The 103,799-nt window shown below is 67.1% G+C and carries 92 protein-coding genes, 3 tRNA genes, 2 pseudogenes and 1 riboswitch (1 of these 98 running past the window's edge); of the genes and pseudogenes, 51 read left to right on the top strand and 46 right to left on the bottom strand.

Going from position 1 to position 103,799, the window contains the following annotated elements; translation table 11 throughout:
* Positions 1 to 329: 329 nt before the first annotated feature.
* Entirely contained in the window at positions 330 to 1,016 is a 687-nt protein-coding gene (locus NCW75_15535; protein UYV12688.1) for a hypothetical protein, read from the bottom strand.
* A gap of 624 nt (positions 1,017 to 1,640) precedes the next feature.
* On the opposite strand from NCW75_15535, the gene NCW75_15530 reads away from it, so the two are divergent.
* The 3 genes from NCW75_15530 (at position 1,641) to NCW75_15520 (ending at position 6,341) form a co-directional block, all read left to right on the top strand.
* Positions 1,641 to 2,948, top strand: a complete 1,308-nt coding sequence (locus NCW75_15530) for an FG-GAP-like repeat-containing protein (protein ID UYV12687.1) — start codon at positions 1,641 to 1,643, stop codon at positions 2,946 to 2,948.
* 90 nt (positions 2,949 to 3,038) lie between these two features.
* Entirely contained in the window at positions 3,039 to 4,322 is a 1,284-nt protein-coding gene (locus tag NCW75_15525; GenBank protein UYV12686.1) for an FG-GAP-like repeat-containing protein, read from the top strand.
* Between the two features lie 153 nt (positions 4,323 to 4,475).
* Positions 4,476 to 6,341, top strand: a complete 1,866-nt coding sequence (locus tag NCW75_15520; GenBank protein UYV12685.1) for a hypothetical protein — start codon at positions 4,476 to 4,478, stop codon at positions 6,339 to 6,341.
* Positions 6,342 to 6,502: 161 nt separating this feature from the next.
* Here NCW75_15520 and NCW75_15515 read toward each other — a convergent pair whose 3' ends face one another.
* Both NCW75_15515 and NCW75_15510 read right to left on the bottom strand, forming a co-directional pair.
* Positions 6,503 to 8,662 carry a M60 family metallopeptidase gene (locus NCW75_15515; protein UYV12684.1) on the bottom strand — a complete coding sequence of 720 codons (2,160 nt, stop codon included), beginning with the start codon at positions 8,660 to 8,662 and terminating at the stop codon, positions 6,503 to 6,505.
* Between the two features lie 96 nt (positions 8,663 to 8,758).
* Positions 8,759 to 9,706: a hypothetical protein gene (locus NCW75_15510; GenBank protein UYV12683.1), complete on the bottom strand. Its 948-nt coding sequence runs from the start codon at positions 9,704 to 9,706 to the stop codon at positions 8,759 to 8,761.
* Between the two features lie 231 nt (positions 9,707 to 9,937).
* On the opposite strand from NCW75_15510, the gene NCW75_15505 reads away from it, so the two are divergent.
* The 4 genes from NCW75_15505 to NCW75_15490 all read left to right on the top strand — a co-directional run bounded on the left by NCW75_15505 (position 9,938) and on the right by NCW75_15490 (position 14,792).
* A complete protein-coding gene (locus NCW75_15505; GenBank protein ID UYV12682.1) occupies positions 9,938 to 10,504 on the top strand; it encodes an ECF-type sigma factor in 567 nt (188 codons plus the stop codon).
* Positions 10,504 to 12,993 (top strand): serine/threonine protein kinase, encoded by a 2,490-nt coding sequence (locus NCW75_15500; protein ID UYV14203.1) that lies wholly within the window; start codon positions 10,504 to 10,506, stop codon positions 12,991 to 12,993. The genes NCW75_15505 and NCW75_15500 overlap by 1 nt, the downstream gene beginning before the upstream one ends.
* Positions 12,994 to 13,158: 165 nt before the next feature.
* Positions 13,159 to 13,338: a sulfotransferase gene (locus NCW75_15495; GenBank protein ID UYV12681.1), complete on the top strand. Its 180-nt coding sequence runs from the start codon at positions 13,159 to 13,161 to the stop codon at positions 13,336 to 13,338.
* A gap of 41 nt (positions 13,339 to 13,379) precedes the next feature.
* On the top strand, positions 13,380 to 14,792 hold the full coding sequence (locus tag NCW75_15490) for a hypothetical protein (protein ID UYV12680.1): 1,413 nt from the start codon (positions 13,380 to 13,382) through the stop codon (positions 14,790 to 14,792).
* A gap of 151 nt (positions 14,793 to 14,943) precedes the next feature.
* Here the strand turns inward: NCW75_15490 and NCW75_15485 are convergent, their stop codons facing one another.
* Positions 14,944 to 15,222, bottom strand: a complete 279-nt coding sequence (locus tag NCW75_15485; GenBank protein ID UYV12679.1) for a hypothetical protein — start codon at positions 15,220 to 15,222, stop codon at positions 14,944 to 14,946.
* Positions 15,223 to 15,805: 583 nt separating this feature from the next.
* Entirely contained in the window at positions 15,806 to 17,500 is a 1,695-nt protein-coding gene (locus tag NCW75_15480) for a hypothetical protein (GenBank protein UYV12678.1), read from the bottom strand.
* A gap of 682 nt (positions 17,501 to 18,182) precedes the next feature.
* Here NCW75_15480 and NCW75_15475 point away from each other — a divergent pair.
* The 6 genes from NCW75_15475 (at position 18,183) to NCW75_15450 (ending at position 28,703) form a co-directional block, all read left to right on the top strand.
* Positions 18,183 to 20,015, top strand: coding sequence for a proline--tRNA ligase (locus tag NCW75_15475; GenBank protein ID UYV12677.1), 1,833 nt, complete (start codon positions 18,183 to 18,185; stop codon positions 20,013 to 20,015).
* On the top strand, positions 20,012 to 20,716 hold the full coding sequence (locus NCW75_15470; protein ID UYV12676.1) for an ABC transporter ATP-binding protein: 705 nt from the start codon (positions 20,012 to 20,014) through the stop codon (positions 20,714 to 20,716). The genes NCW75_15475 and NCW75_15470 overlap by 4 nt, the downstream gene beginning before the upstream one ends.
* 174 nt (positions 20,717 to 20,890) lie before the next feature.
* Positions 20,891 to 21,763 carry an alpha/beta hydrolase gene (locus NCW75_15465; protein UYV12675.1) on the top strand — a complete coding sequence of 291 codons (873 nt, stop codon included), beginning with the start codon at positions 20,891 to 20,893 and terminating at the stop codon, positions 21,761 to 21,763.
* A 14-nt stretch (positions 21,764 to 21,777) separates the two neighbouring features.
* Entirely contained in the window at positions 21,778 to 23,418 is a 1,641-nt protein-coding gene (locus NCW75_15460) for a GH3 auxin-responsive promoter family protein (GenBank protein ID UYV12674.1), read from the top strand.
* A 101-nt stretch (positions 23,419 to 23,519) separates the two neighbouring features.
* Positions 23,520 to 25,445, top strand: a complete 1,926-nt coding sequence (locus NCW75_15455; GenBank protein UYV12673.1) for a hypothetical protein — start codon at positions 23,520 to 23,522, stop codon at positions 25,443 to 25,445.
* A 30-nt stretch (positions 25,446 to 25,475) separates the two neighbouring features.
* Positions 25,476 to 28,703: a glycosyltransferase gene (locus NCW75_15450; GenBank protein UYV12672.1), complete on the top strand. Its 3,228-nt coding sequence runs from the start codon at positions 25,476 to 25,478 to the stop codon at positions 28,701 to 28,703.
* Between the two features lie 3 nt (positions 28,704 to 28,706).
* On the opposite strand, the gene NCW75_15445 is transcribed toward NCW75_15450, so the two are convergent.
* From NCW75_15445 to NCW75_15430, 4 genes are all read right to left on the bottom strand, one after another.
* The gene (locus NCW75_15445) at positions 28,707 to 29,480 is read right to left on the bottom strand and encodes an ABC transporter permease (GenBank protein UYV12671.1); all 774 of its coding nucleotides are present in this window, start codon (positions 29,478 to 29,480) and stop codon (positions 28,707 to 28,709) included.
* Between the two features lie 13 nt (positions 29,481 to 29,493).
* The gene (locus tag NCW75_15440) at positions 29,494 to 30,066 is read right to left on the bottom strand and encodes a thioredoxin family protein (GenBank protein UYV12670.1); all 573 of its coding nucleotides are present in this window, start codon (positions 30,064 to 30,066) and stop codon (positions 29,494 to 29,496) included.
* Entirely contained in the window at positions 30,063 to 30,575 is a 513-nt protein-coding gene (locus NCW75_15435; GenBank protein UYV12669.1) for a hypothetical protein, read from the bottom strand. The genes NCW75_15440 and NCW75_15435 overlap by 4 nt, the downstream gene beginning before the upstream one ends.
* A gap of 18 nt (positions 30,576 to 30,593) precedes the next feature.
* Positions 30,594 to 30,666, bottom strand: a tRNA-Ala gene (locus NCW75_15430).
* Positions 30,667 to 30,894: 228 nt separating this feature from the next.
* Here NCW75_15430 and NCW75_15425 point away from each other — a divergent pair.
* Both NCW75_15425 and NCW75_15420 read left to right on the top strand, forming a co-directional pair.
* Positions 30,895 to 31,125, top strand: a complete 231-nt coding sequence (locus tag NCW75_15425) for a hypothetical protein (protein UYV12668.1) — start codon at positions 30,895 to 30,897, stop codon at positions 31,123 to 31,125.
* A gap of 240 nt (positions 31,126 to 31,365) precedes the next feature.
* Positions 31,366 to 33,030, top strand: a complete 1,665-nt coding sequence (locus NCW75_15420; protein ID UYV12667.1) for a hypothetical protein — start codon at positions 31,366 to 31,368, stop codon at positions 33,028 to 33,030.
* A gap of 78 nt (positions 33,031 to 33,108) precedes the next feature.
* On the opposite strand, the gene NCW75_15415 is transcribed toward NCW75_15420, so the two are convergent.
* On the bottom strand, positions 33,109 to 34,359 hold the full coding sequence (locus NCW75_15415; protein UYV12666.1) for a hypothetical protein: 1,251 nt from the start codon (positions 34,357 to 34,359) through the stop codon (positions 33,109 to 33,111).
* Between the two features lie 72 nt (positions 34,360 to 34,431).
* Between NCW75_15415 and NCW75_15410 the strand changes: the two genes are divergently transcribed.
* The gene (locus NCW75_15410; protein ID UYV12665.1) at positions 34,432 to 36,252 is read left to right on the top strand and encodes a gamma-glutamyltransferase family protein; all 1,821 of its coding nucleotides are present in this window, start codon (positions 34,432 to 34,434) and stop codon (positions 36,250 to 36,252) included.
* Between the two features lie 7 nt (positions 36,253 to 36,259).
* On the opposite strand, the gene NCW75_15405 is transcribed toward NCW75_15410, so the two are convergent.
* Positions 36,260 to 36,991, bottom strand: a complete 732-nt coding sequence (locus tag NCW75_15405) for a hypothetical protein (protein UYV12664.1) — start codon at positions 36,989 to 36,991, stop codon at positions 36,260 to 36,262.
* 45 nt (positions 36,992 to 37,036) lie between these two features.
* Positions 37,037 to 38,518 (bottom strand): sulfotransferase, encoded by a 1,482-nt coding sequence (locus tag NCW75_15400; protein UYV12663.1) that lies wholly within the window; start codon positions 38,516 to 38,518, stop codon positions 37,037 to 37,039.
* A gap of 82 nt (positions 38,519 to 38,600) precedes the next feature.
* On the opposite strand from NCW75_15400, the gene NCW75_15395 reads away from it, so the two are divergent.
* From NCW75_15395 to NCW75_15375, 5 genes are all read left to right on the top strand, one after another.
* Complete coding sequence (locus tag NCW75_15395) at positions 38,601 to 39,632, top strand: polyprenyl synthetase family protein (protein ID UYV12662.1); 1,032 nt, start codon at positions 38,601 to 38,603, stop codon at positions 39,630 to 39,632.
* Between the two features lie 94 nt (positions 39,633 to 39,726).
* Positions 39,727 to 39,811 (top strand) — tRNA-Cys (locus tag NCW75_15390).
* A 61-nt stretch (positions 39,812 to 39,872) separates the two neighbouring features.
* Complete coding sequence (locus NCW75_15385) at positions 39,873 to 41,042, top strand: citrate synthase (GenBank protein ID UYV12661.1); 1,170 nt, start codon at positions 39,873 to 39,875, stop codon at positions 41,040 to 41,042.
* A gap of 9 nt (positions 41,043 to 41,051) precedes the next feature.
* Complete coding sequence (locus NCW75_15380; GenBank protein ID UYV12660.1) at positions 41,052 to 41,912, top strand: tryptophan 2,3-dioxygenase family protein; 861 nt, start codon at positions 41,052 to 41,054, stop codon at positions 41,910 to 41,912.
* A gap of 28 nt (positions 41,913 to 41,940) precedes the next feature.
* Positions 41,941 to 43,953, top strand: a complete 2,013-nt coding sequence (locus NCW75_15375; protein ID UYV12659.1) for an ankyrin repeat domain-containing protein — start codon at positions 41,941 to 41,943, stop codon at positions 43,951 to 43,953.
* Positions 43,954 to 44,013: 60 nt separating this feature from the next.
* Here the strand turns inward: NCW75_15375 and NCW75_15370 are convergent, their stop codons facing one another.
* The 6 genes and pseudogenes from NCW75_15370 to NCW75_15345 form a co-directional block, all read right to left on the bottom strand.
* The gene (locus NCW75_15370) at positions 44,014 to 44,868 is read right to left on the bottom strand and encodes an ATP-binding protein (protein ID UYV12658.1); all 855 of its coding nucleotides are present in this window, start codon (positions 44,866 to 44,868) and stop codon (positions 44,014 to 44,016) included.
* A gap of 90 nt (positions 44,869 to 44,958) precedes the next feature.
* Positions 44,959 to 45,186, bottom strand: a pseudogene (locus NCW75_15365) (cold shock domain-containing protein).
* 331 nt (positions 45,187 to 45,517) lie between these two features.
* The gene (pnp, locus tag NCW75_15360) at positions 45,518 to 47,902 is read right to left on the bottom strand and encodes a polyribonucleotide nucleotidyltransferase (protein ID UYV12657.1); all 2,385 of its coding nucleotides are present in this window, start codon (positions 47,900 to 47,902) and stop codon (positions 45,518 to 45,520) included.
* A 390-nt stretch (positions 47,903 to 48,292) separates the two neighbouring features.
* On the bottom strand, positions 48,293 to 48,562 hold the full coding sequence (gene rpsO / locus NCW75_15355) for a 30S ribosomal protein S15 (protein UYV12656.1): 270 nt from the start codon (positions 48,560 to 48,562) through the stop codon (positions 48,293 to 48,295).
* Positions 48,563 to 48,680: 118 nt separating this feature from the next.
* A complete protein-coding gene (locus NCW75_15350; protein ID UYV12655.1) occupies positions 48,681 to 49,268 on the bottom strand; it encodes a hypothetical protein in 588 nt (195 codons plus the stop codon).
* Positions 49,255 to 49,971: a DinB family protein gene (locus NCW75_15345; GenBank protein UYV12654.1), complete on the bottom strand. Its 717-nt coding sequence runs from the start codon at positions 49,969 to 49,971 to the stop codon at positions 49,255 to 49,257. The genes NCW75_15350 and NCW75_15345 overlap by 14 nt, the downstream gene beginning before the upstream one ends.
* A 38-nt stretch (positions 49,972 to 50,009) precedes the next feature.
* Here NCW75_15345 and NCW75_15340 point away from each other — a divergent pair, with 38 nt between their 5' ends.
* Genes NCW75_15340 through NCW75_15330 form a run of 3 tightly spaced genes read left to right on the top strand, consistent with a single transcriptional unit; the run spans position 50,010 to position 52,608 of the window.
* Positions 50,010 to 50,486 (top strand): acyl-CoA thioesterase, encoded by a 477-nt coding sequence (locus NCW75_15340; protein ID UYV12653.1) that lies wholly within the window; start codon positions 50,010 to 50,012, stop codon positions 50,484 to 50,486.
* A gap of 32 nt (positions 50,487 to 50,518) precedes the next feature.
* A complete protein-coding gene (locus NCW75_15335; GenBank protein ID UYV12652.1) occupies positions 50,519 to 51,118 on the top strand; it encodes a phosphoribosylglycinamide formyltransferase in 600 nt (199 codons plus the stop codon).
* Entirely contained in the window at positions 51,115 to 52,608 is a 1,494-nt protein-coding gene (locus tag NCW75_15330) for a PDZ domain-containing protein (protein UYV12651.1), read from the top strand. Before NCW75_15335 ends, NCW75_15330 begins: the two co-directional genes overlap by 4 nt.
* 4 nt (positions 52,609 to 52,612) lie before the next feature.
* Here the strand turns inward: NCW75_15330 and NCW75_15325 are convergent, their stop codons facing one another.
* Together NCW75_15325 and NCW75_15320 are read right to left on the bottom strand one after the other, a co-directional pair.
* Positions 52,613 to 52,978: a hypothetical protein gene (locus NCW75_15325; GenBank protein UYV12650.1), complete on the bottom strand. Its 366-nt coding sequence runs from the start codon at positions 52,976 to 52,978 to the stop codon at positions 52,613 to 52,615.
* Positions 52,979 to 53,008: 30 nt separating this feature from the next.
* Positions 53,009 to 53,251, bottom strand: a complete 243-nt coding sequence (locus tag NCW75_15320; GenBank protein ID UYV12649.1) for a DUF2007 domain-containing protein — start codon at positions 53,249 to 53,251, stop codon at positions 53,009 to 53,011.
* 113 nt (positions 53,252 to 53,364) lie between these two features.
* On the opposite strand from NCW75_15320, the gene NCW75_15315 reads away from it, so the two are divergent.
* Complete coding sequence (locus NCW75_15315; protein UYV12648.1) at positions 53,365 to 53,937, top strand: GAF domain-containing protein; 573 nt, start codon at positions 53,365 to 53,367, stop codon at positions 53,935 to 53,937.
* A 2-nt stretch (positions 53,938 to 53,939) separates the two neighbouring features.
* Here the strand turns inward: NCW75_15315 and NCW75_15310 are convergent, their stop codons facing one another.
* From NCW75_15310 to NCW75_15290, 5 genes are all read right to left on the bottom strand, one after another.
* Positions 53,940 to 54,620: an FUN14 domain-containing protein gene (locus tag NCW75_15310; protein ID UYV12647.1), complete on the bottom strand. Its 681-nt coding sequence runs from the start codon at positions 54,618 to 54,620 to the stop codon at positions 53,940 to 53,942.
* 65 nt (positions 54,621 to 54,685) lie between these two features.
* On the bottom strand, positions 54,686 to 55,168 hold the full coding sequence (gene msrA, locus NCW75_15305; GenBank protein ID UYV12646.1) for a peptide-methionine (S)-S-oxide reductase MsrA: 483 nt from the start codon (positions 55,166 to 55,168) through the stop codon (positions 54,686 to 54,688).
* 33 nt (positions 55,169 to 55,201) lie between these two features.
* Positions 55,202 to 56,023, bottom strand: coding sequence for a hypothetical protein (locus NCW75_15300; protein UYV12645.1), 822 nt, complete (start codon positions 56,021 to 56,023; stop codon positions 55,202 to 55,204).
* A 3-nt stretch (positions 56,024 to 56,026) separates the two neighbouring features.
* Positions 56,027 to 57,229, bottom strand: coding sequence for an ADP-forming succinate--CoA ligase subunit beta (gene sucC / locus NCW75_15295; protein UYV12644.1), 1,203 nt, complete (start codon positions 57,227 to 57,229; stop codon positions 56,027 to 56,029).
* Positions 57,230 to 57,329: 100 nt separating this feature from the next.
* Entirely contained in the window at positions 57,330 to 58,391 is a 1,062-nt protein-coding gene (locus tag NCW75_15290) for a TlpA family protein disulfide reductase (GenBank protein ID UYV12643.1), read from the bottom strand.
* Between the two features lie 131 nt (positions 58,392 to 58,522).
* Here NCW75_15290 and NCW75_15285 point away from each other — a divergent pair, with 131 nt between their 5' ends.
* Positions 58,523 to 58,885 (top strand): hypothetical protein, encoded by a 363-nt coding sequence (locus tag NCW75_15285; GenBank protein ID UYV12642.1) that lies wholly within the window; start codon positions 58,523 to 58,525, stop codon positions 58,883 to 58,885.
* A gap of 118 nt (positions 58,886 to 59,003) precedes the next feature.
* A complete protein-coding gene (locus tag NCW75_15280) occupies positions 59,004 to 59,453 on the top strand; it encodes an SMI1/KNR4 family protein (GenBank protein UYV12641.1) in 450 nt (149 codons plus the stop codon).
* Positions 59,454 to 59,463: 10 nt separating this feature from the next.
* Here the strand turns inward: NCW75_15280 and NCW75_15275 are convergent, their stop codons facing one another.
* On the bottom strand, positions 59,464 to 60,114 hold the full coding sequence (locus tag NCW75_15275) for a flavin reductase family protein (GenBank protein UYV12640.1): 651 nt from the start codon (positions 60,112 to 60,114) through the stop codon (positions 59,464 to 59,466).
* A gap of 33 nt (positions 60,115 to 60,147) precedes the next feature.
* A complete protein-coding gene (locus NCW75_15270) occupies positions 60,148 to 61,452 on the bottom strand; it encodes a transglutaminase family protein (GenBank protein ID UYV12639.1) in 1,305 nt (434 codons plus the stop codon).
* Between the two features lie 181 nt (positions 61,453 to 61,633).
* On the opposite strand from NCW75_15270, the gene NCW75_15265 reads away from it, so the two are divergent.
* From NCW75_15265 to NCW75_15240, 6 genes are all read left to right on the top strand, one after another.
* Complete coding sequence (locus NCW75_15265; GenBank protein UYV12638.1) at positions 61,634 to 63,100, top strand: class II fumarate hydratase; 1,467 nt, start codon at positions 61,634 to 61,636, stop codon at positions 63,098 to 63,100.
* Positions 63,101 to 63,163: 63 nt separating this feature from the next.
* Complete coding sequence (locus NCW75_15260; protein UYV12637.1) at positions 63,164 to 63,955, top strand: UbiA family prenyltransferase; 792 nt, start codon at positions 63,164 to 63,166, stop codon at positions 63,953 to 63,955.
* 16 nt (positions 63,956 to 63,971) lie between these two features.
* Positions 63,972 to 65,132 carry a beta-lactamase family protein gene (locus NCW75_15255; GenBank protein ID UYV12636.1) on the top strand — a complete coding sequence of 387 codons (1,161 nt, stop codon included), beginning with the start codon at positions 63,972 to 63,974 and terminating at the stop codon, positions 65,130 to 65,132.
* Between the two features lie 79 nt (positions 65,133 to 65,211).
* Complete coding sequence (locus NCW75_15250; protein UYV12635.1) at positions 65,212 to 66,645, top strand: hypothetical protein; 1,434 nt, start codon at positions 65,212 to 65,214, stop codon at positions 66,643 to 66,645.
* A gap of 22 nt (positions 66,646 to 66,667) precedes the next feature.
* Positions 66,668 to 67,111: a YcfL family protein gene (locus NCW75_15245; protein ID UYV12634.1), complete on the top strand. Its 444-nt coding sequence runs from the start codon at positions 66,668 to 66,670 to the stop codon at positions 67,109 to 67,111.
* Between the two features lie 40 nt (positions 67,112 to 67,151).
* On the top strand, positions 67,152 to 67,700 hold the full coding sequence (locus tag NCW75_15240) for a penicillin-binding protein activator LpoB (protein UYV12633.1): 549 nt from the start codon (positions 67,152 to 67,154) through the stop codon (positions 67,698 to 67,700).
* Between the two features lie 3 nt (positions 67,701 to 67,703).
* Here NCW75_15240 and NCW75_15235 read toward each other — a convergent pair whose 3' ends face one another.
* Both NCW75_15235 and NCW75_15230 read right to left on the bottom strand, forming a co-directional pair.
* A complete protein-coding gene (locus NCW75_15235; GenBank protein ID UYV12632.1) occupies positions 67,704 to 70,334 on the bottom strand; it encodes a M14 family metallopeptidase in 2,631 nt (876 codons plus the stop codon).
* 29 nt (positions 70,335 to 70,363) lie between these two features.
* Entirely contained in the window at positions 70,364 to 71,242 is an 879-nt protein-coding gene (locus tag NCW75_15230) for a queuosine precursor transporter (GenBank protein UYV12631.1), read from the bottom strand.
* An 82-nt stretch (positions 71,243 to 71,324) separates the two neighbouring features.
* Between NCW75_15230 and scpB the strand changes: the two genes are divergently transcribed.
* The 8 genes from scpB (at position 71,325) to thiC (ending at position 81,106) form a co-directional block, all read left to right on the top strand.
* Positions 71,325 to 71,915, top strand: coding sequence for an SMC-Scp complex subunit ScpB (gene scpB / locus NCW75_15225; GenBank protein UYV12630.1), 591 nt, complete (start codon positions 71,325 to 71,327; stop codon positions 71,913 to 71,915).
* A gap of 51 nt (positions 71,916 to 71,966) precedes the next feature.
* Positions 71,967 to 72,422, top strand: a complete 456-nt coding sequence (locus tag NCW75_15220; GenBank protein ID UYV12629.1) for a carboxypeptidase-like regulatory domain-containing protein — start codon at positions 71,967 to 71,969, stop codon at positions 72,420 to 72,422.
* 50 nt (positions 72,423 to 72,472) lie between these two features.
* Positions 72,473 to 73,552, top strand: a complete 1,080-nt coding sequence (locus NCW75_15215; protein ID UYV12628.1) for a DUF58 domain-containing protein — start codon at positions 72,473 to 72,475, stop codon at positions 73,550 to 73,552.
* A gap of 34 nt (positions 73,553 to 73,586) precedes the next feature.
* Complete coding sequence (locus NCW75_15210) at positions 73,587 to 75,782, top strand: DUF3488 and transglutaminase-like domain-containing protein (protein UYV12627.1); 2,196 nt, start codon at positions 73,587 to 73,589, stop codon at positions 75,780 to 75,782.
* A gap of 70 nt (positions 75,783 to 75,852) precedes the next feature.
* On the top strand, positions 75,853 to 76,704 hold the full coding sequence (locus NCW75_15205; protein UYV12626.1) for a hypothetical protein: 852 nt from the start codon (positions 75,853 to 75,855) through the stop codon (positions 76,702 to 76,704).
* A gap of 298 nt (positions 76,705 to 77,002) precedes the next feature.
* Positions 77,003 to 78,565 carry a ribonuclease Y gene (gene rny, locus NCW75_15200; protein UYV12625.1) on the top strand — a complete coding sequence of 521 codons (1,563 nt, stop codon included), beginning with the start codon at positions 77,003 to 77,005 and terminating at the stop codon, positions 78,563 to 78,565.
* A complete protein-coding gene (locus NCW75_15195) occupies positions 78,562 to 79,071 on the top strand; it encodes a DinB family protein (GenBank protein UYV12624.1) in 510 nt (169 codons plus the stop codon). The genes rny and NCW75_15195 overlap by 4 nt, the downstream gene beginning before the upstream one ends.
* Positions 79,072 to 79,101: 30 nt before the next feature.
* A riboswitch (TPP riboswitch) is annotated at positions 79,102 to 79,203 on the top strand.
* A complete protein-coding gene (gene thiC, locus NCW75_15190) occupies positions 79,193 to 81,106 on the top strand; it encodes a phosphomethylpyrimidine synthase ThiC (GenBank protein ID UYV12623.1) in 1,914 nt (637 codons plus the stop codon). (Overlaps the previous riboswitch by 11 nt.)
* Before the next feature lie 314 nt (positions 81,107 to 81,420).
* On the opposite strand, the gene NCW75_15185 is transcribed toward thiC, so the two are convergent.
* Entirely contained in the window at positions 81,421 to 82,965 is a 1,545-nt protein-coding gene (locus NCW75_15185) for a glycosyltransferase (GenBank protein UYV12622.1), read from the bottom strand.
* Between the two features lie 60 nt (positions 82,966 to 83,025).
* On the opposite strand from NCW75_15185, the gene NCW75_15180 reads away from it, so the two are divergent.
* Positions 83,026 to 83,907: an HAD hydrolase family protein gene (locus NCW75_15180; protein UYV12621.1), complete on the top strand. Its 882-nt coding sequence runs from the start codon at positions 83,026 to 83,028 to the stop codon at positions 83,905 to 83,907.
* 4 nt (positions 83,908 to 83,911) lie between these two features.
* Entirely contained in the window at positions 83,912 to 84,736 is an 825-nt protein-coding gene (gene rsmA, locus NCW75_15175) for a 16S rRNA (adenine(1518)-N(6)/adenine(1519)-N(6))-dimethyltransferase RsmA (protein ID UYV12620.1), read from the top strand.
* Here the strand turns inward: rsmA and NCW75_15170 are convergent.
* The 5 genes from NCW75_15170 to NCW75_15150 form a co-directional block, all read right to left on the bottom strand.
* Positions 84,716 to 85,153: a globin gene (locus NCW75_15170; GenBank protein UYV12619.1), complete on the bottom strand. Its 438-nt coding sequence runs from the start codon at positions 85,151 to 85,153 to the stop codon at positions 84,716 to 84,718. The genes rsmA and NCW75_15170 overlap by 21 nt on opposite strands.
* Positions 85,150 to 85,548 (bottom strand): hypothetical protein, encoded by a 399-nt coding sequence (locus NCW75_15165; GenBank protein ID UYV12618.1) that lies wholly within the window; start codon positions 85,546 to 85,548, stop codon positions 85,150 to 85,152. Before NCW75_15165 ends, NCW75_15170 begins: the two co-directional genes overlap by 4 nt.
* A gap of 3 nt (positions 85,549 to 85,551) precedes the next feature.
* Positions 85,552 to 85,914 (bottom strand): hypothetical protein, encoded by a 363-nt coding sequence (locus NCW75_15160; protein ID UYV12617.1) that lies wholly within the window; start codon positions 85,912 to 85,914, stop codon positions 85,552 to 85,554.
* A 66-nt stretch (positions 85,915 to 85,980) separates the two neighbouring features.
* Positions 85,981 to 86,274: a hypothetical protein gene (locus tag NCW75_15155; GenBank protein UYV12616.1), complete on the bottom strand. Its 294-nt coding sequence runs from the start codon at positions 86,272 to 86,274 to the stop codon at positions 85,981 to 85,983.
* 19 nt (positions 86,275 to 86,293) lie between these two features.
* Positions 86,294 to 87,418 (bottom strand): ATP-binding protein, encoded by a 1,125-nt coding sequence (locus NCW75_15150; protein UYV12615.1) that lies wholly within the window; start codon positions 87,416 to 87,418, stop codon positions 86,294 to 86,296.
* A gap of 235 nt (positions 87,419 to 87,653) precedes the next feature.
* Between NCW75_15150 and NCW75_15145 the strand changes: the two are divergent.
* Both NCW75_15145 and NCW75_15140 read left to right on the top strand, forming a co-directional pair.
* Positions 87,654 to 87,839, top strand: a pseudogene (locus NCW75_15145) (RNA-binding protein).
* A 243-nt stretch (positions 87,840 to 88,082) separates the two neighbouring features.
* Positions 88,083 to 89,066 (top strand): fatty acid desaturase, encoded by a 984-nt coding sequence (locus tag NCW75_15140; GenBank protein UYV12614.1) that lies wholly within the window; start codon positions 88,083 to 88,085, stop codon positions 89,064 to 89,066.
* Positions 89,067 to 89,134: 68 nt separating this feature from the next.
* Here NCW75_15140 and NCW75_15135 read toward each other — a convergent pair whose 3' ends face one another.
* The 5 genes from NCW75_15135 to NCW75_15115 all read right to left on the bottom strand — a co-directional run bounded on the left by NCW75_15135 (position 89,135) and on the right by NCW75_15115 (position 94,658).
* On the bottom strand, positions 89,135 to 90,142 hold the full coding sequence (locus NCW75_15135) for a hypothetical protein (GenBank protein UYV12613.1): 1,008 nt from the start codon (positions 90,140 to 90,142) through the stop codon (positions 89,135 to 89,137).
* 59 nt (positions 90,143 to 90,201) lie between these two features.
* Positions 90,202 to 91,491 carry a hypothetical protein gene (locus NCW75_15130; GenBank protein ID UYV12612.1) on the bottom strand — a complete coding sequence of 430 codons (1,290 nt, stop codon included), beginning with the start codon at positions 91,489 to 91,491 and terminating at the stop codon, positions 90,202 to 90,204.
* Positions 91,492 to 91,976: 485 nt separating this feature from the next.
* Positions 91,977 to 92,690: a hypothetical protein gene (locus tag NCW75_15125; protein ID UYV12611.1), complete on the bottom strand. Its 714-nt coding sequence runs from the start codon at positions 92,688 to 92,690 to the stop codon at positions 91,977 to 91,979.
* Positions 92,691 to 92,723: 33 nt separating this feature from the next.
* The gene (locus tag NCW75_15120) at positions 92,724 to 93,446 is read right to left on the bottom strand and encodes a hypothetical protein (protein UYV12610.1); all 723 of its coding nucleotides are present in this window, start codon (positions 93,444 to 93,446) and stop codon (positions 92,724 to 92,726) included.
* 39 nt (positions 93,447 to 93,485) lie between these two features.
* Positions 93,486 to 94,658, bottom strand: coding sequence for a major royal jelly family protein (locus tag NCW75_15115; protein ID UYV12609.1), 1,173 nt, complete (start codon positions 94,656 to 94,658; stop codon positions 93,486 to 93,488).
* 87 nt (positions 94,659 to 94,745) lie between these two features.
* Between NCW75_15115 and sucD the strand changes: the two genes are divergently transcribed.
* The 4 genes from sucD to NCW75_15095 all read left to right on the top strand — a co-directional run bounded on the left by sucD (position 94,746) and on the right by NCW75_15095 (position 97,796).
* Positions 94,746 to 95,753: a succinate--CoA ligase subunit alpha gene (gene sucD, locus NCW75_15110; GenBank protein ID UYV12608.1), complete on the top strand. Its 1,008-nt coding sequence runs from the start codon at positions 94,746 to 94,748 to the stop codon at positions 95,751 to 95,753.
* A 90-nt stretch (positions 95,754 to 95,843) separates the two neighbouring features.
* Positions 95,844 to 96,440, top strand: a complete 597-nt coding sequence (locus NCW75_15105) for a hypothetical protein (GenBank protein ID UYV12607.1) — start codon at positions 95,844 to 95,846, stop codon at positions 96,438 to 96,440.
* Between the two features lie 93 nt (positions 96,441 to 96,533).
* Positions 96,534 to 97,283, top strand: coding sequence for a hypothetical protein (locus NCW75_15100; protein UYV12606.1), 750 nt, complete (start codon positions 96,534 to 96,536; stop codon positions 97,281 to 97,283).
* Between the two features lie 54 nt (positions 97,284 to 97,337).
* The gene (locus tag NCW75_15095) at positions 97,338 to 97,796 is read left to right on the top strand and encodes a hypothetical protein (protein UYV12605.1); all 459 of its coding nucleotides are present in this window, start codon (positions 97,338 to 97,340) and stop codon (positions 97,794 to 97,796) included.
* A 7-nt stretch (positions 97,797 to 97,803) separates the two neighbouring features.
* Here the strand turns inward: NCW75_15095 and NCW75_15090 are convergent, their stop codons facing one another.
* The 4 genes from NCW75_15090 to NCW75_15075 all read right to left on the bottom strand — a co-directional run bounded on the left by NCW75_15090 (position 97,804) and on the right by NCW75_15075 (position 101,708).
* Positions 97,804 to 99,273, bottom strand: coding sequence for an ABC transporter permease (locus NCW75_15090; protein ID UYV12604.1), 1,470 nt, complete (start codon positions 99,271 to 99,273; stop codon positions 97,804 to 97,806).
* A gap of 15 nt (positions 99,274 to 99,288) precedes the next feature.
* The gene (locus NCW75_15085; GenBank protein ID UYV12603.1) at positions 99,289 to 99,732 is read right to left on the bottom strand and encodes a hypothetical protein; all 444 of its coding nucleotides are present in this window, start codon (positions 99,730 to 99,732) and stop codon (positions 99,289 to 99,291) included.
* A 22-nt stretch (positions 99,733 to 99,754) separates the two neighbouring features.
* A complete protein-coding gene (locus tag NCW75_15080; GenBank protein ID UYV12602.1) occupies positions 99,755 to 100,522 on the bottom strand; it encodes a hypothetical protein in 768 nt (255 codons plus the stop codon).
* Between the two features lie 130 nt (positions 100,523 to 100,652).
* Complete coding sequence (locus NCW75_15075) at positions 100,653 to 101,708, bottom strand: hypothetical protein (GenBank protein ID UYV12601.1); 1,056 nt, start codon at positions 101,706 to 101,708, stop codon at positions 100,653 to 100,655.
* Between the two features lie 259 nt (positions 101,709 to 101,967).
* Between NCW75_15075 and NCW75_15070 the strand changes: the two genes are divergently transcribed.
* A tRNA-Gln gene (locus NCW75_15070) sits at positions 101,968 to 102,038 on the top strand.
* An 81-nt stretch (positions 102,039 to 102,119) separates the two neighbouring features.
* Here NCW75_15070 and NCW75_15065 read toward each other — a convergent pair.
* On the bottom strand, positions 102,120 to 103,253 hold the full coding sequence (locus NCW75_15065; GenBank protein ID UYV12600.1) for an A/G-specific adenine glycosylase: 1,134 nt from the start codon (positions 103,251 to 103,253) through the stop codon (positions 102,120 to 102,122).
* Positions 103,246 to 103,530: a NifU N-terminal domain-containing protein gene (locus tag NCW75_15060; protein ID UYV12599.1), complete on the bottom strand. Its 285-nt coding sequence runs from the start codon at positions 103,528 to 103,530 to the stop codon at positions 103,246 to 103,248. The genes NCW75_15065 and NCW75_15060 overlap by 8 nt, the downstream gene beginning before the upstream one ends.
* Positions 103,531 to 103,613: 83 nt before the next feature.
* On the opposite strand from NCW75_15060, the gene NCW75_15055 reads away from it, so the two are divergent.
* A protein-coding gene (locus NCW75_15055; protein UYV12598.1) for a diadenylate cyclase crosses the window boundary here: on the top strand, positions 103,614 to 103,799 show its 5' end (the start). It continues 708 nt past the right edge of the window; 186 of the gene's 894 nt are visible here — the first part of the coding sequence; its start codon is at positions 103,614 to 103,616; its stop codon lies off the right edge, out of view.

The following is a 103,799-nucleotide window of genomic DNA, read 5'->3' as shown; positions in this document are numbered from 1 at the left end:
ATGTCCCCGGCGCCTGGGCCCGCCGCCGAGGCGACACAACAACGCCGGGGCATCCGCACCAGCCGTCTTCGGCGCAGGGCGCATGCCCCGGCGCGGCCCGCAAGGGCCCGGCCGCTCATGCGGCCGCCAAGCGAGCAACGCGAGCGCTCAAAACAAACCAGCTTCGCGCAGCTCTGGCGCAGCGGTCTTCCGCTCCGCCAGAGCGTCGAACATTCGAGAACGGTCATCACCACAACCCGAACACCCAAGCCCCCCAGCAGCACCACCACACAACAAGGGAGCCCGGCTCGCACCGGACCCCCTCGCCAAATCAAGGAACATAAGAATCCCTACGCCGCCTTCTCGCCGCCCGGCGGCATCGCGAAGACCATCGCCTGGTTGCCGGCACCGAACTGCACGCCGAACTGCCCGGGGTTGCCGTCGCGCGTCGAGCTCTGGGCCGTCACGCGGTACACAACCTGCGCCGTGCCGGGCGGGATCGTGCTATCGACGAAGCTCCGCTCCTTCGCGTTCAGGACAAACACGAACGGCACCTGCCCACCTCCGGTGGGGGTTTGGCGCTCGACGCGATATGTGAGCGGGCCGGTCCGCGGCGGGTTGGGACACTTGAACTTCAGCTCGAGCGCCCCGTTCTGCAACAACCCAACCGTGAACGCCTGCGGCGTGCCGGGCGCGGGCGCCGGCGCGGGGTCGGCCGGGGCCGGGATGCCCGCGTCCTCGTAGACGCTGGACGGGTCGGCGGCGGCCCGGGCGAACGTGCGGATGCGCTGGACCTGCAACGACGCGAAGTCGCGCATCTCCTTGGCCCCCGCGTTGAACGAACCCGTCGCCCCGACCGCCGCGGCGCGGGCATTATTTCTGGTTTGCAGCCGGCTCGAGGCCGTGCTCGCCAGACCAGCCAGCGCCGTGATGTCGGCCGGATCCAGACCGATCGACGCCGGATCGGCCTGCCACGTGGCCAGGTGGTCGACCACCCACGTCACGGCCTGCTCGTTGCTCTCAGGGATGGTGCTCATGATGCACCCCCATTCTTATATCCGGCGGGACGCGCGCTCCCGCGTGTGTGCGAGTCAAGAACACCGGCCATCGCGCGATCGGCCGGCAACGCTGTACAAACGAAGGTCTGCATATGCAGCACTCCTTTTGCGGCCGGCCCCAAACGTCGCGACGCCCGCCACGAAAACGGAACTTCCCGGACCACGCCGGTCCGGTCTAAAAATGCATCGGCCCACCAAACGCGCGACTTCACTCCGAGTCCGAATATTTTTCGTGCCTTCGCAGACGCCCTGGTTCTTATGTTCGGTCTTTATAAATACAACCACCCCTCAGACGCCCCCAGCCGCGTCCGCGAGCACACCCAACGTCCAATATCCCCATCCGGAAGTCGCTCCGGTCCTGACCGACGCCGTATCCGGGTGGACCAAGAGAGCATCCGGGCGGACCGAAACCGCCTCGGTGCCCACCGGAGCGGTTCCAGCCAGCACCGAAAGAGCATCGGCCATGACCCAGAGAACGTCGGCCAAGATCGAGAGAGCCCCAGCGTGGACCGCGATGGCCCCGGGCGGGACGGGCGCCGGGCGGACCTTCCCTTGCATCGCGGGGCGTGTTCCGGTATATTGGCCCTATAGGAGGAGCCCCCCATGCCCAACCGCACCACCACCGTCCTCGCCCTGGCCGCCCTCACGCTGGCCGCCCCGGCATCCGTGCTGGCCCAGCCCTGCGACCCCACCGAGATCTTCGCGCCAGGGGTCGGCTACGAGGCGGGCACCTTGCCCTTCGCCGTGGCCATCGGCGACCTGGATGGCGATGGCGACAACGACCTGGCCGTGGCCGACTTCGACGACGCCAGCGTGCGCGTGCTGCTCAACAACGGCGACGCCACCTTCGCGTCCGACGTCCGGTACGGCGCGGACGAGCAGCCCGTCGATGTCGCCATCGGCGATCTGGACGGCGACGGCGACAACGACCTGGTCGTGGTCAACAACGACATCGCCTCCAGCAACGTTAGCGTGCTGCACAACAACGGCGATGGTACGTTCGCATCGGACGTGCGCTACGGCACGGGCGATCTGCCCGAGTCCGTGGCGATCGGCGACCTGGACGGAGACGGCGATCTCGATCTGGCCGTGGCCAACCAGCGATCGACCGAGAACAGCGTCAGCGTGCTGCTGAACAACGGCGACGGCACCTTCGCGACCGATGTTCGCTATAGCGTTGGCAGCGGGCCGCTCTCGGTGGCGATCGGCGACCTCGATGGCGACGGCGACAACGACCTGGCCGTGGCCAACGGCAACGGGGGCAACGCCAGCGTGCTGCTCAACAATGGGGATGGCACGTTCGCGACCCAGGTGTTCTACGGCGCGGGCAACGGGCCCGCATCGGTGGCGATGGATGACCTGGACGGCGACGGCGACCTGGACCTGGCCCTTGCCAACGAGAACAGCCGCGACGTCAGCGTGCTGCTCAACAACGGCGACGGCACCTTCCCACCCGACGTGCTCTACGACGTGGGCAACAGACCCCAGTCGGTGGCGATCGCCGATCTGGACGGCGACGCCGACGCGGACCTGGCCGTGGCCAACTCCGGCACGGGCGACGCCAGCGTGCTGCTCAACAACGGCGACGGCACGTTCGCGCCCAACGTGCGCTTCGGCGCGGGCGGCGGGTCGCAATCTGTCGCGCTCGGCGATCTCGATGGTGACGGCGACGCCGACATGGTCGTGGTGAACTTCTTCGCCAGGAACCTCAGCGTGCTGCTCAACCAGTGCGGGGCCTCCGGCTGCCCGGCCGACCTCGACGGCGACGGCACGCTGACCATCTTCGACTTCCTCGAGTTCCAGAACCTCTTCGACGCCGGCGACCCCATCGCCGACTTCGACGGCGATGGGGCGCTGACGATCTTCGATTTCCTGGCCTTTCAGAACGCCTTCGACGCGGGCTGCCCGTAGGCGTGCACGAACGCCCGCCTCGGCGAGCCACGAAACCCCTTGCACCCCGCCCCGCGTATGAAGCGGGATGCGTCCGAGAGGAGACCCCACATGCCCACGACTCGCCATGCCGTGGCCGTGCTCGCCGTCCTGGCCCCGATCGCCCTGGCCCAAACGTGCGACCCCGCCGAGATCTTCGCGCCTCAGGTGCTCCACGGCGTGGGCGATCAGCCTCGCTCCGTGGCGCTGGGCGACCTGGATGGCGATGGAGACGCCGACCTCGCCGTGGTGAACCAGGTCAGCAACGACGTCAGCGTGCTGCTGAACAATGGCGACGGGACCTTCGCCGAAGATGTCCTCTACGGCGTGGGCGTTGGGCCCTCTTCCGTGGCGCTGGGCGACCTGGACGGCGACGGCGACGCCGATCTCGCCGTGACGACCGTGGCGACCGGCAACGTCGGCGTGCTCCTCAACAACGGGGATGGGACCTTTGCCGATGATGTGCCCTACGGCGCGGGCACCCTTTCCGTGGCCGTGACGATGGGCGACCTGGACGGCGATGGCGACGCCGACCTGGCCGTGGCGAACCAATTCAGCAACAACGTCAGCGTGCTGCTGAACACCGGCAATGGGACCTTCGCCGAAGATGTCCTCTACGGCGCGGGCGTTGGGCCCTTCTCTGTGGCGATCGGCGACCTTGATGGCGACGGCGATGCCGATCTGGCCGTGGCGAACTTTGAGAGCGACAGTGTCAGCGTGCTGCTCAACAACGGGGATGGGACCTTTGCCGATGATGTGCCCTACGGCGCGGGCGATGCGCCTCGGTCCGTGGCGATCGGTGACTTGGACGGCGACGGCGACGCCGACTTGGCCGTGGTGAACGACTTCAGCGGCAACGTCAGCGTGCTGCTCAACGCCGGCGATGGGAACTTCGCCGAAGATGTGCTCTACAGCGCGGGCGACGCGCCCGTCTCTGTGGCGATCGGTGACTTGGACGGCGACGGCGACGCCGACCTGGCCGTGGCGAACGCGGCAAGCGACACCGTCAGCGTGCTGCTCAACAACGGGGATGGGACCTTTGCCAGTGATGTGCTCTACGGCGCGAGCGACGCGCCCGTCTCCCTGGCAATCGGCGACCTTGATGGCGACGGCGACGCCGACCTGGCCGTGGTGAACCTCTTTAGCGGCAACGTCGGCGTGCTGCTGAACCAGTGCGGCCCCTTCGATTGCCCGGCCGACCTCGACGGCGACGGCACGCTGACCATCTTCGACTTCCTCGAGTTCCAGAACCTCTTCGACACCGGCGACCCCATCGCCGACTTCGACGGCGATGGCGACTTCACGATCTTCGATTTCCTGGCCTTTCAGAACGCCTTCGACGCCGGCTGCTCTTAGCGGGCGAGCGGGCCCGCCCGGTTATCCGGTCCTTCAATCGCTATGAACACGGGAAAGTCCTCATAAGAATCGCCGTGACCAATCGGGCGTGGGTCCGTTTTAATTAGAACACAGGGCCCGTCATGCCGCGGCGCTCGGGGGAGAGGTGCCGCCATGACCAGCAGAACACGCCGTGCCAGCCGTTCGAGTCGTGCGCCCATTCTTGTCGCGTCCGCCGGGGCGTGCCTCGGCCTGTGGCTCGCCGTGCCCGGCGCCCAGGCCCAGTGCAGCGTGTTCCGCCTGGGCATGCCCGACTTCGACCAGCAGCGCAGCGACCTGCCCAACGACGGCCGGATGTACTGCATACCCACGGCCACGGCCAACGCCCTGGCGTACATCACCAACCACGGCCACCCCGGCCTGCTCGACGGCCCGCGTAACTGGCAGAGCCAGGCCCATTACGACGACATCAGCGGGTTGCTGGCCATCCTGGGCGTCGTGATGTTCACCGACCCGGACAATGGCACCACCATGACGCCCTGGCGGGTCGCCACGCAATCGGCCCTCAGCGGCGAGGGCTTCTTCATGGTCGGCAGCTTCCAGGCCGCCGGCTTCGAGGGCCTCAACCCCCTCCAACTGGCCGACCAGATGCGGATGGGGACCATCGTGTTGCCGCTCATCGGCTGGTACGACGAATCGGGCACGGGCCTGTATACCCGCGACGGCGGGCACATGGTCACCATGTGGGCCGGCCTTGGCACCTGCGGCGACCCGCGCGACATGCTGCTGGGCTTCCGCGATCCGTCGAGCGGCGACTCGATCTTCCAGCAGAGCGACTTCTTCACGACGTTCACCTTCTTCAACCGCTCGGTGGCCTGGCGCTTCAAGCGCGGCAACGAGACCATCTTCTTTCCCCGGCCGATGTACCAGGTCGCCCAGTTCGCCTCCAGCGACGGCTTCCTGGACGGCGCGGGCATGATCCTGCCCATGCACGGGCTGACGACCGATCCGGTGACGCAGGACGTCGACCTGACCATCCCCCCGGCCACCACCGACGAGCCCGAGTTCAAGCGCTTCCGCGTGCGCCCGTGGCCCGGCGGCGACCGCCTTATCGCGATGGCCCAGGGCGTGCTGCCCACCGAGGGCTTCGTGCTCTCGCAGCCCGACCGCGGCTTCGCCACGCTGTCGAAGGTCCACTTCCTCGACGGCGAGTTCGAGACGGTCGATTCCTTCCCCTCGGCGGTGGATCTGGTCGTTGGCCGTGACGGCAGCGCGTACGTCGCGACGCCGTCGGGCATACAGCGCTACGAGCTCACCGACGACGGCGCGATCGCGCTGACCGACTCGGTCGATCTGCCCGCCACGCCAGACTCGATGTTCTACGACGACGCCACCGACGAGCTCATCGTGCTCAGCGTCGCCGACCGCCGACTGCTCCGCGTGACGCAGGATCTTGCCATCCGCCGCAACGACCAGGTGCCCATGGCCGCGCCGCTGATGGGCGACGGCTCGGTCACCGTGAATCCCATCGATGGCAGCGAGTGGATCGCCTCGGCCGGCTCGCCCACGCTGACCAAGATCGTGCGCGACGGCGCGGGCCGCCCGTCGGTCGATGCCCAGCCCACGCTGCCCGGCGTCGATGCGCCCACGGCCCTGCAGTTCGACGATTTCGGCTTCCTGCACGTTGTGGATGACGGCGTCGTCCGGGCCTTCGAGCCGGGCATACGCGGCGGGTGGGTCTCGGCCGACACACCGCTCGATGGCGAGCCCAGCGGCCCCATCTTCCGCATCGGCCGCGGCCGCACCAACAACACGCCCGAGATCGACGACATCAACCGCCTGCCGCCGGTGCCCGTTGAGGGCGAAAATGACTGCCGGGCCGATCTCGACGTCGATGGCGAGCTGACCATCTTCGATTTCCTGGCGTTCCAGAACCTGTTCGACAGCGGCAGCACCTGGGCCGACTTCGACTACGACGGCGAGTTGACCATCTTCGACTTCCTGGCGTTCCAGAACGCGTTCGATGCGGGGTGCCCGTAGGCCGCGTCGGGGCCCTCCGAACGCCCGACGCTCTGGCGGAGCCGAAGACGGCTGCGCCAGAGCTGTGCTAAGCAGGTTTGTTTTGGGGCGGTCGCTGCGCTCCCTTGGCGGGCCTTCGGCCCGGACGGCGGATGCCCCGGCGCCCGGATCGGGTTCGTGTCTTACGGTGCTTCGTAGCCGTCGGGCATCCATTCGGGCAGGCCGGCCAGTTCCTGCGCTGGCCAATCGGTCAGCGGCACGCCCCACGCGCGGAAGTAGGGCTCGAGGTTGTGGCCGACCGCCTCACTCATCTGGATGACGAAGCGGTCGCGTTTGGCCTGGTCGTCTTGGGGCCGCTCGCTGTCGGGCAGCGTCTCGTACGAGCGGAACGCGCGGTCGAGGGCGTCGAAGCCGAAGGCGTGCCAGAGCAGGGCGTAGGTTTGCAGTGCCAGGAAGGGGTCGCTCTTCCAGCGGTGGAACGGAGCGCCCCTCTCGATGTGGGCATGCATGGCGCTCAGGGCGCGGTCAGGGTCGCTGCGCATGGCCTCGCTCCCCAGCGGGTAGCCGTTGATGGTGTGCAGCGCGAGTACGGTGAAGATGTTGACGGTGACCTCGCCCGTGCCGGCGAAGGTCCACAGGGGGTTCTGGTGGGCGTGGCCCATCTCGTGGTAGTGGCCCCAGAGCTCGTTGGGGCCGTCGGCGTCGAAGTTCGCCACGTCGACCATCGCGCCGGCCTCGCCAAGCGGGATGACGATGGGCGCGTCGCTGGGGCAGTACATGTAGCCCCAGCTCAGCTTCTTCTCGGCGACGTAGCGGTACTGCCTGCTTGGCCAGTGGCGGGGCGAGCGGGGTTCGAGGGCTTGCATGGCCTCGTGCACGCGGTCCCAGTGTTGCATGACCAGATCGGGGCGTGTGATGTCGCGGATGGCCTCGGCCGGCAGCGTGAGCACCAGGTTGTCCGACTCGAGCTCGGCCCACGGCGCGGGACGGTCGCGCAACCGCAAACGCCACTCGTTCGGCCCGTTGACGCCCAGGCGGAACCGGGGCATCTCGATGGCGCCGGCGACCTCGACGGTGACCGGCTCGGCCCGGTCGCCAAGATCGACGTACACCGGGCCGCCGATGGGCGAGGCGAGGGTAGACGCGTTGTCCTCGAACGGGGCGCGGTAGACCGCGACGGGAAAGCGGTGGCGGTCGTCGAAGTCCTGCGGGTCGAGCCAGCAGCCGATCTGCGTGTGCAGGCCCTGGGCATCCCCTTCGAGCACGCGGACGGTGATGGCCTCCCCGGGTGCCGCGTAGAGGCCGGTGGAGCGCCAGCCGCCGATCGCGTCGAGCTCGACGCGTCTGGTGACACGCGGGGCGTCGTCGGGCACGGCACCGGGGAACGCGGCGGCGCTCGGGTGCGCGCGGACATCGCCCAGGCTGGCACGGCGGGCTTCGAGGTCGAGCAGCGCGCACGCCAAGGGGTGCTCGGCGAGCTTCAGCGGCGCGGCGGCCATCGACGCGTACGCCGCCCTGAGCTCGTCGGCGTGCCCGATCGCGAGCGTGTCGGCGCTGTCGATGAGGGCGCTCTCCATCGGCACGATGGCCAGGGCCTGCCGGACGACCCGGGCGGCGAGCTCAAGGTTACCCCCGGTTTCGCCGGCGAGGACACGCAGGGCGTGCGTCGAGTTGGCTGGCGTGTTGGCCGATGGGTCGAGCGTGTACATGCCATCGCGTCCCGGCGAGAGGGCGCGAGCGGTGTAGAGGATGCCATGCTCGCCAAGAAGCGTGTTGGCGGCGAGATCGTCGGTGCTGGTGGCGTGGCCGAGTTGGATCTGCCCCCACGCGGTCTCGACGCTGAGCAGGGCGCCGCCGGAGGTGAGCCAGGCACCCAGGTCATCGAGCCGGCCGGCGCGGGCGAAGGCCTGGGGTGATCCAACAACGAGTTCGACGCCTCCGAGGTCGAGCGCGGCGATGCCGTCCTCGACGGGTTCGAGATCGAGCCCGCTTGCGGCGAGCCGCTCGCGCATCGGCTCGGGTACGCCCCAGGCGGTGGTCGCATCGCCCTCACACAGCCAGGCGATCTGCTCGTCGAGGAACGCGGCCGTGTCGCCGCGATCATCGTTGAGGAACCCGCCGTGCCCGATGGCGACGACGCGGCCCTCGCCGGCGATCGCCCGCGCGGCCAGCACGGTGCCATCGCCGAGGGTCGCGACGGAAACCGCTCCATCGAAGACCACGAGCGAGGCCGGGTTGCCCCCGGTGGCGATCGTCCCAGGCTCACCGCTCGCATGGGCGAACACGGGCAACAACAAGAGCAGATACGGAACAAGCACGCGGTACAGCATTGAGCGATCCATGAGCCAGCATATGGCACACGACACGCGCACGCGACAACGCCCGAGCGAGCCCCTCTCCAGCCTCGCCCGGGCGTGTTTGTCACGGATCATGGAGCCTTACGGGCAGCCGGCGTCGAAGGCGTTCTGGAAGCAGAGGAAGTCGAACCAGTCCAGGTGGCCGCTGCCGTCGCAGTCGGCGGCGAGGTCGCCGGCGGCGAAGCTGTTCTGGAAGGCCAGGAAGTCGAAGATGTCCAGCGAGCCGTTGGCGTCCTGGTCGGCGAAGCAGGGCAGGAAGTTGGGCTCGCCGAAGATGAAGTCGTCCATGACCACCAGGTCGTTCGCGGGCCAGCTCTCGGTGACGCCGGCCTCGAGGGCGGTGTCACCGTTGACGATGCGGACGCGGGTAACGATGGCTTCGTCGAACTTGACGCCCAGGAACGAGAGCGACTCGTTGTCGATCGAGGCCGACGGGACGTAGTAGGTTCCCAGCAGTTCGTCGTCCAGACCGTAGAAGGTCAGGCTGGTCTGGCGGGCGGTGTCGACGTCGCTGAAGACAGCACCGAAGCCGGTGCTCGACGCGGCGCGGTCCTCGCCCGGGATGCGGAAGTGGACGTCGACGATGTTGCTGCCGATGGGCGTGAACAGACGCTCGGGGCTGAAGGTGGAGAACAGGTCGTCGTAAGTGGGATCGATGTTCGAGAACTCGACGCCCGCACCGCTATCGAGCGTGGCCGAGAGCTGGAAGCTGTCGCCCGGGGTGGTGAAGACCACACCACGGGCGCGGGGAAACGCTGGGAAGTTGAAGAAGTCGCCCGGGAAGTCGTTGGGCGCGCTCACGGCGTCGGGGGCGGCGTCCCAATCGATCTGGCGGCGGCCGGTGCCCACGGTGCCGGGCTCGGGGCGGTTGAGATCGCCCAGGGCGTCGCGGAAGGCGTCGACGGTATCGGCGATATCGTCGGCCCCGGCTCCCCAGTCGCTATACACGGTGGGGTCGTCGGCCATGGCGAGGCCGGCGATGGTTAGGGTGGCAAGGGCGGACAACGTCTGGGTCGTGATACGGTTCATGGTGTATCCTCTCTTTGCGAGAATTCGGGCCTGGTGTGCTGGCCCTGCTGTCAAACAGTGGTCTCACGCGGCCGTGACGCACCCGTGCGCCAACCTAGCATTCCGCGTGCTGAATCGCGTGGCCCACCCCCACTCGCGAGCGAATCGGTGGTGGGCCGTACCGAGATATGGAAAGCGGGCACGGGAGGCGCAAGGACGTGATCAGATTTCTTCGCGTCCGCTGGCCGAGCCATGGATGAAGACCTCACACAACTCCTCGAACGGGTCAGCGCCGGAGACCGCCAGGCACGCGACGCCCTGGTCGAGAGCGTGTACGACCGCCTGAGGGCGATGGCCGGCCGGCAGCTCAGGGGTTCGTCGGCCCACTCGCTGAACGCGACCGCGCTGGTCCACGACGCGTACGACAAGCTGTTCGGTTCGGACGACCCTCGCTTCGAGGGGCGTCACCACTTTTTTGGCGCCGCCGCCAGCGCGATGCGGCAGGCCGCCGTCGAGCACGCGCGCCATCGCCTGGCCCAGAAACGCGGCGGCGACTGGCAGCGGGTGACCCTGACCGGGCTCGACCTGCCCGGTGCGGCCGACCGGGTCGACACGCTCGAACTCGACACGGCGCTCACCGAACTCGCCAGCCTGCATCAGCGGCAGGCACAGGTGGTCGAGATGCGGTTCTTTGCCGGGCTGACGGTTGAGGAGGTCGCCGTCGTCCTTGGTGTCTCGCCGCGCACCATCGAGCTGGACTGGCGCACCGCACGAGCGTGGCTACGCGATCGCCTGCTCGGCGACGGGGACAAGCCGTGATGGACGCGGAGCGGTACGAGCGTGTGACCGACCTGTTCCAGGAGGCGTGCGACATCGCACCCGCCGAGCGTTCGGCCTTTCTTGACAAGCGCTGCGGCGACGATGCCGAGCTGCGACGATCGGTCGAAAAACTGCTCGAACACGACACCGTGGGGCAGGGGTTCCTCGAGCCGACCAATGGCACGGCCGCCTCGCCGTTCGCGACGCAAGCCGAGCCCATCCGTCGCGTCGGGCGGTACGACGTGGCCGCCGAGATGGGGCGAGGCGGCATGGGCGTCGTGCTGCGCGCCATGCAGCAGACACCCAAGCGTGAGGTCGCCATCAAGCTCATCAAGCCCGAGCTGTTCGACCGGGCGTCGGCCGATCGCCTGGAGCACGAGGCCGAGCTGCTCGGCCGCTTGCGTCACCCGGGCATCGCGCAGATCTTCGAGGCCGGGAGGGCCGAGGTCGTCGACGAGGCCGGCACGCGGATGGACCGGCCGTTCATCGCGATGGAACTGGTCGAAGGTTCCCCGCTGAAGGCGTACGCCGAGGCGAATGGCTTGTCGGTCCGCGATCGCGTGGAACTGCTGGCCAATCTGTGCGACGCGATGCAGCACGCCCACCAGCGCGGCGTCGTCCACCTCGACCTCAAGCCCGCCAACATCCTGGTCGACGAGAACGGCTCGCCGCGTGTACTCGACTTCGGCGTGGCCAAGGCCATCGACCACGGCGTAGAAGCACGCCTGGCCGAAGGCGGCAGCGTCGTGGGCACGCTGGTGTACATGCCGCCCGAACAGCTCACCGGCCACATGCGAGATCTCGATACCCGGGCCGACATCTTCGCGCTCGGTGCCGTTGGCTTCGAGCTGCTGACCGGGAGCACGCCGCGGAACGTCTCGCACTCTCGCCTGGCCGACCCGGCCACCTGCGTGGACGCCCAGCAGGCCGTGCGCGACGCGATGCTGTCGGCCCTGGTCGCACCAACACCCGAGGCGCAGGAGGTCCAGCCCGCTATCGATGGCGACCTGAGCGCGGTACTCGCGCGAGCGATGGCCCCCGATCGCGAGCACCGCTACGCCTCGATGGACCAGTTCGGTGCCGACCTGAGGCGGTGGTTGAATTCCGAACCGGTCGAGGCGCGGGACGACTGCGTGCTCCGGCGGGCCAGGCTGTTCGCTCGCCGCCATCGGCCCATCGTCATTGCCGGATCCATCGCCGTCCTCGTCGCCACCGCGGCGCTGAGCCTGCTGGTTCTGAGCATGTTCAACGCGCACGCGTTGGCCGAACGAGAACGCGAGGCGACCCAGGCCGCCAAGCTGGCCACCACCGAGGCCGAGGCCGAAGCGCTGCGAGCCGGACGGATGAGCACGTTCCTCCAGAACGCTATTTTCGGCGTCGACCCGGAGGAACTGGGCCCGGACGCGAGCTTCTTCGACGCGCTGGAGTACGCCTCGCGCCGGATCCACCGCGACCTGGCCGATGCACCCTTGGTCGAAGCCGAGGTGCGATACTCGCTAGGCTTCGTGTACCGCCGGCACTCGATGTTCGGGCCCGCGCGGCGGAATATCCAGGCCGCTCTGCGCACCTGGCGGGAGCACCTTGGGCCGAGCGATCCCAAATCGATTGCTGCCGCCGAAGAAATCGCCTACCTGACGCTGCTGGTTGATGGCCAGGCCGAGGAGGCCGCCGGCGCGTTCGAGGAGATCATGCAACTCCAGGCCGCCGCCGGCCGTGCCGATTCCGCCGAAGCCGGCTGGCAGCACCTCAAGCTCGGGCGGGCGCAACTGGCATGGGATCGGTTGCCACAGGCCGAAGCGTCGCTCGAGCGAGCCGGCGATTTGCTCGCGACACACTACGGCGAGGCTTATCGCGCGCGTGCCATGGCCTGGCACGCGTTGGTTGCTCTGGCCATGGACGACGCGCCACGCGCCGAGACACTGGCTCAGGGCGCCCTGGTAACAGTCGAGGGTGCGAGCGAGCAGGCGTACGCCGAGGGCCACGTGCGCATGGTGCTCGCGCGGACGCTCATCGCGGTCGATCAACTGGAAGCCGCACGCGAGCACCTGGACGCCGGGTCCACCATTTTGCGTGAATTACTCCCCGAGGACCATATCGATATCGCCGACGCCCACGAGGTGGCTGCCCGCCTCGGACTGGCTGCTGGCCATGCCGACACCGCGGCCGCACACGCCGAGGCCTGCCATCGCATCCGCTCGAGCCGCCTGGGGCCGGACCACCCCGACCTCATCATCGCCAAAGCACTCCGGACGATGGCCTCGGTCGCGCCCGATCGCCCACTCGACGCGATGCACCAGCTGGAAGACCTCTTCCACGACGCCGAGCAGCTCGTGGGCACCGACCACCGGCTGTGCCTCGAGGTGCTGCGCCTTGGCATCGATGCCGCGCGGGCCGGCGGCGATGAGCTCGCGGCTCGCAACAAGGGGCTGGTGCTGGAAACGCTCGCCGAACGGCGACAAGAACGGATGCTGGCCGGCGACGCACGCTGACCGGCCGGCGCGCAACGGACACCCTCCATTCCGCCAGCTCGCGCACCGAAGACTCGCGACCGGCCCATCGCCCAGACTCGCAATGATGGCCGATGGGAAGCCGGCCGGGGCAACGCCCGGGCTTCGAACCAGACCGAGGCGGCGTTCGGAGCGTGCGACATCGCCGTGCCCGTGTTCGTTGCGGGCATGCCCAGGTCGGGCACGAGCTTCGTCGACCCAGTCATCAACGCCCACCCGCTGGCCGTGAGCGTGGGAGCGTTGAACCCGATCGAGAAATTCGCCGGCAAGCCCACCATCTTCGACTTCCTCGCGTTCCAGAATGAGTTTGATGCGGGGTGTGAGTAGCGAGCACCATTGACGCTAAGGAGCGATAGAAGGAGAGTGCCATGCGTGTCCCCATCATCGCCGCCTCCACGGCGGGTGTCCTACTGGTCGCCCTGCCCGCGTTCGCCCAGCCCCAGGTGCCACCGGGCTTCACCGTCCGCCGCATCGCACCGCTGCTCGATGACGCCCTGCCGCAGCTAAGCGCGATCGACGATCCGGGCGGCTTCGGCATCGGCGTGGCCACGGCGGTCGCCGACGAGGGCGTGCTCACGCTGCGGCTCATCGAGCCCAGCGGCACCATTCAGGCGCTCGGGGCCATCGCCGAACCATCGGACCAGATCCGGGCCATGCGTGTCAGGCTCGATACCGACGGTGCCGTCGACGGCCGGCTGCACTGCAGCCTGCGCGTCCGCGGGGGCACGGGCGAGGGCGAGACGGCGTACTTCACCCTCGAGCCCGGGGGCCCGCTGGTCGAGGCCTGGAGGCGGACGGACCTGGTCGTCTACGACTTCGAGTTCGTGCGCGGCCAGCCGGGGCTGGGGGATGGCGCCGTGCTGCTCGACACCGATGGCGACGGCGGCACCGAGTTGTCGTTCATGCGGCCGGACTTCTCGATGCAACTGCTCGATTCCAGTTCGCTGCCCGCCGGGCGCATCGACCTGGACGTGCAGGGCGTGCGCCGCGACGCTACCGGCCGCTACGGCGGGGGTGTGCTGCTGGCCGACACCGAGGACAACGACCTCGTCAGCGCCATCTACGAGCTGCGCGACCTGGCGGGCGGCGGTGACTACCGCGCCATCTTCGGGCCCGTGCCATGGAACGAGAAACGCTACGGGGACCTGGACATGGCCGCCGCCGGCGTGTTCGGCGGCATCATCTACGTCACCGAGACGCTCACCGACGAGATCCAGACGGTTGACGAGCTTGGTACCCACACCACCTGGGCCACCGAGTTCACGAACATCGACGCCCTGTCCATCAGCGACGACGGCGCGAGCATGTACGTCGCCGACCAGAACGGCGTGTGGCTCATCCGCGAGAGCGGCATGGAGCCCGGGCCCGTCGTGCTGGCGGCCGACCCGAGCACACCGGCGGGCTCGCCCATCTGCGGCCCGGCCATCACGTCGCTGCGGGTGATCTTCAGCGAGCCGGTGCGCTTCGTGGACAGCGACGTGGCGATCACCGACGGCGATGGAAACCCCGTGGGGTTCGACGCGTCGGGCTCGGGCAGCCAGTTCCTGCTCATCGGCCTGGGCACGCCGCTGGACGGCGACACCTACACCGTCACCATCCGCGACAGCGTCGTGGCCGTCGCCACGGGCCGATCTATCGACGGCGACCGCGACGGCTCGGCCGGTGGCGACGCGCTGATCCGCTACTCGCATGCGTGCCGGGCCGACTTCGACGGGGACGGCGCACTGACCATCTTCGATTTTCTGGCGTTCCAGAACGCGTTTGATGCTGGCTGCCCGTAAGACCACACCCAACACCCATGGACCGCCACCGCCCCACCGCCCCGGCGGGGCCGAAGACAGCCGCGCCGGGGCTCGTTTCTTTCGGTTGTTCTTGGGCGGTCGCTGCGCTCCCTTGGCGGGCCCGCGGCCCGTAGGCCGCGATGCGCACGACTCAAGACGACTCGCCACCGCACTCGGGGCACACCGCCCCGCCCTTGCCCTTGGGCAGGCCCGTGGTGTCGTAGCCGCAATGCGGGCAGGTGTTCGGCGGCGTGGGCTGGTTCATGGTCCACCAGATCATCGCCCCGGCCAAACCCAGCCCCGCGCCAAGCGGCACACCCATGGCCACCCACAACCCCACATCACCGGTGAGCGCCCCGGCCATCGAGCCCATCACCACACCCAGACCCGAGCCCAGTGCCAAACCAACGCCGATCGAGGTGCCATCCATAGCTCAGAGGGTACACCTCGCCAGGCGGCGCACGGCGCGCGGCGACCCCGTCTACCTACCCTGCCATCCCATGACCACCAGCACCCAGACCACCCCCACCGGCGAGGCCGGATTCGCCCTCCAGACCGCCCGCCGCGGCGACATCCACCTGTGGACCCGCACCCTCATCCCCACGACGAGGGAGGCCCCGGCCGACGCGACGACGCCCAGCCATATCTATCTGGTCCGGGCGGGGTTCATCCGGCAGCTGGCCGCGGGGGTGTACGACTACCTGCCGCTGGCCTGGCGCTCGCTCCGCAAGATCCAGGAGATCGTGCGGCAGGAGCACGAGCGGATCGGGGCGATGGAGATGCTCTTCCCGGCCATGGAGCCGGTGAGCCTCCTGAAGCAGACCGGCCGCGACGAGGCGTACGGCGACGATCTGTTAACGAGATACGCGGTGGGCGCAACGCGATCTGGGGCCTGCGCAACGCTTCGCGACGGGTTCGCAGGGTCCGTACATCGGCCGCCGAATGGAGTATCGGGGATGCCTGATCATGTTTCCGGGACCTGCGGTGGAAGCAGGCCCGACCGAGCGGGGTCGCTACGGGCAACCCGCGTTGAAGGCGTCCAGAAACGCGAGATAATCCGTGAGCGTGTGCCTTCCATTCCCGTCGAAGTCGGCCGCAGGCAGCCCGCGCTCAAAAGCTGTCTGGAACGCCAGCCAGTCGAACACCGTGAGCACGCCATCGGCGTCCATGTCCGCGGGACAGGACGGGCAATCGCTGAGGTTGATGCGGTACAAACGTCCACCATCACCCGCAGCGTACAGATGGCGACCGACACGTACACCCACCGCGTCTTCTCCGATTTCAAGCTCCTCCTGCCAAAACGTCTCCTTGCGTTGTACATAAGACGGCGACCGCGTGTCGAATGTCACAATCTGGTTGAAGCCCAACACGTGCAAGTACGCATAGTCCGGCACGGCGCGATGGTCTCCCAGGCGGTGCGTCGCAACACCGATGATCTGGGGATTGCGAGGATCGGAGACGTCGAGATACACCCCACCGTTCCACAACCACCTCGTCCCGACCCTGTGGAAGTGGTATGTTCCGCCGACCCCTGGCACCGAATTCACGACTGGAGAATCGGGCTCGCTGAGATTGACGAGCCAACCTCCCAGTGTGTAGTGGCGTCCATCGAAGGTACGGGTTGAAACGTACGCCTGATCTTCGATGAGTGCGACGGCAATCGGGCCGAGCCCGTCCGAGTCGGTCAGGATCCTCGAGCGTGTCACCGGGCGATCGGGATCGGAGATATCGATGGTCCACAGGCCCGCCTCGCGGAGCGCCGCGACCACGAGCGTGCCTTCAAGATCAAAGCTCTCGACGGCGGTGGCCCCCGGAGGCAGCGGGATCGTCCCGCGACGCACCGGGAACCCCGGGTGGCTCGTATCGAACACCGTGACGCCGTCCTCGCTAGCCAACACAAGGCGCCCGGGCTCGGCGACGAGGCCGCCGGCACGCGCTGAAAGGCTGGCGGTCACCACCGGCCGGGCAACCTCACGGGCATCGATCGCGAGCAACTGGTCGGGCTCTGCGGAAACGAACAGGCGCGCGGTTTGCTTGGCCATGCCGCGCACTGGCCCGGCCAACGGAATGTCGGTCAACTCTTGGGCGATAGGGTCGCCAGGCCAGACCGAGGTATCCAGGATGCTCATCCCAGAAGAGGAGTAATGCAACAGATACGGGGTACCTTCGATGGGGTGGGTGTTGAAACCCTTGTCGCTTCGAAAACCAACAAACTTCACGCCGATCTTCTCTGGCCGGAGCGGATCCGACGTGTCGTACGCCACCCAGCGATAGACGCGGGGCTCGTCCGGTCCGCGCGGCGCATAGAGCACCAAGCGATCCTGCGTGCGCATGAAGATGGGCGTCCGCCCGGTATTAATGCGGTCGACAACACGCATCAAACTGGGATCGGCAATGTCGAGCACCAGCATGTGCCCGTTGCCGACGGCCCACTCGAGCCCGGGGAAGTAGCCGACCGTGCCATCGGGCGAGACGGCAGCCTGGCCATACGCTAACTGGCGGGGCGCTTCGATGCTGCCGATCTCGACCGGATTCAGCGGGTCGCTGACGTCCAGTGCCGTGATGGTGCGAAAGTCGACCGCATAGGCGACGTCACCAACGAGCGCGCTGAGATAGATCCGTCCATCCCATGATTCGCGTTGGACGGGCTGGCTGGGATCACGCACGTCCACGATTCCAACTTCGATGCGGCTGTTTTGAACGATCAAGTGGCCGTTCACCAACCCTGCGATCGAACTATGCGTGAGATGACTGTGTGGCGTGGGGAGCTCTGTGCGACTGACCAAACGCGCCCGATCCGGGGGAGACAAATCCAAGACGACCAGGATCGTTGAATTGCCAAATGCCGGCTCCATGAGCAAGTACGCAACTTCGCCTGAGACGTGCAGAGCAATAAGCTCTTCGCGATTGTCGGGAAACAACCACTTTGAACGACGTTGCGGGTTCAGCGGGTCGGAGAGGTCATAGATGGCTACGCCGTACTCGGCGGGGTATGGGGGCCGCGGCATGGACTGTTCCACAAACAGCCAAGTTTCAGACACCCTGATCCGCTCGGGCTCAGAGTCCATAAAGCTCTGTACCGCGATGTGCTGATCGGACTCACAGAGCAGCCCGCTTTCTGGAGTCTGGGCCATCACGCGTCCGCGACCCAAACATAAGACCGTCACGGCAACAAGCACGAGCACGAACGCGGCGGCTGGACGTCGAACTTCGGCAAGCATGGGGCAACTCCTCTGATAGGAAGCGAGCGTGGTTCATACCGTCGGGCGGGGCCAGCCTGCGGTGTGGGGCAACCGCAGGGATCAACTCGCTGTGTACTCAGAGTATACAGGATTGCCATTCAGGTGCAAGGCATTTTGTCCTCTGATTGATCGCATACCCTGCCTTCCTATGAGCCAGACCAGCGCCCAGACCGTCGCCGAGACCGCCTCTCCTCTCCAGACCGCCCGCCGCGGCGACGTCCACCTGTGGACCCGCACCCTCATCCCCACGACGAGGGAGGCCCCGGCCGACGCGACGACGCCCAGCCATATCTATCTGGTCCGGGCGGGGTTCATCCGGCAGCTGGCCGCGGGGGTGTACGACTACCTGCCGCTGGCCTGGCGCTCGCTCCGCAAGATCCAGGAGATCGTGCGGCAGGAGCACGAGCGGATCGGGGCGATGGAGATGCTCTTCCCGGCCATGGAGCCGGTCTCGCTGCTCAAGCAGACCGGCCGCGACGAGGCGTACGGCGACGATCTGTTCACCCTGGCCGACCGGCACGGGCGGGACCTCGCCCTGGCCCCGACCCATGAAGAACCCATCGTCGAGATGATGAAGGGGGCGATCACCAGCTACAAGCAGCTGCCGCTGAATCTGTACCAGATCCAGACCAAGTTCCGCGACGAGCCGCGGCCGCGGTCGGGGCTGCTCCGCTGCCGCGAGTTCATCATGAAGGACGCGTACTCGTTCCACCTCAATCAGGAGGGCGAGGGCGGGCTCGACGTGACCTACGACCAGTTCTACGACGCGTACACGCGGATCTTCACGCGATGCGGGCTGACGTTCACCGCCGTCGAGGCCGAGAGCGGGCCCATCGGCGGTTCGGCCAGCCACGAGTTCATGGTGCACGCCGAGAGCGGCGAGGACAAGGTCTTGGTTTGCCCGGCCAGCGGCTACGCGGCGAACGTCGAGAAGGCCGAGATCGGCGAGCGTGCGTGGTCGTTCGATGGCGCGGCCGAGCAGGAGCTCGAGAAGAAGCACACGCCGGGCATGCCGGGCATCGCCGGCGTGGCCGAGCATCTGGGCGTGACGGCGGCGGGCATGCTCAAGACGATCGTGTTCGAGCGCGTGCTCAAGGATCCGGACAAGACGAAGTACGTCCTGGCCGTCGTCCGAGGCGACCATGACGTGAACGAGGCCAAGGTCCGCGACGCCGTGGGCTCGGGCGTGAGGCTGGCCGACGAGGCGAAGGCCAAGGCCGATGGCTTGGCGATTGGATATGTGAGCCCACGGGCGTTCGCGAAGCTGATGGGCGCGACGATCGTGGTCGATCCCGATGCCGCGCAAGGCGAAACGGCGTGGGCAACGGGCGCCGATGAGATGGACCATCACGTCACGGGCTTCAACTGGACGCGGGACCTGGGCATCGAGGTCGAGAAGCTCAAGGTCGCCGACATCAGGAACGCCGAGGCGGGCGACCCGAGCCCGCGGGCCGAGGGGTCCACCCTGGAAACCCAGCGGGGCATCGAGGTCGGCCACATCTTCAAGCTGGGCACCAAGTACAGCGACGCGATGGACTTCAAGGTGCTCGCCGAGGACCAGAAGCCGCGCTCCGTCACGATGGGCTGCTACGGCATCGGCGTGAGCCGGACCATGGCCGCGTGCGTGGAGATGAGCCACGACGAGGGCGGCATCGTCTGGCCCGCCGCCGTCGCGCCCTACCACGTGCAGATCATCCTGATGAAGCCCGAATCGGAGAAGCAGCGCTCGCTGGCCAACGGCATCTCCGAGGAGCTGGCCGGGGCCGGTGCCGACGTGCTGATCGACGACCGCAACGAACGCCCGGGCCCGAAGTTCAAGGACGCCGATCTCGTTGGCATCCCCATCCGGCTCACCCTGGGGGACAAGGCGATCGAGGCCGGCGGTGTGGAATTCAAGCTGCGGAAGGACGCGGGCAAGGGCGAGGTTGTGCCGTTCGCCGATGTCGTCGCACGCTGCCTCAGCGCGTTGGAGAGCGCGTGAGCTTGCTCCTCGAAGCCAAGGACGTGCACAAGACCTACAAGCTCGGGCGCGTGCCCGTGCCGGTGCTGCGTGGGGCGTCGCTTAGCCTGAAGCCGGGCGAGTGGGTGGCCATCCTGGGCGCGTCGGGCAGCGGCAAGAGCACGCTGCTGCATCTCATCGGCGGGCTCGACAAGCCCCAGGACGGCAGCATCAGGTTCGAGGGGCGAGATCTGGGCAAGCTGGGTCCGGGCGGGCTGAACAAGTATCGGGCCCGCGACGTGGGCATCGTGTTCCAGTTCTACCACCTGCTGCCCGAGCTCGACGTGCTGGGCAACGTGCTGCTGGGCGCGATGACCCAGGGCGTGCTCGGAAGAAAGGTGCCTGCCCAGCGACGCGAGCGGGCGAAGGAGTTGCTCCACGCTTTCGGCCTGGGCGAACGCCTGCGGCACAAGCCCGCCCAGCTCAGCGGCGGCGAGCGCCAGCGGGTGGCCATCGCCCGGGCCCTGATCGCCGACCCCCCACTGCTGCTGGCCGACGAGCCCACCGGCAACCTCGACCAGCACACCGGCGAGAGCATCCTCGATGCCCTGGAAAAGGTTGTCCGGCCCGATGATCCGCAAGCCCCCAAGCGGGCCCTGATCATGGTCACCCACGACCAGCACGTGGCCGACCGTGCCGACCGGGTGGTCCACATGGTCGATGGGGCGATCGTGGAGGGGTGATCGGCCCATTTGGGTTTACCCTTGATTCACACCTAGGGGACCTGGTTGGCCGTCACTAGGTTCATAGCCGCGCCCGGCGACCACCGGGCGTAGTATCGTGTTATGGGTTCGCCCTGTGGGGGTGGGGATGTTCGGCCGTCGGACGTCTCCGCATCCGCCGCCGGAGCGGGCCCGATGGGCAGGGAACCCCACACGTTGACACCTACGGGCGCCACGGGACAGCACGCTTCGGCCAATTCGGCCCCGCCGGCCTGCGGCAAGCCGCTCACGCTGCGCGGCCGCCACGGCCCGGTGCCCGCGGCCGTCGAGGAGGTCGGCACCGGTGCGGCGGTGGTCTTCCTGCACGGGCTGGTGGGCCTCAATGAGCACTGGGAAGACGTCGTCCGCCAGGCCGAGCCCAGCGTCCGGTGCGTACTGCTCCAGGTGCCCCTGCTCGACCTGCGCGGCGAGGATTGCTCGATCGACGGCGTCACCGCCCTGACCATCGACTTCCTCGAGCAGCACTTCGATCACCCGGTCGTCCTCGTCGGCAACAGCTTTGGCGGGCATGTCGCCCTGCGTGTCGCGCTGCAAAGGCCCGACCTGGTGCGCGGTATGGTGCTGGCGGGCAGCAGCGGGCTCATTGAAAAATCGATGGTCAGCGACATCCAGCTGCGCCCCAGCCGGGCGTGGCTCGAGCGCAAGATCGGCGAGTTGTTCTACGACCCCGAGAAGTACATGCGCGCGAGCGATATCGAGCGCGCCCACCAGCAACTCAGTGAACGCGGCGGCGCGCGCGCGATGGTCCGCCTCAGCCGCAGCGCCCGCCGGAACCACCTGGGCTCGCGCATGGCGCAGATCGAGGTGCCCACGCTGCTCATCTGGGGCAAGCAGGACATCGTGACCCCGCCCGAGGCGGCCAACCAGTTCGCCTCAATGCTCAGCAAGAGCCGGCTGGTGTGGTTCGAACGCTGCGGGCACGTGCCGATGATGGAGCACCCCGAGCCATTCGCCGCCGAGTTGGTCGAGTTCGTCGAGTCGCTCGGGCCAGAGAAGACCGAGGGCTAACGGGCCTTGGGTTCATGAACGCGCCAATCCAACAGACCGGCCCCCTGCGATGGACCTCGCTCATCGGCGCGGGCCTGCACGCTTGTGTGGCCGGCCGGGCCAGGAAGCTCCGCAACCACGCGCACTGGACCGCCAACACCGCGTACATCCAGCGAGCGCAGCTCCGCGGGCTACTCGAGCAAGCCAAGGGCACCGCGTTTGGGCGCGAGTACGGCTTTGCCACCGTGTTGAAGGCCAGCGACGCCGAGATCGCGAGCGAGTATCGCAAGGCGGTGCCCGCGCGCGACTACGTGGCGTTCCTGCCCTACGTCGAGCGCATGGTGGAGGACGCCGAGCCCGACGTGCTATGGCCGGGATTGGTCAAGCAATTCTGCCAGACCAGTGGCACGACCGCCGGCGACAAACGCATCCCCATCACCGACGCCATGATGGCGTCCAACAAGAAGGCCTCCTTTGATATCTTCGCGCACGCGCTCAACTGGGGCGTGTCGCTGCCCAAGCTGCTGGGCGGCAAGGCGCTCTTCCTGGGCGGTTCGAGCGCATTGGATCGCCGTGACAACGGTATCCTTGTGGGCGACCTCTCGGGCATCGCCACCCAGCAGATCCGCTGGCCCCTAAGCGCCATCTACTCCCCCGGCCGCGATATCGCGCTGATGGACCACTGGCCCAGCAAGCTCGACGCGATGGCCGAACTGACCAGCACGCAGGATGTCCGAATGATCAGCGGCATGCCGAGTTGGACTGTGGCGCTGATGGAGAAGGTGCTCGCCATCACCGGCAAGGCCCGCATCGACGAGGTCTGGCCCCACCTGACGATCTTCACCCACGGCGGCGTGCGGTACGACCCCTTCGAGCCAACCGTCCGGCGGCTCTTCACCGGCGGCGAGCGTGACATCACGGTCCGCCTAGAGCTGTACCCCGCCAGCGAAGGATTCATCGCAATCCAGGACACGTTCGGACACCCGGGCATGAGGCTGAACGCTGACCACGGCATCTTTTACGAGTTCGTACCCCTCGAAGAGATCGACAAGGAGGACGCCCCTGCCTTCTGCGCCGACGAGGCCGAACCGGGCCAGCGATACGTCGTATTGATGAGCACCTGCGCCGGGCTGTGGCGGTATGTCATCGGCGACGTGGTGGTGTTCGAGAGCGTGCCCAACCGCATCGGATGGGGCGGGGGCACCGGGCCGGCCCGGCTTCGGATCGTCGGGCGGCACAAGCTATTCATCAACGCCTTCGGCGAGAACCTCATCGTCGAGAACATCGAGACCGCGGTGGCCCATGCGGCCCGGGAGACCGGGATCGAGGTGGGCGAGTTCACCGCGTCGCCGGTGTATCCGGGCGATGGCGTGCGGTCGGGGTTGCAGTTGGCGGTGGAGGCCGCCTCCGGCGGAGCCATGGACCGCTTCGCCGAGGCATTCGATGCAAACCTCCAGAGCAAGGTCGTGGACTACCGTGTGAAGCGGACCGACAGCCTGGGCATGGCGCCCCCCATCGTGACCCGGCTCGAGCCCGGGGCGATCCACGCCTGGATGGAGGGCCGCGGCAAGCTGGGCGGGCAGCACAAGGTGCCTCGCTGCGCGAACCACCGGGAGTTCATGGACGCCCTTGCCGGGCCGGTCGGCGCGGAACAGGCTGCCGCGAACCGCCCATAAGTCGCCAGCCTGTCAAGAAGCCCAACGGCCGGCGCACTATCCTTTGGAGGCCCACACGGAGCCTAAGCCGCGAGCGGCAAGCCTGCCCGTACACACCCCTTATGCGCATCCTCATCTCCAACCCGGACACCATCGGCGACGTGCTCTTGCGCGAGCCGCTGTTCCGCGCATTGCAGGAGGCCGGGCACGAGTTGGCGCTGGTCGTCAGCCCGCTGGTGCAGCCCCTGGCCCGCGTGGTGGCACCGGGGGCGAAACTGATCGAGTTGCCCATCACCGTCTACAACGGGAAGATCGACGCCGACGACGAGCGGCTGGACGCGGTGGCCGAAGCGGCCGCGGAGTTCGAGCCCGACGTGTTCGTGGGCGCGCCGTACACCTGGACTGTGCTCGAAGAGCGGCTGGCCGCCGAACTGCCGGACACGAGGACCATCGGGCAAGCCGGGGGCAAATTCCTCGACCCCCTGTATGGGCGTGAGGAAGAGGTCGACGCGCCCTTCGGCGAGATCGTCCGCGTCAACGAGGACCTGCACGAGCTCCGCAAGAGCGAAGCGCTCGCTCGCACGATCCTCGGCGACGCCGTCCATCTGGACGAGCCTCGGCTGGTCGTGGAGTCCGAGCTGGCACGGGCGGCGGACGCCGTGCTCGGTCCGCTCGCGTTGGAACGTGGGTCATACCTCGCCGCGTGTGTTGGCCACCAGGCCCACACGGCCGTGCGCAACTGGCGGCCCGAGCGGTGGGTCGAGGCTTTGGACTATTGGATGGAACGATACGAGCGGCCCGTGCTGCTGCTCGGAGCCGAGGGTGAATCAGAGGTCTCGCGCGAGATCGCCGACGAGCTCGAGGCCAAGGGCCACGAGCCACGGCATTGGTTCGGCGGCCCCGAGGGCGACACGCTGCTGATGGCGGCGCTGCTCGACGGCTCGCGCGCATACGTTGGGCGCGACACCGGGCCGATGCACATCGCCGCGGCGTTGGGCAAGCCGGTGTTCGCGCTGTTTGGCGGCGGCACGTGGCCGCGTTTTCGCCCGCTGGCCAGCCCCAGCGTGTCGATCACGCTGGCGGTGCCGTGCTCGCCGTGCGATTGGCGGTGCGAGCAGCGACGCTCGCATTGCATCCAGGACATCCCGGTGGGTGCGGTTCGGACACAGATTGATCGGTTCGAGGCCGGGCGGGTCGAGGGTGCCGAGGTGCGGCAGATCGAGCCGAGCCGGGCGGCGCTCGTCGGGCTGGCTGGCGACGCGGCCAAGGCCGCGCGGCAGTATCGTGTTGAGTTGTCGGTAGCGCGCCGCACCCTGAAAGAACGAGACGAAGAGGTTCGGAGGAATTCGATGAGCGAGAGCGCTGTCATGCAACGCCTGGATCGCCTGGAACAGGCGGTCCAGAAATCGGGCCAGGCGAACAAGCAGGCCGAAGAGGCCCAGCGGCGTGCCAGCGAGGTGACGCAAAAGCTCAGCCAGAACACGCAGGCCTTGCAGTCCGCCCGCCAGGAGCTGGCTCAAGCCGTGCGCCGCGCCGACAACGCCGACCAGCAGAAGTCGAACCTCGCCGGCGAGGTCGAAAAGCTGAAGGCGCTGCTGGCCGAATCCCAGGAAAACACCAGGCAGGCAAAGCAGGACGCCCAAACGGTCCGGCAGGAAATCAAGCAGAACATTGAGCAACTCACCAAGCAGCGCGACGCGGCCGAGCGTGAGGCCGCGGCACTCCGTGCGAAGTACGCGGGCGTCGATCTGCGGAAGTTGCACGCTGACCTGTCCAGTGCCCGCAAGGTCGCCGGTTCGCTGCAAGGTGAGCACAACGACCTCAAGCTCCGCGTCGAGCAACTCGTCCGCGAGCGGCGGGCCATGGAAAAGCTGGCCGACCAGCGGCTGGTGGCCGTGCAGGCCCTCGAGAACAAGCTGGGCGAGCTACTCGCCAGCCGGTGGCGGCAGATGGGCCAGCGGCTGCATATGGCCATGGTGCTGCCGTGGGAGGAAGCCGAGCGCAAACGCCTGGTGGCCCCAAACACCAACGGGCATCACGCCGGCTAGCACGCTACGAATGAACCAGGGGAGCGATTCATGACCACGACCCAAACCGTGAGCACGGGACTCTTGCAACACGCTCGCGATCTTGCCGAACAGGCCAGCAAGTTGGGCCGCGACGCAACACCCGCCAAAGCACTGGAATTAGCACTGCACGGCAAGGATGGCGTGGCTTTGGTGGCCGGCGAACCCACTGCCGCATCGCTCGACGCGCTCACCAAGGCGTGCGACGAACGATCGTGGCACGTGTTTGTTGCCACAGGCGATGCCGATGCTGCTACCACGATCGCCGAAAAGCTCCGCAGGGCAGTCATCGTTGAGCACACGGCGGCCGAGTTGCTCCGCACGCTCCCCATCAAGCCATCCGTCGCGGTCGTGTGCGGCGGCGATGCGGATGCCGTATCGGCCAGCCTCGACTCCATCGCCGACGCCATGCCCGATGGCGCACTCGCCGTGGTGATCGGTGCGCATGCCCGTAGCACCAAAGACTGGCGCGGGATCGGCGGTGGCAAGGATCTGGCACTGCTCGCCCGCCACACCGCGTCGGCCGGTGTGCTTCCGATCCGGCTTGAAGGTGACCTTTATGGCCGCCTGAGCGACTTGTCGCGCAAGGCGCTCTCCGAGGGTCCGACGCCCGCCCCCGACGCCACGATGCGCACGCCGGCGGTGGTCTCGCCCACGGGCCTGGGAAGTGCGAAGACGCGGCAAGCCCTTGTGAAGAACGTGATGAGGGCCCGAGAGATTCTCGAACCCCGTCGACAGAACCGGCGGCTCGAAGGCCTCAGCCGGTGGCCCTGGGTGGTGCCCGACGCGAAGCCTCTGCCGCCAACGATGCCCGACGGCTCGCCCTGGCCCAAGATCACGGTCGTCACGCCCACGTACAACCAGGGCCACTTCATCGAGGAGACCATCCTCTCGGTGATCCACCAGGGCTACCCCAACCTTGAGCACATCCTGATGGACGGCAAGTCGACCGACCACACGATGGAGGTCGTCGATAAGTACCGAGATCACTTCGCCGTGATCGTCTCGGAAAAGGACAAGGGCCAGAGCGACGCGATCAATAAAGGCTTCGAGCGCTCCACCGGTGAATTGCTCACCTGGATCAACAGCGACGACATGCTGACGCCCGGCGCGCTCGCCGCGGCGGCCATCGCGTACAAGACCAGCGGCGCGAGCTTCATCAACGGCGTCTCGCAGGTGTTCCGCGAGGGCAAGCTGGTCCACCAGTGCATCACGAGTTGTCCCGACGGCCCGATGCCGCTCATGGACATGCTCGACCTGGAGAACTGCTGGCTCACCGGGCAGTTCTGGTGGCAGCCCGATTGTTTCTTCAGCAAGGAACTGTGGGACAATGCCGGCGCACACGTGCGCGTCGATTGGTACTACTCGATGGACTACGAGCTGTGGCTACGCATGGCGCAGGCCGGCGCGACCGTCCACAGCATCGGCCGCCCCATCTGCTGGTATCGCACCCACGCCGACCAGAAGACCAGCGAGGGCGAAGGCGAGGGCTTCCGAGGCGAGCTGCCCAAGGTCGTCGTCGACCACTGCGAGAAACACGACATCACGCTGGAGAAGCGGGAGAAGGAGGTCGTCAAGGGCCGCCTGCGCGTAGTGTTCTTCAATGACGTCGGATTCGAATACGGCGCGGGCATCGCGCAGCGGCGATTGGCCGAAGCCTTCGCCAGCGCCGGGCACGACGTGCGTGTGCTCGCAGCGACGCATCCCGAGCCGGTGCGCGAGAGCCCGACCGTCTCGGCCACCGACGCCCTGGCCGCCATCGACGCGCACGACCCCGACCTGGTCATCATCGGCAACGTGCACGGCGCCGACATCGCGCCAGAGGTGCTCAGCGCCATCACCGCCAAGCACGAGACCGTGTTCTTTATGCACGACGCGTGGCTGCTCACCGGCCGCGAGACCTACTTCGGCGACAACGAAGACTTCCTGACCGGCACCGTCGGCCCGACCAGCACCAACGCCGGCTACCCGGCCATGGAAGACGACGCCATCCGCCCCGCGTGGGAGGCAAAGCGGCGTTTTCTGACTGGTAGCGAGACGCTCACGATCTTGACCAACAGCCAGTGGCTGGCCGACCGCGCGAAGGCCGCGCTCGCCAAGCTCGACACGATCGAGAAACCTACCCAGGACCATGACGCGGCTCCCTTCGACCTCGGGTGCCGCCCACCGGTCCACGCGGTTCGCTATGGCCTTGACCTCGATGCCCTCCAACCACGCGACAAGGCGACCTGCCGCGACATCCTGGGATTGCCCCAGGACGACTTCATCATCATGGCCTCGGCCTGCTCGCTCGAAGACGAGCGAAAGGGCATCGGCTACCTCGCCAAGGCACTCAAGCAACTCGACCTGCCCGACGCCACCGTCGTCGGCGTGGGCTATATGGCCCCCAACGCCAAGCCGCCCATCCCCGGCATGCGCGCGATGGGCTACATGCGCGACGCCCAGCAGCTCACGATGCTCTACTCGGCGTGCGACGTGTTCGTCGCGCCAAGCACCGACGAGGCGTTCGGCCAGGTCTTCATCGAGGCCGCCGCGTGCGGCACGCCCTCGGTGGGCTTCCCGGTGGGTGGCGTGCCCGAGGCGATCACCCACGGCGTGACCGGGCTCGTGGCATCCGACGTATCAGCCGAAGCGCTGGCCGCGGCGATCGATACGCTGTATCGCGACGCCAGCTACCGCAGCGACCTGGGCCAATGGGCCCGCATCCACACCCAGAACGAGTGGAGCCTGTGGACGAGCTACCAGCGTCTGCACTCGGCCCTGGCCCAGAGCGGCGCGGGCAAACGCATCGGCCTGAGCCGCAAGATCGATTTCACACGACCCGCGCCGATGCCCCAGAGCGCCACACTCATCCGCCCCACGCACCCGGCGTATGAACCCCGCTTCGGCTTCGAGCACTGGGAAGGCCCCAAGCCCGAGCAGAACCTCGACCGCTTCCGGTGGCTGCGCGGGCCAAGCGCGGCGGCCGTGTTGCACGCAACCAGGGCCGGCAAGGCAAAGCTGGCGATCACCTGCCGCAACACGCATCCCGGTCAACGTATTCGAGTTGTCCTCAACGGCAAGCAGGTGGCCGACCAGCCCATCCCCAAGACACAACCCCGTACCGACCACGCCATCACCATCCCCGTGCGCGTGAACGAGGGCGCGAACCACCTGCAGCTCAACATGTGGAAGTGGAATCAGGGGGAGGGCCGCCCGCTGGCGATCATGCTGACCGACCTGCGGCTGATCGAAGACTGACGCTTAGATCACGTCGCGGATCTCGGCCCGAACGGCCTTGAGCGCGAGCAAACCGAGAGTCGTAAACAGCACGCCCCAGCCGAGCGCGGCGGGCATGAGCCACCAGTCCGGCAAACGCCCTTCGATGATCATCTGCCGACCGGCCTCGAGCGCCGGATACGCCGGGTTGTATGGGAGCACGGCCTGGATCGGTTGGGGCAAGATGTCGGCGACATAGACAATCGGATAGGCCCAGAAACCGATGGTCAGGCCGATCTTGATGACCTCGCTCACGTCTGACACGAAGGGGACAACCGCCGCACCGAGCGACGCCACGCCGAACGCGAGCAACAGGAGCAGCGCGAACGGGAGTGGCGCGAGGAGCCAGTACGCATTCGGAATAAAGCCGAAGGGGATGGCGGCCACCGCCAGAAGCGCGAAGCTGATCGCCAGCCCGATCGCGCTCGAAACGACCGTCTGGGCGACAAAAGCACTCTCTGGGATGGGCAGTTTCCGTAGATACTGGGCATTCGCCCGGATGGCGTTGCTGCCGCGAGAAACGGTCTCGCCAAAAGCCAGCCACGGCAGCATCGCGCTGCACAGGTAGACCACGTACGGCGCATCGCCCCGGCTCGGGCGGTCCATGATCTGGGCGAACACGATCGAGTACACCAGGATCATCGAGAGCGGCTGGAGGACGTTCCACAGCACGCCCGCGCTCGCGCCGGCGTAGCGGTGGCGCACGTCCGACAACGCGGTGCGCCAGATGTAGCGGGCGTGGGGCCAGAGTTCGAGCATCGTGAGACTTCCGTTAATCGCCGTGCTTGGCGCGCAGCTTGGTGCTCATCCGGCAGACCAGTTGGGCCCGCTCGGTCTCGTTGATCCAATCTTGCAAGGTCGCCGCGATCTCGTCGGCCGGCACCGGCGCGCCCGGCAGCGGGCACGATGCGCCAAGTTGCCGTTCGGCGATCGCCCGGTATCGCGTCAGCGTGCGATCGCCGTACATCGACACAAAGTCGAATTCCTCGTTGAGGAACAGCACCACCGGCACACGGTTGCCATCGTTGATCACCAGCCGCTCGGCCAGGTCCATGTGCTCGTCGCGATCGAGCAATCCCAGCCCGATGAGGTCGGGCCGGAGCTTGGCGATCGCGTCGAGCATCGGCACCTGCTGCACACAATCGCCGCACCACGTGCCGCTGATGGCGAGGACGTGCATGCGACGGGTAAAACCCTCGAACAGGGAGTGGTGCTCGACGGTCGTCCGGACGCTCTGGCGAAAGTCAGCCCACGCCTTCTGGTGGTTGTCCTTGCCGGTGGCGACGTAGGCGTCGTATAGCAGGGCTTGCTCGAACTTGGTCCGCAGGAAGTCGGTCTCGATCATGGCGACACGATACGCGCCGGAGGCTCGCCAACGCGGGCGGTGCCGCACTCGGGGCAGACATCCCCCACCACCGCCGAGAGGTCGTAACCACAGGCGAAGCAGGCGGGCGTGCGCGCGCAGCGGCGGGCCTCGGTGCCGATGATGCGGTCCTGGGCGACAAACGTCAGCACGACGCCGATGAGCCACGCGACGCCATACCCGAGGATCGCGCTGGCCAGCAGCGGGTAGGTCGTGGTGCCGAAGGGGCCGGTGGCGCTCGTGGACGCGAGCGAGCCATCGGGGTGGAACGTGTTCACCTCGTTGTAGATGGTGGATACGGCTTCGAGAAACGCGAGCCAGCCGAACGCCCCGATAGCGAACGCCGCAGGGGCGGCCGCAATCAGGATCCGGCGTCGCTTCTGAACAGCTTTGACGGCCGCCCGGGCCTGCTTGATCGGAATCGCCAGTTCTCGGGCCACCGCCAGGGGCGGATATACGGCCCACCACAGTCGATTGGGTCGATCGGTCATGCCTGTGTGATTGGGAAGTGGAGCGGACGTGAGTCGAACACGCGACCTCATCATTGCGAACGATGCGCTCTACCAACTGAGCTACCGCCCCGGTTTCGCTTGGCCTCTCGGCCGGAGGGCGTGAGTATAGGGCGGCCATTCCCGAGCCGCTGGGGCAGATCATATAGCCCGATAACCGTAAAATCGCCCCACACCGGCGATTTCTTGGCTCGGATTCAGCCGATCGCCGTTATGTTGTTAGCACTAGCTTACACATCGGGCTGCGAGCCGCTGGAGGGGGCGGCTAGCGGCCCGTGTGTGCGGCCAAAGGAGCATGATCATGGGCAAGCCGACCAACGGACGAACTCGACTCAATACGTGGCGCGGCGGGCTGGTGCTCATTGGTGTCGGGAGCGCGGTCCTGCTCTCGGGCTGCCACGGCCACGGGCATTACCGCTACCACGGCGGCCACCACGGCTTCCACGGGCACTACGGCCATCACGGGTATCACGGCAACGACTGGCTGCTGCCGGTGCTGGCGATCTGGGCGCTGCTGCACGTCTTTGGATAGATGCAACACTGTGTTGTTCAGAAAAAGCAGCACTCGCATGCGCAGCACATCGCGGAGCATGCACGCCCCCGTTCATAAAGAGGGTGTTTACGCTCGGACAAGACCGGCGTCATTGCGCGAAGACTCGGCGCAGAGCGACCCGGATTGCTTGGCTTTCGTTTCACGCATGGGTACCAAAGCCGCACTCGGTGGAGCAGGCACGCGTCCGCTCCGATCGAGCCTGCGAGCAAAGGAGAATCCATGCGCAATTCGATCGCGACCCTGATGCTTCTCGCTGGTGCCGCCACCGGCCTTGCCCAGACCACCGGCCCAAACAGTTCGGCCGAGCCCTACGTCGACGGAACACTGAGCGACGCCCGATCGACCAGCATCCTGACCGTTGGTGACAGCCCGACGGGGAGCGACTACCGGATGGTCGGCATTCCCGACGGCATGGGTGGATACGACAACGGCGACGGCACGTTCACCGTGCTTATGAACCACGAACTTGGCACGTCCGCCGGCGTGGTTCGTGAGCATGGCGCGATCGGCGCGTTCGTGAGCAAGTGGACCATCGACGCCGACACACTCGAAGTGATCGCCGGCGAGGATCTGATCAAGCGCGTCTTCGTGTGGACACCGTTCGTCGGCTACACGGAGTCGTTCAGCGAGACGCTCAACCGACTGTGCTCGGCCGACCTGCCGCCCGTGAGCGCGTTCTACGACTCGACCACCGGCCTGGGCACGACCGAACGCATCTTCATGAGCGGCGAGGAGACCCGCCCGCCCTTCAGCGCCGACCACGGCCGTGCGTTCGCCCACGTCGTAACCGGCGATGACGCCGGCGTGAGCTACGAAATCCCCGCCGTCGGCAAGATGGCCCACGAGAACGTGCTGGCCAATCCCTTCGAGCAGGTCAAGACCATCGTCATCCCCATGGACGACGCCGATCGCAGCACCGCACCCGGCCCGGCCCCCTGCGAGTTGTACGTGTACGTGGGCGAGAAGCAGCCCGAAGGCAGCCCCGCCGACAAGGCCGGCCTGACCAACGGCACGCTGTACGGCGTCCAGGTCGTGCGTTTCGACGGCACGACGGTCGTCGAGGAGAGCAACGAGTTCGGCTTCGGCGACGCGACCACGGGCTATGTCGGCCAAGCCCGCTTCGAGCTGATCGACCTAGGCGACGTGCGCGACATGACGGGAATCGAGCTTCAGACCGAATCGATCGCCCAAGACATCACCCGCTGGCAGCGCATCGAGGATGGCGCGTGGGATGTCCGCGACGGTCGCGAGAGCGACTTCTATTGGGTGACCACGGCCAGCAGCTCGCTGAACAGCCGCCTGTTTGCCAATTACTTCGACGACATTACCAACCCCGAGGCGGGCGGTGTGATCGAGATCCTGCTGCAGGGCGATGAGGGCCAGCAGACCATGGACAACATGGGCATCGACAATCGCGGCAACGTGGTCATCCAGGAGGATCCGGGTGGCAGCGATCGCCTGGCCAAGATCTGGAACTACAACGTCGACAGCGGCGTGCTTACCGAGATCGCCGCGTCGGCCGGCAAGTTCTTCACCGAGGGCGAGCCAGAGTTCATCACGACCAACGAGGAGAGCAGCGGCGCCTTCTACGCCGACGACCTGCTGGGCGAAGGCTGGTGGCTCATGGACATGCAGGTCCACGAGGCCGAAGCCGATCCCGAGTTGGTCCAGGGGGGCCAGTTGTACGCACTGTTCAATCCGCTCAGCGCGTGCGTGGCCGACTTCGACGGCAGCGCGACGCTCAACGTCTTCGACTTCCTGGCGTTTTTCAATGCCTACAACGCTGGTGATCTGATCGCCGACCTGAACGGCGACGGGTCCCTGGACATGTTCGACTTCCAGGCCTTCCAGAACGCCTTCGACGCGGGCTGCGTGCTCGACTAAGGCCCAAACCGGATCACTTCCCTACACGCGGGCGTGCTTTCCTTGCCAGGCCGCCCGCGTTGTTCTATTTCCCGCAGATCAGTTGATGTAGAACAGCGACCGGAACAGATCGTCGCCAAAGGCGTCCTGCATGTCGCTCCAGAGCTCGTCGCGCGTCACGGGGCGATCCTCGACCGGTACGAGGTAAGGCGCGGCGGCGGAGCCCTGGACCCAATAGAACACGTCGAAGTCGCGTGGCTCCTCGAAAAACTCGCGCACATCGATGCCCTGGGAGCCGTCGCCGCGCCAGAAGCGCAGGAGCTTCTCGCCCTCGAGCAATGCCTCGGCCTCGTCGAGCAGGTCGAGCCACATGCGGACCTGCGGCTCGCCGATCTCGACACCATCCATCGCGGGCGTCTGGCCCGGGGCGGGCAGCCACTCACGGTCGTCGTCGGTCTCGGCCCGGGCGCTGCTCCACATGTCGCTGCTGTGGTCGATGGCACGGAGCAGGTGTTGCCGGGCATTCCCCATGCGCGTCGCACCGTCGGCGGCCAGCGGGAAGTCGAGGCTGCCCACGAACGCGAGGATGTCACCCACGTCGATATCCATGCCCATCGGATCGAGCGGGCGGCTCTGCTGCAGGAACGGATACGGCGATTGGGGCTTGGGGAAGAACAAGTGGCCGCAGCGGTCGAACATCTCCTGGTTGTCGTAGGCCAGCATGATCTCGGCGGCAGCCATCAGCACGTCGTTGTACGCCCGCAGCCAGTGCAGGTCGGTCGCGTCGAGCCCGAGCACGAACGACTGCTGGTCCTGGGGGATGTTCACACCACCGCGAAAGAGGATCGAGAAGGCCCGGGCTGGCGCCTCGCCCGGCGAGGCCACGCCGTCGCCGTTGAAGTCGATGGGGATCTGCGCCATGTCCAGACGCAGCTTCCAATCGCCCTCGGGAACACCGTCGAAGAGTTGGTCAACCCGTCGCAGGTCGGTCAGCCACTGGCGGGCGATATCGCGGACGTCTTCGGCGCTGACCGGCTTGGGGTCGGGGTTGCGTCCGGCCTGCATCATGCCACGGAACATCATGACGCTGCCCGAGCGGATGGGCTGGCCCGCGCCGTGGTCGTACAACCGCTGGACCGCACGCTCGCCGCTGTGGAAGAAGGAGGCCAGGGCGTGGGCGAATCGGGTGCGCGCGTCGGCATCGCCGCTGTCAACGAGCTTGCCGAGTTCCTGGGTCGCCTTCGTGAGCGTCGCGCCGTCTCGGGTGAAGGCGTCCACGGCCGGGTCGGCGTGGGCGGTCGATGCGAGGAGGCACCCGAGGATGCCCAGAGCAAGCGTGCGGCGTGGCATAACAAGACCCCTCCTGAGCGAATTGGGCCCCGGGCCTCACGCCGCGGGGCGATGGTCTATACCGTTCATGCTATGACAACCCCACACAAAGCGCCGGGTGACCCCAACGACGACCTCACACGACGGGATTTCATGCGTGCCACGTCGGCCGGCCTGGCGGCCGCGGCGGGCAGCGGGTACCTCGCGTCGCGCGCGTCGGCCTCGCCGCGACGCAACGATGCCGTCGTGGAAGAACTCGACGCATTGCCGCAGGATCGCAAGTGGGGCCAGGGGCCGTTCGGCTACGACCTGCCCTATACCAGCCAGCGCATGCCCGTGCTGGCGCGCAACTGCGTGGCGACCAGCCAGCCGCTGGCGGCGCAAGCCGGGCTCGAGATGCTGCGCTTGGGCGGCAACGCGGCGGACGCCGCGGTCGCCACGGCCGCCGCGCTCACGGTCGTCGAGCCCACGGCCAATGGCATCGGCAGCGACAACTTTGCACTGCTGTGGATGAAGGATGAGGGCGGCAACACGAAGCTGCACGGCCTCAACGCCTCGGGCCGTGCGCCCAAGGGGCTGAAGCGCGAGGACTACGACGGGCTCGACCGTATGCCGCTCTACGACTGGCGCGCGGTGACCACGCCCGGCGCGGTGTCGGGGTGGGCGGCGGTGAACGAGAAGTTCGGCAAGCTGCCGTTCGAAAAGGTCCTTGAGCCGGCGATCCGCTACGCGAGCGAGGGCTTCCTCGTCAGCCCGGGCGTGGCGCAGAGCTGGGGCGCGTCGGCCCGCCGGTATCGCGGGGCCGATCGGTTTGATGGCTGGCAGCAGACGTTTACGCGTGACGGACGCACGCCCGAACCGGGCGAGTTGTTCGCCAGCCCGGGCCATGCGCGCACACTGGAGGCTATCGCGAAGACCAACGGCCGCGCGTTCTACGAGGGCGAGATCGCGCAAGCCATCGACGCCGAGAGCAAGAAGCACGGCGGCTCGCTGCGAATGGTCGATCTCGCGGCCCACGAGGCCCGCTGGGTCGACCCGATCTCCATCGACTACCGCGGCTGGCGGCTGCACGAGATCCCGCCCAACGGCCAGGGGATCACGGCACTCATCGCCCTTGGCATCCTGCGGCACTTCGATATTGCCGACCTTGAGATCGACTCCGCGAAGTGGATGCACCTGCAGATCGAGGCGATGAAGCTGGCCTTCGCCGACGCGCACCAGCACGTCGCCGACCCCGAGCACATGCGGGTGTCGGTCGACGACCTGCTCGACGATGGGTACTTGCAAGATCGATCCAAGCTCATCAATCGCGACAAGGCCGGTAACTTCGAATATGGCGAGCCCAAGGACGGCGGCACCGTGCTCCTGACCGCCGCCGATGCCGACGGCAACATGGTCAGCTTCATCCAGAGCAATTACACGGGCTTCGGCTCGGGCATGGTCATCCCCGGCTACGGCGTCGCGATGCAGAACCGTGGCGGCAACTTCTCGCTCGAACCGGGCCACGCCAACGAGATCGCGCCGGGCAAGCTCCCCTACCACACCATCATCCCGGGCTTCGTCACGCGCGAGGGCGGCCCCGCGATGGCCTTCGGCGTCATGGGCGGGTTCATGCAGCCCCAGGGCCACGCCCAGGTGCTGGTGCGCCTGGCCGACCACGGACAGAACCCGCAAGCGTGTCTCGACGCGCCGCGCTGGCAGATCGAACGCGACGGCCGCGTCATGATCGAGCCGGGCTTCGAGACGCTCGCGGGCGATAGCGTGTACGACCAGCTCGAAGCGATGGGCCACCCGATGCGCCGCTATCGCACGCGCAACGCGACGTTCGGCCGCGGGCAGGTCATCTACCGATTGGAAGACGGCTACTTGGCCGCGAGCGACCTGCGGGCCGACGGACAGGCGGTTGGGTTTTGATTCTGCACTAGAGTTCGTTGGCCTTCTTGTCGGCCGCGTCGATCCATGCCTGCGCCTGCTTCGCCCACGTCGTGCCGGGCACGGCACCAATGACGCGATTGAACCAGTCGCGGGCTTCGGTGGCCTTGCCGAGCTTGTCGTAGCTCTCGGCGACACCCGATAGGAGCTGGCCCTTCACGTCGGCCGGCTGCTTGCCCCAGTTGTTGTAGAGCTTCAATAACGCCGCCTTGGCGTCCTCGATGCCCTGCTTCGCGTAGCCCTTGGCTATGTTCTCCATCGGGTGGTACTTGGCCAGGCTGAGCAGCATCTGCGCGGCGACCATCCGCACACCGGGATTCTCGGGCTCGAGCTCGCGAGCCGTATTGAGATCCTCCAGGGACGCGTTGGTGTGCCTCATGGCGGCCATGAAGTCACCTTCTTCCGAAGCCGTGCCGGCCTCGAACATCTTGGCGGCGCCGCGCCAGGCGATAGCCTCGGCGTTCTTAGCGTCTGCCTCGATCGCACGCTCGCAGGCGGCGATCAAACGCTGTCTCGCGTCGTCGTCACCCTGGGCAGCCTCAATGAAATCGGCGAACACCTTCCGCTCGAAACCGCGGTAGCCGGAGGTCCCAGATTCGATCTGGATGAACTCGAACTCTTGGCCGGGAGCTTCCGGCGCCTCGTTCTGCCCCGCTGGCTGGGCTAGAGCGGCGGTGGCAGCAGTGAATATGACAACGACGGCAAGACAGGCACGGTGCATATGGGGACTCCCTTGAGGAGGCGGCAGGTCGATCCAGACTGTTTCTTACGCTTCCAGTGCGTGGGCTTTCAGCGCCTGGCGCAATGGGGCGATCAGGTCGCCGTATTTGGCCGCCCGGCCCTTGGCCGATTTGTAAATAGGCCGGCGGACCTGGGTCACGCTCAGGGTCCGGTCGGCTCGGTTGGCCTCGTGGGGCCGCAGGCAGCGATCGTCCCACGGCAGGCCCACGAAGTCGATGATCCGCCGGGCCGCGGTGGGCAGGTCGGCGACCAGGTCCTCGTATCGGATGGTCAGGAAGTCGTTCGAGCACGCAACCTGCCAGTGGGCCGCCAGCCGCTCGTTCTCGGCGTACACCGCGGCGAGGCTGTCGAAGCTGTCGGCGTACGGGATCGCCACCGGCCGAAGACGCTCGAAGTAGCACGACAGGCAGTTGTCTGCCGGATCCCGACGCGTGTGGATGAACTTGGCACCGGGCAGGATGCGATCGGCGAAGCCCAGGCGGCGCATGTTGGCCAGATCCTTGTTCGAGATGAGCTTGACGGTGGGCGCCTTGGTTCTCATGCCGCGCTCGTACTTGCGCGCGCACTCGTTGAGCTGCTCCACGTCCAACTCTCGGGCGTTGCCGGGCCATTGGGCTTCCAACTCGAATTGGGCGTTCAAACCCCCGATGAGGAGCTGGAGCGTGAAGTCCTCGTCGGCACCGAAGGCATCGGGATGGGCGTGGATGATGCGCTCGGTGAGCGTCGAACCGCTCCGGGGCATGCCCACGATGAACACGGCCCACGAGCCATCGACCGTGGCGCGCGGCCCGGATTGCATCCAGTCCTTGCTGAAGGTCTCGATGACCTCGTCGTTCTGGCTCTTGTACGTCTCGATGCTGAACGGCGCGCGCAGCATGGCGTTGCCGCGCTCGGCCGCGTCGAGGGCTTGCTCATATTGCTTGTTTCGCTCGTAGGCGCGTGCCATGGTCAGGCAGGTGCTGCGGAGCTGGGGCTCCTCGGGCAGGCCGGCGGCCATCACCCGCTCGCCGAGGTCGATGGCGTCCTTGAGGCGATTGGACTCCATCAGCACCCGGACCCCCACCGCCGCCAGCGATGGGTTGGTCGGGTGGGCGGCGATACCCGGCTCGAGCGACTTCCAAGCGCGTTTGGTGTTGCCCTGCATCTCGTACACCTCGGCCCGCCCGGCGACGGCAGGCGGGAAGTTCGGGTCGAGCTTCAGGGCCCTCGCGTAGTGGGCCAGGGCGTCACCCAGCTTGCCCGCGTGGACGTAGGTCTCGCCCAGTTGCACCTCTCGCAGGGGCGAGGGCGGCGAGTGCTCGACCACGAACTTGCGGTGCTCGATGGCCTTGTCGATGAAGCCGGTCGCCAGGGAGACCTCGCCCATCAGCAGGTGCACTTGCGGGTCGTTGGGCAGGTTCTCGAGCAGCGTCGAGCCGAGCGTGTGGGCCTGGTTGTAGTCGCCGCGTGAGGTGGCATCACGGGCCAGTTGCAGGAGTTCGGTCGCACGCTGTGGGCTGAGGCTCATGGGGCGATCATAAACCCCGTTTCGGGCCGGGCATGCGTGGCTTTGGGCCTATCGTCCAGCAGGGTTAGCACCGGGAGGGCCCATGCGAGAAATGCTGGATCTGGACGCCTCGCTCGAACCCGTCCAGGGCGAGTTGGCCTCGTTCCTGGGCCGCGTGGCCGACCGCTTCGACGACGCCCTGCACAGCGATATTCTGGCCGTCCAGCGGCTGACCCAGCACGTCGAACGCTACCGCGGCAAGATGCTGCGCCCCGCGCTCGTCGCGCTCTCGGCGGGCGCGTCCCATGGCGATCTCACGAAAGTGCTGCGCGGGCCCAAGGGCGAGGCACTGGAGGTCATCGGTGCCGTGTGCGAGATGGTCCACATGGCCACGCTGGTGCATGACGACGTGCTCGACGAGGCCGATACGCGCCGTCGCGGACGCACCGTCAACGCCATGAGCGGCAACGAGACGGCCGTGATCCTGGGCGACTACCTCATCGCCGGCGCGTACCACCTTTGCTCCACGCTCGACGAGCAGGCCACCGCCCTGCGCGTGGCGCGCGCCAGCATGGTGGTGTGCAGCGGAGAGCTGCTCCAGCTCGACCGCCGCGACGACCTCTCGCTCGACGAAGCCACTTACTTCGAGATCATCAATCGCAAGACGGCCGAGCTCATCGCCGCCGCGTGCGAACTCGGAGCCGTGACCGCGGGCGGCACACCAGAGATCGTCGCGGCGCTCGAGTCCTTTGGCCGGCAGATCGGATCGGCCTTCCAGGTGCGCGACGACCTGCTCGACCTGACCGGCCGCGAGGAGGTGGTGGGCAAGAGCGTGGGCCGAGACGCGCGTAAGGGCAAGCTCACGCTCCCGGTCATCCACCACCTCCGGGCCGCCAGCCCAGACGAGCGGGCCCACAGCCTGGCGCTCGCCGTCCGTGCCGCCCACGAAAACTCGGGCGACGCCCCCGCCCGCCTCCGCCAGCGGCTGGAGACTACCGGCTCTGTCGAGCACGCCCAGCGGGCCTCGGAGACCATCGTGGGCAGGGCTCGCGGGCACCTGGACGCCGTCGTCGACTCGCCGGCCCGTCGGATCCTGCTGGCAATGGCCGAGGCTGTGGTCAATCGGGCGTTCTGACCGCGAATGCCCGGACATGGCCATGAAACCGGGCTTTTGGTCGCCGAGCGCGCAATAATGACGCTCCGCCGGAGCGAATGCCGGTGGATGCCCCGGGCGTGTGCCAGAGTGGACTAATGGGGCGGATTGCAAATCCGTTTGGAGAAATCCAACCGTGGGTTCGAATCCCACCGCGCCCTTTCTGATCCGGCGGGCTCACGCCTGCCATTCCCAAATACTTTCCGAATCGGAGGCTTTCCAATGACCACCGCCGCACCAGCCCCAAAGGCCGGCCTCGAAGGCGTCGTCGCCGGCGACACCAGCATCTGCAACGTCGAGCAAGACGCCCTGATCTACCGCGGCTACGAAATCCACGACCTGGCCGACAACGCCAGCTTCGAGGAGGTGGCCTACCTGCTGCTCGAGGGCGACAAGCCCACGGCCGACCAGCTCAAGTTCTTCAAGGACGAGCTGATCGCCAACCGGGCGCTGCCGCCGCAGATCATCGACTACCTCAAGACGGTCAAGCCCATGGTCATCGCCGGCAGCGCCGTGCCAATGGACATCCTCCGCACGGCCGTCAGCCTGCTGGCCAACCTGGACAAGGAAAGCCAGGACATCAGCGCCGAGGCCAACCTGCGCAAGGCCAAGCGGCTGACCGCCAAGATCCCCACGATCATCGGCCACATGCAGAACGTGATCGACGGCCGCGACATCGTTGCGCCTGACACCGGCGGCGACGCCAACCTGGGGCATGCGGCCAATATGCTCTACCTGATGAGCGGCGAGAAGCCAGACGCCGAGGCCGAGAAGGTCGTCGATGTCTCGCTCACCTTGTACGCCGAGCACGACTACAACGCAAGCACCTTCGCCAGCCGCGTCATCGCCGGCACGCTGAGCGACATGCACGGCGCGGTGACCGGCGCCATCGCCGCCCTGAAGGGCCCGCTGCACGGCGGCGCCAACGAGGCGGCCATGGACATGCTCCGCGAGATCATGAAGGATCTGGACGGCAAGATCGAGAAGCCCGCCGTCGAGGCATGGATGCGTCAGGCCTTCCAGGACAAGCGCAAGCTCATGGGCTTTGGTCACCGTGTGTACAAGAACGGCGACCACCGGGCCCCGATCCTGCACAATCTTGGCCGTGCGGCTGCCGAGAAGCGTGGGGCCGAGTTCGTCAAGTGGTTCGAACTGGGCGAAATCGTCCAGAAGATCATGCTCGACGAGAAGAGCATCCACCCCAACGTCGACTTCCCCTGTGGCATGACGTACTTCGCCCTGGGCATCCCCATCCCGCAGTACACGCCCATCTTCGTGGCCGCCCGCATTACCGGATGGGCCGCCCACATCATGGAGCAGCACGCCAACAACCGGCTGATCCGCCCGCGTGCGAACTACGTCGGCCCCGACCTTCGCAAGTGGAAGGACTAACGTCCCTCCATGTCCCAACGCGAGTTCGAATCCACGCTCCACACCGACATGGCCGACCGTATGACCTACGGCGGCTATTTGCATCTGGAGAAGGTCCTCACGGCCCAGCAGCCGCTGAGCAGCCCCGCGCACCACGACGAGATGCTGTTCATCATCCAGCACCAGACCACCGAGCTGTGGCTGAAGCTGATGATCCACGAGTTGCGCGCCGCCATCGCGGCCGTGCAGGCCGGCAGCCTCGAGCCGAGCTTCAAGATCCTCGCCCGCGTCAAGCACATCCTCCAGCAACTCTTGAATCAATGGAGCGTGCTGGCCACGCTCACGCCCACCGAGTACGCCCAGTTCCGCGGCATTCTGGGTAATGCCAGCGGCTTCCAGAGCTTCCAGTACCGCCTCGTCGAGTTCTTGCTGGGCAACAAGGACCGGCGGATGCTGAAGGTGCATGAGCACGACAAGGTGGCCCACGACATCCTGGCCGAGGCGCTCGAAGCGCCCAGCATCTACGACGCCTTCCTGACATACATGAAGGGCCAGGGCCTGCCCGTGCCCGAAGCGGCCGTCAACCGCGACTACTCAGAGCCGCGAGAAATGGACGAGAGCGTCATTACCGTCCTTAAGACGGTGTACGAGAACCCCCACGACCACTGGGCCAGCTACGAGATGGCCGAGAAGCTCGTGGACGTCGACGATCAGTTCGGCCAGTGGCGCTACCGCCACCTGCGCACCGTCCACCGCATCATCGGCATGAAGCGCGGCACCGGCGGCTCGTCGGGCGTGCCCTTCCTCCGCCAGATGATCGACCACCAGTTCTTCCCGGAGCTGTGGGAGGTGCGGACGCGGATCGAGGAACTGCCGGCACCCAGCAGGTAGCCCGCCGGTCGAGTCTGGAGGCGAGCCGATGCGTCGCTGGGTCCCGCTGATCTCGCTGGCGTTGTTCCTCGGCCTGCTCACGTCGGTTGCGATAGCCTGGCTCGGCGCTGCACTCAACCGAGAGACCTGGCCCGACGTGCCGCTCACCCGTGGTACGGTCGAGCGAGCCGCCGTCGTCGACGGCTGGCTCGTGGACGAAACCAGCGACGCCACCTGCACGCGACGGCTCATCAACCTCTGGTCCGAGTCGCCGGTGCCACCCTACCTCGAATTTGAAACCCTACCTAGCGCCGATAAACCCGCTATCAGTCGAGGTAGTATCGTTCGCACTCGCAAGGCCGATCCGGCGGATCACCGACTGATCAACCTCAAAGCCAGGGTCTGGGAGCGCGAGGCGGGGTGGCCCATGCGCTGCTTGAGCGCCCATCACGCCGTCGCGGACCACCGCGTTGCTTTCCCCGGGGAGTACGTCCGCGGCGGGCTCCATGTCGCCGCTTGGGAGTGGCCGTGGAGCCACACCGCCCACCAGCGGAAACAACCCGAGAAGCCGTACCACTGGCTCCAGCCGCGTTGGGAATCAGTCGAACTCGAGCACGCCCTGCCGCTCACGCCGATGTGGCTCGGCCTGTTTGCAAACTCGCTCGTGTTTGGCTCGGCATGGGCCATCGTGATGATGCCCGCGATCCTTCCCGGCTTATTGCGAATGCGCTGGCGGCGCCGCCGCGACCGATGCACCCGGTGCGGCTATCCGCTGTCGGGAGCCGACATCTGCCCCGAGTGCGGCAAGCCCCGCGTCCAACGGCAACCACTCATCGGTGTGCTGCCCATGGTTGTCGGAACATTGGCCGTACTCCTGCTCGCCTCCGGCCTCGCGTACTTCGCTCACCGCCAATGGAGCGCGAGGCCGATGCTACCACCCCTGCACCACGCGGCGGCCACCGGAAATCTGCACGACATCGGGCTCTTGCTTGCCGCTGGCAAGAATGTTAACGAGGGCGTGGACAACATCCCGGGCGTGGAACTCCAGATGAGCGGCAGCACCCCACTCTCGTGGGCCGCCGGCCGTGGTAAAACAGACGCCACCGCGGCACTCCTAAAGGCCGGGGCGTCGCCGGATGGTGTTGGTGGCAACAGCGGCATGAACTTCGACCCTGCCCCAGTCGCGCTCGCCGCCCGCGCGAATGATGCGCAAATGTGCAAGCTGCTGCTCGACGCCGGTGCCAGCCCGCTCCATCGGCGCGATCGTTTCAGTCTGGCACTGACCGACGCACTCGACTGGGGGGATACCGATCCGGAGATCGTGGCACTCATCCTCATGCACACACCAACCGGCAAAGCGCCAGACCCACTTCCCCGCGAGATCCGCGTCCAGCCAGAACCCGTGTTCACGCTCTTGCTGGAACACTTCGATTGGGACCAGACCCAACTGTTCGACATCATCAAGTATCAGATCGATGATGATCGGGTAATGCAAGCGGTCATTGCCAAAGGCCTCTCAATCGAAGAGAAAATCGGCCGCGATTTGCTCGGCCAAGCCATCAAGCTGGACGTGATCAGGGCTTCAATCTACAACCCCGTCCACGGCGCACCGCAGACCCGCGCAGCCCTGGAACTCGGCATCTCCCCGCAACGACACGCCGAGCTATGGCCCTTGAGAGAGGCTCTGCCACTGGAAGATACCATCCGTGCATTGCTCGAAGCCGGTGCCGACCCCATCGCACGCGGGCATGGCCGGGCCACGCTGCTCCACGAGCTCTCCCAGCAGAGCGGTCTCGTCGAGGTCATGCACCTTTTACTTGAAGCTGGAGTGCCGGTCGACGCTCTGGATTATCGCGGGCGGACGCCCCTGCATCAGGCGGTCGTGTACTGCCGGGCCGAGTTCGTCGAGGCGCTGCTTGCCGCAGGTGCGAACCCGATGGCGCGGGACGACCAGGGCCTGCTCCCTCGCCAGATCAAGCCGAGCATGCCGCATAGCGAAGAGGCCGACCGGATCGCAACCATGCTCGAACGCGCAGAAGCCGAATGGGAGCCTGAAAAGTAAATCGGATCCGCAATCCTGCTTGGTCATGTGCTTCGATAGCTACTGTGGGTTATTGCGAGCTCACTCCACCGCCGGCAACGCAATCACAAAGTCCGTCCCCCGCCCGACTTCGCTCGTGAAACTCATCTCGCCCCCGCTCGCCTGGATGATCCGCCGGCTCGTCGGCAGGCCCAGGCCCGTGCCGCCGGCCTTGGTCGTGAAGTACGGATGGAAGATTCGTTCGGCGGTTTCGTCGTCCATGCCCGGCCCGGTGTCGGTCACATGGACCTCGACCCGGCCGTCGCGCGCATGGTGGCGGACGCGGAGCATGAGTTCCTTCGGCACCCCCTCCTCTGACGCGGCAGCCATCGCTTGCGTGGCATTGAGCATCAGGTTCAGCACCGCCTGCTTGAGGCGCGGCGCATCAACGTTCGCCCACGCCGGGTCGGGGGCCAATTCGACACGCAGCCGCACGCCTTTGCTCTCGGCCTGAGGTAGAAAGAAGTCGCCGAGTTCCTCCACGAGCCGGTTCAGGTCGACACGAACCGGTGCCAACCGCAACTCGCCCGCAAAATCGAGGAAGTCGCTGAGGATGTCCCCCAATCGCTCGACCTCACGCTTGAGCGTGCCCGCCCGGCGCACGAGGCGGCCCCGCTGTTGCTCATCGACGGTCGGCAACTCCTCCGCAGCCTCGGCCAGTAATTGCGCGTTCATCCCGATGGTCGAGAGCGGATTCTTGATCTCGTGCGCCAAACCGCCAGTCATCGCACCGATCTCGGCCAAGTGTTCGGCGGCACGCGCCCGGCCCTCGGCCTGCCGCGCCCGGCGCATGAGCACGCGCGTCGCCCACCAGCCCGCACAGGCGGCTACGAGCAAGCCGGCACCAAAGCCGGCGATCGTGTTGGTCAGGGTCGTGCCCCACGGCTCCATCGCCATGGGCAGAGCATAGTTGCGCGAGCGATCGGGCGCGGCTCACTGCCTGGGTGTACGCGGGGCCGACCGATGCTTGGGCGTCTCTACAGAACTAAGCCGCACCACGCGGGTGGCCTTCCAACCCCGCTCGGTTCGTTTCGCGTCGTACTCCACGGTGGTGCCATCGCGCAACGAGCGGTAGCCCGGGCCGTTGATCACCGAGTAGTGCACCATCACGTCCTGCTGATCGGGGCCGATAATGAAGCCAAAGCCCTTGCGAGCATCAAACCACTTCACTTCGCCCTCGACACCCACCAGCGTGTCGGTCGGTTGTTCGGACATGGCCGCCACTCCACCGCCCTACCCGCAAACTACCCCACGTCGCGGGAATTCGGAACGGCATGCAATCGGGCCAACCATGGCCAGCCCGAGCCGGGTCTTTACCCAGTTTACCGGAAACCGGATACTTTCGTGACGCTATTTCTACCAATGGCACCCAAGTTAGCAGAACTTTCACCGTAGATAGTGGAATTATACCGTACAAAATATGTATTAAATGGCTTGATTCCCTCGTTTTGGGGATAATCGAAATGCCATACATAAACCAAAAACGCCAGCGCTAGCTGGCGTTTTCACGATTCATTCAGAACCCTGGTCGGTTCTCGGCTCTTGCCTACTCGACCGAAGCCGGCCTCCGGCCGCCACGGCGCTTGGGCCGCCGCTCGCCGTCCCGGCCACCATCGCGGTTGCCGTCTCGGTTGCCGTCTCGATCGCGATCCCGGCCACCACGTCCGCCGCGGCCTCCGCCGTCGCGGTTGCGATCGCCTCTGCCCTCGCCACGCGAGCCACGATCACCCCGGTCGCCGCGTTCTCCGCGCTCGCCATCGTCATCGTCGTCGCCACCACGCTCCTCGGGCGGCAGCGCCTGCTTGCGGCTGAGCTTGATGCGGCCCTGGTCGTCGACGAGGATCACCTTCACGGTGACCTCGTCGCCCACGTTCACCACGTCGGTCACCTTCTCGACGTAGCCGTCCTTGAGCTCGCTGATGTGGCACATGCCATCGGTGCCAGCCGCGATCTCGATGAACGCGCCGAAGTCGCGCACGCTCACGACCTTGCCGGTGTAGATCGAGCCGACCTTGATCTCTTCGCCGAGTGCCTCGATCTCCTGCTTCGCGCCGGCCAGACCCTCGGCGTCGGTCGAAGCGACCGACACGGTGCCGTCCTCGGCCACGTCGACCTGCACGCCCCACCGCTCCTGGATGGCGCGGATGGTCTTGCCGCCCGGGCCGATCAGCTTGCCGATCTTCTCGGGGTTGATCTTCACGGTCTCGATGCGCGGGGCGAACTTGGAGATGTCGTCGCGCGGCGCTTCGATCACCTCTTCCATGATGTCGATGATCTCGATGCGGGCCTCGCGGGCCTGCTCGAAGATGCGCTCGATCTGGTCGATCACCAGGCCGCGAGCCTTGAGGTCGAGCTGGATGCCCGTGATGCCCTCGCGGGTGCCGGCGACCTTGAAGTCCATGTCGCCGAAGAAGTCTTCCTCGCCGATGATGTCAGTGATGTAGGTCTCGCTGCCGCCCTTCTCGTCGGTCACGCGGCCGACCGAGATGCCGGCGCAGGTGCCCAGGATGGGCACGCCGGCGTCCATGAGCGCAAGGCAACCGCCGCAGATCGACGCCATCGACGACGAGCCGTTGCTCTCGGTGATGTCGCTGACCAGGCGAACGGTGTAGGGGAACTCGTCGGGCCCGGGCAGGATGCCCAGCAGGCTGCGCTCGGCGAGTGCGCCGTGGCCGATCTCGCGGCGGCCCGGGCCCATGATGCGGCGGGCCTCGCCCACGCAGAAGGGCGGGAAGTTGTAGTGCAGCGTGAACTTCTTGGAGTACTCGGGCATCAGGCCGTCGACGATCTGGGCGTCCTTGCCGGTGCCCAGCGTGCAGCTCACGATGCTCTGGGTCTCGCCGCGCTGGAAGAGCGCCGAGCCGTGGGTGCGCTCGAAATAGTTCACCTGGCCGAAGATCGGACGCAGCTCTTCGAGGTCGCGGCCATCGGCGCGGATGCCCTTGTCGACCAGCAACTGCCGGGCACACTTCTTCTCGAGCGTGCGGAAGGCCTCCTTGGCCATCGCACGGCGCTTGACCGACGTGATGTGCTCGCCGGGCGTGCCGTCTTCCACGATCTGGAAATGCTTCTCGAGCACCTCGTCGCGCAGCTCGCGGACGGCAGCGCCGCGGTCGTGCTTGCCCATGATCTGGCGGGCCTTGAGCATCTTGGCCTTGGCGGCCTTCTCGACGGTCGCGATGACGTCGTCGGTCGGCAGCACCAGGTTGCCCGGGCGCTTCTCCTGGCCGGCCTCGGCCACCAGGTCGTCGATCAGCACGAGCATATCGTCGATGACGCCCTGGCCAAACTCGATCGCGTCGAGCATGTCGTCCTCGCCCACCTCGGCGGCGCCGACCTCGATCATGTTGATGCCGTCGGCGTGGCCGCTGAGCACCATGTCCAGGTCGGAGTAGTCCATCTGGCTGGCGGTCGGGTTGGCCACCAGGGTCGGGCCGTCGTCGGTGTGCACACGGCCAACCCGAACCGTGGCGATGGGCCCCTCGAAGGGCGCATCGCTGATGGCCAGGGCGGCCGACGCGGCGACCGAGGCCAGCACGTCGGTGTCGTTCTCGCCGTCGTGGCTCATGACCCAGCACTGGATCTGGATCTCCTCGATGAACCCGTCGGGGAACAGCGGGCGGATCGGGCGATCGATCATCCGCATCGTGAGGATTTCTTTCTCGCTGGGCGGGCCCTCACGCTTGCGGAAGCCGCCGGGGAACTTGCCCGCGGCAGTCAGCTTCTCGCGGTAGTCCACCTGCATGGGGAAGAAGTCCAGCCCCTCGCGGGCGTCGGCCCGCACCACGGTGGCCAGCACGGCGCTGCCGCCGTACCGCAGGATGACCGCCGACGAGGCCAGGCGTGCCACCACGCCGGTCTCGATCGACATCATGCGGCCGGCGATCTCGCGCTCGACCTTGATCTGCTCGGAAATCACAACATCTGCCATTTGAAAACCCCTGTGGGTAGAAGCCGAGAGTCGGAATCGACCGCCGGCTCGGGAAAAAGCCAACCGCCGAGGCTGCTGGAAAAGGCCAGCATCGCATCGGCCGCGAGGGGAGAGTGTGGCTCAGAAGGAAGGGGCAGAGGACGTAAGGCAGTTCCCATTCGTGGCTTCCACCACAAACTGCATCGCGCCGACTGCTCCTCGGCCTTCCGAAGCCCTCGCTGTGGACGGGCCCGCCAAGCCTTCCGAGGCTCGGCACGCGTGGCCCGGGTTGTCGGAACGGGACGGCCTCTTTCCCCGACGCCCATGCGCCGGGCCCGCCCCGGGAATGCCTCAAAACGACAAAGCCCTCCGAATTCCAACACACGGGGCTTTGTACGCACGAAACCTATTTTACTTGCGCAGGCCCAGCTTCTTGATGAGGGCCTTGTAGCTGTCGTGGTTGGTCCTGTTCAGGTAGCGGAGCAGGCGGTTGCGCTTGCCCACCATCAGGATCAGCCCGCGACGGCTGTGGAAGTCGTGGCGGTGCTCACGCAGGTGGCTGGAGAGTTCCTTGATGCGGCTGGTCAGGATCGCGATCTGGACCTCCGGAGAGCCCGTATCGCCCTCGTGCCGTCCGTGCTCGCCGATGACCTCTTGCTTGACCGCGGGTTCGATTGCCATAAACGCTGGCCTCTCCGATTCTCAGTAAGGACTCGATTGCCACCACCACACGGTGCCGGCCACGCCGGCATCCGCCACAGCCCAGATCATAGCCCGCCGGCCTCAGCCGGGTCCAGCCCTACCCGAACCACCGCAGCCGCCAATTGCCGCCCTCCATGACCATGTCCATGAAGGTCCAGCGGAGGCCCTCCCTGGCCATGCCGGTCACCTGGAGGCGGATCACGTTGTTGCCCAGCGACCGCATGATGACCTGGGGCGAATTCTCGGCTAGCGGGCCGATGCGGTTGAACAGCAGCAGCACGTCGTCGCGGTGGGCCAGCAGGGTCTCGTAGGCCTGCTCTGGGGGCAGCCCCCGGGCCTCGTACTCGGCCCAGGTCATGTCGCTGAGCAGGTGCTCGGTGAACAGCTCGCGCTCCAGGTCCCGCTCGCGATGGGTCAGGGCCCGCTGGATGTGGGCCATCAGGTCGCGGGCGGTGCGAGACCGCAGGACGATCTCGCCGTCGGGTAGCTCCTCGCGGATGGGGGTCTGCAAGTCGGGATCGATCGCTTGGCGGGCGTCGGGCGAGACCCGGGCCGCGCGGCTGCTGGGCGAGCCGTTGAGCCGGCCGAACAGGTCGTTCTTGGGCGTCTCGTTCAGGACCACCTCCTGGCAGCCACCGAGCGCCAGCATCGAGAATCCCAGGATGATCGCGTTAGCTCTGGGCATCGCCTCCACCGGCTTGCTTCGATGCGCACCCGCAGCCCGGGCCGCAGCCGCCCTCGGGAATATTGGCCATCGGCGGGGCCTCGGTCAGAGGCCCGAGCAGGTGCTCGATCTTGGCATTGAGAAGCTTCGCGTGGTGCTCCAGGTGCCAGGTCGTGGTCGCCAGCATGTCGCGCACGGTCATGCTTCCCCGTTCGGGGTGCATGGCGCTGCGGTTCTGGGTTGCCTCGTCCATGTCGAACAGCCAGTCGAGCGCCCAGCGGCGCATGGTGTGCAGCACGGCCACCGAGCCGGCCACCGGCGGGGCGCTGGTCACGCCGCTGCGGGTGCCCCGGCCGTAGAGCGGCCCGTCGAGGAAGGCGTCGTGGTCGAAGTTGGCCAGCATGGGGGTCTGCTCGGCCACGGCCCGGCGGATGCGGTGCAGCCACACCATCTCACAGTCGGCCAGGTGGGTCACCAGGGCCCGGATGGGGAGCAGGCCCGCCGCGGCCTCTGGCTTGAAGGGCGTGTCGAGATCCTGCTCGGGCAGGTGGAACATGCGGGGGTCGAACCACTCGACCGACACCGCGAAGCGGCGGACGAGGTCGGGCCAGTCCATGGCGGCCAGGGCCTCGACGGGGGCGACCTCGAGCTGGCGGCACATCGGACCTGACATCGGGCCGGCCTGGCTATCGCACGCTTGGGTGTTCGTGGGGGCTTGTGTCATGGCCAATGGTACGGGCCCGGCGTGCCCCTAACCTTGTGATGGTGACCAACCCCACACCCCAACCAACCCCGAGCGCCCCGACCCCGAGCGAGAACAAGGGTTGGGCGTGCAGCCTGCGCATCATGGCGATGCCCAGGGACACCAACCAGTACGGCACGATCTTCGGCGGGGTGATTCTCAGCGCGATCGACCAGGCGGCCTTCGTCGAGGCCCGCCGCCACGGCGTCCACCGCTGGGTGACCGCCAGCGTCGACAAGGTCGAGTTCAGCCAGCCCGTCCACGTGGGCGACCTGGTGACCTGCCTGACGCGCACGACCCGCACCGGCACCAGCAGCGCCACCGTGGAGGTGCGGGTGGAGGCCGAGCGGTACGAGGGCGGTGAAACCGTCCGCGTGACCGAGGCGCAACTGACCATGGTGGCGATCGGGCCCGATGGGCGGCCCGTGCCGATGGACAGCCCCCCCACGGCCCATTTGCCGGCCAAGCCGCCTGCCGACCCAGCCTCAGCCCAATGACCGCCGGCCGGTAGAACACGCAGGAGACACCCATGGGCGACCAACGCGAGGCCCCAAGGCTGCTGGCCCTGCTCAGCGGGGGCGGCCGCACGCTGCTGAACCTGCTCGACGCGATCGAGGCGGGCGCGTTGCACGCCCGGGTTGCCGGCGTGGTCGCGTCGAGGCCTTGCGCGGGAGCCGAGCGAGCAGAAGCGCGAGGCCTGCAAACCGAGATCATTCGCGGCATGATCCCAGCCCAAGAACTGCTCGGACTCGTGCGCGCGCACGGCGCGTCATGGGTCGTCTTGTGCGGCTACCTGCAACGCATCGACGTGCCCGACGAGCTCGCCGGCAGGATCGTGAACATCCACCCCGCGCTGCTGCCCAAGTTCGGCGGCCCTGGCATGTACGGCGATCGTGTGCACCGGGCCGTGCTCGACGCGGGCGAGACCGAGAGCGGCTGCACGGTGCACGTGTGCGATGCCGAGTACGACACGGGGCCCATCGTGCTGCAGGAGCGCTGCCCGGTGTTGCCGGGCGACACGGTTGATTCCCTTGCCGCGCGTGTGTTCGAGTTGGAATGCCGGGCCTACCCCAAGGCCCTGACTGAGTTGCTGTCGCGCGACGGCGCGGCGCAGGAGGCGACACGATGAGGCGATTGGTTCCACTGGTTGTGCTGGCCCTGTGCACCCTCGCCCTCGCTCAGGATGACCCCGCCCGCCTGTCCGATGCGCAGCTCGAGACCGACGCCTTTACGCTGGCCATGGACGGCGACTTTGAGGCGGCCCTCCCGTTGTTCGAGGAGATGGCCCGCCGGCAGCCCGAGTCGTTCGTGCCCGAGTACAACATCGCCAGCTCGCTCGCCCGATTGGGGCGCACCGATGAGGCGCTGGATGCCCTGGATCGCGCGCTCGGGCTCGGCTTCGATGAGCTGGCCCACCTGCAAAACGATCCCGACCTCGCGTCGATTCGCGGCACCGATCGGTTCGAGGCGATCATCGAGGGCTGGCCCGAGCGGATGGAAGCGCTCGCCCAAGCCCGCTTCGACGCGCTCTACAGGAAGTTCGGCGGCTCGTACTTCAAGGACGAGGACGCGTTCTTGCGGCTGCGGTTCGCCGTCGGCCTGCCGCAGCCCAGCTTCTCGATGGCCCGCGACGAGCTCGACATGGTCAGCCGCTGGGCCGTGGCCGAGCTGTTCGATAATCTGGTCGAGGCCGACGCGGCGTCGGTGCCCTGGGTGAGCGTGGTGATCCCCACCGATCGGGACTTCGCGCGATGGGCCCAGCAACGCCACGGCGATGCGGCACGCGGCGCGGCCCGGCAGATCGCCGGCACGTACGACCATGATCGCAAGGAACTGGTCTGCAAGGACCTCGGCGCCACGCTCCGGCACGAGGTGTTCCACGCGCTGCACTATCGCAGCCAGAGCCTGGAGGGCCAGCGGCACGCCTCGTGGATCATGGAGGGGATGGCGTCGCTCGTCGAGGACATCGATGCCAACCCCGATGGCACGCCCAGCTTCGCGCCCTCGTGGCGTAGCAATCTGGTGCGCAAGGCCAGCTCGCGCGGCGGCCTGAAGTCGCTCACCCAGCTCGCCGAAACACCCGACCACGTCTTCATCAGCACCTCGCAGCTGTTGCATTACGGCCACGCGCGGACGGTCATGCTGTACTTGGTCGCCGCCGGCGAGCTTGGCGAGTTTTACGATAACTACGTCGACACGTGGGAACGCGACCGCACTGGCGTGCAGGCGCTCGAGCGCACGTTTGGCACCGAGATCGACCGCATCGACCTGAGCTTCCGCCGGTGGCTCGACCGCCTGCCCGTCGCGCCCGAGCAGAACCACCCGCCCACGGCATCGCTGGGCATCGACGTGGACGGCGAGCGTGGCGAGGGGCTGGCGGTGCTTCGCGTCGCACGCGGCTCGCCTGGGCGCAATGCCGGCTTGCGCCCTCGCGACGTGCTGGTGGCTATCAACGGCCAGGGCACACGCGACATCAACGAGTTGTATCGCGTGGTGGGCCGATACATACCCGGCGACATCGTGGTGCTCAGCGTGCGGCGCGGGCGGCAGATGCTCGAACTGCCCGCGCGACTGGCCAGCCGGCGTGAGTTCGAGAGCGTGCGCATCCCGGGCGGGTGACGCCTCAGCCGGGATCCGATGGTGAAGAGTCTGGCTTGGCGTCCTGCTCGTCGTCGGGAGCATCGAGATCGGCCAGGGCGGTCAGCGCTCGCCGCAACGAGGCCAGGTAGGAATCGATGCTGGCTAGCGAAGCGTTGGTCGCTTCGAGCGTACTGAGCTTCATGTCGAGGTCAGAGAGCACCGTGTTGGTGCGTTCGAGCTTCAGCAGGCTGTCGTTGACGGTGGCGAGCCTGAGCTTCACGTCGTCCAGCGACGCGTTGGCCTGGCGCAGCTCGTTGCGAATCTCGTACGCCAGGCAGCCCGACATGTGGAGGGCCAGTGTGGCGAGCGTCATCGCCGCCAGCAGGCGGGCGCGGGGCATGTACAGCATGGATGGAATCCTCTCTCGGATCGTCTGGAATCAGTCGGAATCTTCGTCGGGTGCCTTCTCGGCGTTGAACTCCTCGAGCAACGCGCGGGCCTTGGTTTCGTCGTTCGCGGAAACCAGTAGACGCACATAGCCGGGGCTCTCGGCCTTGAAGCCCGAACTGGCCCCACCCAGGAGCTCGCAGCGGATGCCCGCCTCGCGAAGCATGTTGGCGGCGAAGGTGGCCTGGATCTCGGTAGGGAACTGGCCGACGGTCACGGGCTCGGGGTGGTCCATTTCGTCCTCTCGGTGGTGGCATCAAGGTTAGGGGCGGCGCTGCCCCGCCGGCCAGACGGGGGATCGCATAGTATATGAAGCACGGCTCATCCAACCCAACGGGAGGAAATGGCGTGGGTATTGCAGACCCCTCTAGCAATCCATTCGAGCACCTCGATCAAGTCCACGACCGCCTGTTCACCATGATGAATCGGCAGAAGACGCTCGCCGAGTTCGGTTGGGCGGCCCTCCAGAGCGACGATCTGGACGAGGTTCTCGGTGCTGCGGCCAGACTGACGGCCGAGGGCCTGAAGTGCAAGTACGCCAAGGTGCTCGAGTACGACCCCAAGAGGCGCGACTTCCTGGTTCGCGCCGGATATGGATGGCGCGATGGCGTCGTGGGCACGATGCGTGTGGGGGCCGATCTGGAATCTCCCGCGGGATACGCCTTCAAGCTCGATGACATCGTGCTGAGCAATGACCTTGTAAAAGAAGACAAGTTCCGCCGGCCCCAGATCCTCATCGATCACGGCATCCACGCGGCCATCAACGTCATCATCCGCACGCGCACCGATCGCTGGGGCGTGCTCGAGGCCGACAGCCCGGAACCCGACAAGTTCGATGAAGGCGATGCCCATTTCCTGCACGGCTTCGCGAATCTCGTGGGTCTGGCGCTTGGGCGTGCGACCGTGCGGTCGATGTCCTGAGATTACTTGCGGATGAAGCCCAAGCCGAGGCCCGCGATCCCCGCACCCGCCGAAGGAAGATAGCCGGTCACGAACGCCTGGAAGCCGCCGAGCTGCGCACCGAGCCAGGCCTGGATGGTGTCGTAGCGGTCGGCCATGGCCGTCCATCGCACCTCGACCAGGCCGGCGTATTGCAGGCCGAAGAGCAGCAGGAAGAAGATGCCCGCCGACACGACGGTGACCTTGGCGAACGCCTTGAGCGCGTAGGCCATCGCGAAGCCAACGAAGAAGCTGAAGCCCATGCGGAAGATCGCCGGGCTCCAGGGATCGGTCACGGTCTCCTCGGCGGCTTCGGCCGGCTCGCCCCCGGCGGGTGCCCCGGTCGGTTCTCCAGTGGGCTCGGGCGTGCTGCCGGGTAGGCCTGGCACGGGGAACGGGAATGTGACGTCGCCGCCCTGCCCCACGAAGCCGCTGGACATATCGGCACCGGGAGCGGTCTGGCCCTCGGTCGCGGCGGCCTGCTGCTGCTGGATGGTCTCGACCGCGGCCTCATCCTGGAGCGTGCCGGTGACACCCAGGGCCACGCCGGCGATCATCACCAGCCCTGAGAGCACCAGCAGGCCCATCTGCAGCGGCCCGGGACGCTTGCGGTGCGGCTGGTCACCGTTGGCTTCGGTCTTGGATTTGGCTTTCGTGTCGCTCACCAGCAACTGTACCCGCCGCGCTCACGTGCCAGCGGCCGACCCGAACACGCCCTGCACACCAGGTGCTATCGGTTTTGGGGGCAGGCGCCCGCGCCGTGCTTCTCGGCGTATCGCTGATGGCGCTCCTCGGCCCGGTAGAACGCCGGTGCTGGGGCGATCTGCGTCACGATCGGCTCGCCGTGGCGGCCGCTGGATTCTTCGGCGTCCTTCGATGCCCGTGCTTGCTCGAGTTGCTCGTCGCTCGTGGTGAAGATCACCGAGCGGTACTGGCCGGTATCGCCGTCCTGCTGCGCGCGGCGGGTGGGGTCGTGCATGCGCCAGAAGGCGTGCAGGATCTCATCGAATGCGACGCGCTCGGGGTCGTACTCGACGCGCACGACCTCGGCGTGGCCGGTGGTGTGCGTGCAGACGTCCTCGTAGCTGGGATTCTCCATCGTGCCGCCCGCGTAGCCGGTGGTGGCATCGATGACACCATCAATGCGGCGGAACGAGTGCTCGACGCCCCAGAAGCAGCCGGCCCCGAAGATGGCGTGTTGCGTGCGTGCCATGCGGGAAGAGTAGCGCAAACCGACGCAACCGATTCAGGACGCCGACCCGCGGAGGGTGTCCAGCACGGCGTCCTTGAGGTGCGCGTTGGTCAGGATGGCATCGCCGCCATCGATCCGGCTCGCACCCGTCCAATCTACCAAATGGCCGCCAAGTTCGGCCAGGACGCACGCCATCGGCGCGATGTCCCACGGGTTGATCGTCGGCTCGACCACCACGTCGCACCGGCCGGTCGCCAGCAGCACGTGCGCGTAGCAATCGGACCACCCGCGCGTGCGCTTGCAGGCCCTGGTCAGGCGGGCGTACACGTCCCCGCCGGTAGCTGGGTCGAAGTACTCCAGCGCGGTCGTCACCAGTAGCGCGTCGGCGAGGCTGCTCGTGTTCGTCAATCCCGCGGGCCGGGCGTCCTGGCCCACGCCGGGGATCCACCACGCCCCGCCGCTCCTGGCCGCGAACACCGTCTCGCTGAGCGCGGGCATGTGCACGACGCCCACCACCGGCTCGTCGCCCTTGAACACGCCAACCAGGGTTCCATACAGCGGCACGCCCTGCACGAAGCTCACCGTGCCGTCGATGGGGTCGAGGATCCAGCGGTAGCCCGACTCGCCGTCCTTCTCGCCGAACTCCTCGCCGATGATGGCGTCACTCGGGAACGCCTCCTCGATCGCCACGCGCAGCACACGCTCGGCACCCTTGTCGGCCTCGGTCACGGGGCTGCCGTCGGCCTTGCTGATGGTGCCGAGCTGGTCGCCCTGGAAGAACTGCAACGTGACGCCACCGGCGGCGCGCGCCGCTTCGAGCGCCAGCTCGAGACGGGCCATGACCTCGCGATCGACGTTTGCGAACGGCTCGCTCATGCCTCAGGCAACGGCCGCGGCGACCTTCTTGGCCGCGTCGCCCAGGTCGCTGGCGGCCTGGAGCGTGGTCAGCTTGCCGCTAGCCTCTTCGAGGATCTTGCGGCCGGCCTGCACGTTCGTGCCCTCCAGCCGCACAACCAGCGGCACCTCGAAGCCGATCTCGGTGGCCGCGTTGACGATGCCCTGGGCGATGACCGCGCAGTCCATGATGCCGCCGAAGATGTTGACCATCACGCCCTTGACGGCCTTGTCGTCGAGGATGATCCGGAACGCCTCGGTCACGGCCTCCTCGCTCGCACTCCCACCCACATCGAGGAAGTTCGCCGGCTGGCCGCCCTCCAGGGCGATCGTGTCCATCGTCGCCATCGCGAGGCCCGCACCGTTCACCAGGCAGCCGATGTTGCCGTCCAGGGCGATATAGTTCAGGCCCATGCGGCTGGCGCGCAGCTCGCCGGGGTTCTCCTCGCTGGGGTCGAACATGCCCTGGACGTCCTTGTGGCGGAACAGGGCGTTGTCGTCGAAGTTGAACTTCGCGTCGATGGCCAGCAGCTCGCCGTCGGGGTGCTCGGCGGTCGGCTTGGTCGTGATGAGGGGATTAATCTCGGCGATCGTGCAGTCCTTCTCAAGGAATGACTTGGCCAGCGCCATCAGCGTCTTGACCGCCTGATTGACGAGCTTCCCCTTGAAGCCCAGCGCGAACGCGACCTTTCGAGCCTGGTACGGTTGCAGGCCCAGCAAGGGGTGCAGCCGCTCACGGACGATCGCGTCGGGGTTCTCCTCGGCCACCTTCTCGATCTCGACCCCGCCCTCGCTGCTGGCGATCAGCACGTGCTGGCGCGTCTTGCGGTCGGTCGTGATGGCGACGTAGTACTCGTGGGCGATGTCAACACCCGCGGCGATCAGCAGCTTGGTGACCTCCAGGCCCTCGGGCCCGGTCTGCACGCTCACCATCTTGTTGCTCAGCATGAATCGGGCGGCCTCGGTGGCCTCCTCGGCCGTCTTGACGAGCTTCACGAAGCCCGCCTTGCCCCGCCCGCCGGCGTGGACCTGGGCCTTGACAACGGCGAGCTTCTTGTCGCCCATGTCCTTGGTCACGTCCTTGAAGACGCGGGCCGCCTCGTCGGCGTTGTCGATCGTGACCGCCGGCGGCACGGGCACGCCCGCCTGGCTGAGGATGTCGCGGGCCTGGTACTCATGGATCTTCATGCGGGGCACTCCGTGCCGGGGTTTTGGGTCAGGTGTCGTCGGGCGTCTCAGGGTAGGGCCAGCGGGCCCAACGCGCGGCCCAACGCGCGGCCCGTCGTGCTCACCCGTCGCTTGCCACCGCCTGCCGATACCCGGCGAGCCGTTCCCGCAGCGCGTCCGCTCCCAGCGCCCCTTCCTGGTCAAGGGCCCACTCGCACACCTCGATCGCCCGCTCGACGTTCCCGGCGCGGAACTCGGCCTCGGCCAGCGTCTGGTCGTACCACAGGTCTGTCGGGTCGGTGCGCAGCTCGTACCCCAGGCGGGCACCCGCCAGCGCCAGCCCGAGGTCCGGCTCGGTACCCCCGGGCGTGGAAAACATCGCCAGCTCGGCGATGGCCGTCGGCCCGCTGGAGATCCGCCCGGTCGGCCCCTCGAGCGCTCGCCACGCGAAGGCGCTCGCGCCGGGATCGCCGGCCTCGAGCAGCTCCTCGTAGCGCTTGACCGAGGCCCGCGTGACCATGACACGCTCGTGCCGCTCGGCGGCGGTCTCCATGTCGAACGTCCCCGCGAGGAGCTCTTCGACGACCGCACGCGGCGGCCGCTCGTAGCCCACGTGCGCCAGCCGGCCCGAGCGGTCAACGACCAGCGCGGTCGGGATGCCCCGGTGCCCGGCCGCCCTCGCCCAGGCGCGGTAGACGCCGGGATCGTCCATGAAGGCGACGCCGAAGTCCATGCGCCGGGCGGGGTCGAGCGCCATGGCCGTCGCCGATTTGAGCGTGCAGCCCCGGTCGTCCGCGTTGGTCGCCGCGATGACGACGACGCCCCGGTGGGCGTACTCGGCCTGCAGGTCGGCCAGCTCGGGGAAGCCGGCGATGCACGCCACGCACCACGTCGCCCAGAACTCGACGACGTAGATGGACCCGCCCTCGAAGGGCCTCACGTGCGGCTCGCGGATCCAGTGATCAGCCTCGAACGCGGGCGCCCGGTCGCCGACGCCCAGCGGCGGGATGTCGGGGGACCACGCGGGCGTGGGCGTCGAGGCGCACCCAGGCACGATGGCCAGCACGAGGAGACCAAGCAAACCCGCCATGCCGCACCTGGCCCGCCCGGCGCACGAAGGCATCGCACGGCGAGCGCCGGGCCGGGCGAGGATGTCGCGGGCCTGGTCCTCGTAAATCTCCATCGGTAACTCCGTGACGGGGTATCGGGGCGAGATGCCGTCGGGAATGGCAGGATAGGGCTCGATGGAGCCAGGCGAGACCCCCGCCGGTAGCATCCCGCGGCCCAATCTGGCGGCCATCCGGAGGTCTTGCGATGTCTGTCTTGATAATGATCAGCACGCGCGAAGAAGACCTTGATCTCAACTGGAAGGTCAGGAACATCGATTTCGACTTCATATGCCGTGCAATCTTGGAGTCCAACCCCGTCCTGACGGAGCAGCAGCGGGACCGGTATCAGGACTCGCACTTGGTCGATTTGAGCGATCCCAACGAGCGCGACTGGGCGCGTTCCGTGCTTACGAACGCGAGACGGTGGACCGTCGAGTTCGCCCATCGGCGGGAATCGGATACGGACGCGCCCTCAGACTCCTTTCTTGAATGGGTCATCGACGGCTTTGCGCGCCTGGAGGCCAATCTCAACGAACTAGCCCGCCGCGAAACCGAGCCGCGGGCGTGAGCACGGGGCCTCAGACGCGCGGCAGAAACCGGTACAAGAATGTGATCTCTGCAGGCAAGGCCGGAGCATAACCTCTCGAAGCCGCGACGCAATACTCGATCAACGCAAGGAACGACAGATGCCTGGGAACATCGAAAACGCGATCCGCAACGTCATCAAGCGAGGCATCGATGCCGGAGTTATCCAAGTAAGCGAGCCATTCGATGGAGATGCCGCCGAGCGGATGATGACCGGCCTTCCTGGCAAGGCGCCGAAGCAATACGCGACACTATTGCAGATGCACTCGCGGATCGATCTGGCTGGCGAGATGTGCTATGGCTTCAATGATCCCGATGGCCTCCTCAACATCGACATGCGAAACCAGGACCGCAGAGGCCCCGATGGGAGCCCACTGCCAGACGATGCGCTGGTCATCATGGAGGATGCGGGGGCTGATCTATACTACCTCCGCACTACACTCGAGCATGAGTCGCCGGTCTATCGCATCGATGCAGAATTGCTCGAGACGCGTCAAGAAGCGAAGTCAGTTGTCGCTTGGCTGGAGGATTGGATAAACGAGTACGGCTGAGCCACACGTGCTACTCCAGCGCTCCCTTCCCCCTCGACAGCTCAAACCGATCCCGCGTCGTGCAGTACGCCGGCCCGCCCATGCGGCCGAAGGCGGCGAGCCTGGCGGCGTCGGTGTGGTAGCGCTCGTTCAGGATGCCCTCGTCGGCATGCACGCGGACGACCTCGCCCAGCACGAGGTTGCCGCTGCTGGGCACGCCGGGGTTGGTCTCGACGATCTGGCGGGTGACGCACTCGAAAGCCGCCGGGCACTCGGCCACGCGCGGGGGTTTCACGACGCTGCTGGCGATGGGCGTCAATCCAGAGAGATCGAACTCGCTGTCGCCATATGGCAAATCCTCGGCGGTGGCCGACATCTGGCGGGCGATGGCCTCGGTCACGACGTTGACGACGAACTCGCCGGTGCCGACGGGGTGGTCCCGATCATCGGCCGGGCGGACGTTGCGGAGCGTGTCCTTGTCCTGGCCATTCGCGCCTGTCGCCGGACAGAAGGCGAGCATCATGGGCTCGCTGCCCACGCCGCTGAAGAAGCTGAACGGCGCGAGGTTGGTCCGGCCGTCGGGCGACACCGTCGACACGAACGCGATGGGCCTTGGGACGATCAGCCCGATGAGCAGCTTGTAGCGGTCGGCAACGCGGAGGTGGCTGGGGCTGAGTTCCATGCCCCGAGGCTATGGGCCCCGGGGCCATCGCCCTCAGCGACGCCGGCGGCGGGGGCGATCGTTGCCCGACTCCTCGGCCTTCTTCTCCCGGCGCGTCTCGGCCGTCACGGGCGTGGTGGTCACGTCGATCATGATCATCTGCTCGGCCCGGCTGGGCTCGGTGGGCGTGGCGAAGATGCCCCAGAAGCCCGGCGAGCCGTAGGCCTTGACCGTGATCGGTGGGTGCACGTGGAAGGCGAAGGGCACCCAATACTTCGAGTCGTCGATGGTGCCGAAGCCGTCCCAGGGCTTTTGCAGGGTCTCCAGGTCGGCGATGTTGGGCGCGCGGCTGGACGAGCGCATCATGCCGTTGAGGTCGACGGGGATCCAGGTGGTGCGGCCGCCCTCGACCAGAGCGAACTCGACCCAGCAGATGGGCTCGCCCTCGCGATCTCGGTCGCCAGTGAGCTCGTCCTCGCCGTCGCCATCGGAGTCGGCGACGAAGCCCATCACCATGCGGGCCGGCAGCCCGGCGCGGCGCATGGTGTAGACCAAGAGGGCGCACGTCTCGTACTGGTTGCCCCGGCGGCGCACGAACGTGGTCGGCACGCCCGCGATATCAACGCCCTCGATCTCGCCGGTGCGCGAGGTGTTCAGCCCCGTGCCATCGCGCGAGCGGATGTGGCCCCAGACGGCGCCGGTCAGGTACTTGGCCACCAGGTAGGGAGACACGTCGCGCGGGCTGCGGCCCAGGCGGCCGATGAGCGTGTCGATGCGATCGGCGGTGCGGTCCAGGCCGTCGTAGGGGTTGCCGTCGAGGCCGAACTCGATGCCCACCTGCGGGTCGAGCGCGCTGAGCGCATCGTCGGGCCAGTCGCCCGCGGGCCACTCGACGCGCAGCGCCCGGTCGTCATCGACGGTCACGTCGTAGGAGGTCATGGCCTGCTGGGTCACCACCTCGATGTCGCGGGCGCTGCCCTTGGCGACGGCCCAGCCCAGGTACCGCGAGCCAGCGTGCTTGTTGTTCAGGCGGACGTACGGATCGGTCCTGGCGGGCACCGCGTCGCGGTCGTTGACGCGGACCTCCATGGTCATCTTGCTGTCGTTCGAGCGGCTGAGGCTCGTGCGCTCGAGCATGGGCACCACGATGGTCGCCTGCTCGAACTCCCAGAGGTCGTGCGACGCGCCGCGTTCCTGCTGCTGGTTGCCGAAATCCTGCCAGGCCCGGATGTTCGCGCGGAAGCGGATGGTCCAGTCCTTGCTGTCGCCCTGGCGGAGCACGCTGCTCTGGGCCAGGACGCTGCCCGCCAGCGCCAGGCTGGCCGCGGCGAGGGCGACAAATCGAGTGGTCCGAAGCATGGGCGGGCCCCCTTGGAGTTGGGCGTGGGTGGGGCACGGCCGGCGGGCGGCGGTGCTGCTCTTCGAGTAACTGTACGGGCCACCCGATGCTGGGTTGCGTGGTGACCTCCGAGCTATGGGCACCGTACGATTGATTGCCGGACCCAACCAGAGACCCAATCCAAGCCTACCAGGAGCCCCCATGTCGCCATCGAGCACGATGACCGCCACGAAGACCCGCACCGAGAAGGACTCCATGGGCACGATGGAGGTGCCCGAGGGCGTGCTCTATGGCGCCAGCACCCAGCGGGCCGTGCTGAACTTCCCGATCAGCGGGAGGCCCGTGCCGATGGCGATCGTCCGGGCGTACGGCACGCTGAAGGCCGCGTGTGCGCGCGCGAACGCTGAACTGGGATTGGTCGACAAGGATCGCACCGCCGCCATCGAGCGCGCGTGCGAGGCTATCACGAACGGGCTCAAGGACCACGGCGGGCTCGAACGCCACTTCCCGGTGGACATCTTCCAGACCGGCAGCGGCACCAGCACCAACATGAACGCCAACGAGGTGATCGCCAATCTCGTGTGCCTGGAGCGTAGCGCGGCGATCGGCAGCTCGAAGGACCAGGCCTACCTCGACGCGGGCGGCGTGCACCCCAACGACCATGCCAACTACGGGCAGTCGTCCAACGACACCTTCCCCACCGCCATGCACATCGCCGCGGCGACGGCTATCAAGAACGACCTGCTGCCCGCGCTCGACCGTCTTGCGTCGGCCCTTGAGGAGAAGGCCAAGCAGTGGGACGACGTGGTCAAGATCGGCCGCACACACCTGCAGGACGCCACGCCCATCCGGCTCGGCCAAGAGTTCAGCGGCTACGCCCGGCAGATCCGCCAGGGCCAGACACGCCTGGAGCGCGCCCTTGAAACGCTTGCGGAGTTGCCCCTCGGTGGCACCGCCGTGGGCACGGGAATCAACACCCACACCCGCTTCGGCTCGCTCGTCGCTCAGGAACTGGCCAAGGCCACCGGCTGCACCTTCCGCGAGGCCGAGAACCACTTCGAGGCCCAGCACGCCAAGGACGCGTTCGTCGAGACCAGCGGCCACCTGCGCACCATCGCGGTGAGCATGAGCAAGATCGCCAACGACGTGCGCTGGCTGGGAAGCGGGCCTCGCTGCGGCATCGGCGAGATCAAGCTGCCGGCCGTGCAGCCGGGCTCGAGCATCATGCCGGGCAAGGTGAACCCGGTGATCTGCGAGGCCGTGATGATGGTGTGCTGCCAGGTGGTGGGCAACGACGCGGCCGTCGCGATGGGCGGGCTGGGCGGCATCGGCAGCTTGCTCGACCTCAACGTCGCCATGCCCGTGATGGCCGCCAACGTGCTCGATTCGATCGACCTGCTGGCCAACGGCAGCGACGTGTTCCGCGAGAAGCTGGTCGATGGGCTCGAGCCCGACGAGGAACGCTGCGCCGCCCTGATCGAGGGCAGCCTGGCCATGTGTACCAGCCTGGCCCCGGTCATCGGCTATGACAATGCCGCCGCCATCGCCAAGGAGGCCTTCGCCAGCGGCAAGACCGTGCGCGAGATCGCCCTGGAGAAGAACGTGCTGCCCAAGGACGAGCTCGACACGCTGCTCGATGCGCGGAGCATGACCGAGCCGGAGGGCTGATCGATCGCCAGTGGCCATCCGTCCGCGCTCGCCCGGCTGGAGTTTGCCTGCCTCCCGTCGGCCTTGTACGCGGCCGGCCTGGCAACCGCGACACTCGAGCTCTCGGGAGCGGCCTTCGACGCTCGAACCTGGTCGCTCTCGATCGCCCTGATCACCACCATCGTCTGGATGGCCCACCTGCTCGACCGCGCCAAACCCCTCATGGCATGGGACGACCCGGCCGACCGTATGGCCAACCCGGTGCGCGATGCTTTCGTGCAACGGCATCGGGTCGCCATGAACGTCTTGGCCGCTTCGCTTGGGCTTTCGGCGTGCATGCTGGCGGTACTTGTCGAGCCATGGCTGGTTGTACTCGTGCCGATTGGGGCGGTCTCGGTCATCATCTACGGCTCGCGTAGAAGCGAGAGCCGGCGCACGCGACCGAAGGACGTGCTGGTCATCAAGAACGCGCTCACGGGCCTCGCGTATGCGACGCTGATTGGATGCGTGCTGTTTGCTTCGGTTCCGGAACTGTTCGAGCAACGCCTGCCCTGGATCGCCCTGGGCATAGTGTGCATGCTCGTAACCGGCGACGCGATCCTGAGCGACATCGACGACACGCCCGCCGACGCGATGTTCGGCACGAAGACCGTCTCGGTGTTGGCTGGTCGGCGATGGGCCAGGGTGGTCGCCATCGGAATCTACGTGATCGCGGTCGCGTACTGGCTAGGCCTTGGCGAGCACACGCCGACCACGCTCACGCTGGCGATCGGGCTTCCCGCCATGGGCATGCTCATCGCGTTCCTGCCGCGGGTGCGGAGCCTCATCGACGTGCGAGGCGGGGTGCTCGCGCTGGTCGCGTTGGCGTTCGTGTGAGGGAGTACCATCGGCCATGAACACGCCCACCCGCTGCGTCCTGGCCCTGCTCGCGATCGGCCTGGTGGCCATTCCGGTCCATTCGCAGTCTGATGTGGCCCCCACCGCCGTCGTCGAAACACTCTCGCAGGATCTTCGCGAGGCCATTGACACAGCCGTACGCGAGGAGATGGATCGGCAGCAACTCGTGGGCGTTGCCGTCGGCGTGATCCACGAGGGCGGGGTCGCGTACACCGCCGGCTACGGCTACGCCGACCGTGAGAACGAGGTGCCCGTCACCGATGGCACGCTGTTCCGCTGGGCGTCGATCTCCAAGCCAGTCACCGCGATCGTCGCGATGCAACTCGTCGAGGCGGGCACGCTCGATCTGGCGGCGGACATCCACGAGCACGTGCCCGAGTTTCCCGACAAGGGTGCGCCGATCACCACCGAGCAACTGCTCGCGCACCTTGGCGGCATCGTGCATTACACCAACGGGCCGGTGATCCGCACGCAGCGTGAATATGACACGCCGAACCCGTACGAGAGCGTGATCCTGGCGCTCGACACGTTCGCGCCCTCGCCGCTGGTGAGCCAGCCGGGCGAGCGATACAGCTACAGCACGCGGGGGTACATCCTGGCCAGCGCGGTGGTCGAGCGCGCGGGCGGGCAGCCGTTCGCCGAGCAGGTGCAAGAGCGCATCTGTGAGCCACTAGGGCTGACCACGCTCCAGCCCGATTACCAGTGGGTCGACATCCCTAATCGCGCGAAAGGCTACCGTCGCGTGCGGGGGCACATCTTCCCCAGCACCAACACCGACGTGAGCTGGAAGCTCGGCGGCGGCGGGTTCATCTCGAACGTGGAAGACCTGGCTCGATTCGCCGTTGCGCTGATGAACAGCGAACTCGTAAGCGAGGCGACCACCCGGGACATGTGGACGCCGCGCATCGATGCGAACGGCGAAAGCTCGGGGTACGGGCTCGGCTTGCGAATCTCGACCAACAACGGCCAGCTCCGGATCATGCATACCGGGTCGCAAGAGAAGACTCGCACGCGGATGGTCTTCTACCCCGAGGCCGGCCACGGCGTCGTCGTCATGACCAACAGCGAGCACGGCGATTGCGGGGCCATCAGCACGGCGATTTATCGTGTGATCAACGCGAGCGAGGCCGAAGGGGCGGCGAGTGCCTCGCCATAGCGTCCGGATAACACAGCTCCCTGAAATCGCCCGGGCGGCTTCCAAATAGTATAGTGCTTACTAGCATTTGCCGTACGCCATGAGCTGCCCCACCCGCTGCATCCCGACCCTGCTCTGCCTGGCCTTCGCCGGCCTGCTCTCGGGCTGCGCGTCGGGGCTGCTGCCCATCCAGCAGGCCTTCCGGCAGGGCGACTTCGAAACCGCTGCCAACAAAATCCGCGGATATTCGGACAGGCACGACGGCGGCACGCCCCAGACGGTGATCGCGCTGATCGAGCACGGGTCGATGGCGCGGATGGTGGGTCGCTTCGCCGAGAGCGACGCCGCCTTCGCCGCGGCCGAGGCGAGGATGGCCGACTTGGACACGAACCCGGGCATCAGCGCCACCGAGCGAGTGTCGGCGATGGCGCGCACGCCCGACCGCATCGCCTACGAGGGCTACTTCTACGACCGCCAGTTCGTCGCGGCCTATCGCGCGCTCAATGCGATCGCCCTGGGCAACCTCGAGGACGCCCGGCAGCACTTCGTCCGGGCCGACCGCTGGCAGGCGCTGGCGATACTCGAGAACCGGCAGCGTGCCGAGCAGTTGCGCGAGGAGGAGGCCGCGGCCCGGCGGAAGTTCGGCACGTTCGATCGCGCCGCGTCCGACCCCAGGCTGGCCAGCGCGACACGCGAGCGTTACGGCGACCTCGAGCAATTCGAGGCCTATGCCGAGTTTGCCAACCCGTACGTCGACATGCTGCGGGCCGTGTACTTGCTTGGCGTCGCCGAGAGCGCGAGCGACTTCGACGTCGCGCGCAACCTGATGCGGCGGGTGGCCGGCATGGCGCCGGACAATCCGTATATTCTCGAAGACCTTGATCTTGCAGATAAGCTGGCCCAGGGCGAGATCGATCGGCCGAACATGGTCTACGTGTTCTTCGAGACAGGGCTCGCGCCGTTCCGGGCGCAATCACAGATCTCGGTGCCGGTATTCCTGGTGAGCGATCGGGTCCAAGTCGTGCCGATCGCCGCACCATACATCGTGTTCGACGAGACCTTCGCCCGCACGCTCCACGCCGATGGGCGCAGCACGGCGATGCTGGCCAGCATCGATCGCATCGTCGCCGCCGAGTTTCGCGCGCAGCTTCCCCGGCTGACCACGCGGATGATCGCTGCCGCGGCGTTCAAGGTGGGCGTGCAGTTTGGTGTGAATCAGGCCCTACGACGCTCGGATCCGCTGATCCGCATCGTCGCGATGCTCGCCGGCGGGGTCTGGGCGTCGGCCAGCAACGAGGCCGACCTGCGCACCTGGGCCACGCTGCCTAAGGAAGTGCAATACGCCCGGCTCAACACGCCTGCCGACGGCTCTGTCGAGCTCATATTCGGCGGCCAGAGCCTCTCGGTGCCGGTCGAGCCCAAGGGCATCAACCTCGTCGTCGTACGCTCGGTCCGGCCCGGTTTCGCACCGCTCATCACCAGCACGCTGCTGGAGCCGGACCCCTGGACCTTCATCCAACTCGAAACACAGTGATCCAACTCAAGGGAGATTCAACATGCCCATCTCACGTTCTGGAATCCGACTCGTGCTTGTCGGCGGCATCATCGCCGCGGGCCTGCTCGCCGGGTGCTCGAAGTGGCACCCGCGCGTGAACACCACCGTGGCGGCCAACCCCGAGGGCGCGCCCGAGACCATCGAGGATGCCCGGCTGATCTGGGACGAGGACCTGGCCAAGGCCGTCCAACTCGTCGGCCTGATCGAGGGCACCGCGCCCAACGGCTTCAAGAAGGTCGAGGCGGAGCTGTTCAACGCGGCCCGGCAGCGGCTTGCCATCCGCTACCGCTTCGAGTGGTTCGACGCGGAGGGCTTCGCCGTCGATTCGGCCATGGACGAGTTCCGCGATCGGGCGCTGCTGTCGGGCGAGCGCACCCGCATCAGCGCCGTCGCGCCCAACGACCGTGTCGTGGACTTCCAGCTCGAGATCATCGGCGCGCCCTAACCACGCTTCACCCAGCACATCAACACAAGGAAATCCCACCATGCACACCAAGACACTCTTCGCACTGGCCGGCCTCACCCTGGCGCTCTCCATGCCCGCCTGCCGCAGCGACGCCTACGCCCCGCGCGAGCAGGCCCGCGGCACCGAGATCACCACGCACGGCCTCAACGTGCAGGACGTCGAGCGCGTCGGCATCGAGCTGGCCGAGAGCCTCATCGCCTCGAACTACATTACGGCCGAGGGCGAGCCGGCCGCCATCGCCATGAACCGCTTCGTGAACAACACGAGCCAGATCAACATCGATCGCGATCGCGTGACCAATCGCATCCTGCAGGTGTTCGTCAACAGCCAGCAAGCTGTCGGCTACACGCCGAGCGACTTCGAGACGCTGGCTACGCGCGGCACGCTCCCCGAGCGTTCGTACACCCTGAACGCCAAGATCTATGAGGACGTCGCCGAGCTCGGCCGCGATCTGCAGGTGTCGTACATCTTCCAGATGCAACTGCTGCGGTACACTGGCGACGGCGTGAATCCGCAGATCTGGATCGAGGAACGGCGCATTACGACGGAGAGCCGCCGGCCACAGTAGCGATTAGAACCGCGACAGCGTCGGCCCGTACACGATCGCGTTCATCAGCATGCGCATGCCCGCGTGGTGGAAGCCGCGGATGGTCACGTCGTCGGCGAACACGATGACTGCGCCGCCACCCACGCGGTGGTGGACGATGAACGGCTCGCCGGCCATGCGATCTTGGTTACGCTCGCTGACCGGGCCGGAGATGATGGGTTGCTCCTCGTCGTACCGGGCCACGACGTAGGCGTCGTCACGCATCGGCAGGTCGCTCATGCCGCGCACGAGCACGCCCATCCAGTCCTGGTGGTCACGCAAGCCCGCGGTGAGCGGGTGGCTGGTGTCGAGCCTGGTGAGCCCCATCGCGCCGGCGACGCGGCGGGCGACCGAAGCCTGCTCGCGATCTTCCCAAGACTTGGTGTTGGCTTTGGGTTCGTCGCCGTCCTGCTCGTCTCGCTCTCGCTCGGCACCCGCGATCTCGCGCAGCGCCCAACCGGCGGCGCTATCGCTGGCAACCACAGCACCGCCGCGGCGGACCCAGTCGCTGATGTTCTCGGCGGCCGTGCCGGAAAGCCCGCCCATCGAGGGCAGGACGATGACGCTGTAGTCGCTCAGGTTCATGCGGCCCAGGTCGCCCGCGTCGACGCGGGTGTGGGGGAAGGGGAAGTTGATCTCGAGCATGTGCCAGTGCTGGCCCGCGCTCAGGCTGTTCACGCTCGGGCCGGTGGCCAGCAGCACCTTGGGCAGCCGCATAATGGGGTTGGCGTTGTTGCCCAGCATCGGGCCGCTGGCGGTGAAACCCTCGCTGGCGCGGTGCACGCTCACGCCGCTGGCCAGCACGTCGCGCACGAAGGCCTCCAGGTCGCGGTCGGGGTTGCGGATCAGGTGGACGAGGAGGCTTCCCTGCGCGAAGGTCTTGCCGTCGACCTGGACCTCGCTGCCCAGCACGCGGCAGAAGATGTCGTGTTCGACGGCCTGCCCGACGGCCACCGGGAAGTTGTGGTGGCTCGAATCGATGAGCAACGCCACGCCCCCACTGCCTGTGAGGCGCGCGGTGGGCGGGGCGAATCGTGTGACGCGTTCGGTGCGTGCGCTGAGCACCTGGTCGCTCCACCAGCCCTCCACGCCAAAGCTGATGGGCAGGCTCCACGCGGTGATGTCGTAGGTGTCGGGGTCTTCAACCTCGGTCACGCGCTCGAACATGGTGCGCACGAGATTGGTCATGGGTTGATTCGTGCCGATGACCCAGGTGCCCTCGGGCAGTTCCAGATCCTCGACCAACTCGCCCGTGTCGTAGGTCGCGAACGCGCCGGTGGTCACGCGCTCGGTCAGGCGATCGACGCGGATGCCGTGCATCAGGCAGAAGTCCCACACCTTCTTGAGCACGGCCGGGTCATTGTCGGCCGAGATGGCAAAGGCTTTGGGCCCCGGCCCCTCACCCGCCACGCTGTCACGCCAGAACTTGGCGAAGCGATCGAGCTGGACCTCGCGGTTGGCCGCGGTGGTCTCGGCGTAGCTCATGGCGGTGACCAGGTGGTCGCGCACGCGCTCGGCGAGGGTAAGGATGTATTGGTCGCTCACGCGGATGGCCAGGCCCGCGCGCCCGTGGCCGGCCTTCTCGAGCAGAAGCCCGATGGCGCCGTGGTATACCGGCAACACCTTGCCGTAGCCGGGGTAGAGATAATCGAACCGCTCGCGTGTGGCGTAGACGATGCCGTGCTTATCGAAGGCCCGCGCGTTCTCGCGGCCGTACAGGGCGATCCAATCCTTGGTGTCCTGGGGGATGTTCTTGTTGTAGGGCTTATCGCCCTCGCCGAAGAAGTAGGGGCTGTGGTAGCCCTGCTCGTGGTAGTCGAGATGGAGCTGCGGCAGGTACCGGCGGATGGCCGCGAGGCGCGCACGGCTCTCGGGGTGCACGCCCCACACCAGGTCGCGGTTGAGATCGAACAGGTAGTGGTTGCTGCGACCGCTGGGCCAGGGCTCGTCGTGCTCGAAGGCGCTGGGGTTTGGGTCGGGAGCCTGGCCGGTCGCGTTCTCGTACCACGCGACATAGCGGCTCTGGCCGTCGGGGTTCACCTGCGGGTCGACGACGAAGACGCAGTTGTCCAGGATGTCGGCCATCTCGTCGTTGACCGCGGCGGCCAGCGTGTAGGCGAACTGCATCGAGATCTCGCCGCAGCTCGCCTCGTTGCCGTGCACGCCGAAGCTGTACCAGACGATGGCCGGGTTGTTCTTGACGATCTCGCGGCGGCGCGCGTCGGTCAGGTTGTCGGGGTCGGCCAGTTCCTTGTTAGCGGCGATGATCTCGTCGAGGCGCTCGAGGTTGTCTGGGCTCGAGATCGTGAGCATGACCAGCGGGCGCTGCTGGTGGCTGCGTCCATACTCAGCGAAGCGCACGCGATCGCTGCCCTCGGCCAAGGCCTTGCTGTAGGCCACGCGGTCGGCGTGGCGCGTGAAACGCTCGCCGACCTTGTAGCCCAGCGTGCCCTCGGGCGTTGGCACGGCCGGGTCGAAGTGCAGCCCATCGAAGTAGTCGTACGGCAGGTCGGCGTTGGGCGAGACATCGGCGGCCGTCAGCGTGCCCTGGGCCCACGCCAATGGGGCCAGCACGCACACGGACAGACCAAACATACAAGCGGCAATCGCACGCATCCCAATCTCCTCACAAGACCCCGAACAACTCACCCGACTCCGGCTTCCACGGCCGCCCCGGGCGGCGGCGACGGCAGGCCGTGGGCCGGCGGCAGGCGCAGGTACCGCGCCAGCCACTTCGATCCTATGTAGAACGGCACGGTATCCACAAGGGCCGCGACGAGCTTGAACACATAACCAGTACCGATAAACAGCAACAACTGCGCGGCGATGGGGTTGTCCTCATTCACCGGCAGGCCGTTGGCGACGTAGTGCGTGATGAGGATGACCGCCACGGTGTCAACGAGCTGGCTGATGAGGGTGCTGCCGTTGTTGCGAAGCCAGAGGTGCTTGCCTTTAGTAAGGCGCTTCCAGAAGTGGAAAACGTGCACGTCCACGAGCTGGGCGACGAGGTAGGCGACCATGGATGCCAGCACCGCCGCGAAGGCCAGATTCCTGATCTCGAAGAACACCGGCAACCGCCCCGCATCATCGCGTGCCATCGCGCCGATCTCGGGATCGATGGCTTCGAAGCCCGGCAGCAGCCCGCCGACCCACAGCACGGCGATGACCCAGAAGTTCACGACCAGCCCCATCCACACGACCGCGTTCGCGCGCCGGCGGCCGTAGAGCTCGCTGATGAAGTCGGTACAGAGGAAAGTAATCGGGTAGGGGAGCACGCCCACGGCGACGGCGAAGGTGAGCACCAGCGGATCGGCCGCGTCGCCCACCGAAACCTCGCCCAGCTTGATGAACCGGCTGATGCCCAGGATGTTGAGCATCGCCAGCGACGCCAGGAACAGCCCGGCCAGCACCAGGAACACGCCCTCGCGGCGGCGGTAGAGCGTGGCCTCGTCGAGGAACGCCAGCCCGTCGTAGGCGTGTTGGCGGCTGGGGAGCGTGGCCCGGGCTTCGTCGGAGATCGCCATGATCGTGACGGTAGCGGCCGCCCAGGGCTCTGGAGGACCGGCGCGGGCGAGCGCAAACCCCCCATCCGCCTAGCATCGCACCGTGACCGCCGCCGCCGACCAGACCGACGCCGCACAAGCCCCCGCCATATTGACGGCGGGGCTGGAAGCCATCCTCTTGGCCGCCGGCAGGGCCGTGCCGGCCGAAGCGCTGTGGGAGGCCCTGGCCCTGAGCAGCGGCGCGGCCGAATTCGCGGGTGAGCGCAAGCCCAAGGACATCCTCGAGACCCTTGCCGCCCAGCTCAACGACGAACTCGAAGCCCAGGGCCGCCCGGCTCGGGCCGAGAAGCTGGCCGGCGGGTATCGGCTGATGGTGGCCCCCCAGTACGGCTCGGTCGTCGCTACCTTTGATCGCAACCGCCAGAGCACCAAGCTCAGCCGGGCCAGCATCGAGACGCTGTCGATCATCGCATACCGCCAGCCCATGACGCGGGCCCAGGTCGAGGCCATCCGCGGCGTGGCCTGCGGCGAGGTGCTCCGCAGCCTGCTCGAACGGAAGCTGGTCGCCATCAAAGGAAGGGCCGAGGAGGTCGGCCGGCCGATCCTGTACGGCACCACGCCGCAGTTCCTCGAGTTGTTCGGGCTCGCGAGCCTGAAGGACCTGCCCGGCGCGGCCTCTCAACTCAAGACCTGAAAACGACCGACGCACGGAAGCGACCACTCAACTCCACGAAGGAGACCGACGATGACAACCCTGACCCGCGTGATGTTGGTGGGCATGCTCGCCCTGGCGGCAACGCTCCTGCCAGGCTGCTCGACCCCCCGACTCGAGGGCGTCGTCATCCCCGGCCCGATCGGCGTTGTCGCGGTGATCGACAACGACGACACCCGCCTCGACCAGGTAGGCATCCCCTATGCCCACGTGCGCGTCAGCCTGACGGGCAACGGGCGCACGCTGGTCGACACGCAGACCGACGAGGATGGCCGCTTCAGCGTGCCCACCAGCGGCAGCCAGATGGCCCGAGGCACGGTACGCGTGATCGTGGAAGCCGAGGGGTACTCGCGTGTGGACAAGACCGTGCCGCTGCGTTCTTTTTACCGCTCGCTGTACATCACGATGATCCAGGGCCCGGGCCAGCGGCGCACGGTTGATCCCCAGCCCGAGTCACCGGCAGCTAGCGATGCGGAGCGGTCCGGCTGAGCGCGCACCGAGCCAAGCCGGTCCGCCGCTACCACCTCCACCTGCCGGGGGTGGCCTACGCCATCGTGACCGCGTTCGTGCTGCTGGGGGCGGTCAACAGCCAGAATAACCTGCTGTTCTGGGCCCTCGGCCTGGCCATCGGCGGGCTGCTGGCCTCTGGTTTCGTCAGCGGCACCTCGCTCATGGGCCTGGCAATCGAACGCGAGCCGGTGCCCGAGGCGCAGGTGGGCCGGCCGTTCGCAATCCGGTACCGCGTGCGCAACCGCAGCCGGTTCATGCCCGCGTACGCGTTGCTCATCGAGGAACTCCGCCCCAAGGGCGAGAGCCGCAAGGAGATGCCGCTCGTCGGCCGCCCGGTGGCCAGCGTCGGCCGGGTGCCGCCTCGGCGCACCGTGCGCTGCGAGACCAGCGCCCTCATCGAACAACGCGGGCCGTTCGAGCTGTCGCGTGTGCGTGTGAGCACGACCTTCCCCTTCGGCGTGGCGCGCAAGAGCGTGACCTTCGATCTCACCCAGCCATCGCTGGCCACGCCCGCCGTCCACCGCCTCCGCAGCGACGTGGTCGAGACTATCCTCGAACCCGCCCACGACGGCACCGAGGCCATCGCCAGCCCCGGCGCGGGCGAGGACTTCTTTGGCGTGCGTGAATATCGCGTGGGCGACCGCGTACGCGACGTGAGTTGGCGGCTCTCGGCGCGGAGCGACACGCTGGTGGTCACGCAGCGCTCGGCCCGTGCCCCGCGTCGGCTGGTGCTGCACCTCGACCTCGATCCCAAACTGGCCGAAGATCGAGACGCCGGCGCGGAACAACTCCTTAGCCTGGCGGCTTCGCTGATCGTGGAAGCGGGCCGCCGCGCCATCGCCGTGAGCCTTGCGATTCCCCAGATGGGGGTCTCGAGCGGTTCGGTCACCACCCCAGCCGGCCGCGCGGGGCTGCTGCGGCGGCTCGGCGCGTACGGGTTCTCCGGCGGTACCGGGAACACCACTGCGAAGCCCACCGCCCGCTTCGGCGCCGTCGTGCTGACACTGGCTCGCGGGCCGGCCGGTGGCGGCGTCCACACGCTGAGCGGCGAAGACCTGGCCCGCTTGCGGGCCGAACCGACGAAGGAACCGGACCGAACAGCATTCTGATCGTGCTCGTTCGGACCCAATTGGCAACCACACCATGACCCTGCAACGCACACTGCGACTGGCCCTGATCTGGACGGCCCTGATGGCCATCGCGATCTATGCCATTGCCGCCGAGTCGATCGCCGTCGCGGTGCTCGGGATGCCCAGCGCGTGGCTGTGCTGGTGGGCGGCCCACCAGCCCTGGGGGCCCTCGGTTCCCCGGATGCTCATCAACGCCGTGCTGCTCATCGTGGTAGCGTTGGGGTTGGGCCTTGCGTCGTTCAACGGCGAATTCAACGTGGAACGCATCGCCGAGATGCTGGCCTCGCTGCTGGTGATCAAGCTCTTTGACCGGCGCAATGCTCGCGACGCGGCCGAGGTGCTGGCGCTCGCGGTGTTCCTCGTCTTCGGGGCAATCCTCACGAGCCTGAAGCTATCGGTTGGCGTGTTCTTGCTGGTGTTCTGCCCGCTGCTGGTGTGGGCGGCGCTGGTGCAGCAAGTGGTCGCCGCCGATGAGCGTGTCGAGGCGTACCAGGACGAGATCGGCGCCACGCGTCGGCGCGTGCGCCAGGGCGGGGCGCTGTCTCGCGGGCTGCGACGCATGACCGGGGTGCTGACTATCTCGGCCTCACTTATCGCGGCGGCCGTATTCGTGCTCGTGCCACGCGGGCTCGCGCCCAGCTTCCTGGGAGACCTTGGCGGTGAGCGTGGTTCGGTCACGGGCTACACCGACACGGTCCAACTCGGGCGCGCGGGGCTCATCTCCGAGAGCCAGCAGAAGGTAATGGAGATGCGCGTCAGCGACACGACCGGCGGCAATCTGGGCGGGGCCGGCCGCGTGTACTACCTGCGTGGTGGCGTGCTGGACGCATATGAAAATGGTCGCTGGACGCGAGCACGACGGCGTCCGGCCGAGTACGGGGTCATGCGGACCGATGAGAACCAGCGCCTCGAGACCGGCGACACGCAGACACGAGCCGTGATCGTGCAGGAGATTTCCCTCTACGACCCGCCCGCCGATGGCTCGATGGTGTTCGCCATCCAGCAGCCCTTCTTATGGGAGTTCGGCGAGCCCCTGGAGTTCCTGCACGATCGCGCGCTGGGCACGCTGCGGCTGCAAGAGAACGCAAAGACGCAGAGCTACATCGTGCATTCTGGCCTGCCAGGATCCCGCACCCTTGGAACCCAAACACCAGCAGCACTCGGCCCGAGCCGATTGGCGACGTTCGATTCCGAGCGTATCCGGGAACTCACGGCTGGCCTGATCGAGGCCAACGGCTTGAGTGGCGAACGCGTCCCTCGTTCGGCGACCGAGATCGCCGGCGCGACCCGCGCCATCCGCGAGCACCTCCAGGGATTCGAATACACGCTCGACATCCTGCGCGCGCGAGGAGACCCGATCGAGTGGTTCCTGTTCAATGAAGAAGCCGGCCAGCGCGGTCATTGCGAGTACTTCGCCTCGGCCATGGCGGCCATGTGCCGCAGCGTGGGCATCAACGCGCGGGTCGTAACCGGCTACGTCGCGGTGGAATACAACGACGCGACGGCCCAGTACACCGTGCGCGAGAGCAACGCCCACGCGTGGGTCGAGGTCGAGCACGCGCCTGGGCACTGGCGCCGGCACGACCCGACGCCCCCGGCCGACCTCGAACGCATCCACGCACCCGGCACGAGCCTGGCCTCGGTCGCCCGGCGTTGGATCGATGCGATCGAGTTCTTCTGGGTCGATTCTGTCGTGAGCTTCGATCGTGGCTCGCAGCGGCGGGTGCTCGGATCGGAAGAGTCCGACGACGAGCCGCAGATGGTCGCGCTCGAATCGATCTCGGAGTTCATCCAGCGAGCCCGCTCGTCGGGCTGGGTCGGGATCGTGCAGGCCGTGCTCGCGGGCGCACTGGCGTTCACGGGCGTGCTGGTCATCACCATCGTGGCCCAGTCGTTCTTCCGGAATCTGGGCATCGGGGGCGGACGCGGCCCGCGGGTGCGCATCCTGGGCGGCACGCGCGAGGTGGGCGAGTTCCTGCTCCGCACCCTCGACAAGGCCGGGCACCCCAAGCCGGCTTGGAAGCCATTGCTGGCCCACGTGAGCGACGTGCCGGGCGGTGCCGAGGGCTTCTCGGACGTGGTCGATCGCCTGTACGAAGCCCGATTCGGTAATCGCCCCCTGAGCGCTAGCGAGGCCCAGGGCCTGCGCCGGACGATCGCCGAAGCCGGGCAACGCCTCGCCGGGCCACCCGCAACGGCGTCGAGTTGAAGTAGCCATCGATTTGGCTCGATATGGGTCTTAGGGGCCGGCGCTGGCCGCCGGCTCGGAGGCCCGCAGCATGAATACCAACCGATCACGCACCGAGCGATGGCGCGAGTGCCTGGACCAGATCCGCGACCGTGGCGGCTCGCTCGAAGTGAGCGTGGACGTCGGGGACGCAGCCGACAAGGGCGCAACCAACCTCGTGTGGCGCGTGCGGCTGCTGGCTATCGATGACGAGCGCCTCGTGCTCGAGCAGCCGGTTGCCCTGGGCCAGACCATGCGCGTCGAGCCGGGGTTGCGTCTTGTTGTCGCGATGTCGATCGGCCAGAACCGCTGGATGTTCCGCACCATGTCGGTCGAGCCGCCGGCCGGCGATATGCGCGGCCTGCTGCACATCGCCGCACCGACGCTGGTCGAACGATGCCAGCGGCGCAACTTCTTTCGAGCCACGACCGCGGGGTTTAGCCTGCCTCTGGTGCAGGGGTGGAGGCTGGTCGACCCCCAGACCGCGGTAGCCGCCGAAGTCGCCAGCCGGATCCCGTTCGAGGATGAGGGGGATGCGAGTTCACCGAAATTGGGTCTCGAGTCGCCGATCTCCCTCATGCCTGAGGTTGCCGGGGCGTACCAGGGACAGCTGGTCAACGTGGGTGGCGGAGGCGCGGGGCTGGTGGTGCCGCCGGCGTCTCGGCCCAGCTTCGACTCGAGCGGCCGCTACTGGCTGCGAATGGCCCTCGGCACCGAGATGCCCGCGCCGCTGGTCGTAACGGCCCGCTGTGTGCATCAGCACCTCGACAGCGCGCAGAACCTGCACCTGGGTTTCGCCTTCGACTTCTCGCAGCACGCCGAGCACCGGGACTTCATTGTTCGGCAGATTACCGGGTATGTCGATCGGGTTACCGGCATGCAACGAACCCGGCGTGCGGGTTGAGCCCCACCCCTGTCTCGCGGACTTTTGTGAAGTTGTCATAATCTACAGGGCGTTCTGCTATACTGCCAGCGGCTGGGGAATGCCCGGCTGACGCTCGACCGACAGGGCCGAATATCACCCGATCTCTCGGGGCCGCCGACGCAGGTCGCTCGCCCCGTTGCAAGCCGCCGACTCTCCGGTGGCGTCAATCCGACAGAGGACGGCAGCTCCGGAGAGCCGAGGTTGCGACGTAGGGTGAGCGATTCGGGGAAACCGTGTGGTCGCGCGTGCAATGAACGCATGCTGATAGGCCGACGCGATGCCCGACACACTGACCATTTTGTATATCGCCGCCGGTTTGGTTATCGGTGGGGTGATTGGCTTATTCGCGCACGCGAGGATCATTGCGCGCACGCTGTCTCACGCCCGGGGTGAGGCCGACCTGATCACCGAACAGGCACGAACCGAGGCGCAGGCCATTCAGAGCCGCGCGGAGGCCGATGCCGAGAAGCAGGTGCACCAGCGGCTTCGGGAAGTGGAAGACGAACTCGACACCGAACGCAAGCGTCTACGCCAGGAAGACAAGGAACTGTCGAAGCGCGATTCGGCTCTTGATAAGGCCGAATCTCGGGTGGCCGATCGCGAGAAGCAGGCCGACAAGCGGGATCGCGAGATGCGCGATCGCGACGAGAAGCTCGAGGAACGCTCGGGCGAGCTTGAGAAGCTGATCGACCGCCAGACCCGGGCACTCGCCGAGGTCGCCGGCATGAGCGTCGAGGAGGCTCGCGAGGCGTACATCGAACGCGTGGCCGAGGATTCACGCCACGAGGCGGCGGCGGTGGCCAGGAAGATCACCGACGAAGCCGAGGCCCAAGCCAAGGAGCGCTCGACCGAGATCCTGCTGCAAGCCGCCCAGCGGTACGCGGGCGACTTCGCGACCGAGCACCTGGTGCGGTCGGTCGCGATCCCGAACGACCAGATGAAGGGCCGCATCATCGGCCGTGAGGGCCGCAACATCCGCGCCATCGAGAAGATGACCGGTGTGGACATCATCGTCGACGACACGCCGGGCGTGATTACGGTGTCGTGCTTCGACAAGGTTCGGCAGGCGGTGGCGGTCGAAGCCCTCGAACGCCTGATCTCCGACGGCCGGATGCACCCCACACGCATCGAGGAAACCGTCGAGAAGGTCAAGACCGAATTCGAGGAGCGCATCCGCAAGCACGGCAAAGACGCGCAGATGGAGGTCAAGATCGGCGGGCTGCACGCCAAGGTCATCGAGGCCATGGGCAAGCTGCACTATCGCACGAGCTACGGCCAGAACGTGCTACAGCACTCCATCGAGGTCGCGACCTTCAGCCAGATCATCGCCGACCAGCTCGGGCTCAATGGCAAGCTCGCGCGGCGGTGCGGCTTCCTGCACGACATCGGCAAGGCCATGGACCACGAGATGGAGGGCGGGCACCCCAAGATCGGCATGGACTTCGCCAAGCGCTACGGCGAGAAGGAGCCCGTACTCAACGCCATCGGCGGGCACCACGGCGACATCCCCTCGACCAGCTTCTACACGCCCATCGTGATGGCCGCCGACGCGCTCAGCGGTGCCCGGCCCGGGGCGCGGCGTGAGTCGATGGAGCTGTACATCCAGCGGCTGAACGACCTGCAGGACATCGCGCTGGCGCACAAGGGCGTGACCGAGGCGTACGCCGTGCAGGCGGGGCGCAAGGTGCGCGTCATGGTCGACGCCAAGCGCGTGACCGACGACGAGGCGCACTACGTGGCGACGCAGATTGCCAAGCGGGTGGCCGACGAGATGACGTTCCCCGGGGAGATCCGGGTGACGGTGCTGAGGGAAACACGAGCGGTGGAGATCGCGCGATGATCGATCCGAGCAACATCAAGACCGACGCTTTCGCAATCCTATTGGCCCATTGCAAGTCAGCCGATGCCGAGTTGCTCGCCGCAATGCGTGGGCTCTCACCCGAGCAACTGGACCGCCCCTTCGAGATGGGCCCAGGTTCGATCCGCGCGACGTTCGAGCACAACCTGGGGGCGCTCCGTGGGTGGGCCGACGTGTACGCGAACCGTCCGCGGCGGGCTTGGCTGCCCGATGAAGGGCCGTACACCATCGAGCAACTCGAAGCACTCACCACCGAACTGCACCACGACTGGGGCGCGATCGCGGACCAATTCCCACTTGAGGAAGTCATCGAACGGCCGCGTGGCGACTCGACGCGGCGGTTCACGCGGGCCCACATCCTGGTCCACGTCACCACGCACAGCATGCACCACCGGGCCCAGATGATCAACATGCTCCGGCACGTGGGCGTCGAGAAGCCGCCGACGGGGAGCGTCATGCACTGGGTGGATACCGAGATCTTCCCGTAGGCCAGTTCGGTCTGGGCGGCCACCTATCATTCAACTCGCTCGGGGCGCCCCCACTTGTCTGTGGGGGCTGAGACGCACCCGCACCACCTGATCCGGGTTATGCCGGCGGAGGGAACGCGCTATGACGACCATCAACAACAACCAATCGCACGTCCAGAGCCTGGCGGCCAACCCGCAGGCGGACACCCCTACCGCCCGCTTCGCCGTGCCCAAGCGCGGCGCGGGCAACCCGGGGGATGACGGCGTGACGACGCCGGGCAGCTTCGCGAACAAGGCCGAGATCGGCAAGCCGCTGACGTTCAGTTCGCCCGACACGCCGAACATGCCCGAGGCGAGCCCTTTTACCGCGTGGGACTTCCTGCCCGAGGGCTGGGCAATCGCAGCGGCGAGCGATCATGCGAGCGGGTGCTCGGGGCATAACCAGGATGCGGTTGGGCAGTTCATCCGGTGCGTTGCGCCCGACGGCTTCGAGCCCATCACCCAGCTCGAGAGCGCGCGGCTGGGCATGGTCACGGATCAGATGCGGCGCGTGGCCGAGCGTGAGGGGCACCTCACTCCGGAGCAAGTGCGCGACGAGGTCGCGGCGGGGCGCATGGTCATCCCCGCGAACCTGACGCACCTCAAGTACAACCTCGACCCGATGGCCATCGGCCGTGCGAGCAAGACCAAGGTGAACGCCAACATGGGCGCGTCGCCGGTCTCCAGCGGCACCGACGAGGAGGTCGAGAAGCTGCGGTGGGCCGAGAAGTGGGGCGCCGACACGGTAATGGACCTGTCCACTGGCGGCGACCTGGACGAGTGCCGCGAGGCGATCCTGCGGAACTCGACGGTGCCCATCGGCACTGTGCCGATCTACAGCATGATCATCGGGCGGAAGCTGACCGACCTGGACGAGCAGATCGTGCTGGACACCCTCGAGCACCAGGCGAAGCAGGGCGTGGATTACTTCACCATCCACGCGGGCGTACGGAAGAAGGACCTGAAGTACGTCAAGAACCGGCTCATCGGCATCGTGTCGCGCGGCGGCAGCCTGCTGGCCAAGTGGATGCTCGAGAAGAACCGCGACAACCTGATGTACACGATGTGGGATGACATCTGCGAGCTGATGCGCCGCCACGACGTAACGTTCTCGATCGGCGACGGCATGCGGCCCGGCGGGCTGGCCGACGCGACCGATGACGCGCAGCTGGCCGAATTGGAGACCATCGGCGAGCTGACCGAGCGGGCCTGGCGGCACGGCGTGCAGGTCATGGTCGAGGGGCCGGGGCACGTGCCGCTGGACCAGATCGAGTACAACATGAAGCTGCAGCGGCGGCTGTGCCACGGCGCGCCGTTCTACGTGCTCGGGCCGCTGGTGACCGACGTCTTCCCGGGCTACGACCACATCACCAGTTGCATCGGCGCGACCAACGCGGCCTACCACGGCGCGAGCATGCTGTGCTACGTGACGCCCAAGGAGCACCTGGGCCTGCCCAAGAAGGGCGACGTGAAGGAGGGCTGCGTGGCGTACAAGATCGCCGCGCACGCCGCCGACGTGGCGTTGGGCATCCCTGGCAGCCGGCACTGGGACGACGAGCTGACCCGGGCTCGTGCCGCGCTGAACTGGGAGAAGCACTTCGAGCTGGCCTTCGACACCGATACCGCCCGCGCGTACCACGACGAGGACCTGGACGTCGACACCGACTTCTGCGCCATGTGCGGCCACGACTGGTGCAGCGTGCGCATCAGCAAGGAGATCCAGGAGTTCGCGTCGGGCAAGGCCGAGGGTTTTGATCGCGGCAAGCCCGTGAAGAGCGACGCCCTCAGCGAGGAGCAGCAACGCATCCTCGAACAGCGCGGGTACCTCAAGCCCGAGGAGATCCACAAGCTGGCCAGCAAGGTGAAGGGCACGCTGCCCGCCGACGACGATGGCAAGGCCGCGTGCCACAGCGATTACGTCGATGACGAGGACGCGAAGAAGATCCAGGAGGAGACGCTGGTCGAGCTCAACACCGCCCCGGCACACAACATCCCTAAGCACGACTCGGTGATCTAGTGCGATTCTGGCTTCGGCGACGCTCCAAGCCTTCCATCAAGTTGGACGAGGGCGGCCTTCGAATCGTCCGAGGCGCGCGAGCCGAGGGGTTCGCGTGGAACGAAGTGGTGAGGATCGACGCATACAAGCTTGATTGCTATACGGTCGATTGCATTTGCCTGCTCTTTGCGCTGCGGGACGGATCACACTACGAGGTTCAGGAAGATATGGACGGTTTCGAGGCTCTTGAGAACGAAGTCCACGTTCAGTTTGAGCACATACCGAACGATTGGTGGAGCCAAGTCGCGTTTCCTGCTTTCGCCGAGAACCGCACCTTATTGTGGTCCTTCCAACAGTGAGTCTCTTGCAACCTGGTAGAGAACAAGCGGCTTCAGACCCACGCCGTGGCAGCGCCGAGCCATTCCATCCCGGTGCATGAAGGACGACACCAGCACCACCACATCCCTCGGGCAATCCTCCAACCCCACCACCGGCCACCCCCACAGCGTCTTGCCGTGGTTCTTCGGGTCGTCGTCGATCACGCACACGACGTCGGCGTTGGCAAGCACCTCGGCGATGGCCAGCGTGTGGCGGCCCGCGCCGTAGATGGCGATGGGGCCTTCGATGGTGGCGAGGGCCTTGGCGGCACGCTCGGCGGCGTCGGGAGGCACGCTGGCGGTCGGTGAGCCAGAGCCCGAGCCACCGAACGTGCAGGGGCGGTCGAGCGGCCACCAGCGGGGCTCGCCGGCGACGGCTTGGCGGAAGAGTTGCGCGCACGCGTCGGCGTGCGTGCCAAGGCTGTACCGCTCCGCGGCGCGGGCGTGGGCGGCCGAGCACATGCTGGCCAATCCATCGCCGGCCAATTGCTCGATCACGTCGGCGAAGCGACGAGCGACAGCCGGGTCTTCGCCTTCTCCATCGATGAGCCAGCCGCTCACGCCGTGCTCGACCGCTTCCGATGCGCCAGAACGGACGCGCGTCACGATCGGCACGACGCCGGCCGCCATCGCTTCGAGCATGGAGAGGCTCAGCCCCTCGTAGCGCGACGACAGCAGCATCGCGTCGGCCCAGCCCAGGTGCTCGTGCATCTGGCTTCGGTTGACCGGCGGAACATGCCGGACGCTCGGGAGCTTCCTGGCCAGTTCTTCGATCTCGCGTGCGGCCGGGCCATCGCCGATGAAACGCAGATCGTGTGGCACGCCACGCTCGTGCAACACCTCGGCGAGTTCGAGGAGCACGCCGATGCGTTTCTGCTCGTGCTCGAGGCGGCCGGCGTAGAGCAGGCGGATGGGGCCGGGCTCCCGCTCGGGCAGTGCCTCGACAACTTCGACGCCACAGGGGATGTTGTGGATGCCATCCGCCCGCCACGGGAGTCCCTCGCGCAGATTCTCGGTGATGTGCGCGCTCACCCCCACCATCGCGGCGAGCATGGGCTCGTAGGTGGTCAGCAATGCCGTGTCGAAGGGCACGTCGCTGTGCTGCCAGCCGACGACGCGGAGGTAGTCGCCGTGCGTGGCGCTCAGGGCGGCGGCGATGGCGAACGTGCCGGCGTCGAGATTGGGCAGCATGACGGCGGGATTCCACGGCGACCAGCCAAGCTCGGCGAGGGCCTCGCGATACGCCCGCGTGAAGGGTGCCAGCGGCTGGCCCGGCGGGCTCATGGGCGGCAGGTGCCGAAGGTCGAACGTGCGTACGCCTCGCGGGATCTGGTGCCCCGCCGGCGCGTGGCCCTCGGGCTCGTTGTGCAACACAAGGCCCACGGGCCATCCACGCTCGGTGAGCGTTCCGGCCAGCCGCAGGGCCCAGCTCACCACGCCGTTGACGCCCATGCCCTGGGGCATGGGGATGAGCACGGACGGATTGGCGGGCGCGTCGGGCATTGTCCCTGCATCGGCAATGCGACGCCGGTTTGCGTACCCGGGCGCGCCAACGATGCCCCGATGCCATCACGCTACGACCTCATCGCCATCGACCTGGACGGCACCCTCGTCGGCCGCCAGGGAGCGGTGTCCCGGGAGAATCTGGCGGCCGTACAACGTGCCCGGCGGGCGGGCGTGGGCGTGACGATCTGCACCGGGCGCGTGCTGAGCGAGTGCCACGCGGTGCTCGACGCGATCGAGCAGCTCGAGCCGGTGGTGGTCTCGGGCGGGGCGCAGATCGCCTGCGGCCGGGAGCGCCGGACCCTCGACGGGCTCAGCCTCGACTCGGTGCTCATCGATCGCGTCGCCGAGTTCAGCCGCGGGCACGATCTCGCGGTGCTGGTCCAGAAGGACCGCGATCAGGCGGGCTTCGACTACGTCGTGCTGTACGAGGGCGAGCGGCTGCACCCCGTGCTCGAGCTGTGGATGGACAAGCAGAAGGCCAAGGGCTCGGCGGTGGAGTATCGCGTCAGCCGCGACGGGCCGCTGCACGACCTGCCCAGCGTCCGCGCCGTGGCCTCGGGCAGCGCGGCCGAAGTCGCCCGGCTGAGCGAGCTGCTCACGCGTGAGCTGGCGGGCGTGGCGATGGTTCATGCCTTCCCGCTGAGCACCCATGTGCCCGAGGATACGGAACCCCCGCACGTGCTCGAGGTGTTCCCCGTGAAGGCCGACAAGTGGAGCGCCCTGCAGCGGCTGGCCGATCGGCTGGGCGTGCCGCACGACCGCATCGCGGCCATCGGCGATCAGGCCAACGACCTGCAGATGCTCGAAGGCGCTGCATTGGGCGTGGCGATGGGCGAAGCGCCCGACTTCGTGAAGGCCAAGGCCGACCGCGTGTCCGAGACGTGCGCGAATCACGGCGTGGCGCTGGCCATCGACCGTATCCTGAACGGCGAGTGGTGATCGCGTGCAGACGCTCGCGGAAATCAAGGAACTGCTGGAATCACGAGGCCTGCGTCCCAAGCGATCGCTGGGGCAGAACTTCCTGACCGATCAGAACCTGATCCTGAAGCTCGTGAAAGCGTGCGGGATTGCTGTCGATTCTCGCGTGCTCGAAGTCGGCCCGGGTACTGGAACGCTGACCGAGGCCCTGGTTGATACCGGAGCGCAGGTGCTGTCGTGCGAGCTTGACGATGCGCTGGCCGGGTTGCTCCAAGAACGGCTTGGGGATCGCGAGAACTTCACGCTCATTCATGGCGACTGCCTGGAAGGGAAGCGGGCGCTCAACCCGCAGATTATCGAGTGGCTCGGCGCCGAGCCGTTCAGGCTCGTCGCCAACCTGCCCTACGGCTGCGCAACACCGCTGATGTCGACACTGCTCATGCACTACCCGACGTGCTCCATCCTCGGCGTGACCATCCAGAAGGAACTCGGCGACCGGCTGCTCGCGACGCCGGGCAACCGCGAGTATGGGCCGATCTCGGTGATTGCCCGGGCGGTGTGCGACGTCGAGAAGATCGCCCACCTGCCGCCGGCGTGCTTCTGGCCCAGGCCGCAGGTCGATAGCTCGATGCTGGTGCTCCGTCGCCGGCCAGAGCCCATGTGCGACCCATACGCGCTGAGCACCGTCTGCGGCGCATTGTTCCAACAGCGACGCAAACGCATCGCCAAGCCGTTACGCGAGTTGCTAGGCGATCGCGAACCGCCCGAGGGCGTGTCGCCCGACATGCGGGCCGAGGAGGTCTCGCTGCAGGCGTTCTGCCGGCTTGCGTCAGCGATTGACCATGAATAACGCCGTCTGCGTGAAGAACACGCGAAGCTCTCGGTAGAGATCGGGCTCGAGGCCCATGTCGTCAAGCGAGGCGAACACGACCTCGAGCCACCGCTCGGCGGCAGCATGATCAATCGCGAAGGGCATGTGCCGCATACGCAGGCGGGGGTGGCCTCGCTGGTCGCTGTAGGTCGTGGGCCCGCCGAAGCGTTGGATCAGGAAGTCCCGCAGCCGCACACGGGCCTCTTCCATGAACGGCGCGATAGCGGCATCGTCGTCACCATCAACGCCATGTTCTTGTGCCAGATGCTGGCGGTACATGGGCCCGAGGATGTCGTCGCCCGGCACAGCGTCGTAGAAGCCGCGGGTGAGGCGGTCGAAGCCTTCGGTGCCGAGGCGTTGGTATGGGGTTGCCTGGTCTTGGGGGGGTTCACTCACGCGGGATCGTTGGCGCGCGATGAGGAACGCGGGACGCCGATGCGCAGGCCGCACTCGGGGCACTTGTCCCCACTGGGTTTGCCCAGGTCGTAGCCGCACCCTGGGCAACTGGGTTTGGGTACTTCAACGATCATCTTGATGCCGAACTGAGCAACCAGCGCGATGAACACGGCCACGGCGAAGATCGCGGCGGGAAACGCGAACCACTCCAGGGCCAGCGGGTCTGGTGACGGAGCAAAACCCGTGCCCGCGAAGCGGCGGATTCGGAGAAAATCGGGCAGACGCAGTGCGGCCCAGGCGAGCGACACGAGGGTGAGAGCGAACGTGGCGAGCCGCAGCACGATCCGCACGCGCCACCGCAGAGCAATGACCTCTCGGGCAGTTGGCGTAGGCATGGCTCAATCGTCCTTCCGAGAACCGCCATCGAGCGGCTGGTTTTTCAGCCGGACGCCGCACTCCGGGCACAACTCGGGCACGGTTTCTGCCGCGATCGGATAGCCACAACTCGGGCAGCGTTGTTCGGGGCTGGGGACCAACCACCGCAACAGCGCGGGCTCGAACGTTAACAGGCACGCCGCCGGCGCGCCATACAAAGCCGCCATGGCAACGTACCACCAATGGTAGCTGGCCGTCACTTGGCCGGGCACGTTGCCGAACGCGGGCGTCGCGGCGTAGTACACCCACGACAACAGCGTCTCGCCAGCCAGCAGGAAGAGCACGAAGCTGCCGACCCGAATCACGAGCCGCGCCACCATGCGCATTCTGCCGATCCAAATGCCATCGGAGATGTTCGACTCCATGACCGCTGCCTTTCGGTAGCCGGCACCCTATCGAATGGGCTTGCCCGGAACGAGGGTACGGATGATCCACCGCTCAAAGAGAAACAGCAGCAACCCGATCACGACGAAACACGCCGAAGCCGCGACGATGAATATGTCCCAGGGAGGCATGCCTTCTGCGCCCATGGCCTCATACCGGCCGCGCAGAGGGGTCGTGAGCGTGAAACCGAGGACGGCTTGAATGACTCCGTAGCCGATTAACAGCGAGGCGCTAATGCGGATGATCAGCCTCGCCACCGATCGTAGTTTTTGTATATGAATCGCCATCTCAGGGTCGGTCATACGTGTACCTCCCATCGGCTCAGTGCCCGAACAGGTTCGTCTGCGCGAACATGCCCGACTCCTCGAAGTGGGTGATGGCCTCCTCGACCGTCGAGAAGATCCGCGTGGCCGTCTCGGTGATGAAGGGGCTGGGAGCCTTGGCCGGCCGCCAAACGACGTAGACCTCCTTGGTGTGCTCCCAGGCGTGCTGGAGCTCGCGCTCGACGCCGCTGGAGAGCCCCGGGATGCCGCCGGGCAGCTCGGGGATGTAGCTGACGATCATGTCGCTCTGGTCGATGAGCTTGAAGTCTCGCATGTAGATCTGGCCGTCGATGTCGCCGGCGATATCGAGGACTTCTCTCGTGCGTACGCGTAGGGGCTTGGTGCTGGCCTTGCCGCCGCCGAAGCTATGGGGCGCGTGGTCGAAGAACTCCTGGCCCTGACGGGCGGCCTCGAGCGCACGATCCAGCAGCAGCTTCTCGTCGACGTCGCCCGGGTCAAAGGTGATGAACTGCTCGGCCAGCTTGGCCCGGAAGGCGTCGATCTCGGCCAGGACCTCGGGCATGTCCACCACATGGCTCATCGGAAAGCTGGGGTAGACCTTGCGCATCTCGGGCCGGCAGACCAGGCGGAACATCGTCCGCACCGTGCTGGCGTGGCGGCCCCGACTGACGATGTAGAAGTCGCTGCCGGGCACGGCCTGGCTCATGAGCTCGGTGGCCAGCAGCTCTTCCTCGCGCCAGACCATGCAGTCCTTCATGGTGGCGTCGATCTCGTGGTCGCGGTGCAGCCGCTCGTGGACGGTCTCGATGTTGTCCACCAGGCAGATGAACAGGTCGGGCCGCATCTTGGAAATCTGGTCGAAGTCGAAGGCGCTGAACAGGCCGTGCCGCCAGCGGAAGGTCGCGTGGGTGTTGACCAGCACGTTGGTCGCATCGCGGGTTTCGCTGATGACGTCCTTGAAGGCCGCCCGCCGCAGCGAGTGCAGGCGGCTCAGGGGCAGGTCGAGGATGCGGCCGGGCCGGACGTCTGGGGCCTCGGCGTACATCATGTCGCCCACGTTAAGCAGTTCGATTGACTCGCCCTGCTGGCCCGCGAAGGCGGCTACCTCGTCGAGGTAGGCCTTCTTATCCAGCCCGATCTGCCCGGTGACAATGGCCCGCATCGAAGCCTCCAACGCTGAAAAAGTCGCGTATGCGACAACCCGACCCCCGCCTCACGGAGAATGCCTCCGGAGGCCCCTCCCTGGGCAGTGTATGGCCCCCCGGCGGCCGCCCTTGACCGAACTGGATCGTCCTATAGGGCGTAGCTACTCTTGGAACTGGATTCTGGCGCGGCGGACCCGGGGGTACCGCCGGCCGCGATCTTCCGATGCGACTTGCCCTGAAGGTCTCTCTCGGATGTATTTTCTCAGGGCAGGAGTCAGAATCGTGAAGATCTATGTTGGTAACCTCCCGTATGACACGTCCGAAGGCTCGCTCCAGGAACTCTTTGGTGAGTTCGGCGAAGTTGAAAGCGTGTCGCTGATCATGGACCGTGAAACCGGTCGTCCCCGTGGCTTCGGCTTTGTCGAGATGACCGACGATGCCGCGGCCCGCAACGCCCTGGAAGGCCTGAACGGCAAGGACTTCGGCGGTCGTCCCCTGACGGTCAACGAAGCCAAGCCCCGTGAGGGTGGCGGCGGCGGTCGCGGCGGCTTCGGCGGTGGCCGAGGCGGCGGTGGTGGCGGCGGCTACGGCGGTGGCCGTGGCGGCGGCGGTGGTGGCGGAGGCGGTGGCTGGGGCCGTCGCTAAAGACCATCGGGTCCACTGTCCGAAACAAAGGAACTTATGACAACCATCCCATCGACGCCCCCTGTGGTCGTCCGTCGAGACGCCACGGCTCAGGCTACAGCCCGCGCTGCGGCTCGTGAGACCGAAGATTACGGCCCCCTGCCCCTTGGGCAGCGGATCGCGAATCTGATCTTTATCATGGTGCCACTGTGCATGCTCGTGTGGGCTATCGCCTATTCGTGGGGGCATGGGGTGGGATGGACCGAACTTGGGCTGATGACCGGGCTCTACCTGGTCACCGGCTTTGGCGTGACGATCGGTTACCACCGGTTGTTCACGCATAAGTCCTTTCGCACCGGCCCGGTCATGACCACCATCTTGGGGGTCCTCGGATCGATGGCCAGCGAGGGGCCGATCATTACCTGGGTGGCCCACCACCGGTGCCACCACCAGCACAGCGACGCCGAGCACGACCCCCACTCGCCCCACGGCCACGGCTCGGGGTTCAAGGGGCTCGTCAAGGGCTTCTTCATGAGCCACGTGGGCTGGATGATCGTCGGCGGTCGCCGCGACTTGAAGAAGTACGTGCCCGACCTCGAGGCCGACCCGCTGATCCGCCGGCTCAGCAGCATGTTCCTGGTGTGGATGGCCCTGAGCCTGGCCCTGCCGGCCGTGCTCGGTGGCCTGATCACCATGAGTTGGTGGGGCGCGTTCCTGGGCTTCGTGTGGGGCGGGCTCATCCGCATCGCGGTGGTCCACCACATTACCTGGAGCGTCAACAGCGTGTGCCACATCTGGGGCACCCGCCCGTTCGATAGCCACGACGAGAGCCGCAACAACGCCATCGTGGGCGTGCTGGCGCTCGGCGAGGGCTGGCACAACAACCACCACGCCTTCCCGACGAGCGCCCGCCACGGGCTGAAATGGTGGCAGTTCGACAGCAGCTACCTCATCATCAAGGGCATGGAGAAGCTGGGGCTGGCGCGGGACGTGAAGGTGCCCAGTGCCGAACGGATGGCGCAGAAGGCCGCCGCGGCCTGAGCGTGATCTCGAGTTCGAATCCCAAGCCCGTCGGACGTGTCCGGCGGGCTTGTTTTCTTGACCCGGCCCTATCGGTTGCGGCCGAACTCGCTCAGGATCCCCTCGAACTCGCGATCGAGTTGCCGCCGGTCTTCGCGGCACTCGTCGATGGTCTCGTTGGCCTCCCTAGCGCTCGCCCAATCCTGGGCGGCATCGGCGTGAAGATGGGCGTCGATCGCGAGAGCCCACGTGCGGTTGATCGTCTTGGCGCGTCTCTCGTAGCGGCTCTGGATGTCTTCCAGTTCTGCACGCTCTTCATCGGAGAGATTCCTCGCGCGCAGCAACGTCATGAGCACCTTCTGCGGGCCACTCCGCTCGTAGGGCTCGGGCCAGAAGGCCTCTCGCACGGCACGATCCCAGGCCTCGTGGTGTTCAAGGGGTAGCGCAGCCTTGATCCGGGTAGCATACTCGGTGTTGATGCGCTTGGCCCGCAGTTGTGCCGAACCCATCGAGGCGGGCACCTCGCCATCCGCTGGTGCTTTCGCGGGAACATCACCGGATTGCGTGTCAAGGAACATCCGATGCACCGGATAGATCTCCACCTCGTACTCAAGCAGAATCGGTTCGATGCCGTCGAGATCCGAATGGCCCTCGGCGCGCACCATGGCGGAAACATCAGCCGAGTCGCCCCACGGGCTCTCCAGGGCCGAAGCACGATCGCGGCACCAGGCGCGTTCCACACGCTCGACACCATCGCGTTGCTCGGGTGTGATTGCCAACGCAAGAATATCGTCGAGCAGCTTGTGCTCGATGGAGATCGGTGCCAGCACGCTCGGTTCTTCGTCGGCCCCGGCCGTGGCCCGCATCAGGGCGTTGGTGTACGCCGAACCGAGCCGGCCTTCCCTGATATCTTCCAGGCCCTCGGTCGCGTGCCGGGCGAAGCGTTGCTGCAACGCGTTGCCAATACGCCGCATCTCGGCCACGTACTCGCGGTGCAACTCGATAGCCACTTCGGTCTGTTGCGCATCCAGCTCGAGCAACTCGGCATAGTACCGAACATCGGCCCGATCGATCGAATGGAGTTGCTGCGCTGCCACGGACGCGTGTGCACACGCGACGACGGCACAGGCCACGGCGGGCTTCGGAATCGGCCACATCACCCACCCCCGCCCATCTCCCGCAACACGGCGTCCACGTCGATCTCGCCGCCAGCGCCCGCGGGCATCGCTTCGCGTTGCTCGGGCGTGAGGATCTGGAGGATGCGCCCGGCGAAGCGCTCGTCGATCGCCATGCGGGCCTCGCGGGCGGCCTGCACCGCCTGGTTCCTGGCCTGGTAGGCCTCCCAGTCGTCGGGCGTCGAGTCCCGGCCCAGGTCACGCCTGGCCTCGTCGAGGTCCCGCACCGCCCCGATCCACCGCTGGTTGGCGCCCTCGGCCTCTCGCGTGTAGTGGGCCATGGTGGCGGCGATCGTCTCAAGCTGGTCGTCGGTCAACCCCTCAAGCTCCACGGCGGCATCGTGCGTGCGGTGGACCTCGCTGGGCGCGTACACCTCGGGCCAGCGGGCGAGCTTGTAAGACCGATCCCACTCGGCCTGGCGTTCCGCGGGCAGCACCTTCAGAATCCGGCGAGCGTAGCGGTCGCCGGCCGCGTTGAGTGTTTCGGCCATGGACACGATCGCGGCCTGCATCTCGTTCTCGGTGTCGCCGTCGGCCTCGCCTTCCATAAACGAGCGGACCATGCTGCGGTAGCGGTCGAAGGTCTTGGTCGCGAACGGCCCGCACAGGGGCTCGAGCTCACGCTCATAGGCGAGCAGCACGTCTGCGGCGGAGCTCCCTTGGTCTGTTGGCCGCAGCGGTGGCTCGAGCCCCCGCGCGATGCGCACGAGATCGACGGCACGCTCGCCCCCGTCGACACTCACGAGCGCCACGGCCAGCTCGCGCTGCCTCGCGCGCACGACGCGGCGGTGGCCCTCGTTCTGAGTGTCGTCGATGGCCAGCGCGCCCAGGTCGGCCACGTATTGCTCGCCGAGTTCGACGCTGCGGTCAAGGAAAGCGAGCACCACGCGCATCCTGTCGCGCACGCGCTCCATCATCTCATCGGGGTCGCCACCGGCGGCGTCTTCGGCCTGCTCCATCACGTCGCGCGTGGTCATCGCGGCGTCGCGGTATTGCTCCAGGTAGTCACGGTGCATGTCCAGGGCCATCTCGCGCTGGAGATCGTCCAGACCCATCAGGGCGGCGTAGGACCGGGCCGAGTCGCGATCGATGCTCAGGACCATCATCTCCTGGAGCGTCTCGTCGTCCTCGGTCTCCGTCTGCTGGTCGGTGCCGCGGGCCTCCTGGGCCGCCGCGAGCGCCGGGCCAGCACGCCAAACCCCAGCGCCCATTGGCCACCCCGCCACCATCGCCAGCCCGACCGCCCCCGCCATCCACGCCTTCGTGCCCATGCGAATCCCCTTCCCGCCGGTGCCCCCGGCATTGGGTTATAGGGAAGGCGACCCGCCCGGTTGCGGCCCCGGCATCGCGATGCGGCCTGGCATGGGTCGAACGCGGAGCGGGTGTTCTTGGGCGATCGCGTTGCTCGCTTGACGGGCTACCGCCCGGGCCGCTGAAGCGGCCGCGCCTCTCGCATGCGCTGTCGCTCGGAAGACCTCGCTCGGCGGATGCTTCGGCGTCAAGAGCCCAGTGCGTGCGGGCGCGAGTTGGCTCTTCGGCGACGGGGCATCCGCACCAGCCCGTCTTCGGGCGCAGGGCGCATGTCCCGGCGCGGCGGCCCCCGGCCGCCCGGCCGGTAGGCCGCAAGGGAGCGCAGCGAGCGCCCAAGAACAACCCAACGGAGCGCAGCGGAGGCGCGGCCGTCTTCGGCCCCGCCGCAGCGTCGAGCATACGTAACCCCCCAAAGCACCAACCCGAACACCCCGCGCCCGACCGATCACGCCACCCGCGCCCCGCACTCCGGGCACGCCGCGTCGGTGTCGAGCCCGTCCCGGTCGTACCCACACCCAACGCACCGCCCGCGCCGCCGCCGCAGCGCCCGACGCAGCACGCGCGGGGTGCGGACCAGGGCGAACGTAAGAACGGCGTAGAAGAGGGTGTTGAGAAGGAAGCCGGGCCAGAGTGGGAGCAGGGGGAGGGCGAAGCGGTCGAGGTTATGCGTGGTTGCGGTGGGGTCGCGCCAGAGCTCGAGCCCGTGGCCCAGCGACAGGCGCGGCGAGCCCAGTGGCTCGGGGGCCGTGCCCCGTCCGACCGAGCGGGCGTCGTGCGAGACGACGCGCATGGCCGGCACTGGCACGCCGGCCTCGAACCACTCGAGCGTCTCGAACGTGTCGACGCGCGACCGGCCCGCGCCGTGGGAGAACATGGCCACGTTTCGGTCGGCCCGCCACCCGAACCCCACGCGGTGCTGCCACTCCTGGGGAAAGAAGTCCGCCGGGCGAGCGTCGGCCAGCGATGCGGGAATGCGCCGCCACCGGCTCCACACCGCCACGAGGGTGTCCTGGTCGGCTTGGGCGTAGACCGGCCACGACGAGACCGAGCGCGCGGCGCTGAAACGCGCGCAATGGATCGCCCACGACGAGAGCACCGTCGCCACCGCCCCCAGCAGGGCGTAGACGAGCACCGTGCGCACGAGCCGACGCCAACGCATGGGATCAGGGTACCGGCCGGGGGGCCAGCGCGATCAGGGGGCGGGCTCGCGGCCGCACTCGGGGCAGGGGGTGGTCGGCTCCAGGCCCTCTAAGTTGTACCCGCAGGCCGGGCAGTGGCCGCGGTAGCGCCGCACGAGCACGCGGATGGGCCGGGCCCCGTGCACCAGCAGTGCCAGGCCCGCGGCGGTGAGCAGCGTGTTCGCCAGGAACCCCGGCCAGATCGGCCGCAGCGGCAGGGCGGCGCGGGCGAACGCCGTCGTGCCCGGTGTGGCACCCTGGTAGAGCGTGAGCCCGTAGAGGTAGCTCACCGGCGGGGCCGAGGCGGTGGACGTGTAATTCGCCGTAGTCCGCGGCGTCATCGCGTGATCGGCGTGCCGCATCGCGAGCATCGGCCAGCCAGCGGAGAACTCGGCCAGCAGGTCGACGCCGATCGATCGGCCACCCGCGTGATCCTGCTCTACTCGCGCGTAACTGGCCCGGCCACGCCACCCCCACAGCCGCGTGCCGCCCTGGCGGATGGGGATGATCGTGACGGCCCGAGGCTGATCCAGCCCCGCCGGCGTCGGGCGCAGGGCGTCCCATTGCTCGGGCGTGAAGCGGCCGGCGGCGGGCGAGCCAGTGAGCTCGAGCATGATGCCCGCCCCGGCCAGGCGCTGGAAGTGGACCTGGTGGATGGCCCAGGCGCCGGCCACCGTGATGGCCGCCGCGACCGCGAGGTAGACCATCGCCCCCAGGATGAACCGCACGGCCCGCATGGATGGGTGGTACGGGTGGGGGGCCCGCCGGGTTGCGGGCTACTCGGGCAGCGGCGCCCGCCACAGGCCGTAGGGCTCGCGGGGCATCAGCCCGTCGAAGCTGAACTTCTTGGTCTGGTGGATGCGGCTGGTCGTCGCGTAGATGCCATCGGGCGTGACGGCCAGGCTGTCGGGCCAAGCGAGGTGGTCGCTCTGGACGAGCGTGCGGTATTCACCATCGGGCGTGCGGTAGGCGATCGCGTCCTCCTCCAGCGCGGTGAAGTAGAGGTTGCCACGCGAGTCGGCGGCCATGCCATCGGTGGCGACGCTCGGGCCAACGGCTTCGACCGCCGCCGCGATCGTGAACTCGCGGGCACCGAAGTCGGCGAGCACGCCCGCGGGCACGCGGTACAGCGTGCGGGCCGTGAGCGCCTGGAAGTAGACGTGGTCGTCCGCGGGGTTGTACGCGATGCCGTCGGCGTGGATCTGGGGAACGGCTCCGCCGGGGGTCTGGCCCACGCGTAGCTCGCGGCCGCCGACGATCGGGACGACGCCGCGTTCGGCCTTGGTACTCTTGTGGTTGGCCAGCACGCGGCGCGACGTATTGGTGTTGAGGTCGACCACCACGATCGCGCCCAGGCCAGAGTCGGTGATGAACGCGACGTTGCGTTCCGCATCGATACGCACGTCGTTCAGATAACTCTGCTTTGGCGCAACGGTCTCGTCGAAGCGGATCACACGCACGACCTGGTCGGTATCAAGGTCAATCTCCACCAGTTTCGCCGCACCGGACACCACGCCGGCCATGTTCGGGCTCGCCGGGTCGAGCACCCAAAGCCGATTCTTCGCGTCCACGTACACGCTCTGCACGCACACGAAGCGGAACGCCGGATCGGGGTCCAGGTCGGTCTCGGCCGGCGGCCAGCGGTTCCACTGCGCGTCGGGGTACGCCCGCCGCACGCCATCAACGATCTCGAAGACCGCGCCGTGGTAGGGCCCGTCCCAGTTGGGAAAGCTCACGAAGACCCGGCCGTCGCCGGTGGCCGCGACGCCCGTCCACTGGAAGCCCGGGCTCATGAGGATGGGCTCCAGGCGGGTCTCGATGTAGTCGGGCTGGCGGTATTGCCGGGACACACCGATCGGGTCGTCGGCATGCGGCGCCGTGTGGCAGCCGGGCAGCGTGAGGGCCAGGGCCAGGGCGGGCAGGGCCACGATTGGGAGTGCTCGTCGCATGGCCCAAGCGTATAGAGCCCGCCCCTGGGGGCCTACGCTGGAAGGCCGGATCTCCCGCACCCGCACAACCCCCCACCGGAGGTGGCCATGGCCGTTCTCGTCGACGCAACAACCAAGGTCATCTGCCAGGGCATCACCGGCAGCTTCGGGGCCGTCCACACCAAGGGCTGCCTGCACTACGGCACGCAGCTCGTCGGCGGCGTGACCCCCGGCAAGGGCGGCACCAAGGACGACAACGGGCTGCCGATCTTCGACACGGTCAAGCAGGCGGTCGACGCGACAGGGGCCACGGCGACCATGATCTTCGTGCCCCCGCCGTTCGCGGGCGACGCCATCCTGGAGGCCGCCGACGCCGGGCTGCGGCTGATCTGCTGCATCACCGAGGGCGTGCCGGTGCACGACATGGTCCGCGTGCGGGCGGCGCTCGACACGATGAACATCGCCGCCCGCGGCGCCGAGGCCACGCCCACCCAGGACCTGTACACCCTCATCGGCCCCAACTGCCCGGGCATCATCACCCCCGGCCCCAAGACCGGCGAGGGCACCAGCGCCAAGGACACCTACACCAACTCGGGCTGCAAGATCGGCATCATGCCGGGCTACATCAACACGCACATCAGCGAGCCCGCCTGCACCACCGGCAAGGCCGTGGGCATCGTCAGCCGCAGCGGCACGCTGACCTACGAGGCCGTCTGGCAGTGCTCGCAACTGGGCATCGCCCAGAGCACCTGCATCGGCATCGGCGGAGACCCCGTCCGCGGGCTCAGCCACGTCGACTGCCTGCGCCTGTTCCAGAACGACCCCGACACGCATGGTATTTTGATGATCGGCGAGATCGGCGGCAGCGACGAGGAAGACGCCGCCCGCTACATCCGCGAGCACGTGACCAAGCCCGTCGCCGGCTTCATCGCCGGCCAGACCGCGCCCCCCGGCAAGCGCATGGGCCACGCCGGTGCCATCATCAGCGGCGGCGAGGGCACCGCCGGCGCCAAGATCAAGGCCCTCGAGGACGCGGGCGTCACGGTCTCCAAGAGCCCCGCCGAGATGGGGCAAGCGATGGCCAAGGCGATGGGGCTGGAACTGGCGGCGGTCTAGGCAAACCTGGCGCGATGCTCAGTTGCTCTTGTGCGAGAGCACCATTTCTGGTATGCTGGTCGCGATCGATCCCGATCGAGGAGGTATCCCATGCCCAGGAAGACTGCCAGCCGCACTATTCGACCCGCGTTTGTTGTTTTATCGGTAGTTGGTCTTGCCGCCGCCGCCCACGCCCAATTTATCCAAATCGACATAGCCAACCCCACGCTGGCCCCCGGCGAATCGACCATCATCACCATGAGCGCCAGTTATCCCTCAGGCGACTACGCCATAGCGGGCATCGCCACCGAGATCATCGACAACACCGGCCGTGGCGGGTTCAGCGACCTGTCGCTCATCGCCCCCATGGATGGCCCGGGCACCAGCTCGGGCTCGCTCGGCCCGGGGGGTATCCAGGGCATCGTTGCCGGCCAGTTGAACTTCCCGCCCGCGGGCATCTACGCCGATTCCACCAACCCGATCGCCTTCTGGTCGATGACTTTTACGCCGACCGACTTTGCCATGCCGATCTTGGACATCGAAACACGGACCACACGCTTCGACGTGTACCCCGAAATGGGCAGCGCCCGCAGCGAGTCGCGCCTCGACGGGCTGACCGAGGGGCGGGCAGTGATCTTCTTCCCCGCACCGGGAACGGCGACCGTGCTCGGCTTGGGCACGCTGGCACTGGTCCGGCGGCGGCGCTGAGCCCCGAAACCCTGCCCCGGCGACAACAGCATTTCATACGGACTTCGCCGCCATCCGCAAGCAGAGCGTGGCGCGCGTCCAATAGCATGCCTCATGTCCGACACCCCCGACACCAATCCGCCACCGATACCGCCCGAGCCGGCTGCCGGTCCACGCCGCGATCCCGAACTGCCCGCGCGCCTCCGTGCCATCCAGGTGCGCACCGGCGACCTCGTGCGGTTGCGCGTGCTGTTCGGCGCCATCGTGCAACTGCTGGGGATGGGTTTGGTGGTCTTCAGCGTGCTGCCCGTCGGCTGGTGGCTCATCGAGGGCATCGACGACGGCGACCTGTGGTGGATGGAGTATTACTGGCCGCGCCTCGCGCTGGCGGCATACATGGTGCTGGTCGGTGGCGGCATGGTGCTCTTCGGCGGCCTGCTTGGACGGGTGCTCGTGCGGTCGCGCGTGGGGCCGGTCGCCTGCCCGATGTGCAAGTTCGAGCTCACCAGCCTCGACCGCGGCCGATGCACCGAGTGCGGCTATGAGGCGAACCCGGCCCTGCCCGAACTCGGTGTGCCACCCATCGAGCGCGTGCTCGTGGCGCGGCTGGCCGCGTTCGTGCTCACACGTGTTGTGGCCGTCGGGATCGTGACGCTGGCGTTGATCCCGATGATGCGTTTCGTGCTGGTGGACGTGCGGGAGGGGTACTCGGGCAGCGTCGAATTTGTCGGAGCGCTCCTGCCGACCATGGCCATTGCGGTGCTGGGGCTTACGCTCTGGCTCCTCGCTGGCCCGCTGAGCGCGATCATGGTGCCTATGAAGTGGGCCAGAAAGCTGGCGGCGGCACGCGCGGATGATCAATGACCGGTTCGCTGCGTCCGGTCGAACCGCGCGGCTCGGATTGGTGTATCTATCCGCATGAGCCCGAACACGGATCGCCTGCTCGACTTCCTGCGGGACCACGACGCACCGTGCCCGGTGTGCGGCTACAACCTTCGCAACCTCACCGTGCCCACGTGCCCCGAGTGCCAGCACACACTCGAGCTCACCGTGGGCGTCACGGGCGTACGCATCGGCCTCTACATCGCGACGCTGGCGCCGTTCATGTTCAGCGGCATGGCGGGGCTGGCTCTCGGCTCGCTCATCGTGACCGTGGCAGCGGCCCCCGGCGGCGCGGGCACGGGCCCACCGCCCATGCTGTACCTGCTCACCGTCATCGGCCTGGCCAGCGGGACTTTCGCTATCGCGTTGCTCGTCTTCCGACGCCGCTTCCTGGCATTCGCGCCCGGCACGCAACGCTGCTGGGCGGTGCTGGCGTGGACGGTCCACCTGTTGCCGTTTCTGGGCTTGCTTGGCGTAGTGCTCGCGACAGCGTAGCGGCGGCCTACCGCCGCCCACGCTTCGGATCGAACGCCTCGCGCAATCCCTCGCCCACGAAGTTCAGCGCCAGCAGCGTGGCCCCGAGCAGCAGGCACGGGAACAGGATGAGCCACCACAAGCTCTCGTAGGGGTTCAACTCGTTCAACCCATCGGCGGCCAGATTGCCCCAGCTCGGCAGCGGCGGCTTCACACCGATGCCAAGGAAGCTCAGGAACGATTCCTGCAAGATCGCCAGCGGCACGGTGAGCGTGGCGTACACGATGATCGGCCCGAGCAGATTGGGCAGCAGGTGCACGATGAAGATGCGGCGCGTGGGCGCGCCCGCGCTCCGGGCGGCCTCGATGAAGGGCAGGTTCTTCAGGCTCAGCACCTGGCCCCGGATCACACGCGCCATCGTCAGCCAGCTCACCCCGCCGATGGCGACGAGCAACACGACCAGGTCGAGCACGAGCCGTGTGCTTTCCTGGAGTTGCCGAGGCTCCCGCGCCTTCAGGGCCATGGCGTCGATGACCGTGCCATTGGTCAGCACGATGGCGTCGGGAGCGTCCTCGGTCGTCGCGGCGGCACGGGCCTCTTGGGTCGCGGCGACGACATCCGCCACGACACCGGTCATATCCAGATTGACCGCTACGGCGCCCAGGGGCGAATCCGGTTCGTACGGCTCGCCGCGCCACACGTCGATCTCCCGGCTCGAAGCCGGCGAGCCGTCCTCGCTGGCCAGGATCTTCGCCTGCCGCGTGGTCCAGCTCTGGCGTGCCTTTTGCTGGGTCACATACTCATCGATCGCGGCGTCGCTGGCGACCGCCAGCAGCACCACGAGCAGGATGTACGGCAGGCCAAAGAGCACGTCGACGATGCGCATCATGGCCGCATCGGCCTTGCCGCCCGCGTAGCCGGCGATGGCACCGTACAGCGTACCGATGATGACGCTGATGAGCGCGGCGCTCAGACCGATCCCAAGCGAGATGCCCCCGCCGGTCATCACGCGATACAGCAAGCTGCGCCCCAGCACGTCGGTGCCCAGCACCATGGCCAGGCGGTTGCCCTGATAAGGCCAGTGCTCTTGCATGGCCTCGGCAACATCACCATCGGTCGCTTGCAGGGCCTGGCGATCGGTCACGCCATGCTGCGCGGCGATCTCATCGACCGTTTCGGCGGGAACCAGCCCGTTGAGCTTCACCGCGCTCTCGTCGCTCACCGCCCACCATGGGGGCAAGCGACCATACTCGGCGCTGCCCGCGTTGTAGCGTTCGACGGATGCACCCTCACTCACACCGGGGTAGCTGTTTGGCGCATCGCCAAGCGTAAAGAACAAGCCCAGCAGGCACACCGCCAGCGTGACCGCCAGAAACCCCATGCCCGCCATGCCCGCCCACGAGCGCGTGAGCGGGTTGTCACGCTCCACGGGCGGCGCGGCCATCGCGGGGACGGCCTTTGCCTCGGCGTTGGGCTGGTTCTTGTCGGCCTTGGCCATGGTGGTTCGAGTGGATCAACCGTCGGCTTGCGGCGTGAAACTGGCCCCGTCGAGCACGTCGAAGCTGACCATATCGCCAACCGGGAAGTCCCCCGCGTGCTGGCGGCCATCGGTCAACGAACAGTGGATGGGAACGCCCGCATCGACCACGACCTTGTCACCTTCCCTGGCCACCACACGCCCCTGCACCCTCCGCGGCCGGCCGATGACCGGCTCGACGAACTGCCCGCCGCTTGGCACCGTGTCCACGCGGCGGGCCCGGGCCGAGATCGTGCCGAAGACCTTGTCGCCCGGCTCGGCCGCCAGGGGGGCGGTCGGCAGCAAATACAGCACGTAGCTGGTGTTCGAGAACGAGAGCCGGACGTGGGCGGGCTTGGTGGCCGTGGCGGCCACGGCCTCCTTCAGCACGCCTCGGGCCAGGCCCGGGGCGATTCTGGTGGTCGGGGCGGGGTGGATCATGGCCTAGTCTACGCGCCCTACATCAGCCGCAGCCCGCGTCAAACTCGTTCTGGAACGCGAGGAAGTCGAAGATCGTCAACTCGCCATCACCGTCGAAGTCGGCCCGCAAGTCCCCCGCATCGAACAGGTTCTGGTAGCCCAGAAAATCGAAGATCGTCAACTCGCCGTCACCATCGATGTCGGCGCGGCAAGCAACGCCCGCCTCGATTACCACGTTGTCGAACACCGCGAGAATGCCGTCGAGCTCGCCCGGCATCGTTCCGCCGCGGGCGATAAAGCGGATGCGCTCGAACTCGACGCCCGAAATCTCCATCCGCGTGTGCTGGATGTCCGAGGGCGTCACGCCCGGATGGATGAAGCAATCGCTCACCACCACGTCGTCGCCCACCAGTCCTTCGAGGCACACCTCGGTGCCCTCCCAGTTCGAGCGGCCGAGCCAGAACAGGTCGATGCGCGCGGTGGAAGCCGTGTCTCCGGTCGTCGCGATCCACTGGTGCGTGCGTGTGAAGCCCAACACCGGGCCCGACGACCACGAGCCAGTCGTCATCACGTTCACCGGGCTGAACTCGGGGAACGAGCCGATCGAGCCCGTGCCGTTCGTCGCGGCGAACTGCACCTGATTCCCGCCGGGGAACCACAAGTTCTCGGAAAACGTGATCCCACCGTCGGCGAACGTGCGTCCGAGAAAGCCCGATGCGAACCCATCGAAACCGGTCTCCTCACCAATAGCGACGGCCCCGACAACACCCAGGGCGGCAACACCCAACGCTCGCGCACGGCTTCCAGTCATCTCGATCTCCTCCTCGGCAACGCAATGTTCCAAACAAACACCGATGGCCGCTGAGCATTACCCACCGGCCATCGTTTCAGCATCAGGTTGTACGCGCCACACCCGCTGGGTGTTGCGACAAAACGGTCGCCTAGCGGCGGCGACGGACAGCGGCCAAGCCACCGAGCGCCAGCAGCGAGAGCGATGCCGGCGCGGGAATCACAACGATGCCGCGGGTGTCCACGCCATCAACCAGCACCATCAGGCCCGTGCCGTCGAGCTCGACCTGGCTGATCTGGCCGAGACCAGCACCGAAGCCCTCATCGAACACGAGACGATCATTGAACGGATCGTATTGGATCTCCTCGGGGGTGTCCAAGCCGTCGAGAAGCACCCGGATCGAATCGAATGCACCCGAGCCATCAAGCGTCATCTCGTAGATGGCACCCTGGTTGCGATCGGTCAGATAGACCAAGCCATTGGTCGGGTTCACGGCGATGCCAGCGGTGTCCAGCAGCGGTTCGGCCAAGCCGGTCACGGAAGTGTCGGCCAGATCGACCACGAGCTCCTGCGAACCCGAGAGCGAGCCGTCGATGTTGATGCGGAACAGGGCGCTGCCGGTGCCGAGCTCACCCGGGCCAACAACGGCGCCGCTGCCGTTCGGGCTGGTCACGAGGTAACTATCACTTGTGGGATCGGGCACCAAACGCGACGCACCCTGGTAGCGCGGCCGCGGGATCGACAGGTCCTGCTCGAAGATCGTGGTGACCGAACCACCCATCGTAATGCCCAGGATGCCATCGACACTGCCGGCAATGGGAGAGAACGGGTTGTTGACGGTAATAAAGTTGCCACGGGCGGCATCCCACTGCAAGCCAATGGGGTTCTCGATGGGCATGCCCGTCGCGACCGGAGTGATGGAAGGCGTGCCAAACGCGCCGTCAAGACGATACAGACCACTGGTCAGCGTGGGATCGAAGTTGGCCGCCCCGTCATTAAAGAAGAAGCTATCGCCAACCTGGACGATGCCAGCCAGGAACGCCCCGGGATTGGTGACGTCGATGATCCTGCTCTCGACACCGCCGATGAACGCATCGATACCAGGATCGTTCCGGTTGGTGTACAAGAACTCTGACTGTTGGGCCAAAGTGGTGCCCGCCACCGCTAGCAGCGTGACGGCAGCAATCGTGCTCTTGATCTTGCTCATCATGTATCTCCTCGCTCATCTCTCGGCACCCGCACCAGGCGAGTGCGGCCTCGAGCCGTCAGGGGCCCCGTTTTGCCCACCGACGCTTCGTCATTAGTGTACACGACCGATGCGTGTTCACCAAAAGAATTTTACCTAGAGCGCCAATCGGCCACGGGTGTATAGGCAATTTCCCACATAAGCCATGCCCAGCACCAACGATCGGCATTGAACTCCCGCGTCAGCCGATGTAGACTTAGCAAGCCTATTTGGCTGCAATTGGGGATTAGTGTAACGGTAGCACCGGTGATTCTGATTCATCTAGTTCAGGTTCAAATCCTGGATCCCCAGTTTGTCCACATTGTCCCGTTTCGGGATAACTACGCCTAAATCGAGCATACAAAGATCTTTACGTGGCCAGCACGAGAGCTATTACGCGCTTTGCCCCGGCTTTGGCCCGCCGCTTGCAATACCAGCCGCTAACAACATCCGCCGTTGGGCCGAGCCGAGACCGAGCTTTCCTAGGGAATCCTCGTAGATCCATGTCGCGTCCCCACCCCGAGCCCGCCGGACGCGATCAGCATGGCCCGCGGCCGCCTTCCAGACCCTGACCGTGACAGCCCGATGCGTCGTGGCAAACTCGAACCCGACCGACCGACCCCTCACGTCTACTCGCCCATCGAACCCGAGGGTTTCCAGCGTCTTGGCCAGGCGCGGGTGGGTCGCCGCATGGCGCTCGACGCAGGGTGGTTGCCACAAGCCGCCCCAGAGCCCGCCCGCCGGCCTGGGTTCGAGCAAGACCCGGCCTCGGCGATCGACGACAACCACCGCGGAGATCGCCAGCGGCTTGCGCGCCACTCGTGACTTCGGCCTTGGAATCCGATCGGTGATACCAAGCTCGTGCGCACGGCAATGCTTCGACGCCGGACACGCATTGCAGGATGGCGCGCGCGGTGTGCACACAGTCGCGCCGAGTTCCATCACGCCCTCGCTATAGCTGGCAACATGATCGCTCGATGCGCGCGCAAGATCGGTCGCTCGCTCCCACGCCCAGGCCTGAACACCCGACCCGTCGGCGGGCTGATCGACACCATGCAAGCGCAGCAGCACTCTCGATACGTTGCCGTCGACCAGCGGCTCGGGTTTGTCGAACGCGATCGATGCAACGGCACCGGCGGTGTACCGCCCCACCCCCGGCAACGCGTGCAATTGATCGACATCGTCGGGGACCGAGCCGGCGTGGCGTTCGACGATGGCACTCGCGCACGCGTGCAGCATCCTCGCCCGGCGGTAATAGCCCAGCCCGCTCCACATCGCCAGCACGTCGTCCACCGATGCGCGCGCCATCGCGGCCGGCGTCGGAAAGCGGGCGGAAAAGGCATCGAATCGCTCGGCCACGCGGGCCACCTGGGTCTGCTGGAGCATGATCTCGCTCATCAGCGAGAGCCAGGGGTCACGGGGCGAGAGCCGCCAGGGGAGCGGCCGCGCGTTGGCCTCGAACCACTGGGCGATGGCTCGCGAGATCACCCGATCCTTGCCCGGCTCGCCCGGCGGCAGGTCAGCCATGCGAGGCCGGCTCGTCATGGGCCTGGATGGCCGCCTTGGCCTTGCGTTTGATGGCGGGCCACTTCGCGTCGGGGGCCTTGCCCACCGTCACGAACTCATGGTGGATCAGCACGACGCGGACACCTTCGATGGCGTACAGGGCCACCGCCAGAGCGTCGGTGCAGCCGGCCGGCGGGGTTTGGCGATACGACCGGGGAGACGCGGCGATCGGGCCGTCCAGCAGGATCTTGACGGCGTGCGGGTTGGGCGTGGATTCGAAGCCGGTGACGCGGGGCATAGTTCGCTGGGCAGCGTAGGGCCCCGGGACGCATACAGTGGCTCGTGCGGCCTGTGGCCCTCGGCTCCTTGGGGTGAAACGCAGTGGACCTGGCGATCGCTATTGGTGACGCGCTCAAGCGCATGGACGGCTACCCGTGGTGGGAGGTCGCCCTCGAGCTTGCGCTCATCGCGTTGGTGGTCTGGGCCATCATCCGGTTCATCGAGGGCACCCGGGCCGCGGGCGTGATGAAGGGCCTGGTGGCCCTGCTGCTCATCGGGCTGGCGGCC

Origin of the sequence: Phycisphaera sp. (genome assembly GCA_025916675.1) — a bacterium.
In the GTDB taxonomy this organism is placed as follows: Bacteria; Planctomycetota; Phycisphaerae; order Phycisphaerales; family UBA1924; genus JAHCJI01.
The sequence above is the reverse complement of the archived record's forward strand: the minus strand, read 5'-3'. Positions and strand labels throughout refer to the sequence as shown.

Excerpts from the sequence above, each read along its gene's own strand:
- NCW75_15400 (UYV12663.1), bottom strand. The coding sequence starts at position 38,518 with ATGAGCCTCAGCCCACAGCGTGCGACCGAACTCCTGCAACTGGCCCGT.
- NCW75_15080 (UYV12602.1), bottom strand. The coding sequence starts at position 100,522 with ATGACTGGAAGCCGTGCGCGAGCGTTGGGTGTTGCCGCCCTGGGTGTT.
- NCW75_15455 (UYV12673.1), top strand. The coding sequence starts at position 23,520 with ATGCGCATCCTCATCTCCAACCCGGACACCATCGGCGACGTGCTCTTG.
- NCW75_15255 (UYV12636.1), top strand. The coding sequence starts at position 63,972 with ATGAACACGCCCACCCGCTGCGTCCTGGCCCTGCTCGCGATCGGCCTG.
- sucC (UYV12644.1), bottom strand. The coding sequence starts at position 57,229 with ATGAAGATCCATGAGTACCAGGCCCGCGACATCCTCAGCCAGGCGGGC.
- NCW75_15230 (UYV12631.1), bottom strand. The coding sequence starts at position 71,242 with ATGGCGATCTCCGACGAAGCCCGGGCCACGCTCCCCAGCCGCCAACAC.
- NCW75_15085 (UYV12603.1), bottom strand. The coding sequence starts at position 99,732 with ATGATCCACCCCGCCCCGACCACCAGAATCGCCCCGGGCCTGGCCCGA.
- NCW75_15350 (UYV12655.1), bottom strand. The coding sequence starts at position 49,268 with ATGCCCAGAGCTAACGCGATCATCCTGGGATTCTCGATGCTGGCGCTC.
- NCW75_15290 (UYV12643.1), bottom strand. The coding sequence starts at position 58,391 with ATGGAGATTTACGAGGACCAGGCCCGCGACATCCTCGCCCGGCCCGGC.
- NCW75_15460 (UYV12674.1), top strand. The coding sequence starts at position 21,778 with ATGAACGCGCCAATCCAACAGACCGGCCCCCTGCGATGGACCTCGCTC.
- sucD (UYV12608.1), top strand. The coding sequence starts at position 94,746 with ATGGCCGTTCTCGTCGACGCAACAACCAAGGTCATCTGCCAGGGCATC.
- NCW75_15485 (UYV12679.1), bottom strand. The coding sequence starts at position 15,222 with ATGGATGGCACCTCGATCGGCGTTGGTTTGGCACTGGGCTCGGGTCTG.
- NCW75_15115 (UYV12609.1), bottom strand. The coding sequence starts at position 94,658 with ATGCGACGAGCACTCCCAATCGTGGCCCTGCCCGCCCTGGCCCTGGCC.
- rpsO (UYV12656.1), bottom strand. The coding sequence starts at position 48,562 with ATGGCAATCGAACCCGCGGTCAAGCAAGAGGTCATCGGCGAGCACGGA.
- NCW75_15125 (UYV12611.1), bottom strand. The coding sequence starts at position 92,690 with ATGCGTTGGCGTCGGCTCGTGCGCACGGTGCTCGTCTACGCCCTGCTG.
- NCW75_15130 (UYV12612.1), bottom strand. The coding sequence starts at position 91,491 with ATGGGCACGAAGGCGTGGATGGCGGGGGCGGTCGGGCTGGCGATGGTG.
- NCW75_15450 (UYV12672.1), top strand. The coding sequence starts at position 25,476 with ATGACCACGACCCAAACCGTGAGCACGGGACTCTTGCAACACGCTCGC.
- NCW75_15380 (UYV12660.1), top strand. The coding sequence starts at position 41,052 with ATGTCCCAACGCGAGTTCGAATCCACGCTCCACACCGACATGGCCGAC.
- NCW75_15415 (UYV12666.1), bottom strand. The coding sequence starts at position 34,359 with ATGCCACGCCGCACGCTTGCTCTGGGCATCCTCGGGTGCCTCCTCGCA.
- NCW75_15370 (UYV12658.1), bottom strand. The coding sequence starts at position 44,868 with ATGGCGATGGAGCCGTGGGGCACGACCCTGACCAACACGATCGCCGGC.
- NCW75_15320 (UYV12649.1), bottom strand. The coding sequence starts at position 53,251 with ATGGACCACCCCGAGCCCGTGACCGTCGGCCAGTTCCCTACCGAGATC.
- NCW75_15515 (UYV12684.1), bottom strand. The coding sequence starts at position 8,662 with ATGGATCGCTCAATGCTGTACCGCGTGCTTGTTCCGTATCTGCTCTTG.
- NCW75_15405 (UYV12664.1), bottom strand. The coding sequence starts at position 36,991 with ATGCACCGTGCCTGTCTTGCCGTCGTTGTCATATTCACTGCTGCCACC.
- NCW75_15065 (UYV12600.1), bottom strand. The coding sequence starts at position 103,253 with ATGGCTGACCTGCCGCCGGGCGAGCCGGGCAAGGATCGGGTGATCTCG.
- NCW75_15265 (UYV12638.1), top strand. The coding sequence starts at position 61,634 with ATGTCGCCATCGAGCACGATGACCGCCACGAAGACCCGCACCGAGAAG.
- NCW75_15165 (UYV12618.1), bottom strand. The coding sequence starts at position 85,548 with ATGCCTACGCCAACTGCCCGAGAGGTCATTGCTCTGCGGTGGCGCGTG.
- msrA (UYV12646.1), bottom strand. The coding sequence starts at position 55,168 with ATGGCACGCACGCAACACGCCATCTTCGGGGCCGGCTGCTTCTGGGGC.
- NCW75_15095 (UYV12605.1), top strand. The coding sequence starts at position 97,338 with ATGAGCCCGAACACGGATCGCCTGCTCGACTTCCTGCGGGACCACGAC.
- NCW75_15510 (UYV12683.1), bottom strand. The coding sequence starts at position 9,706 with ATGAACCGTATCACGACCCAGACGTTGTCCGCCCTTGCCACCCTAACC.
- NCW75_15520 (UYV12685.1), top strand. The coding sequence starts at position 4,476 with ATGACCAGCAGAACACGCCGTGCCAGCCGTTCGAGTCGTGCGCCCATT.
- NCW75_15245 (UYV12634.1), top strand. The coding sequence starts at position 66,668 with ATGCCCATCTCACGTTCTGGAATCCGACTCGTGCTTGTCGGCGGCATC.
- NCW75_15280 (UYV12641.1), top strand. The coding sequence starts at position 59,004 with ATGCCTGGGAACATCGAAAACGCGATCCGCAACGTCATCAAGCGAGGC.
- NCW75_15440 (UYV12670.1), bottom strand. The coding sequence starts at position 30,066 with ATGATCGAGACCGACTTCCTGCGGACCAAGTTCGAGCAAGCCCTGCTA.
- NCW75_15250 (UYV12635.1), top strand. The coding sequence starts at position 65,212 with ATGAGCTGCCCCACCCGCTGCATCCCGACCCTGCTCTGCCTGGCCTTC.
- NCW75_15475 (UYV12677.1), top strand. The coding sequence starts at position 18,183 with ATGAGCCAGACCAGCGCCCAGACCGTCGCCGAGACCGCCTCTCCTCTC.
- NCW75_15325 (UYV12650.1), bottom strand. The coding sequence starts at position 52,978 with ATGCTGTACATGCCCCGCGCCCGCCTGCTGGCGGCGATGACGCTCGCC.
- rny (UYV12625.1), top strand. The coding sequence starts at position 77,003 with ATGCCCGACACACTGACCATTTTGTATATCGCCGCCGGTTTGGTTATC.
- NCW75_15345 (UYV12654.1), bottom strand. The coding sequence starts at position 49,971 with ATGACACAAGCCCCCACGAACACCCAAGCGTGCGATAGCCAGGCCGGC.
- NCW75_15530 (UYV12687.1), top strand. The coding sequence starts at position 1,641 with ATGCCCAACCGCACCACCACCGTCCTCGCCCTGGCCGCCCTCACGCTG.
- NCW75_15270 (UYV12639.1), bottom strand. The coding sequence starts at position 61,452 with ATGCTTCGGACCACTCGATTTGTCGCCCTCGCCGCGGCCAGCCTGGCG.
- pnp (UYV12657.1), bottom strand. The coding sequence starts at position 47,902 with ATGGCAGATGTTGTGATTTCCGAGCAGATCAAGGTCGAGCGCGAGATC.
- NCW75_15395 (UYV12662.1), top strand. The coding sequence starts at position 38,601 with ATGCGAGAAATGCTGGATCTGGACGCCTCGCTCGAACCCGTCCAGGGC.
- NCW75_15210 (UYV12627.1), top strand. The coding sequence starts at position 73,587 with ATGACCCTGCAACGCACACTGCGACTGGCCCTGATCTGGACGGCCCTG.
- NCW75_15445 (UYV12671.1), bottom strand. The coding sequence starts at position 29,480 with ATGCTCGAACTCTGGCCCCACGCCCGCTACATCTGGCGCACCGCGTTG.
- NCW75_15425 (UYV12668.1), top strand. The coding sequence starts at position 30,895 with ATGGGCAAGCCGACCAACGGACGAACTCGACTCAATACGTGGCGCGGC.
- NCW75_15330 (UYV12651.1), top strand. The coding sequence starts at position 51,115 with ATGAGGCGATTGGTTCCACTGGTTGTGCTGGCCCTGTGCACCCTCGCC.
- NCW75_15335 (UYV12652.1), top strand. The coding sequence starts at position 50,519 with ATGGGCGACCAACGCGAGGCCCCAAGGCTGCTGGCCCTGCTCAGCGGG.
- NCW75_15410 (UYV12665.1), top strand. The coding sequence starts at position 34,432 with ATGACAACCCCACACAAAGCGCCGGGTGACCCCAACGACGACCTCACA.
- NCW75_15240 (UYV12633.1), top strand. The coding sequence starts at position 67,152 with ATGCACACCAAGACACTCTTCGCACTGGCCGGCCTCACCCTGGCGCTC.
- NCW75_15060 (UYV12599.1), bottom strand. The coding sequence starts at position 103,530 with ATGCCCCGCGTCACCGGCTTCGAATCCACGCCCAACCCGCACGCCGTC.
- NCW75_15465 (UYV12675.1), top strand. The coding sequence starts at position 20,891 with ATGGGCAGGGAACCCCACACGTTGACACCTACGGGCGCCACGGGACAG.
- NCW75_15435 (UYV12669.1), bottom strand. The coding sequence starts at position 30,575 with ATGACCGATCGACCCAATCGACTGTGGTGGGCCGTATATCCGCCCCTG.
- NCW75_15120 (UYV12610.1), bottom strand. The coding sequence starts at position 93,446 with ATGCGGGCCGTGCGGTTCATCCTGGGGGCGATGGTCTACCTCGCGGTC.
- NCW75_15385 (UYV12661.1), top strand. The coding sequence starts at position 39,873 with ATGACCACCGCCGCACCAGCCCCAAAGGCCGGCCTCGAAGGCGTCGTC.
- NCW75_15285 (UYV12642.1), top strand. The coding sequence starts at position 58,523 with ATGTCTGTCTTGATAATGATCAGCACGCGCGAAGAAGACCTTGATCTC.
- NCW75_15185 (UYV12622.1), bottom strand. The coding sequence starts at position 82,965 with ATGCCCGACGCGCCCGCCAATCCGTCCGTGCTCATCCCCATGCCCCAG.
- NCW75_15220 (UYV12629.1), top strand. The coding sequence starts at position 71,967 with ATGACAACCCTGACCCGCGTGATGTTGGTGGGCATGCTCGCCCTGGCG.
- NCW75_15090 (UYV12604.1), bottom strand. The coding sequence starts at position 99,273 with ATGGCCAAGGCCGACAAGAACCAGCCCAACGCCGAGGCAAAGGCCGTC.
- NCW75_15490 (UYV12680.1), top strand. The coding sequence starts at position 13,380 with ATGCGTGTCCCCATCATCGCCGCCTCCACGGCGGGTGTCCTACTGGTC.
- NCW75_15300 (UYV12645.1), bottom strand. The coding sequence starts at position 56,023 with ATGAGCGAGCCGTTCGCAAACGTCGATCGCGAGGTCATGGCCCGTCTC.
- NCW75_15375 (UYV12659.1), top strand. The coding sequence starts at position 41,941 with ATGCGTCGCTGGGTCCCGCTGATCTCGCTGGCGTTGTTCCTCGGCCTG.
- NCW75_15340 (UYV12653.1), top strand. The coding sequence starts at position 50,010 with ATGGTGACCAACCCCACACCCCAACCAACCCCGAGCGCCCCGACCCCG.
- NCW75_15205 (UYV12626.1), top strand. The coding sequence starts at position 75,853 with ATGAATACCAACCGATCACGCACCGAGCGATGGCGCGAGTGCCTGGAC.
- NCW75_15420 (UYV12667.1), top strand. The coding sequence starts at position 31,366 with ATGCGCAATTCGATCGCGACCCTGATGCTTCTCGCTGGTGCCGCCACC.
- NCW75_15075 (UYV12601.1), bottom strand. The coding sequence starts at position 101,708 with ATGAGCAAGATCAAGAGCACGATTGCTGCCGTCACGCTGCTAGCGGTG.
- thiC (UYV12623.1), top strand. The coding sequence starts at position 79,193 with ATGACGACCATCAACAACAACCAATCGCACGTCCAGAGCCTGGCGGCC.
- NCW75_15105 (UYV12607.1), top strand. The coding sequence starts at position 95,844 with ATGCCCAGGAAGACTGCCAGCCGCACTATTCGACCCGCGTTTGTTGTT.
- NCW75_15500 (UYV14203.1), top strand. The coding sequence starts at position 10,504 with ATGGACGCGGAGCGGTACGAGCGTGTGACCGACCTGTTCCAGGAGGCG.
- NCW75_15275 (UYV12640.1), bottom strand. The coding sequence starts at position 60,114 with ATGGAACTCAGCCCCAGCCACCTCCGCGTTGCCGACCGCTACAAGCTG.
- NCW75_15150 (UYV12615.1), bottom strand. The coding sequence starts at position 87,418 with ATGCGGGCCATTGTCACCGGGCAGATCGGGCTGGATAAGAAGGCCTAC.
- NCW75_15525 (UYV12686.1), top strand. The coding sequence starts at position 3,039 with ATGCCCACGACTCGCCATGCCGTGGCCGTGCTCGCCGTCCTGGCCCCG.
- NCW75_15100 (UYV12606.1), top strand. The coding sequence starts at position 96,534 with ATGTCCGACACCCCCGACACCAATCCGCCACCGATACCGCCCGAGCCG.
- NCW75_15195 (UYV12624.1), top strand. The coding sequence starts at position 78,562 with ATGATCGATCCGAGCAACATCAAGACCGACGCTTTCGCAATCCTATTG.
- NCW75_15160 (UYV12617.1), bottom strand. The coding sequence starts at position 85,914 with ATGCGCATGGTGGCGCGGCTCGTGATTCGGGTCGGCAGCTTCGTGCTC.
- NCW75_15535 (UYV12688.1), bottom strand. The coding sequence starts at position 1,016 with ATGAGCACCATCCCTGAGAGCAACGAGCAGGCCGTGACGTGGGTGGTC.
- NCW75_15505 (UYV12682.1), top strand. The coding sequence starts at position 9,938 with ATGGATGAAGACCTCACACAACTCCTCGAACGGGTCAGCGCCGGAGAC.
- NCW75_15140 (UYV12614.1), top strand. The coding sequence starts at position 88,083 with ATGACAACCATCCCATCGACGCCCCCTGTGGTCGTCCGTCGAGACGCC.
- NCW75_15235 (UYV12632.1), bottom strand. The coding sequence starts at position 70,334 with ATGCGTGCGATTGCCGCTTGTATGTTTGGTCTGTCCGTGTGCGTGCTG.
- NCW75_15155 (UYV12616.1), bottom strand. The coding sequence starts at position 86,274 with ATGACCGACCCTGAGATGGCGATTCATATACAAAAACTACGATCGGTG.
- NCW75_15180 (UYV12621.1), top strand. The coding sequence starts at position 83,026 with ATGCCATCACGCTACGACCTCATCGCCATCGACCTGGACGGCACCCTC.